125 protein-coding genes, 2 tRNA genes, 1 other RNA gene, 1 pseudogene and 1 CRISPR repeat array are annotated in these 105,199 nt (G+C 27.8%); of the genes and pseudogenes, 93 read left to right on the forward strand and 36 right to left on the reverse strand.

The window, feature by feature from the left end; translation table 11 throughout:
* Positions 1–392 precede the first annotated feature (392 nt).
* The 30 genes from X274_RS01820 to X274_RS01955 all read left to right on the forward strand — a co-directional run bounded on the left by X274_RS01820 (position 393) and on the right by X274_RS01955 (position 33,257).
* The gene (locus X274_RS01820; RefSeq protein ID WP_047265100.1) at positions 393–1,670 is read left to right on the forward strand and encodes an amidohydrolase; all 1,278 of its coding nucleotides are present in this window, start codon (positions 393–395) and stop codon (positions 1,668–1,670) included.
* Positions 1,670–2,581, forward strand: coding sequence for a TIGR01212 family radical SAM protein (locus X274_RS01825; protein ID WP_047265101.1), 912 nt, complete (start codon positions 1,670–1,672; stop codon positions 2,579–2,581). The genes X274_RS01820 and X274_RS01825 overlap by 1 nt, the downstream gene beginning before the upstream one ends.
* An RNA gene (gene rnpB, locus X274_RS11440) (RNase P RNA component class A) lies at positions 2,581–2,905 on the forward strand. Before X274_RS01825 ends, rnpB begins: the two co-directional genes overlap by 1 nt.
* 133 nt (positions 2,906–3,038) lie before the next feature.
* On the forward strand, positions 3,039–4,199 hold the full coding sequence (locus X274_RS01830; RefSeq protein WP_047265102.1) for a hypothetical protein: 1,161 nt from the start codon (positions 3,039–3,041) through the stop codon (positions 4,197–4,199).
* Positions 4,200–4,283: 84 nt separating this feature from the next.
* The gene (locus X274_RS01835) at positions 4,284–5,465 is read left to right on the forward strand and encodes a class I SAM-dependent rRNA methyltransferase (RefSeq protein WP_047265103.1); all 1,182 of its coding nucleotides are present in this window, start codon (positions 4,284–4,286) and stop codon (positions 5,463–5,465) included.
* A 307-nt stretch (positions 5,466–5,772) separates the two neighbouring features.
* The gene (locus X274_RS01840) at positions 5,773–6,426 is read left to right on the forward strand and encodes a CoA transferase subunit A (RefSeq protein WP_047265104.1); all 654 of its coding nucleotides are present in this window, start codon (positions 5,773–5,775) and stop codon (positions 6,424–6,426) included.
* A complete protein-coding gene (locus X274_RS01845) occupies positions 6,426–7,076 on the forward strand; it encodes a 3-oxoacid CoA-transferase subunit B (protein ID WP_047265105.1) in 651 nt (216 codons plus the stop codon). Before X274_RS01840 ends, X274_RS01845 begins: the two co-directional genes overlap by 1 nt.
* A gap of 11 nt (positions 7,077–7,087) precedes the next feature.
* Entirely contained in the window at positions 7,088–7,480 is a 393-nt protein-coding gene (locus X274_RS01850) for a hotdog domain-containing protein (RefSeq protein ID WP_047265106.1), read from the forward strand.
* The gene (locus X274_RS01855) at positions 7,480–8,295 is read left to right on the forward strand and encodes a 3-keto-5-aminohexanoate cleavage protein (protein ID WP_047265107.1); all 816 of its coding nucleotides are present in this window, start codon (positions 7,480–7,482) and stop codon (positions 8,293–8,295) included. The genes X274_RS01850 and X274_RS01855 overlap by 1 nt, the downstream gene beginning before the upstream one ends.
* Positions 8,296–8,299: 4 nt before the next feature.
* Positions 8,300–9,334, forward strand: coding sequence for an L-erythro-3,5-diaminohexanoate dehydrogenase (locus X274_RS01860; RefSeq protein WP_047265108.1), 1,035 nt, complete (start codon positions 8,300–8,302; stop codon positions 9,332–9,334).
* 14 nt (positions 9,335–9,348) lie between these two features.
* A complete protein-coding gene (gene ablA / locus X274_RS01865; protein ID WP_047265109.1) occupies positions 9,349–10,641 on the forward strand; it encodes a lysine 2,3-aminomutase in 1,293 nt (430 codons plus the stop codon).
* Positions 10,628–11,038 carry a MaoC family dehydratase gene (locus X274_RS01870; protein WP_047265110.1) on the forward strand — a complete coding sequence of 137 codons (411 nt, stop codon included), beginning with the start codon at positions 10,628–10,630 and terminating at the stop codon, positions 11,036–11,038. The genes ablA and X274_RS01870 overlap by 14 nt, the downstream gene beginning before the upstream one ends.
* 3 nt (positions 11,039–11,041) lie before the next feature.
* Positions 11,042–12,025 (forward strand): hypothetical protein, encoded by a 984-nt coding sequence (locus X274_RS01875; protein ID WP_047265111.1) that lies wholly within the window; start codon positions 11,042–11,044, stop codon positions 12,023–12,025.
* Positions 12,013–13,356 (forward strand): MutS-related protein, encoded by a 1,344-nt coding sequence (locus X274_RS01880; protein ID WP_047265112.1) that lies wholly within the window; start codon positions 12,013–12,015, stop codon positions 13,354–13,356. The genes X274_RS01875 and X274_RS01880 overlap by 13 nt, the downstream gene beginning before the upstream one ends.
* Positions 13,349–14,905 carry a lysine 5,6-aminomutase subunit alpha gene (locus X274_RS01885; RefSeq protein WP_047265113.1) on the forward strand — a complete coding sequence of 519 codons (1,557 nt, stop codon included), beginning with the start codon at positions 13,349–13,351 and terminating at the stop codon, positions 14,903–14,905. Before X274_RS01880 ends, X274_RS01885 begins: the two co-directional genes overlap by 8 nt.
* Complete coding sequence (locus tag X274_RS01890) at positions 14,902–15,714, forward strand: OAM dimerization domain-containing protein (protein ID WP_047265114.1); 813 nt, start codon at positions 14,902–14,904, stop codon at positions 15,712–15,714. The genes X274_RS01885 and X274_RS01890 overlap by 4 nt, the downstream gene beginning before the upstream one ends.
* A complete protein-coding gene (fabG, locus tag X274_RS01895) occupies positions 15,711–16,448 on the forward strand; it encodes a 3-oxoacyl-[acyl-carrier-protein] reductase (RefSeq protein WP_047265115.1) in 738 nt (245 codons plus the stop codon). Before X274_RS01890 ends, fabG begins: the two co-directional genes overlap by 4 nt.
* Positions 16,449–16,478: 30 nt before the next feature.
* The gene (locus X274_RS01900; RefSeq protein WP_047265116.1) at positions 16,479–17,684 is read left to right on the forward strand and encodes an acetyl-CoA C-acetyltransferase; all 1,206 of its coding nucleotides are present in this window, start codon (positions 16,479–16,481) and stop codon (positions 17,682–17,684) included.
* Positions 17,685–17,851: 167 nt separating this feature from the next.
* Positions 17,852–18,460, forward strand: coding sequence for a hypothetical protein (locus tag X274_RS01905; protein ID WP_047265117.1), 609 nt, complete (start codon positions 17,852–17,854; stop codon positions 18,458–18,460).
* The gene (locus tag X274_RS01910; protein WP_047265118.1) at positions 18,457–18,993 is read left to right on the forward strand and encodes a DUF996 domain-containing protein; all 537 of its coding nucleotides are present in this window, start codon (positions 18,457–18,459) and stop codon (positions 18,991–18,993) included. Before X274_RS01905 ends, X274_RS01910 begins: the two co-directional genes overlap by 4 nt.
* A 257-nt stretch (positions 18,994–19,250) precedes the next feature.
* Positions 19,251–19,979, forward strand: a complete 729-nt coding sequence (gene cas6 / locus X274_RS01915) for a CRISPR system precrRNA processing endoribonuclease RAMP protein Cas6 (protein ID WP_047265119.1) — start codon at positions 19,251–19,253, stop codon at positions 19,977–19,979.
* Positions 19,969–20,940 (forward strand): helix-turn-helix transcriptional regulator, encoded by a 972-nt coding sequence (locus X274_RS01920; protein WP_197073309.1) that lies wholly within the window; start codon positions 19,969–19,971, stop codon positions 20,938–20,940. The genes cas6 and X274_RS01920 overlap by 11 nt, the downstream gene beginning before the upstream one ends.
* Positions 20,941–21,042: 102 nt before the next feature.
* Positions 21,043–23,442, forward strand: coding sequence for an HD domain-containing protein (locus tag X274_RS12125; protein ID WP_047265121.1), 2,400 nt, complete (start codon positions 21,043–21,045; stop codon positions 23,440–23,442).
* On the forward strand, positions 23,429–24,406 hold the full coding sequence (gene cas7d / locus X274_RS01930) for a type I-D CRISPR-associated protein Cas7/Csc2 (protein ID WP_047265122.1): 978 nt from the start codon (positions 23,429–23,431) through the stop codon (positions 24,404–24,406). Before X274_RS12125 ends, cas7d begins: the two co-directional genes overlap by 14 nt.
* A 32-nt stretch (positions 24,407–24,438) precedes the next feature.
* A complete protein-coding gene (cas5d, locus tag X274_RS01935) occupies positions 24,439–25,194 on the forward strand; it encodes a type I-D CRISPR-associated protein Cas5/Csc1 (protein WP_047265123.1) in 756 nt (251 codons plus the stop codon).
* Between the two features lies 1 nt (position 25,195).
* Positions 25,196–27,223 carry a type I-D CRISPR-associated helicase Cas3' gene (gene cas3 / locus X274_RS01940; RefSeq protein WP_047265124.1) on the forward strand — a complete coding sequence of 676 codons (2,028 nt, stop codon included), beginning with the start codon at positions 25,196–25,198 and terminating at the stop codon, positions 27,221–27,223.
* A 9-nt stretch (positions 27,224–27,232) separates the two neighbouring features.
* Positions 27,233–28,795: a CRISPR-associated endonuclease Cas4/Cas1 gene (locus X274_RS01945; protein ID WP_047265125.1), complete on the forward strand. Its 1,563-nt coding sequence runs from the start codon at positions 27,233–27,235 to the stop codon at positions 28,793–28,795.
* A 5-nt stretch (positions 28,796–28,800) separates the two neighbouring features.
* A complete protein-coding gene (gene cas2 / locus X274_RS01950) occupies positions 28,801–29,076 on the forward strand; it encodes a CRISPR-associated endonuclease Cas2 (RefSeq protein WP_052913127.1) in 276 nt (91 codons plus the stop codon).
* Between the two features lie 189 nt (positions 29,077–29,265).
* Positions 29,266–31,909: a CRISPR direct-repeat array (repeat unit 36 nt; unit sequence GTTTCAAATCCTAATTCCAAAAATTGGAATTCAAAG).
* A gap of 261 nt (positions 31,910–32,170) precedes the next feature.
* A complete protein-coding gene (locus X274_RS11900; protein WP_197073310.1) occupies positions 32,171–32,323 on the forward strand; it encodes a PfkB family carbohydrate kinase in 153 nt (50 codons plus the stop codon).
* A gap of 160 nt (positions 32,324–32,483) precedes the next feature.
* Complete coding sequence (locus tag X274_RS01955) at positions 32,484–33,257, forward strand: nitroreductase family protein (RefSeq protein WP_197073311.1); 774 nt, start codon at positions 32,484–32,486, stop codon at positions 33,255–33,257.
* Positions 33,258–33,265: 8 nt separating this feature from the next.
* Here the strand turns inward: X274_RS01955 and X274_RS01960 are convergent, their stop codons facing one another.
* Positions 33,266–34,258, reverse strand: a complete 993-nt coding sequence (locus X274_RS01960) for a 2-hydroxyacid dehydrogenase (protein WP_272481038.1) — start codon at positions 34,256–34,258, stop codon at positions 33,266–33,268.
* A gap of 192 nt (positions 34,259–34,450) precedes the next feature.
* Between X274_RS01960 and X274_RS01965 the strand changes: the two genes are divergently transcribed.
* From X274_RS01965 to X274_RS01995, 7 genes and pseudogenes are all read left to right on the forward strand, one after another.
* A complete protein-coding gene (locus X274_RS01965) occupies positions 34,451–37,426 on the forward strand; it encodes an alpha-mannosidase (protein WP_047265126.1) in 2,976 nt (991 codons plus the stop codon).
* Between the two features lie 57 nt (positions 37,427–37,483).
* A pseudogene (locus X274_RS01970) lies at positions 37,484–38,071 on the forward strand (transglutaminase-like domain-containing protein); the annotation flags it as partial.
* Positions 38,064–39,095: an L-Ala-D/L-Glu epimerase gene (locus tag X274_RS01975; RefSeq protein WP_047265127.1), complete on the forward strand. Its 1,032-nt coding sequence runs from the start codon at positions 38,064–38,066 to the stop codon at positions 39,093–39,095. The pseudogene X274_RS01970 and the gene X274_RS01975, both read left to right, overlap by 8 nt.
* Positions 39,096–39,215: 120 nt before the next feature.
* Positions 39,216–39,656, forward strand: coding sequence for an OsmC family protein (locus X274_RS01980; protein ID WP_047265128.1), 441 nt, complete (start codon positions 39,216–39,218; stop codon positions 39,654–39,656).
* A 204-nt stretch (positions 39,657–39,860) separates the two neighbouring features.
* Entirely contained in the window at positions 39,861–40,847 is a 987-nt protein-coding gene (locus X274_RS01985) for a 2-hydroxyacid dehydrogenase (RefSeq protein ID WP_047265129.1), read from the forward strand.
* Positions 40,848–40,858: 11 nt separating this feature from the next.
* Positions 40,859–41,479 carry a pyroglutamyl-peptidase I gene (pcp, locus tag X274_RS01990; RefSeq protein ID WP_047265130.1) on the forward strand — a complete coding sequence of 207 codons (621 nt, stop codon included), beginning with the start codon at positions 40,859–40,861 and terminating at the stop codon, positions 41,477–41,479.
* Between the two features lie 53 nt (positions 41,480–41,532).
* A complete protein-coding gene (locus X274_RS01995) occupies positions 41,533–42,510 on the forward strand; it encodes a dipeptidase (RefSeq protein WP_231580367.1) in 978 nt (325 codons plus the stop codon).
* A 411-nt stretch (positions 42,511–42,921) separates the two neighbouring features.
* Here the strand turns inward: X274_RS01995 and X274_RS02000 are convergent, their stop codons facing one another.
* From X274_RS02000 to X274_RS11420, 10 genes are all read right to left on the reverse strand, one after another.
* Positions 42,922–43,668: a hypothetical protein gene (locus X274_RS02000; protein ID WP_047265131.1), complete on the reverse strand. Its 747-nt coding sequence runs from the start codon at positions 43,666–43,668 to the stop codon at positions 42,922–42,924.
* A gap of 21 nt (positions 43,669–43,689) precedes the next feature.
* Positions 43,690–44,343, reverse strand: a complete 654-nt coding sequence (locus tag X274_RS02005) for a hypothetical protein (protein ID WP_047265132.1) — start codon at positions 44,341–44,343, stop codon at positions 43,690–43,692.
* Positions 44,344–44,431: 88 nt separating this feature from the next.
* A complete protein-coding gene (locus tag X274_RS02010) occupies positions 44,432–44,815 on the reverse strand; it encodes a hypothetical protein (RefSeq protein WP_047265133.1) in 384 nt (127 codons plus the stop codon).
* Positions 44,816–44,825: 10 nt separating this feature from the next.
* Complete coding sequence (locus X274_RS11410) at positions 44,826–45,302, reverse strand: hypothetical protein (protein WP_052913128.1); 477 nt, start codon at positions 45,300–45,302, stop codon at positions 44,826–44,828.
* A 77-nt stretch (positions 45,303–45,379) separates the two neighbouring features.
* On the reverse strand, positions 45,380–45,640 hold the full coding sequence (locus X274_RS02020; RefSeq protein WP_047265135.1) for a DUF2283 domain-containing protein: 261 nt from the start codon (positions 45,638–45,640) through the stop codon (positions 45,380–45,382).
* Between the two features lie 2 nt (positions 45,641–45,642).
* Positions 45,643–46,089: a hypothetical protein gene (locus tag X274_RS02025; RefSeq protein ID WP_047265136.1), complete on the reverse strand. Its 447-nt coding sequence runs from the start codon at positions 46,087–46,089 to the stop codon at positions 45,643–45,645.
* A gap of 12 nt (positions 46,090–46,101) precedes the next feature.
* Positions 46,102–46,614, reverse strand: a complete 513-nt coding sequence (locus X274_RS11415; RefSeq protein ID WP_052913129.1) for a helix-turn-helix domain-containing protein — start codon at positions 46,612–46,614, stop codon at positions 46,102–46,104.
* Between the two features lie 12 nt (positions 46,615–46,626).
* On the reverse strand, positions 46,627–47,064 hold the full coding sequence (locus tag X274_RS02035; RefSeq protein ID WP_047265137.1) for a hypothetical protein: 438 nt from the start codon (positions 47,062–47,064) through the stop codon (positions 46,627–46,629).
* A 284-nt stretch (positions 47,065–47,348) separates the two neighbouring features.
* A complete protein-coding gene (locus tag X274_RS11905; RefSeq protein ID WP_156166112.1) occupies positions 47,349–47,495 on the reverse strand; it encodes a hypothetical protein in 147 nt (48 codons plus the stop codon).
* Positions 47,492–47,854 carry a helix-turn-helix domain-containing protein gene (locus X274_RS11420; RefSeq protein ID WP_156166113.1) on the reverse strand — a complete coding sequence of 121 codons (363 nt, stop codon included), beginning with the start codon at positions 47,852–47,854 and terminating at the stop codon, positions 47,492–47,494. The genes X274_RS11905 and X274_RS11420 overlap by 4 nt, the downstream gene beginning before the upstream one ends.
* 266 nt (positions 47,855–48,120) lie before the next feature.
* Between X274_RS11420 and X274_RS11910 the strand changes: the two genes are divergently transcribed.
* Entirely contained in the window at positions 48,121–48,267 is a 147-nt protein-coding gene (locus X274_RS11910) for a hypothetical protein (protein WP_156166114.1), read from the forward strand.
* Between the two features lie 109 nt (positions 48,268–48,376).
* Here the strand turns inward: X274_RS11910 and X274_RS02045 are convergent, their stop codons facing one another.
* The 12 genes from X274_RS02045 to X274_RS02100 form a co-directional block, all read right to left on the reverse strand.
* A complete protein-coding gene (locus X274_RS02045; RefSeq protein WP_047265138.1) occupies positions 48,377–49,846 on the reverse strand; it encodes a recombinase family protein in 1,470 nt (489 codons plus the stop codon).
* Positions 49,843–50,010, reverse strand: a complete 168-nt coding sequence (locus tag X274_RS11915) for a hypothetical protein (RefSeq protein WP_156166115.1) — start codon at positions 50,008–50,010, stop codon at positions 49,843–49,845. Before X274_RS11915 ends, X274_RS02045 begins: the two co-directional genes overlap by 4 nt.
* A 165-nt stretch (positions 50,011–50,175) precedes the next feature.
* Positions 50,176–50,661, reverse strand: coding sequence for a hypothetical protein (locus tag X274_RS02050; RefSeq protein WP_047265139.1), 486 nt, complete (start codon positions 50,659–50,661; stop codon positions 50,176–50,178).
* Complete coding sequence (locus X274_RS02055; RefSeq protein WP_047265140.1) at positions 50,654–51,685, reverse strand: hypothetical protein; 1,032 nt, start codon at positions 51,683–51,685, stop codon at positions 50,654–50,656. Before X274_RS02055 ends, X274_RS02050 begins: the two co-directional genes overlap by 8 nt.
* Before the next feature lie 48 nt (positions 51,686–51,733).
* Positions 51,734–52,156: a hypothetical protein gene (locus X274_RS02060; protein WP_047265141.1), complete on the reverse strand. Its 423-nt coding sequence runs from the start codon at positions 52,154–52,156 to the stop codon at positions 51,734–51,736.
* A gap of 62 nt (positions 52,157–52,218) precedes the next feature.
* On the reverse strand, positions 52,219–53,013 hold the full coding sequence (locus tag X274_RS02065; protein ID WP_047265142.1) for a hypothetical protein: 795 nt from the start codon (positions 53,011–53,013) through the stop codon (positions 52,219–52,221).
* Positions 53,014–53,095: 82 nt separating this feature from the next.
* Positions 53,096–54,844, reverse strand: a complete 1,749-nt coding sequence (locus tag X274_RS02070) for a DUF4041 domain-containing protein (protein WP_052913131.1) — start codon at positions 54,842–54,844, stop codon at positions 53,096–53,098.
* A gap of 62 nt (positions 54,845–54,906) precedes the next feature.
* Positions 54,907–55,272, reverse strand: a complete 366-nt coding sequence (locus X274_RS02075) for a hypothetical protein (protein ID WP_047265143.1) — start codon at positions 55,270–55,272, stop codon at positions 54,907–54,909.
* A 90-nt stretch (positions 55,273–55,362) separates the two neighbouring features.
* Entirely contained in the window at positions 55,363–55,761 is a 399-nt protein-coding gene (locus X274_RS02080; RefSeq protein ID WP_047265144.1) for a type II toxin-antitoxin system PemK/MazF family toxin, read from the reverse strand.
* Positions 55,754–56,104, reverse strand: coding sequence for a hypothetical protein (locus X274_RS02085; RefSeq protein ID WP_047265145.1), 351 nt, complete (start codon positions 56,102–56,104; stop codon positions 55,754–55,756). Before X274_RS02085 ends, X274_RS02080 begins: the two co-directional genes overlap by 8 nt.
* Before the next feature lie 4 nt (positions 56,105–56,108).
* Positions 56,109–56,372 (reverse strand): DUF3467 domain-containing protein, encoded by a 264-nt coding sequence (locus tag X274_RS02090; RefSeq protein WP_047265146.1) that lies wholly within the window; start codon positions 56,370–56,372, stop codon positions 56,109–56,111.
* 929 nt (positions 56,373–57,301) lie between these two features.
* Positions 57,302–57,949, reverse strand: a complete 648-nt coding sequence (locus X274_RS02100) for a helix-turn-helix domain-containing protein (RefSeq protein ID WP_047265148.1) — start codon at positions 57,947–57,949, stop codon at positions 57,302–57,304.
* Positions 57,950–58,116: 167 nt separating this feature from the next.
* Between X274_RS02100 and X274_RS02105 the strand changes: the two genes are divergently transcribed.
* Together X274_RS02105 and X274_RS02110 are read left to right on the forward strand one after the other, a co-directional pair.
* On the forward strand, positions 58,117–58,329 hold the full coding sequence (locus tag X274_RS02105) for a helix-turn-helix domain-containing protein (protein WP_047265149.1): 213 nt from the start codon (positions 58,117–58,119) through the stop codon (positions 58,327–58,329).
* Between the two features lie 6 nt (positions 58,330–58,335).
* A complete protein-coding gene (locus X274_RS02110) occupies positions 58,336–58,596 on the forward strand; it encodes a hypothetical protein (RefSeq protein WP_047265150.1) in 261 nt (86 codons plus the stop codon).
* Positions 58,597–58,928: 332 nt separating this feature from the next.
* On the opposite strand, the gene X274_RS02120 is transcribed toward X274_RS02110, so the two are convergent.
* Positions 58,929–59,279 (reverse strand): helix-turn-helix domain-containing protein, encoded by a 351-nt coding sequence (locus tag X274_RS02120; protein ID WP_052913132.1) that lies wholly within the window; start codon positions 59,277–59,279, stop codon positions 58,929–58,931.
* A gap of 157 nt (positions 59,280–59,436) precedes the next feature.
* Between X274_RS02120 and X274_RS02125 the strand changes: the two genes are divergently transcribed.
* Positions 59,437–59,643: a helix-turn-helix transcriptional regulator gene (locus X274_RS02125; RefSeq protein WP_047265152.1), complete on the forward strand. Its 207-nt coding sequence runs from the start codon at positions 59,437–59,439 to the stop codon at positions 59,641–59,643.
* 143 nt (positions 59,644–59,786) lie between these two features.
* Here the strand turns inward: X274_RS02125 and X274_RS02130 are convergent, their stop codons facing one another.
* The gene (locus X274_RS02130; RefSeq protein ID WP_047265153.1) at positions 59,787–60,119 is read right to left on the reverse strand and encodes a hypothetical protein; all 333 of its coding nucleotides are present in this window, start codon (positions 60,117–60,119) and stop codon (positions 59,787–59,789) included.
* 4 nt (positions 60,120–60,123) lie between these two features.
* A complete protein-coding gene (locus tag X274_RS02135; RefSeq protein ID WP_047265154.1) occupies positions 60,124–60,819 on the reverse strand; it encodes a hypothetical protein in 696 nt (231 codons plus the stop codon).
* Between the two features lie 27 nt (positions 60,820–60,846).
* Here X274_RS02135 and X274_RS02140 point away from each other — a divergent pair, with 27 nt between their 5' ends.
* The 5 genes from X274_RS02140 to recT all read left to right on the forward strand — a co-directional run bounded on the left by X274_RS02140 (position 60,847) and on the right by recT (position 63,622).
* Positions 60,847–61,080 carry a hypothetical protein gene (locus tag X274_RS02140; protein WP_047265155.1) on the forward strand — a complete coding sequence of 78 codons (234 nt, stop codon included), beginning with the start codon at positions 60,847–60,849 and terminating at the stop codon, positions 61,078–61,080.
* 5 nt (positions 61,081–61,085) lie between these two features.
* Positions 61,086–61,247, forward strand: coding sequence for a hypothetical protein (locus X274_RS11920; protein WP_156166116.1), 162 nt, complete (start codon positions 61,086–61,088; stop codon positions 61,245–61,247).
* Positions 61,248–61,261: 14 nt separating this feature from the next.
* On the forward strand, positions 61,262–61,723 hold the full coding sequence (locus X274_RS11425) for a hypothetical protein (RefSeq protein WP_052913133.1): 462 nt from the start codon (positions 61,262–61,264) through the stop codon (positions 61,721–61,723).
* A gap of 77 nt (positions 61,724–61,800) precedes the next feature.
* A complete protein-coding gene (locus tag X274_RS02150) occupies positions 61,801–62,739 on the forward strand; it encodes a YqaJ viral recombinase family nuclease (RefSeq protein WP_047265156.1) in 939 nt (312 codons plus the stop codon).
* Between the two features lies 1 nt (position 62,740).
* Positions 62,741–63,622 (forward strand): recombination protein RecT, encoded by an 882-nt coding sequence (gene recT, locus X274_RS02155; RefSeq protein WP_047265157.1) that lies wholly within the window; start codon positions 62,741–62,743, stop codon positions 63,620–63,622.
* Between the two features lie 14 nt (positions 63,623–63,636).
* Here recT and X274_RS02160 read toward each other — a convergent pair whose 3' ends face one another.
* On the reverse strand, positions 63,637–63,870 hold the full coding sequence (locus X274_RS02160) for a hypothetical protein (RefSeq protein ID WP_047265158.1): 234 nt from the start codon (positions 63,868–63,870) through the stop codon (positions 63,637–63,639).
* 319 nt (positions 63,871–64,189) lie between these two features.
* Between X274_RS02160 and X274_RS02165 the strand changes: the two genes are divergently transcribed.
* The 33 genes from X274_RS02165 (at position 64,190) to X274_RS02330 (ending at position 86,909) form a co-directional block, all read left to right on the forward strand.
* Positions 64,190–64,378, forward strand: a complete 189-nt coding sequence (locus X274_RS02165) for a helix-turn-helix transcriptional regulator (protein WP_047265159.1) — start codon at positions 64,190–64,192, stop codon at positions 64,376–64,378.
* Positions 64,379–64,400: 22 nt separating this feature from the next.
* Positions 64,401–64,709, forward strand: a complete 309-nt coding sequence (locus tag X274_RS02170) for a hypothetical protein (protein ID WP_047265160.1) — start codon at positions 64,401–64,403, stop codon at positions 64,707–64,709.
* Positions 64,710–64,949: 240 nt separating this feature from the next.
* Complete coding sequence (locus X274_RS12130) at positions 64,950–65,582, forward strand: hypothetical protein (protein WP_197073312.1); 633 nt, start codon at positions 64,950–64,952, stop codon at positions 65,580–65,582.
* A 5-nt stretch (positions 65,583–65,587) separates the two neighbouring features.
* On the forward strand, positions 65,588–65,797 hold the full coding sequence (locus X274_RS02185) for a hypothetical protein (RefSeq protein WP_047265161.1): 210 nt from the start codon (positions 65,588–65,590) through the stop codon (positions 65,795–65,797).
* Positions 65,787–67,067, forward strand: coding sequence for a replicative DNA helicase (locus X274_RS02190; protein ID WP_047265162.1), 1,281 nt, complete (start codon positions 65,787–65,789; stop codon positions 67,065–67,067). The genes X274_RS02185 and X274_RS02190 overlap by 11 nt, the downstream gene beginning before the upstream one ends.
* Before the next feature lie 5 nt (positions 67,068–67,072).
* On the forward strand, positions 67,073–67,519 hold the full coding sequence (locus tag X274_RS02195) for a single-stranded DNA-binding protein (RefSeq protein ID WP_047265163.1): 447 nt from the start codon (positions 67,073–67,075) through the stop codon (positions 67,517–67,519).
* A gap of 16 nt (positions 67,520–67,535) precedes the next feature.
* Complete coding sequence (locus X274_RS02200; RefSeq protein WP_047265164.1) at positions 67,536–68,084, forward strand: hypothetical protein; 549 nt, start codon at positions 67,536–67,538, stop codon at positions 68,082–68,084.
* Between the two features lie 12 nt (positions 68,085–68,096).
* On the forward strand, positions 68,097–68,438 hold the full coding sequence (locus tag X274_RS02205) for a hypothetical protein (protein WP_047265165.1): 342 nt from the start codon (positions 68,097–68,099) through the stop codon (positions 68,436–68,438).
* A gap of 31 nt (positions 68,439–68,469) precedes the next feature.
* A complete protein-coding gene (dut, locus tag X274_RS02210) occupies positions 68,470–68,889 on the forward strand; it encodes a dUTP diphosphatase (RefSeq protein ID WP_047265166.1) in 420 nt (139 codons plus the stop codon).
* Positions 68,889–69,164 (forward strand): hypothetical protein, encoded by a 276-nt coding sequence (locus tag X274_RS02215; protein WP_047265167.1) that lies wholly within the window; start codon positions 68,889–68,891, stop codon positions 69,162–69,164. The genes dut and X274_RS02215 overlap by 1 nt, the downstream gene beginning before the upstream one ends.
* A gap of 3 nt (positions 69,165–69,167) precedes the next feature.
* On the forward strand, positions 69,168–69,413 hold the full coding sequence (locus tag X274_RS02220) for a hypothetical protein (RefSeq protein WP_047265168.1): 246 nt from the start codon (positions 69,168–69,170) through the stop codon (positions 69,411–69,413).
* Positions 69,397–69,762 carry a RusA family crossover junction endodeoxyribonuclease gene (locus tag X274_RS02225; protein WP_047265169.1) on the forward strand — a complete coding sequence of 122 codons (366 nt, stop codon included), beginning with the start codon at positions 69,397–69,399 and terminating at the stop codon, positions 69,760–69,762. The genes X274_RS02220 and X274_RS02225 overlap by 17 nt, the downstream gene beginning before the upstream one ends.
* 10 nt (positions 69,763–69,772) lie before the next feature.
* Complete coding sequence (locus X274_RS02230) at positions 69,773–70,003, forward strand: hypothetical protein (protein ID WP_047265170.1); 231 nt, start codon at positions 69,773–69,775, stop codon at positions 70,001–70,003.
* Positions 70,004–70,024: 21 nt separating this feature from the next.
* Positions 70,025–70,507, forward strand: coding sequence for a sigma-70 family RNA polymerase sigma factor (locus X274_RS02235; RefSeq protein ID WP_047265171.1), 483 nt, complete (start codon positions 70,025–70,027; stop codon positions 70,505–70,507).
* Between the two features lie 255 nt (positions 70,508–70,762).
* Positions 70,763–71,593, forward strand: coding sequence for a hypothetical protein (locus X274_RS02240; protein ID WP_047265172.1), 831 nt, complete (start codon positions 70,763–70,765; stop codon positions 71,591–71,593).
* A gap of 93 nt (positions 71,594–71,686) precedes the next feature.
* Positions 71,687–71,761, forward strand: a tRNA-Pro gene (locus tag X274_RS02245).
* 203 nt (positions 71,762–71,964) lie between these two features.
* Positions 71,965–72,345: a phBC6A51 family helix-turn-helix protein gene (locus X274_RS02250; RefSeq protein WP_047265173.1), complete on the forward strand. Its 381-nt coding sequence runs from the start codon at positions 71,965–71,967 to the stop codon at positions 72,343–72,345.
* On the forward strand, positions 72,329–73,576 hold the full coding sequence (locus X274_RS02255) for a PBSX family phage terminase large subunit (protein WP_047265174.1): 1,248 nt from the start codon (positions 72,329–72,331) through the stop codon (positions 73,574–73,576). Before X274_RS02250 ends, X274_RS02255 begins: the two co-directional genes overlap by 17 nt.
* Before the next feature lie 2 nt (positions 73,577–73,578).
* Positions 73,579–74,793, forward strand: a complete 1,215-nt coding sequence (locus tag X274_RS02260) for a hypothetical protein (RefSeq protein WP_047265175.1) — start codon at positions 73,579–73,581, stop codon at positions 74,791–74,793.
* Between the two features lie 225 nt (positions 74,794–75,018).
* Positions 75,019–75,204, forward strand: coding sequence for a hypothetical protein (locus tag X274_RS02265; RefSeq protein WP_047265176.1), 186 nt, complete (start codon positions 75,019–75,021; stop codon positions 75,202–75,204).
* A gap of 43 nt (positions 75,205–75,247) precedes the next feature.
* Positions 75,248–76,753 carry a hypothetical protein gene (locus tag X274_RS02270; protein WP_047265177.1) on the forward strand — a complete coding sequence of 502 codons (1,506 nt, stop codon included), beginning with the start codon at positions 75,248–75,250 and terminating at the stop codon, positions 76,751–76,753.
* A complete protein-coding gene (locus X274_RS02275; protein WP_047265178.1) occupies positions 76,738–77,019 on the forward strand; it encodes a hypothetical protein in 282 nt (93 codons plus the stop codon). Before X274_RS02270 ends, X274_RS02275 begins: the two co-directional genes overlap by 16 nt.
* Before the next feature lie 104 nt (positions 77,020–77,123).
* Positions 77,124–77,723: a DUF4355 domain-containing protein gene (locus X274_RS02280; RefSeq protein WP_047265179.1), complete on the forward strand. Its 600-nt coding sequence runs from the start codon at positions 77,124–77,126 to the stop codon at positions 77,721–77,723.
* 18 nt (positions 77,724–77,741) lie between these two features.
* Positions 77,742–78,095: a head decoration protein gene (locus tag X274_RS02285; protein WP_047265180.1), complete on the forward strand. Its 354-nt coding sequence runs from the start codon at positions 77,742–77,744 to the stop codon at positions 78,093–78,095.
* A 15-nt stretch (positions 78,096–78,110) separates the two neighbouring features.
* Positions 78,111–79,130, forward strand: a complete 1,020-nt coding sequence (locus X274_RS02290; RefSeq protein WP_047265181.1) for a major capsid protein — start codon at positions 78,111–78,113, stop codon at positions 79,128–79,130.
* A gap of 64 nt (positions 79,131–79,194) precedes the next feature.
* Positions 79,195–79,377 carry a hypothetical protein gene (locus X274_RS02295; RefSeq protein ID WP_047265182.1) on the forward strand — a complete coding sequence of 61 codons (183 nt, stop codon included), beginning with the start codon at positions 79,195–79,197 and terminating at the stop codon, positions 79,375–79,377.
* Positions 79,349–79,669, forward strand: coding sequence for a hypothetical protein (locus tag X274_RS02300; protein ID WP_047265183.1), 321 nt, complete (start codon positions 79,349–79,351; stop codon positions 79,667–79,669). The genes X274_RS02295 and X274_RS02300 overlap by 29 nt, the downstream gene beginning before the upstream one ends.
* Positions 79,659–80,132: a hypothetical protein gene (locus tag X274_RS02305; protein WP_047265184.1), complete on the forward strand. Its 474-nt coding sequence runs from the start codon at positions 79,659–79,661 to the stop codon at positions 80,130–80,132. Before X274_RS02300 ends, X274_RS02305 begins: the two co-directional genes overlap by 11 nt.
* Entirely contained in the window at positions 80,125–80,505 is a 381-nt protein-coding gene (locus X274_RS02310) for a hypothetical protein (protein ID WP_047265185.1), read from the forward strand. The genes X274_RS02305 and X274_RS02310 overlap by 8 nt, the downstream gene beginning before the upstream one ends.
* Complete coding sequence (locus X274_RS02315; RefSeq protein WP_047265186.1) at positions 80,506–81,471, forward strand: phage tail tube protein; 966 nt, start codon at positions 80,506–80,508, stop codon at positions 81,469–81,471.
* Between the two features lie 18 nt (positions 81,472–81,489).
* On the forward strand, positions 81,490–81,840 hold the full coding sequence (locus X274_RS02320) for a hypothetical protein (RefSeq protein WP_047265187.1): 351 nt from the start codon (positions 81,490–81,492) through the stop codon (positions 81,838–81,840).
* Positions 81,841–81,856: 16 nt separating this feature from the next.
* The gene (locus X274_RS02325) at positions 81,857–82,357 is read left to right on the forward strand and encodes a hypothetical protein (RefSeq protein ID WP_047265188.1); all 501 of its coding nucleotides are present in this window, start codon (positions 81,857–81,859) and stop codon (positions 82,355–82,357) included.
* A 4-nt stretch (positions 82,358–82,361) separates the two neighbouring features.
* Complete coding sequence (locus X274_RS02330) at positions 82,362–86,909, forward strand: phage tail tape measure protein (protein ID WP_047265189.1); 4,548 nt, start codon at positions 82,362–82,364, stop codon at positions 86,907–86,909.
* 27 nt (positions 86,910–86,936) lie between these two features.
* On the opposite strand, the gene X274_RS02335 is transcribed toward X274_RS02330, so the two are convergent.
* On the reverse strand, positions 86,937–87,329 hold the full coding sequence (locus tag X274_RS02335) for a helix-turn-helix domain-containing protein (protein ID WP_197073313.1): 393 nt from the start codon (positions 87,327–87,329) through the stop codon (positions 86,937–86,939).
* Between the two features lie 48 nt (positions 87,330–87,377).
* Positions 87,378–87,611, reverse strand: a complete 234-nt coding sequence (locus X274_RS12355) for a DUF4258 domain-containing protein (protein ID WP_084822606.1) — start codon at positions 87,609–87,611, stop codon at positions 87,378–87,380.
* 90 nt (positions 87,612–87,701) lie between these two features.
* Between X274_RS12355 and X274_RS02340 the strand changes: the two genes are divergently transcribed.
* From X274_RS02340 to X274_RS02370, 7 genes are read left to right on the forward strand one after another with little or no spacing between them, the layout of a single operon-like run.
* Positions 87,702–88,046: a hypothetical protein gene (locus X274_RS02340; RefSeq protein WP_047265190.1), complete on the forward strand. Its 345-nt coding sequence runs from the start codon at positions 87,702–87,704 to the stop codon at positions 88,044–88,046.
* On the forward strand, positions 88,046–89,215 hold the full coding sequence (locus X274_RS02345; RefSeq protein WP_047265191.1) for a phage head spike fiber domain-containing protein: 1,170 nt from the start codon (positions 88,046–88,048) through the stop codon (positions 89,213–89,215). The genes X274_RS02340 and X274_RS02345 overlap by 1 nt, the downstream gene beginning before the upstream one ends.
* A gap of 43 nt (positions 89,216–89,258) precedes the next feature.
* Positions 89,259–93,905, forward strand: a complete 4,647-nt coding sequence (locus X274_RS11435; protein WP_052913135.1) for a hypothetical protein — start codon at positions 89,259–89,261, stop codon at positions 93,903–93,905.
* A 12-nt stretch (positions 93,906–93,917) separates the two neighbouring features.
* A complete protein-coding gene (locus tag X274_RS02355; RefSeq protein WP_047265192.1) occupies positions 93,918–94,154 on the forward strand; it encodes a hypothetical protein in 237 nt (78 codons plus the stop codon).
* A 42-nt stretch (positions 94,155–94,196) separates the two neighbouring features.
* A complete protein-coding gene (locus X274_RS02360; RefSeq protein ID WP_047265193.1) occupies positions 94,197–94,958 on the forward strand; it encodes a metallophosphoesterase in 762 nt (253 codons plus the stop codon).
* Between the two features lie 4 nt (positions 94,959–94,962).
* Positions 94,963–95,253: a hypothetical protein gene (locus X274_RS02365; RefSeq protein ID WP_047265194.1), complete on the forward strand. Its 291-nt coding sequence runs from the start codon at positions 94,963–94,965 to the stop codon at positions 95,251–95,253.
* Positions 95,254–95,258: 5 nt separating this feature from the next.
* Positions 95,259–95,639: a hypothetical protein gene (locus X274_RS02370; RefSeq protein ID WP_047265195.1), complete on the forward strand. Its 381-nt coding sequence runs from the start codon at positions 95,259–95,261 to the stop codon at positions 95,637–95,639.
* 211 nt (positions 95,640–95,850) lie between these two features.
* On the opposite strand, the gene X274_RS02375 is transcribed toward X274_RS02370, so the two are convergent.
* From X274_RS02375 to X274_RS02385, 3 genes are read right to left on the reverse strand one after another with little or no spacing between them, the layout of a single operon-like run.
* Positions 95,851–96,252 (reverse strand): hypothetical protein, encoded by a 402-nt coding sequence (locus X274_RS02375; protein ID WP_047265196.1) that lies wholly within the window; start codon positions 96,250–96,252, stop codon positions 95,851–95,853.
* A 21-nt stretch (positions 96,253–96,273) separates the two neighbouring features.
* Positions 96,274–96,696 (reverse strand): hypothetical protein, encoded by a 423-nt coding sequence (locus X274_RS02380; protein WP_047265197.1) that lies wholly within the window; start codon positions 96,694–96,696, stop codon positions 96,274–96,276.
* Complete coding sequence (locus X274_RS02385; RefSeq protein ID WP_047265198.1) at positions 96,686–97,249, reverse strand: hypothetical protein; 564 nt, start codon at positions 97,247–97,249, stop codon at positions 96,686–96,688. The genes X274_RS02380 and X274_RS02385 overlap by 11 nt, the downstream gene beginning before the upstream one ends.
* Before the next feature lie 408 nt (positions 97,250–97,657).
* On the opposite strand from X274_RS02385, the gene X274_RS02390 reads away from it, so the two are divergent.
* Genes X274_RS02390 through X274_RS02400 form a run of 3 tightly spaced genes read left to right on the forward strand, consistent with a single transcriptional unit; the run spans position 97,658 to position 98,807 of the window.
* Entirely contained in the window at positions 97,658–97,957 is a 300-nt protein-coding gene (locus tag X274_RS02390) for a phage holin, LLH family (protein ID WP_047265199.1), read from the forward strand.
* Positions 97,957–98,247, forward strand: coding sequence for a hypothetical protein (locus X274_RS02395; RefSeq protein ID WP_047265200.1), 291 nt, complete (start codon positions 97,957–97,959; stop codon positions 98,245–98,247). The genes X274_RS02390 and X274_RS02395 overlap by 1 nt, the downstream gene beginning before the upstream one ends.
* Complete coding sequence (locus tag X274_RS02400; protein WP_047265201.1) at positions 98,244–98,807, forward strand: hypothetical protein; 564 nt, start codon at positions 98,244–98,246, stop codon at positions 98,805–98,807. Before X274_RS02395 ends, X274_RS02400 begins: the two co-directional genes overlap by 4 nt.
* A gap of 66 nt (positions 98,808–98,873) precedes the next feature.
* Here X274_RS02400 and X274_RS02405 read toward each other — a convergent pair.
* The 3 genes from X274_RS02405 to X274_RS02415 form a co-directional block, all read right to left on the reverse strand.
* Positions 98,874–98,948: transfer RNA gene (locus X274_RS02405), tRNA-Glu, on the reverse strand.
* 43 nt (positions 98,949–98,991) lie between these two features.
* On the reverse strand, positions 98,992–99,876 hold the full coding sequence (locus X274_RS02410) for a sugar transferase (protein WP_084822603.1): 885 nt from the start codon (positions 99,874–99,876) through the stop codon (positions 98,992–98,994).
* Positions 99,877–99,901: 25 nt separating this feature from the next.
* The gene (locus X274_RS02415; RefSeq protein ID WP_047265202.1) at positions 99,902–100,429 is read right to left on the reverse strand and encodes a DUF402 domain-containing protein; all 528 of its coding nucleotides are present in this window, start codon (positions 100,427–100,429) and stop codon (positions 99,902–99,904) included.
* 171 nt (positions 100,430–100,600) lie between these two features.
* Here X274_RS02415 and X274_RS02420 point away from each other — a divergent pair, with 171 nt between their 5' ends.
* From X274_RS02420 to murB, 3 genes are read left to right on the forward strand one after another with little or no spacing between them, the layout of a single operon-like run.
* Positions 100,601–102,241 carry a DNA repair protein RecN gene (locus tag X274_RS02420; RefSeq protein ID WP_047265203.1) on the forward strand — a complete coding sequence of 547 codons (1,641 nt, stop codon included), beginning with the start codon at positions 100,601–100,603 and terminating at the stop codon, positions 102,239–102,241.
* Complete coding sequence (locus tag X274_RS02425; RefSeq protein ID WP_047265204.1) at positions 102,231–102,845, forward strand: HEAT repeat domain-containing protein; 615 nt, start codon at positions 102,231–102,233, stop codon at positions 102,843–102,845. Before X274_RS02420 ends, X274_RS02425 begins: the two co-directional genes overlap by 11 nt.
* A 2-nt stretch (positions 102,846–102,847) precedes the next feature.
* Positions 102,848–103,744: a UDP-N-acetylmuramate dehydrogenase gene (gene murB, locus X274_RS02430; protein ID WP_047265222.1), complete on the forward strand. Its 897-nt coding sequence runs from the start codon at positions 102,848–102,850 to the stop codon at positions 103,742–103,744.
* A 10-nt stretch (positions 103,745–103,754) separates the two neighbouring features.
* Here the strand turns inward: murB and X274_RS02435 are convergent, their stop codons facing one another.
* Entirely contained in the window at positions 103,755–104,465 is a 711-nt protein-coding gene (locus X274_RS02435) for a tetratricopeptide repeat protein (protein WP_047265205.1), read from the reverse strand.
* A gap of 141 nt (positions 104,466–104,606) precedes the next feature.
* Between X274_RS02435 and X274_RS02440 the strand changes: the two genes are divergently transcribed.
* Complete coding sequence (locus X274_RS02440; protein WP_047265206.1) at positions 104,607–105,038, forward strand: Fur family transcriptional regulator; 432 nt, start codon at positions 104,607–104,609, stop codon at positions 105,036–105,038.
* The last annotated feature ends 161 nt before the right edge of the window (positions 105,039–105,199 follow it).

Consider the following 105,199-nt stretch of genomic DNA (forward strand, 5'->3'; position numbering starts at 1 on the left):
AGTTTAAAATATAACAAATCCCATTCGGGATTTGTTATATTTTAATAATACGAAAATAAAAAATAAAAAAAGATTGTCCAAAAGTCAAATTCACTCAGACAGCTTGATTGCTAATCCTTAAAATTATTCATTCTCAGCCGTCGTTCAGATTTTTCATCCATGAAAAAGCTTCACTCAAAAAAACGTCCTGTTTTTTTGACGGCTTTCATTCATAATTTTAAGGGCAATCTTCGAGTCTTCGTTTCATTTGAGACTTTTTAGACAATCTAAAATAAAAAAAGTTAATGTTATAACAAATCCCATTCGGGATTTGTTATATTTTATTCTTTTATTTACTTAAATAATGTTAAAAAAAATATGTTATAATTTAAAAAACGGATAGAGGTGAAAATATGAAAAAACTTCTGAAAAATGCATATGTATTAATAAGTGCTGATGCTGATATAAAAAAGTTAGATATATTAGTTGAAAAAGATAGAATAATAGAAATAGCAGATGAAAATGTGGATATAGATGAAGATATAGAGATATACGATTTGTCAAATAAATTAATAATTCCTGGATTTATAAATACGCATACTCATTTAGCAATGAGCATATTTAGAGGAATTGGAGATGATTTAACATTAAAAGATTGGCTTTTTAATGAAATGTTTCCAAGAGAAGATTTATTAAACGAAGAAATTACATATTATGGCTCTTTAATATCGATATTAGAAATGTTATCAAATGGAATAACAACGGTTGTAGATATGTATCTGTTTATGAATGGAACAGCAAAAGCAGTAAAGAATACAGGAATAAGAGCATATTTAACCAGAGGACTTGGGTATGATAATGATGATGGATGGAAAAAAAGGATAGATGAAACACTTTATCTATTTGAAAATTACCATAATAAAAATAATATAAAAATAGGATTTGGACCTCATGCGCCATACACATGTCCTATGAAAAAATTAGAAGAGGTTGCGGAGTTAACCAAACACTATAATGCATTTACAACCATACATTTATATGAATCAAAAAATGAAAGAGAAATGTATACATTAGAAGATATAGAAAAAACAGGATTGTTTAAAAATAATGTAATTGCTGCTCATTGTGTTCATGTAAACGAAAAAGATATAGAAATTTTATCGCGTAATGAAGTAACAGTTGCACATAATCCTTCGAGCAATCTAAAACTTGGTAATGGAATTGCCCCTATTTTAAAAATGTTGCAGCATGAAATAAATATAACAATTGGAACAGACGGAGCGGCGAGTAATAACACATTAAATCTCTGGGAAGAAATGAGAATAGCTTCTTTATTACAAAAAATCAAAGGCCCAGAAAAATTCAAAACAGAAGAAGCATTAAGAATGATATGGGAAAATGGAGGTTATGCATTAAATGAAAAAATCGGGAGAATAGAAGAAAATTATAAAGCAGATTTAGCTGTAATAGATTTAAATTCATTTGAATTTTATCCAAATGATATAAATAGATTAAAGTCACATATAGTATATTCACCTATAAATAAGGTGTATGCAACTATGGTAAATGGTGAATGGGTATATTATAAAGATGAGTATCCAAAATTAAAAGAAATGGATTATTATAATAAATTTCATGAGAAATATTTTGAGTTAGAAAGAAAATTTAATGAACAAAAGGGGAATAAATAGTGTTATATAATAAATTAAGTGATTACTTAAAAAAAAGATATGGAGAAAGAGTGCAAAGGCTGCCGATAAATGCAGGATTTACATGTCCAAACAAAACAGGATTAAGAGGAACAGGTGGTTGTATATATTGTGAAGAAACAGGAAGTGGTTTCGCATCACTTTCACCCAAAACGCCGATATCAGAACAAATAAGATATATGATTGAAAGATATAAAGGTAAAGCAAATAAATATATGGCATATTTTCAATCGAATACAAATACATATGCACCGGTACATGTGCTGAAAAAAATTTATGATTCAGCGTTGGTTGACGATAGAATAGTAATTTTAGATATATCAACGAGACCGGACACAGTAGAAGATGAAAAACTGGAACTGATTGCGTCATATAAAGAAAAGTTAGATGTATATCTAGAATTTGGTTTGCAAAGTGTAAATTATAAAACATTAAAAATATTAAACAGAGGACATACACTTGCTGAATTTATTGATGCAGTAAATAGGGCAAAAAAAAGAAATATAGAGATTATAGTTCATATGATAGTAGATATGCCATGGGATGATAAAGAAGATATAATAGAAGGAGCAAAAATTTTATCCGCTTTAAAAATAGATGGAGTAAAATTACATTCTCTATATATAACAAAAAGTACAATTTTAGGAAAAATGTATGAAAGAGGTGAAGTTATCCCTCTATCTCTTGAAGAATTTATAGAAAGAAATATCCTATTTTTAGAATATCTTGATCCGGATATAGTAATACATCGTCTTGCTGCAGATCCGCCGAAAACAGGTGTTTTGCACGGAAATTGGGGAATGTCAAAAATAAAAATAATAAACATGCTCGAAAAAGAAATGAAAAAAAGAAATACATATCAGGGAAGATTATTTAATTATCTTAATAATTAGCAGTGGGGCGATCGGTCGCATGGCGAAATACAGTTCGTCATGAGGAAAGTCCGGACTCTAAGGGCAAGGTGCCGGTTAATTGCCGGGAGGAGTAATCCTCGGAATAGGGCCATAGAAATGAAAACCGCCATTATTGGCAAGGATGGAACGGTGAGGTAAGAGCTCACCAGCATCAGGGTAACCTGATGGCTTGGTAACCCCCACCTTGAGCAAGGTCAAATAGGAAGAGTAAGCTTGCCCGGCATGCTTTTTAGCCTCTTCCAGGTAGACCGCTTAGATAAATGACCGATAAAACAGAATCCGGCTTATAGCCCCGCTGTTTTTAAATAATAAAAAATAAATAAGTTGAAAAACGAGGAAAAATGTTGTATAATATTAATTAGATAGCAACAATAAAGTTTTTTAAAATATATACGATAAGTAAATAGGAAAATAATTAAGAAAGCGAGGGGAAAATATGAAAAAAATTATGATAGTATTACTACTTGTATTTAGCGTTTTAAGTTTTTCGCAGATTGAACCACTATCTCCATGGAATAAAGATTTGAATTCTGCATTGGTTTCGTGGTCTGCAAGAAATTTTATAGAAATAAATGGAGGAATAAAATCTGGTTTAATCCAGGAAAGTTTAGATTCTTTGGAAGAAGCAATAGACTTAAACATATTTGGAAATGAAGGGAATTATTATGATTTAAGTGATTCAAATATTTTAAGCAGAAATGTTGAATTTAATATGTTTGCAAAATTAAAACTAGGTAGTTTTGTTTTAGCACCAGAATTTACTATACAAAATATTGACAAACATAATTTTGAAACTCTTGATTTTAGAAATGCATTGTTGGCAAGAGGCGGTTTACATATAGGATTAAAAGGGAAAGATTTTTCTTTTGGAGGAACAATAAAAAGTTATATTCCTATTTATGATGTTGTAAGAGCAGGAGATGGAGATAGATATTATATCATTACAGCATTTCCAGATGATATAAATAACCTTCCATATAATTATTCATTATTACATGATGGTCCAGATAGAATATTTAGCGAAATGGATATGCTTATGGATAAACTCTTAAACAATGGTATTATCACATTAGATGTTGGTTTTGTTGCTGGAAAAGATTATCCTGCAATAGGTTTTGGAATTAAAGATATACCAATAGCAGAAGGTATAGGGATATATAAATCCCATACATTTGCAGTTGTTGATTATAGCACAGAGACTCTTGAATTTGAAAATTTTAATATTAGCCATATTAGTGATGAAGAAAGATTTACAGATTTCAAACCATGGAAAATGACATTTTTTATAACATTACCAATATTATTAGATTTCGTTCCATCAATTGAATATGCACCAGAAACAAATGATTTTGTATGGGGAGTAGCTGCTGGTCAAAGATTATTCTGGGGATTTTTACCGTTCTGGGCAGAAATAAAGAATTATAGTATTAATACAGATTATGACACATTTGAATACTGGACATTTAATGGTGGGTTTGGTGTAAATGTATATCTTGCTGAAGTTCATGCTTCGTTGAGCATACAGGCACAAGCTCTGGAAGAATTGTTCAATGCAAGAAATACATCTGTGAATATCAGTATGTCAGTAGGATTTTAATATGGGAGATTCTAAAAGCACCACATTATGTGGTGCTTTTTATGTGGTATAATAATATTGATTTTAATTATAAGGAGAGATACAATGGCTAATATATATTTGAAAAATAATATAAAATCAAGAATATTAAATGGACACTCATGGATATATGAAAATGAAATAGAAAAAATACTGGGAGATTATGATAATGGAGATATTGTAGATGTTTTTTATAATAAGAAATTCGTTGGTCGTGGATATATTAATAACAATTCAAAAATAAGAGTACGCCTTCTTACAAAAAAACATGAGACAATAAATTATGAGTGGATAAAAAATAAAATAAAAAAGGCATATGAATATAGAAAATTATTGTTTAACAAAGAAAAAACATTTAGATTGATCTTTGGAGAGGGTGACTATTTTCCGGGATTAATCATAGATAAATTTGAAAATTACTTTGTAATACAGGTAAATACACTTGGAATATACAGATTAAAAAAATATATAATAGATGCTTTAATAGAATTATTTAACCCAGAAGGAATATTTGAAAAAGATGATGAAAAAAATGCTAAAATCGAAGGATTTGATTATGAAGAAAGATGGATATATAAAGAAGGACCAGAGTTAATACCATTTGAGATTAATGGGATTAAATTTTTTGCAGACACATTAGGGCAGAAAACGGGATTTTTCCTGGATCAGAGGTATAATGCATTAAAAGTAAAAGAAATGGCAAATAATAAGACAGTATTAGATGGATTTGCGTATACAGGGAATTTTGGAGTACATGCGCTAATGGGTAATGCCAAACATGTTACATTCCTAGATTATTCAGATAGAGCATTATATGTATTGGAACGCACATTAAAAATAAACAATATTCCAAAAGATAAATATGAATTATATGAAGCAAATACATTTGACCAACTAAGAAAATTTGATGATGCTAATATATATTTTGATTTTGTAATTATAGATCCCCCGTCATTGGCTAAATCACGAAAATCAATAAAAAATGCTATAAGGGGATATAAAGAATTAAATCTTAGAGCAATGAAAACAACAAAAAATAAAGGGTTATTTGCAACAGCATCATGTACCCAATTAGTATATGAAGAAGAGTTTAAAAAAATAATATTTGATGCTGCGAAAGACAATAAAATATTATTAAAACAGATATATAAAGGTTCGCAATCTCCAGATCATCCCGTAATATACAATATATTGGAAACTGAGTATTTAAAATTTTATTTATTTGAAATAGAAAGTTATAAAATATAAATTAAATTTAATATTTATTCAAAGGAGCGATTATCTAAAAACGAATCTTTTTGATTCGTTTTTTTTATTTATTATACGATGTTGTACATTCGTTATTATAATTTTAAAATGCTAATAATTTTAGTATGCATAAAATTATTCTTTCATATATGAAAGAATGAAAAAAATTTCATTAAAAAAGATTAAATAAGAATTGGCATTGATATTTGTAATTAGACACTCTTTTTTCAGTTTTGTATCAAATGTTAAAAAAGATATAATAACTATGAAGAATTTTTCATAAATAAAAAATAGAGGGGTGAGTTAGTTGAAAGTAGTAAAAGCCGAAGAGGCTATTTCTTTTGTTAACGACGAAGATAGTTTAATGATTGGGGGATTTTTAACTGTTGGAACACCTGAGTTATTAATTGATGAGTTAATAAAACAAAATAAAAAAAACTTAACGATTATTTGTAATGATACATCCTTTGAAGATAAAGGAATAGGTAGATTAATTTTTCACAAATTAGTAAAAAAAGTAATTACTTCACATATAGGAACAAATAAAGAAACACAAAGACAATATATAGAGAAAGAATTAGAGGTTGAACTTGTCCCGCAGGGTACATTAATTGAACAAATTAGAGCAGGCGGAGTAGGACTTGGTGGGATATTAACGCCTACTGGAATAGGTACAGTAGTAGAAGAAGGGAAACAAATTATAGAAATAGATGGAAAAAGCTATATAATAGAAAAAGCTATAAAAGCTAAGATTGCGTTGGTTAAAGCAAAAAGATGCGATTATGTTGGCAATTTGCAATTTGAATTTACTGCAAGAAATTTTAATCCAATAATTGCAATGGCGGCAGACATTGTAATAGTTGAAGTTGATGAAATAGTTCCAACGGGAACATTTGGTCCGGATGAAGTTCATATTCCAGGAGCACTTGTTGATTATGTCGTAATAAGGGGGAGAAAATAATGAATCCAAAAGAGAGAATTGCTAAAAGAGTAGCAAAAGAATTTAAACCTGGAAATATAGTAAATTTAGGTATAGGATTACCAACATTAGTTGCAAATTATGTACCGAAAGAAATGAATATATTTTTTCATGGAGAAAATGGTGTTCTTGGTATAGGATCAGAAGTTATAGAAGAAATTTCCAATCCATATTTAACAAATGCAGGTGGGAGATTTATTACAACGGTGCCTGGTGCCATGACATTTGATACAGCTTTCTCATTTGCTTTAATAAGAGGGGGGCATTTAGATTATACAGTTTTAGGAGGATTACAGGTAGATGAAGAAGGACATTTAGCAAACTGGATGGTACCTGGAAAATTAATTCCAGGTATGGGAGGTGCAATGGATCTTGTTACAGGTGCGAAAAAAGTTATAATAGCCATGACACATACAGCAAAAGGAAAACCAAAAATTGTAAAAAAATGTAATTTGCCTTTAACTTCATCGAGGAAAGTAGATTTAATAGTTACAGAATATGCTGTAATAGAACCAACAGATGAAGGATTAGTATTAAAAGAAATTGCTCCAGATATAACCCTTGATGAACTAAAAGAAATAACAAATGCAAGTCTAATAATTCCAGAAGATTTAAAAATTATGGAAATTTAAGGAGGATAATTATGGGAGAAAAGGTAATGATAAGAGTTAGAATGAGTCTTCATGATGCGCATTATGGAGGGAATCTTGTAGATGGTGCAAAAATTCTTCAGTTGTTTGGTGACGTTGCAACAGAATTACTAATCAGACATGATGGAGATGAAGGATTATTTAAAGCGTATGATAATATAGAGTTTATAGCTCCGGTATATGCTGGGGATTATATAGAAGTGACAGGTGAAATTGTAAAAGTTGGAAATACATCGAGAAAAATGGTATTTGAAGCAAAAAAAGTAATAACACCAAGACCTGATATATCAGATTCAGCGGCAGATTATCTTGAAGAACCGATAGTGGTATGTAGAGCAAGTGGAACATGTGTTGTTCCAAAAGATAAACAAAGGAAGGGGAAATAATGGAAAAATTAGTAATTACAGTAGCTTTAACCGGCGCTGAAGTTACAAGAAAACAACAACCAAATCTTCCACTCACGCCTGATGAAATAGCTCAGGCAGCATACGAGTGCTACCTTGCAGGTGCCTCTATAGCACATGTTCATGCAAGAGATAAAGAAGGAAATCCAACTCAATCATATGAAGTATATAAAGAAATAAAAGAAAAAATAGAAACTAAATGTAATATGATATTTCAGCCATCAACAGGAGGAGCAGTATACCATACATTCGAGCAAAGGAAACAACCCCTTGAATTAAATCCAGAAATGGCAACATTATCAGCTGGAACAACAAATTTTGGTTCTGATATATTCGTAAATTCAGAAGAGTATATGGAAAAATTTGCAGATGAAATGAAAAAAAGAGGAATAAAGCCAGAAATAGAAGTGTTTGAAAGAGGGCATATTGCAAATGCATTAAGATTAGTAAAAAAAGGATTATTTGATGTTCCTATACATTTTGACTTTGTTATGGGAGTTCCAGGGGCAATCCCGGGTGAAATAGATGATCTCGTTTATTTAGTTAATCATATACCTCAGGGAAGCACATGGACAGTTGCTGGTATAGGAAGATATGAACTTCCATTAGCTGTACATGCAATATTAATGGGAGGTCATGTAAGAGTAGGATTTGAAGATAATATATATTATAAAAAAGGAGAATTAGCAAAATCAAACGCACAATTAGTAGAAAGGATAGTAAGAATAGCAAAGGAATTGGGAAGAGAAATAGCCACACCGGATGAAGCAAGAAAAATATTAAATATCAGGAGGTAAAGTTATGAAAAAAGGCTGTCCATTTGGAACACATAGAGTAATAGAACCAAAAGGATTATTACCCCAAGCAGCAAAAAAAATAGATAATGATATGAAAATATATTCAAATGAAATATTAATAGATGTAATTACATTAAATATAGACTCTGCAAGTTTTACCCAGATAAAAGAGGCATGTAATCATAACACTGAAAAAATGAAAAAAATGATTCTTGAAATAGTAAATGAAAGAGGAAAAATGCAGAATCCAGTTACAGGATCAGGCGGAATGTTAATAGGTATAGTAAAAGAAATTGGACCGGACTTTCCAGATAAAACTTTAAAAATCGGAGATAAAATAGCCACATTGGTATCATTGTCCCTTACACCTCTTAAAATAGAAAAAATAAAAAATATAAATTTAGAAAATGATCAGGTAGATATTGAAGGTCAGGCAATATTATTTGAAACAGGTCTTTATGCAGTGTTACCAGAAGATATACCAGAAAAATTAGCATTGGCAGCACTGGATGTAGCAGGAGCGCCAGCACAGGTAGATAAATTGGTGAAAGAAGGAGATACAGTTTGTATTATAGGTGGTGGCGGAAAATCAGGTGTGTTATGTTCGTATCAGGCAATGAAAAATGCCGGTGATAAAGGTAAAGTAATAGTGGTGGAATATTCTGAAAAAAATGCTGAAAGAATAAGAGAAATGAATATTGCTCATGAGGTAATAGTGGCAGATGCAACAAAACCTGTGGAAATATATGAAAAGGTTTTAAAAGTTACGAATGGAAAATATTGTGATGTAACGATAAACAATGTAAATGTTCCAGATACAGAAATGTCTTCAATATTAATAACAAAAGATGAGGGTATCGTTTATTTCTTTTCAATGGCAACATCATTTACCAAAGCAGCATTAGGAGCAGAAGGTGTTGGAAAAGATATAACAATGATAATAGGAAATGGATATACAAAAGGGCATGCCGAATTAACGCTTCAAATACTCAGGGAATCAAAAATAATAAGGAAATTATTTGAAAAATTATATATATAACGGGAGGAAAATTCATGAATAGAAGACATTACACAGAAATACCATTATGGAAAGATGTTACAGAAGAACAATGGAATGATTGGCATTGGCAAATAAAAAATAGAATAACAGATGTAGATACATTAAAACAGATAATAAATCTTACACCCGAAGAAGAAGAGGGAGTAAGAAATGCGTTAAAAACTTTGAGGATGGCTATAACACCATATTATGCATCATTAATGGATCCGGATAATCCAAAATGTCCAATTAGAAGACAGGCTGTGCCCACATCTAAAGAATTAGTAAAAGGTGTATGGGATATGTTAGATCCTCTACATGAAGATGAGGATTCACCTGCGCCAGGCTTAACTCATAGATATCCAGATAGAGTATTATTTTTAATTACAGATATGTGTTCTATGTATTGTAGACATTGTACAAGACGAAGATTTGCAGGTCAAACTGATGCTCATAAAAAAATGGATGAAATAAATGCTGCAATAGAATATATTAGAAACACGCCACAAGTTAGAGATGTATTGTTATCAGGTGGAGACGCATTAATGGTTGGAATACCAATGCTTGAATATATATTAAAAGAATTAAGAAAAATACCTCACGTTGAAATAATAAGAATAGGAACCAGGACACCGGTAGTATTTCCACAATTAATAACAGATGAACTGGTAAATATGTTGAAAAAATATCATCCGATCTGGTTAAATACTCATTTTAATCATCCAAAAGAAATAACTCCAGAATCAACAGAAGCATGTAGGAAATTAGCAGATGCAGGAATACCACTTGGAAATCAAACAGTATTATTAAGAGGAATAAATGATAGCAAATATATAATGATGGAATTAATGCATCAACTGGTGAAAATAAGGGTAAGGCCGTATTATATATATCAATGTGACTTATCTCAGGGAATAGAGCATTTCAGAACTTCAGTAGCAAAAGGCCTCGAAATAATGGAATCATTAATTGGTCACACATCTGGGTTTGCAGTTCCGTCCTTTGTTGTGGATGCACCTGGTGGTGGAGGGAAAATAAGATTAATGCCGAATTATTTAATTTCTCAAACAGATCATACTGTAATACTCAGAAATTATGAAGGTGTAATAACAACATATCATGAACCAGAAGATACGACAACGGATGTAGACGATACAATATATAGAGAAAAATACAAATGGTATGGAGTAGCAGGATTATTTGACAGTAAGGATAGAATTTCTCTTGAGCCAAATCATCTTGAGAGACATGAAAGGGCTAAATTAAGAGAAAAATATGATCAGGAGGAAAAAAATGAGATACGATGAAATAACATTGGGTCAAACATATGAAGTGAAAAGGAAAATTACGGCAAAAATGGTGGAAATATTTGCGAAGATCACAGGCGATAAAAATCCAGTTCATTTAGATGAAGAATTTGCATCAAAAACAATATTTAAAAAAAGAATAGCACATGGTATTCTAAGCGTAGGACTAATTTCTGCTGTTTTAGGAATGGAATTTCCTGGTCCTGGAACAATATATATGAAACAGGACACAAAATTCTTAAAACCCATATATCTTGATGAAGAGATAACCATAAAAATAACAGTAAAAGAAAAAATAGATGAAAAATCGAGATTAATACTAACAACACAAATAATAAAAGAAAATGGAAAACTTGCAGTTGATGGAGAAGCTCTTGTATTATTTAAAGGAGAATAAAAAGTGGAATTTAAAAGTATATCAATAGTCGGGTTAGAAAAAAATACAGGAAAAACAGAAACAATAAACTATTTAATAAAAAAAATAAAGAAAAATATAGGAATAACCTCTATAGGTATAGATGGAGAATCTATAGATCAGGTTACCTATACAAAAAAACCAGAAATTGAAATAAAAGAAGAAACAATATTTGCAACAGCTGAAAAATTCTATAAACAAAAAAGATTTACCTCTGAAATATTATCAATAGAGGATGAACTAAGAACATCTCTGGGAAGGATAATAATAGCTAAATCATTGGAAAAAGGAAAAATAATATTAGCTGGTCCTCAAAGTGCTGAAAAACTAAAACAATTAATAGAAAAGTTAAAAACGTTTGGAGCAGAATTAATATTAATAGACGGGGCTTTATCCAGATTAAGCCCCGCTTCTCCAGTAATAACAGATGCAATGATTCTTGCAACAGGTGCAGCATTAACAATAAATATAAATGAGCTGGTAAAAAGAACCATACATACAGTTAAAATGATTCAATTAGATGAAACAGAAAAAAAAGAAAAAATAAAAAATCTGAGTGATGGCATATATACAATAACAGAAAAAATAGAAAAATTACCTATAAAATCATTACTTTCATTTAAAAATTTAGAAAAACATATACTCGAATATGGAAAAAAAATATATTTAACAGGAGCGTTGACGGAAAATTTCTTGAAATATTTAATAAAACAAAAAGATTTGAAAAATGTAGAAATTATAGTAAAAGATTTCACAAAAATCTTTATAACCCCGGAAACATATAAAATATATACAAAAAAAGGTGGTAAAATAAAAGTTTTAAAAAAAACCAATCTAATAGCGATAACAATAAATCCATATTCACCACAAGGATATATATTGGATTCTAATGAAATAAAAAAAAGATTACGTAAATTAACAGATATACCAATAATAAATGTAAGGGAAGATGAATTATGGTTGAATTAGATTATTTATTCCAAAAATTAGAAATAATAACACCGTTAGGAAAAGATTTATTAAAAAATTTAAAATTTCTCATAGATAAAGATAGTATAGAATGTGAATTAGACAAAATAGAAGAAACAATAAAGAAAATAAATACAGAAAAAGAAAAAATAGAAAAAATAAAACATAATTTAATGTATATAAAAGATATAAAAAGAACTATAGAAAGAATAAACAGTGAATATATATTAGATGATATAGAACTATATGAAATAAAATATTTTTCAATATATTATGAAAAAATAAGAAAAGAAGCAACATTTTCATATCTAAAAATGCCCGATCTTAAAGAAGTTATAAAAATACTTGATCCAGATAACACAAATTTACCAACATTTTATATATATGATTCATATTCAACAGAACTAAAAAAAATAAGAAAACAAAGAAAAAAAGCAAACGACAAAGAAAAAGAAAAATTATACATAAAAGAAATGGAAATTGAAAACAAAATAAGAGAAAAACTAACAAATAAATTAAAAAAATATAAAGAAGCATTAAAACAGGCATTAGATGACATAGGAGAACTTGATTTTGTAATAGCAAAATCACAGCAGGCTATAGAATATAAATTAACCAGACCTGAATTATCAAATCAAATATGTATTAATGGATTATATAATCCATTAATAAAAGATAGATTAAAAAACGGGAAATATCAGCCAATAAATATAAAATTAAAAAATGGTGTTACATTAATAACTGGAGCAAATATGACAGGTAAAACAGTGATATTAAGGACAATTGCATTAGCTCAATCTCTTTTGCAATATGGGTTCTATATTCCTGCAGAATCTGCTAAAATGAAAATAATAAACAAAATATTTCTTATATCAGGTGATTATCAATCAACGCTAAACGGATTATCATCATACGCAGCTGAAATGTTAAAACTAAATGAAATATTGAAATATATAAAAGAAAAAAATAATGCAATGATATTACTTGATGAATTAGCCCGAAATACCAATCCACATGAAGGAAAACTAATAGTAAAAAGTGTAATTCAAATACTTAATAAACATAATTCAATAACATTAATAACAACGCATTTTAATAACGTGGCCGACAAAAATATAAGAAAATTACGAATAAAAGGAATAAAAAAGGAAAAATTAAAAAGCAATATAACTCCAGAAAATATAACGGAAATAATAGACTATACATTAATTGAAGAAGATAAAGAAATTGTTCCAGAAGAAGCATTAACGATAGCAAAACTGCTAAAAATAGATGAAGAGTTAATAAAAACAATTGAAAAGTTAAAAAAGGAGGAAACACTTAATGAGTAAATTAGGATTGGATATAAAAAAAATTGAATATGCAAGAAGTCTGGCAAAAAAAATAGCAGAAGACGTTCAGGACTTTGTAGATAAAAAATCTACAGTATCTGTAGAAAGAACAATATGTAGGTTATTAGGAATAGATGGAATTGATGAAAATGAAGTTCCATTACCAAATGTCGTTGTAGAACATATAAAAGAAATCGGATTATTAGATCAGGGAGCAGCATTTTTATTGGGAAATGCAATATTAGAAACAGGACTAAACCCTCAAGAAATAGCGGAAAAAATTGCAAAAGAAGAAATAGACCTATCAAAAATAAAAATATATTCTCCTGAAAAAGCAAACGAAGCAATAAAACCATTTGTTGATAATATGATAAAAAAAATTCAGAATAATAGAAAAAAAAGAAATGAATATATAAAAAACTTAGGTGAAGGTAAACAGCCATATCTTTATGTAATAGTTGCTACAGGAAATATATACGAAGATGTTGTCCAAGCACAAGCAGCAGCAAGACAGGGAGCAGATATAATTGCAGTTATTAGAACAACAGGGCAGAGTTTATTGGATTACGTGCCATATGGTGCAACAACAGAAGGTTTTGGTGGAACATATGCAACACAGGAAAATTTTAGAATAATGAGAAAAGCACTTGATGAAGTTGGAGAAGAGGTCGGAAGATATATAAGACTTGTTAATTATGCATCGGGTTTATGTATGCCTGAAATATCAGCAATGGGCGCCATGGAAAGGCTTGATGTAATGCTTAATGATGCATTATATGGAATACTATTTAGAGATATTAATATGAAAAGAACAATAATAGATCAATATTTCTCACGTGTAATAAATGGATTTTCAGGAATAATAATAAATACCGGAGAAGATAATTATCTAACAACAGCAGATGCATATGAAGAAGCTCACACAGTATTAACCTCGGATTTAATAAATGAGCAACTTGCATTGATGGCGGGTATTCCTGAAGAACAAATGGGATTGGGACATGCATTTGAAATGAATCCAGATCTTACAAATGGTTTCTTATATGAATTAGCTCAAGCACAAATGTTAAGAGAAATATTTCCTAAAGCACCTCTAAAATACATGCCGCCAACAAAATATATGACAGGAAATATATTTAAAGGACATGTTCAGGATGCTTTGTTTAACGTAATATCAATATGGACACAACAAGGTATTCAATTACTCGGAATGCTAACAGAAGCTATACATACACCATTTATGTCTGACAGATATCTATCAATAGAAAATGCTAGATACATATTCAATAATTTGAAAAATCTTGGAGATGAAATAGAATTCAAAAAAGATGGAATTATTCAAAAAAGAGCACAAGAAGTGTTAGATAAATCAATAGAATTATTAGAAAAAATGATGCATGATGGATTATTTGTATCATTATCAAAAGGAACATTTGCAAATATAAAAAGACCAATTGATGGTGGAAAAGGATTAGATGGAGTATTTGAAAAAGGAGAAAATTACATTAATCCGTTTATTAAAATAATGTTGGAGGCTGAAAGACCATGAGTGGAGGATTATATTCTACAGAGAAAAAAGATTTTGATAAAACATTAAATTTAAAAGCAATAAAACCATATGGAGACACAATGAATGATGGGAAAACACAGCTTAGCTTTACATTGCCGGTACCAGATGGTGATGAAGCAGTAGAAGCTGCAAAACAATTGATGAAAAAAATGGGTTTTGAAGAACCTATGGTAGTTTATCATAAAGAATTAACAAAAGGGTTCACATTTATAATTGCATATGGAAGCTGTACACATACAGTAGATTATACCTCGATACATGTGCCAAAAGTAGAATCAACAACATGGTCAATGGAAGAAACAGATGAATTTATTGAAAAGAATATAAGAAGAAAAATTAGAGTAATAGGCGCATGTATAGGAACAGACGCTCATACTGTTGGTATAGATGCAATAATGAATATGAAAGGATATGCAGGACATTACGGATTAGAAAGATACAAAATGTTTGAAACATTAAATATGGGAAGTCAAGTTCCACCCGAAGAATTTGTAGAAAAAGCCATAGAGTTTGATGCTGATGTATTGCTTGTCTCTCAAATAGTTACACAAAAAAATATTCACATAAAACATCTTACAGAGTTAGTAGAATTATTAGAAGCAGAAGGTATAAGAGACAAAGTAATATTAATAGCAGGTGGACCAAGAATAACTCATGAATTAGTAAAAGAAATAGGTTATGATGCAGGATTTGGTGCTAACACATATGCGGATGATGTAGCTTCATATATAGCTCAGGAAATGTATAAAAGACAACAAGAAAAAAAACAAGGAGGTAAAAAAGAATGAGATTAGAAGGAAAAGTATGTATAGTAACAGGGGGAGCAAGAGGATTAGGAAAAGCCATGGTGGAAAAATTTGCAAAAGAAGGAGCTAAAAAAGTATATGCATGTGATTTAAATGAAGAAGCATTAAAAGAATTAGAAAAGGAATATAAAAATGTGAAAGGTTATAAATTAAGCGTAACAGACAGAAAAGCAATAGAGGAATTTAAAGAAAAAGTAATAAAAGAAGAAGGAAAAGTTGATGTATTAGTAAATAATGCAGGAATAACAAGAGATGCATTAATACAGAAAATGAGTGAAGAAGATTGGGATATGGTAATAGATGTAAACTTAAAAGGTGTATTTAACATGACACAACAATTTGGACCAGAAATGATAAAAGCGGGTAAAGGATCAATAATAAACATATCATCAGTAGTTGGAATATATGGAAACATAGGACAAACAAACTATGCGGCAACAAAGGGTGGAGTAATAGCAATGACAAAAACATGGGCAAAAGAATTTGCAAGAAAAGGAGCACAGGTAAGGGTAAATGCGATAGCACCAGGATTTATAAAAACACCTATGACAAAAGATTTGCCAGAAAAAGTAATAGAAATAGTAAAAAACAAAACAACATTACAAAGAATGGGAGAACCAGAAGAAATAGCAAATGCGGCATTATTTCTCGCAAGTGATGAATCGAGTTTCATAACAGGTCATATACTTAGTGTAGATGGTGGATTGGTATTATAAGTTAGCATTCTAAAAAAAGGGGGACAAAAAATGGAAAAAGTATATATAGTAGGTGCAAAAAGAACCGCAATAGGGAGCTTTGGAGGAACATTAAAAGATAAAAAAGCAGCAGAATTAGGTGCAGAGGCAATAAAAGCAGCAATGAAGCAAGCAGGTGTAACTCCAGAACAAATAGACCAAACAATAGTAGGGAACGTATTAATAGCAGGTCAAGGAATGGGTCCAGCAAGACAAGCAGCAATATATGCTGGAATACCAGTAGAAAAACCAGCATATACAGTACATATGGTATGTGGAAGTGGAATGAAAGCAATAATGTTAGGAGCAAATGAAATAAAATTAGGAAATGCAGAAATTATAGTAACTGCTGGTATGGAAAGTATGTCAAATGCTCCCATGCTACTACCATCAAAATCAAGATTTGGGTTAAAATTTGGAAACATAGAAATGATAGATCATATGGTTTATGATGGATTAACAGATGTTTTTAATCAATATCACATGGGAATAACAGCAGAAAATATAGTAGAAAAATATAGATTAACAAGAGAAGAACAGGATGAATTTGCAGCAACAAGTCAGCAAAGAGCAGAAAAAGCAATAAAAGAAGGAAAGTTTAAAGACGAAATAGTACCAATAGAAATAAAAACAAGAAAAGAAACGAAAATATTTGATACAGATGAATATCCAAGATTTGGAACAACAAAAGAATCACTTGCAAGGCTCAGACCGGCATTCAAAAAAGATGGAACAGTAACAGCAGGAAATTCATCAGGAATAAATGATGGAGCAAGTGCAATAATAATAGCATCCGAAACAGCAGTAAAGAAATATGGACTAACACCATTAGCAGAAATAATAGCCTATGAACAGGGTGGTGTTGATCCAAGTATAATGGGAATGGGACCAGTAGCAGCAATAACAAATCTTGTAGAAAAGAAGGGAATAAAATTAGAACAAATGGAATTATTAGAATTAAACGAGGCATTTGCAGCGCAATCATTAGGAGTAATAAAAGAACTTAGTGAAAAATATGGACTTACAAAAGAATGGTTTATGGAAAGAACAAATGTAAATGGTGGAGCAATAGCATTAGGACATCCAATAGGGGCGTCAGGGAACAGGATAACAGTAACTTTATTATACGAAATGAAAAAGAGAAATGTAGAATATGGATTAGCATCATTATGTATAGGCGGAGGAATGGGAACAGCGTTAGTAATTAAAAATATATAAGATTACATAGTAACTACTAACAGCCCTTGAAAATAAGGGCTGTTTTTATTTATATAAAATATTTTATAACAACTATTTTTAAAATGATATTGAAAATTAATAAAAAAATTGGTATAATAATAATGTTTTTACCAATTAATAAAAATTTAAAAAAGGGGGAGGATTGTGTGAGTTTTAAAACAGCAAGATATATGATTGCTATTGGAATGATATTAGTATTTATTGAAAATCTGAGTTTAGCAGGTTTAATTATTCAGTTTATAGGTATTTATATTATTAGCGAAAAGCTAAATGATAAAAAGTTATTTTATTATTTTGCAATTTCACTTTTTTTATTTTATACTGTAATTAATTTTTTTGTTCCACAAACAATAATTTCCATATTTAAAAGTGGAGATAATGATAGTTTTTATTCATTAAAAAGTATGGAATATTATATATATACAGGTATAAAAGATCATATGTCAATAATATCTTTAGCCTTTTTTTCTTATATAATATCTTTACTTTTTGAAAGAATAGCCTATAAATCTCTTTATAAAAGAACTTTAAATAAAGAATTTCTATTTGTTTTAAAATTGATAATTATAAAATTAATTATACTTATTTTTTCTTATATATTGTTTGCAAAGTGGGTATTGGATGGTATTGGATTTATAACGTCAATTGCTTTAATAATCATAATAGTAAATTCCGTATTAATTTTAATATTAAAAATATTTGAAATAATTGGATTTTTAAATATAAATTATATTGAGAAGGAGGGGATAGAATGAATTTAAAAAATACAAAAATATTAGCTGGAGTTGGGCGAATTTTGGGAATGTTTGGACATTTTGGAATTTTAGGTATAATTTTGGAATTAATTGGTGTGTATAAAATTAGTGAAGCAGTTAAAGACAAAAGAATATTTAATTATTTATTATTATCTGAAGTAGTAATATATATAATTTATTTTGTTGGTTTTTTGGGTATATTTGGGTCATTTTTTAGAACCGTTATAGAACCGGATATGTATATCATGAGTAACATGCCAAATGTATTTTTGATGCTTGTAATATATATAGCTGCAATGATAATACCAGTTATTTATAAAATAAAAGTATATAATCTAATGGGTGATTATTTTGGAAATGACAATTTTTATAAAGCATCCAAATTTTTATTCTGGGGAATAATATTGTCAATAGTTTTAGTTGGATTTATATTAACTTTCGTAGCTAATATATTTGCAATAATAGGATATTTCACATTACCAGATGAGTATCCAGAAAATATAATAAGTGAAAATGATAATGAAAATTATTGAATTAATGAATAATATGAAAAATTATATTTTTAGTAATAAAAAGTTGACATATGAAAAATATAGTGGTATAATATAAATGAAATGTAAAATAATATTTCGGGATGGGGATATTATGTTTAATAATAAAAATAGAAAAATGAATATGATTATAAAAGAGGCTCAGTGTTACTACTGAGCCTCTTTTATTGAAACTTTGAATTAATATATCATTGATATATTAATTTTGTGTAAATTTACAAAGAGAAGGAGCTTTTCATATGATTGAGATGTATATTTTTTTTCATTCAACAAAAGAAATAAAATTTAATAACCCTCAGGAAAAGTTACATGGATATATTTTTTCAATTTTTTCAAAATTTAAGGAAACAAAAAAATTACATAATGTGTTTTTTAAACCTTTTTCTATTTCTCCTATATATGAGATTGGTTATTCAAAAAACATAGCAACATTTAAACCAAAAAAAGAACTGTTTTTTCGATTTGCTACAACTGAAGAGAGCCTTTTTAATTTACTTAATAGATATATTGCAATAAATCCTTATTTAATTTTTGGAAAATACAAATTTCAGATAACTGAAGTAATAGTTGAAAAAAATAATAAAATACTTGAAAATCCAGAATTTACTTTGAATTTTGTATCACCTGTAACTTTTAGAATTTCAGAAAATTTAAATTCACCAGTACCAGATCCACACCATATCCTAAAATTTTTAAAAATTTTAGGTGAGAGTAGTATAGAATATCCAAAAATTACATATATGGAAGGAAAAACTCAAATGATAAAATACTCCACTTTTAAATTAATAGGGTTTAAAGGGAAAATGAAAATTTTTACAAAGGATTATAAGAAATATGTAAAATTGCATTATCTTGGAATTGGGTATTCCAGAGTAAAAGGTATGGGGACTACAATTATAGATAATATCAAAATATCAAATCCCAAAATAAAGAAAATATGGAAAAGTTGGGATGTATATGAAGTATAAGAAATATATAAGAATTCTTGAAGTAATAGTTAAAATAAGTAAAAATCCTGGAATCACTACTAAAGATCTTTCGAAAAAATTTAAAGTTAGTATTAGAACAATTCAGAAAGATTTGAATGTTATAGAAGAATTAGGGCTAAATATTGAAAGATGGGCTGATGGAAGTTTAGAAATAAAAGAAAATATGAAATTAGGAAAATTAGATTTGTCTATAATTGATAAGAAAGCCTTACTTTTAATGATGAATATATCTGAAAAATATTTATATGATTTATTTCCAGAAGAACTTCAAAAGTTAAGAATCTGGATATTGGATTCTTTGAATATGAAATTACGGAAGTTGAATGAAACAAGAGCGAACCTTTACCGATTTCTTAATCCAAGACATGAAAAAATAAAATTAAGTGTTATAAATTCAATAGAAATAGCAATAATAAAAAACAGAAAAATAAAAATAATATATTTGCACCCTAAGCATGGTGAAATTATATATATTTTAAATCCATATCTTTTTTTATTTTCAAAAAGTCATTGGTTTGTATTTGCGTATGAAAGCGAACGAAATTTTGAAACACTTTTTAGAATTTCACGAATAAAAACAGTCGAACTGCTTGAGGAATATTTTAAAATTCCCGAAGAAAAAATCTTGGAAGAAAAAATAAATACAATATGGGAGGCTCAATATTCAAATAAAAAATATAATATAAAAATCAAATTTGCTTCAGAAGTAGCACAAATAATAGAAGAAACTATCAGGCATCCTACTCAGAAAGTTGAAAAATTGAAAAATGGAGACATTATATACGATATTGAAGTAAGTGGATATAAAGAAATAATATTCTGGGTATTAAGCTGGGGAAAGAATGCAGAAATTTTAAAGCCTGAATGGATTAGAGATAAGATCAAAAGTGAAATAGAAAATATGTATAAAAAATATAAACAAAATGAAACAGAAAATTAAAATTAAACGAAAAAAAACAGTTCGTTTTAAAAAGTTAAATAATTTGTTCTTGAAAAAATATCATGATATAATAAAACCGAAATAAATATCAGGGGTGATGATATGGAAGAAAAATATAAAAAAGTCATTGTCAATGTATTTAAAAGATTTAGGAAAAAGCATGATTCAGGTCCTAAAAAAGGAATTCCATTTGGAGTACACTTTGTAAATGTCGGATTAATAGCTTTTCAGATTGCTTTATTATTGGAAAAAATGAATTATTTTAATAAATCGGATGTTGAAACAGTATTTTTAGCAGGGCTTTTTCATGATATGAATAAAATTATGGATAGATCTATGAGAAAAGGTGCAATGAAAGATAATATTAAAATTGTTTTAAAAGAGAATTTGGATTGGGAAGTTGTGGATGAAAAAATAACTATTTTGAGTGAAATTATTCCTCTGCATTCTATTAATAATCCTCTTGGCAGCAGTTTGTATATTTCGAACAAAAAAAAGGTAATGGCTAAAATAATTCAATTTGCAGATACTCTCGATCTTCTAAAATCAGCTAATTTTGAGTATGAAAAAAAAATAGTATCCAAATTGGAATTTTATCTTAAAGAAATTCGACGATTAGTTCCTGATTTTAAATATACTGAAATCATATATCATTATATTTCAGACTTTAGGGGATTATTAACAAATATTATACATGAGAAAATTATGCACGAATTCTCTTTTTCAATTCCAATTGCAAGATTTGTTGATGGAGTAATATATTTATCTCGCGAAAAAGATTACAATCCTGAATTATTATATGAGAATATGATAAAAAACGTTTCAGAACAGGTTTTTAACGAGATTTTTGATATTGATTATACAATTTCTGTAAAAAATAAAAGTGTGAGAGAAGGTATTTTAAATTACACTTCAGATGATGCGGTAGATATAATATGGCAAAAATTTCCAGAAAATATAGAAGAGTTGAAAAATTGTTTAAAAAGTTATTTAAAGGAATTGTATGGAGATAGCAAATCTAAAAAATATAAACCTATTTATGATGAATTTGAACGGATTTTTTCACAAAACAAAAATGTTGAAGAAAAAAAAGAAGAGTTGAAAATATTAATAGAAAATAATAAAGATTTAAAAAAGAAAGTAAAAACATATAAGGATGAATTAAAAAAATATCTTGAAAACAGATTAGTTTTATATAAATTGAATTCGGGAAATAAACGAAAAATATTTAACATGGACAATTATGGGAAATACAAAACCACATGCTCTATTTGTGGAAGTGAATTTGATGTAAGTGAATCTATGAAATCTGAAATGCCAGATGGATTAAAACCCCAATTGTTTACAAATAATTATATTGCCAATAAATTAGCGGATCCAAAGCGGCAGATATGTTCTATATGTAAACTTCAGTTTATCGCAAATAAAAAAAATAGATATATTTACAAAAACGATAAGAAAAAAATAACAAGAAATATGTACTTTTTAATCATTCCGTATAATTTTTATCCAGATGAATTACTTGAAGCTTTAGAAAAAGAATTGGACCAAATTAAAGATAAAAACAAAGGTAATGTCAAGAATGCGAGAAAATTAGATTTGGAAGAAGTTGAATTTTTTAAAGAATTTTTTGGAAATTCCCAGAAAGAAAATGAAATTTTAAATTTCAAAAGCATGAATATGAATTCGATAATTATATATTTTAAAGAATATACCAATTCTAAAAGTGAGAATGAGTCTATATTAAAGGCATATAGTGAAGCTTTATTAATCCAGGAAAAATTCCCTTTTAAAATACTAATTACAAATTATCCACAATTATTTGATGAGGATATAAGATTTATTGATGATTTAAAAATACAGAATTTTTCATCAAAGTTAAGTTATATTAATGAAGAAAAATTAAAAAAATTATATAAATTAAATCTTGAAATACCAGGAATATTCTGTTCAGGAAAAGGAAAAATGAAAAAAGATCATTTTTATGAAATTATGACACAAGATTCTTTAACAGCGTTTTCCGTTTTTATATCCAGAGTTTTTGAAGAAAAAATGTTAAGAATAGGGAAAAACTTATTGATAATTCGAAAAGAAATATTTGGAGGTGAGGTGATGGACGAATTAAAGTATATGGCTGAATTTGCACAGGAAAAGACGAAAAACTTGTATAAAGTATCGAAGCATCAAGTTGTTAAGTATTTTGATATTTTAAAGGAGCCGTTAAAGAAAAGTGATTTAAAGTTAGAAAATATAGAGTTTTTAAGAAATTATCTTTTCAGCAAGCTTGAAAATCTTGTGAGTTTTACAAAAAAAGAGGAATTATTTGAATATGCTGACAATTTTATAAAGTTTGTTGAAAAAATTGGAAATGGTAATTTTGAAATTGGAAAAAGAAAAGTGTTATACAACTGGAAAAAATATAGAGATGTATTTTATGGATATGTGTGGGAAAGTTATTTTGAAAATCAAGATAAGGAGGATGGAAACAATGGAAAAAATTGAACAAATTTTAAAAGGTTGGTATATAGAAGGTGACGAATTTCCGGTAAAACCATTTGGAAAATATATAAATGTTATAATAATAAGAAGAACACAATCAGAAACTGTTTTTAGAACAGACGAAGGCTTAAGTATTGAAATTGTAAAAGCAGGATATATTGATAATAATGAAATTTCACGTGTTTCAATTACTAAAAGAAAAATAATATCTTCGGAAAGAAGAAATGGACGCGAATTTTTAACTCAAAATAATTTAAAAGAAGATACTTGTATTATAAATCAAAATATGTGTGGAAAATGTATGGATTGTACCGTATATGGTTTTGCTGCTGGAGAAAAAAATAGTGAATCTTCAGGTGCGTTAAAAAGCCGAGTAATTACTGAAGAAGCATTTTCAATATTGCCATATGAAGAAATTACTGATGTTAGAACGTTTAATGCCCTTAGTGAATTAGGAACTATGAATGAATTAACACAAAAGAAAAAAAATGAAACAGGGAAAAAATTTGAAATGAGGCAATCACTTGGTGAAACTGAATATGTAAAACCTGAAGTTGATTTTATTGATATTGAAACATTTAAAGATTTAAGATTACCAGAAATAATTTATGTTATGGGTAATATATTGCGAACAAAAAGATATGGAGCAATAACTACACGTATGGGAAAAATTAAAAATGATATAGTTGCTGTTGTTGTTTCAGATTGTGAAATTTTTAGTACTCTTGAATTAACCAAAATGGTCTGGGATAAATTGGAAAATAAAAAACACATTCTTGACGAAAATATTGTTGTTCCGAAGATGATAGAAAGCATTGAAGAATTATCAGAAGAACAATTTGGTAATTTAAAACTAATAAAAAACGAAGAATTAAAGGTGCTTATAAATGAAATAAAAAAATTATATACCGAAAAAACAGATGAACTTGTTAAACTTTTTAAAGGGGTAAAGTCTATTTTTGATTGATTTTTTGTATTTAAATTTTTTGAGGTGATAAAATGAAACTATATAGGGCAGTTTTAGAAACACATGAACCATTATTTTTTGCGACAAAAGAAATTGGAGAATTATACGTTACAGAACCATATATTTCTAATTATGCCTTGACATATGCACTGACACCAGAAATAGTAAGTTATAAACATCATAATTCCCCTCAATATAAAAATGATTTAAAAAATTTAAAATTCTATATAACCCCTGCAAAATTTATAGAATACAAATGGAGATATGATATCTTTAATTCAATAGGAGAAGGATATTACTTAAAAATGCTTTCAAATAATTATTCTAATATTCCATATCCAAAACCATCTACTTCAAAAAAGAAAGTACCTCAAAATGCAATAACTAAAAAATATTCTTCTATATATACTGAAAGGGCGAAAAATATACCTCAAATAGGTAGATTAAAGCAAATTTCTTTAGAAAGTAAAGCTGTTTTTTATATTATACTTTATGAAGAAAAAAATTTTCCTGAATATATAAGATTGGGAAAATTTAATACAAAATGCAAAATAACTTATAAAGAAGTAAAAAATATTAATATAAAAGAAGCAGAATTTCGATCAAAATATGTTCTCAATGTTCTTGATATACCGAACAATATAAATTTATTGTCTTATAAAATAATACCTATAAAACCAGTTCAGATAATTGAAAATGCTATATTTAAGGGGAAATATATAGAAATTGAAACTGAAATTGAAACTGATTGTATTCCATATAATATGAGGTATTTTTGGGGGGGATAAAATGTTGTTAAAAGGTATTGAAATTCCTGTGATTATAAACAAAAAAAATGGGTCTTTTTTACCGTTTCATCAAAAAGAAACGGCAGAAAAATTAAAAAAATATGATGTTGTATTTAATACCTATCCTACAGGTTCTGGAAAAACGAATGCTTTGTTAAACAGTATAAAAGAATTAAAATTCAAAAATGTATTAATAATTGCACCAATAAACGAATTGATAAATCAGTATAAAGAAAAAGTAATAAAATATCTAAAAAAGACTAATCTTGATAATGAATATAACGTGAAAATTTTTACATCACCAGGAATCAAGGAAGAAAAAAGTGAAAATCAATCAAATCAAATATTCATAAAAAAAACATTTAATTCATTACAAAAAAATATAATAATATCAAATCCTGATATCTTATATATGATATTATTTCAAAATTATGGAAGAATAACCTCTATAAAGCGCGAAATGCAGATTCAATTATTAGATAAATTTGATTTTATAGCATTTGATGAATTTCATTATTATGATCCAATAAAAGGATTTCTAGCAGCAAATTTTCTTTTTACATACGCTGAAATAAAACGAATAAATCCTGAAAAGATAAAGAAGTTTCTATTTCTTTCTGCAACACCTTCTATATTTATTACAGAAATTCTTGATTATATAAAGACAAAACTTGAAATAAATATTTCATCATACGAAGTGAAATATGAAAAAAATAAAAATTTACCGTTAAAAAAATCATTATCAGATATAAATTTATCTTTTATGTATGGAACAATAGAAAACAATATTGAACAAATTGAAAATATTGTTAGAAAGGAATACAATGGAATACTTAATATTGTTATAATTTCAAGCTCGCTAAGAAGAGTTGCCTTATTAAAAGAAAAGCTATCGGATTTAAATCCAGGAATGGTAACAGGGGTAGTAAAATCTTCTCGATTAAGAAAAAACGAATTAAGTAAAAAATTAATTTTTGCCACACCTACAGTGGATATAGGTTATGACTTTGAAAAAATAGATTTATTAATTTTTGAAGCATCAAAAGAAGATGAATTTTTTCAAAGGTTGGGAAGAGCTGGCAGAATTCTTGGAAGGGAAGAATATATTCCTGAGGTTATATCTATAGTTCCAAATTCTTTAAAAAATAAAATAGAAAAAGAATTTTTAAATATAGAAAAAATTACGAGAAAAGAGTTTGGTGAAAAAATGAACAACATTTTTAAAAAAACAAAAATAAATTATAAACAAATATATGCTGGGCCTTTAATTCTGCAACTTGCTTTTTTTCTATTTATCTTTGAAACTAATTTTATAAAAGATAATGAATTTTTTGAGAAATATGCCAACGATTTATTAAAAATGTATAATATAAAAATACCATATAAATCTTTAAAAAGGATATATTATGTTTATTATATTGTATATATGTATGCATTTATTAAAGAAAATGAAGGATTTGAACAAGCAAAAAAATGGATATATTATTTTAAAAATATGATAAATAATGATCATGAAAAAATTTTCCAAAATGCTAAATCAATAAAAAATTTTATAGATAAATACATACTAAACTTTAGAATGACAGATAAGGAAAATATTAAAATAATCGATCAAAATAATACGTTTAATATAGAAGAATATGAATACGATATTCTATATATTCTTTCAAATTATGAAATAAAGAGAATTGAAAAAGATGTTATTTATATTGGAGAATTAAAAAAGAAAAGAGAAAAGATAAAATTGAAAATGATTACAACAATAATTCCAGAAAAAAAATTTTTTCTTGCATATTTGGAGATTAACACTACATATGAAAATCTTAAAAATATAACATTTCTTTATCCGGTATACCTTGTAAATAGAAATACTGAAATAAAAGGCTTTCGTTATAACCTATATATTCGAAAAATTTATGTTGGTAATCGTGAAATAAAAGTTTTTATTGGGAAAGATGCAATTGTTGCTCAGGCATTGTTCGGAGAGCCATCATGGAAATTTGATATTGTTCCTATAGATAGGGGATAGGGGTGGGTTATGAGTCCTGAAATTCCAATATATTCAATAAATGCATATCTATATTGTAAATATAGGTATTATCTTGAAGAAATTGTTGGATTATCAAGAGAAAACAAACACATAACAAAAGGAGCATTAATAAATGAAATAAAGACTAAAAAAAGTTCTACAAAAAATTGGAAGAAGATCAAAAAAATATTTGTTGCTTCTGAAAAATTTGGAATATATGGATATATAGACAATATAGTAAAAACACCTGAAAAAACAAAAATAGTTGAAGTAAAAAAAGGTAAATCCATAAAGCCATTTGAAAGTGATGTTATTCAATTGGTAGCATATATGATGGCATATTGTGAAACTTATTCAGAAAAACCTGAAAATATTTCTGGTATATTAAAATATGAGGGTTCTAAAAAAACTTTCAGAATACATTTCACAGAAAAAAGGCTAAAAAAACTTTATGATATAACAAGAGATATTCAAAAAATAAAAAATGGAACATATATTCCTTCTTCAATGTATACAAAAAAATGTAAGGAATGTAGCCTTTTTGAGATATGTCAACCAAGTGAAAAAGAAAAGAGCAAAATGAAAATAATGCCATCAAAATTTGATAAGGAACCAATATTTATTTTTAAGCATGGAGTATTCATAGGGAAAAGTGGAGAGAATTTTCAAATTTCTTATGGAGAAGAAAAAGTTTCTATCCCCTCATATAAGATATATTCTTTAAATATTTTTGGAATTTTCTCAATTTCAAAACAAGCTATAGAACTTGCGTCGAAAAATAATATTCCAATAATTATAAATTCATCGTATGGCAAAAACATATCTGTAATAACTCCATATTTTTCAAAAAATAATTTTCTAAGAATTAAACATTTAAAAAAGGTTGAAAATACCGAATTTAAAATGGAATTAACAAGAAAAATAATATATGGAAAAATAAAAAACATGGAAATATTTTTAAAGAAGAAAAAAATAAAGATTAATTTTTTGAAATATAAAAAAGCTCTTTTAAAAGAAAAAGAAATTGGAAAGCTTCGTGGCATAGAAGGTGCTGCTACAAAAGAATATTTTGAATATTATAAAAAATTAATACCAGAAAATTTTACATTTAAAGGAAGAAAAAGAAGGCCTCCAACGGATGAAATAAATTCTTTATTAAGTTTTGGTTATACAATTTTATATAATATAGTATATAGTCTGATTTTATCAATTGGAGTTGATCCTTATTTTGGTTTTTTACATACTACACAATATGGAAGAGCCTCACTTGCATTAGATTTGATGGAAGAATTTAGAACTTTATTAATTGATAGTGTGGTACTTTCTGTAATAAATAAAAAAATAATTAAGAAAAAAGATTTTAAAAAAGATGTCTCAGGAGCTATTTTTATATCTCAAAGTGCAAAAAAGATTTTTGTTGAACAAATTTTCAAACGTATAAAGAAAAAACATTATTATAAACCAGCCAAAATCTCAATAGAATATATAAGAATAATTGAAGCACAAATTAGAATGTTTCAAAAAGCAATTCTGGATGAAATGGAATACATTCCATTTACTATTGAGAGATGATAATAATGAAGTCATATATAATTAGTTATGATATTCAGGAAGATAAAAAAAGAAGAAAGATTTCAAAAATACTTGCAAATTATGGGAGAAGAATTCAATATAGTGTTTTTTACTTGAATATACCTGAAAAAGAGTTATATCATATTTTAATGAAAATAAATCCTCATATCAACAAAAAAAATGATTCAATAATAATTATTCCTATTAATGTAAAAAATATAGAAAAAATAGGAACATTAAAAGAAAATATTTTTAAGAAAGAAGATAACTTTATAATATGATTGTGAAAAAGTGAAATTTAAATTCGTAAATAGCATTTTCTTAATAATACCAAGAGTTTTGCGATTCTATATAATAATAAGACTCACAAAAGTTTTGTTTTTTTTAATAAGTGAAATATAATTTGAATTAAAAGATTCAAGAAAACAGTAATAAAAAAAGGAATTCTAAAAAGATTTCACAAGAGTGGTGTTTCAAATCCTAATTCCAAAAATTGGAATTCAAAGTTACATCTGGTTTTATATATGGTATAGGTTCGTGATGTTTCAAATCCTAATTCCAAAAATTGGAATTCAAAGTAGGTAACTCCAAAACCAGCTTGTCTAAAATAAAGTTTTGTTTCAAATCCTAATTCCAAAAATTGGAATTCAAAGACATAGTATCTTATCCTGATGGGGATAGAGATTACTAGTTTCAAATCCTAATTCCAAAAATTGGAATTCAAAGAAATAATGATGGTAATTGATATACCCGAAATACCGCGTTTCAAATCCTAATTCCAAAAATTGGAATTCAAAGGTAATTTTATTTCTTCTTGTTGTTCTTTTATGGCTAAGTGTTTCAAATCCTAATTCCAAAAATTGGAATTCAAAGTCTTTTAAATCGCCTTTTAAAGCATAAACAAGTAAGTTTCAAATCCTAATTCCAAAAATTGGAATTCAAAGAGTATTTAATAGTAGGATGAACTACTTTTGGCCGTGTTTCAAATCCTAATTCCAAAAATTGGAATTCAAAGTTTTAAATATAGTCCTGAAATAGAGGTGATTTTAGTTTCAAATCCTAATTCCAAAAATTGGAATTCAAAGTTTTAAATATAGTCCTGAAATAGAGGTGATTTTAGTTTCAAATCCTAATTCCAAAAATTGGAATTCAAAGTGTGGTCTTTTACCATGTAGATTAAAAAAAACTATTTGTTTCAAATCCTAATTCCAAAAATTGGAATTCAAAGATTATACTATCTCTGTCACAAATGGAACCTGGAGATTTAGGTTTCAAATCCTAATTCCAAAAATTGGAATTCAAAGAGAAAATTGTAACAAAAGAGGCGAGATTGTGAAAAGTTTCAAATCCTAATTCCAAAAATTGGAATTCAAAGATTCGTTGAATTTGTTAGTATTAATATTGTTGAATTGTTTCAAATCCTAATTCCAAAAATTGGAATTCAAAGTCTGTACGAAAACCGCAACAAGAATTATTTCAAGAGTTTCAAATCCTAATTCCAAAAATTGGAATTCAAAGTCTGTACGAAAACCGCAACAAGAATTATTTCAAGAGTTTCAAATCCTAATTCCAAAAATTGGAATTCAAAGCTTCTGTAATAAACTGTTAAGTCCTAATTCTATAAGGTTTCAAATCCTAATTCCAAAAATTGGAATTCAAAGTTAATACCGCAGTAGATTTTACTGTTACAGCAAGTAATAAGTTTCAAATCCTAATTCCAAAAATTGGAATTCAAAGTGTAGATGAAGCCCACGATGTCCTTCCAGAATCTAAAGTTTCAAATCCTAATTCCAAAAATTGGAATTCAAAGAAATTCCATAGATATAATCTTCACTTCTAACAATATAAGTTTCAAATCCTAATTCCAAAAATTGGAATTCAAAGGTTATGGAGCATATCTCCATAATCGAACATATCAGAAGTTTCAAATCCTAATTCCAAAAATTGGAATTCAAAGGGAATACTGGAGATGGCGCAGCAACACCTTTTAAGTTTCAAATCCTAATTCCAAAAATTGGAATTCAAAGATATTTTCATTATTTCTTTATTAATTGCAGTTGTTGTTTCAAATCCTAATTCCAAAAATTGGAATTCAAAGTAAATACAACCGCTGGTGTTATAGATGCAGGATATAGGTTTCAAATCCTAATTCCAAAAATTGGAATTCAAAGACAAATTCTGGATTTGGTTCAATTATTATTCCTGCAGTTTCAAATCCTAATTCCAAAAATTGGAATTCAAAGTATATCTCTTTTACGGTGTTTGTCGCTTCGCCATTTTTGTTTCAAATCCTAATTCCAAAAATTGGAATTCAAAGTTGTATCTTCTGTATTCTCCTTCTTCTATTTCAAATGTTTCAAATCCTAATTCCAAAAATTGGAATTCAAAGTTAAAACAAAGGGGCTAATTCTAACCCCTTATTATGTTTCAAATCCTAATTCCAAAAATTGGAATTCAAAGTCTGTATAATAAACAGTCCCACCTCTTCGATATACCTCGTTTCAAATCCTAATTCCAAAAATTGGAATTCAAAGGTATAAAAATTTAGATAAAAAAACTAAATATTGGTATGTTTCAAATCCTAATTCCAAAAATTGGAATTCAAAGAAATAAAAACTTTCAGTGTAAGTCAGTCGCAGAAAGTTTCAAATCCTAATTCCAAAAATTGGAATTCAAAGAGAGATAGGGAAGGGACAGAACGGTGATAGAAGGACGGTTTCAAATCCTAATTCCAAAAATTGGAATTCAAAGATTTATGTTAAAATATTGGAGGTGCTTGTATGTTTGGTTTCAAATCCTAATTCCAAAAATTGGAATTCAAACAATATCTTATACAAATACCATTTGATATATCCTTTGTGTTTCAAATCCTAATTCCAAAAATTGGAATTCAAACAATATCTTATACAAATGCCATTTGATATATCCTTTGTGTTTCAAATCCTAATTCCAAAAATTGGAATTCAAACACGTTATAATTGAAGGACAAGATGCTAACACTGGAACGTTTCAAATCCTAATTCCAAAAATTGGAATTCGAATTCATAAAGCCAAATATAAAGAAAACATCTTTATCTGGTTTCAAATCCTAATTCCAAAAATTGGAATTCAAATTGGAAATAATTGTAAATGGTAAAATAAAAAAGAACAAAAAGAGGAAAATAAAAATGAACAAAATAGATAAAAAAATAAAGAAACAGTTTTAATCATCCATGTTGGAATATATAGAAATATTGCAAGATATTCGAGATGGATAAAATAATTAGATATTTTATTTATTAATAAAAGATAATGAAAAAGACGATATTATTAGTGTTAATATTTCAGAGGTTGGTGGTAATTTGAAAAAAATATTGACTATAGGGGAAATGTTAATTGATTTTATATGTTTGGATAAAAATAAAGATTTATCAAAAGGAGTTCGTTTTGAAAAAAAAAGCTGGTGGAGCTCCAGCAAATGTTGCCGCTGTTGTATCTCTTTTAGGTGGTGAAAGTTCGATTTTAGGAAATGTAGGAAATGATTCTTAGGGTATTTTTCTAGTAAATAAGATGAAGGAATATAATGTAGATACTTCTCTAAAGGGGAAAAAGATTATTTTAAGATTGTTAAGTTTGCTAATGAAGTAGGAGAAATGATTTGTACAAAAAAAGGAGCGTTAAGTGCTTTGGAAATGCCAGGGGGAATACTATGAGTAAGTTTAAATTGAAACTATATGAAGATATTAAAGTAAAAGATGATTACGTGATAACTATTAAGTATAGTGCTGATAAGCATTTTTTTGATGCTGTAGATATGAAAATTTCTATTTCATTAGAAATAGAAAAATCTGATGAGAAAAAGGAATACATTGCTGAAATAATTGATCCATTTGGCAATTCAAGAAAAAAATTCTACTGTTTGAAAACATTTTTTATCGAATTAGAAAAATATTTAAATTCTTTTTTTGGAATTTCTGAGATTATAAAATATCGAAAAGCTTATAGAGCAATATCTGAAAAGAAGATTGATAAAAATATTTTAGATCTTTTAGTATATTCAGCTAAATTGGCCCCCTCATGTGCAAATAAACAACCTTGGAATTTTAGGGTAATTTCAGAGGAAGGGCTTTTAGAAAAGGTAAAAGAGGCTTTGCCAGGTGGAAATTATTGGGCAAAAAAATCTCCAGCAATAATAGCAGTGTATACTAAAAAAGAGGATGATTGTGTTTTATCTGATAATAGAAATTATTTTCTTTTTGATACAGGATTAGCTGTTGGTAATTTGTTAGCTCAAGCAACACAATTTGGGTTGATTGCTCATCCAATAGCAGGTTTTGATCCTATAAGAGTTAAAGAGACTTTGGGTATTGAAAATGAATTTATTTTGATTACTTTGATTGTTTTAGGACATTATGGTGATATTTCTAATTTAAGTGATAAACATCAAAAAAGTGAACATGACATAAGAAAAAGGAAGGTTTAATTCCCTTTTTAAACTACAATATTTTGATTTAGTGTTCCGTTTTTAAAATTATTAATATTTTCTAATGTGGTTTCAGCAATATTAGTTAAAGCTTCTTGAGTGAAAAAACTTTGATGACCAGTAATTAATACATTTGGAAATGTAGTTAGTCTAAGAAATGTTTCATCATCAATGATTTCTTCTGATAAATCTTCAAAGAAAATATTTTCTTCTTCTTCATAAACATCTAATCCAAGATAACCTATTTTTTTTGATTTCAATCCATCTATTACAGCTTTTGTATCTATTAAACCTCCGCGGCTTGTGTTTATTATCATTACACCCTTTTTCATCAAATTAATTGTATTTTTATTTATGATATGGTATGTATCTTTATTTAAAGGACAGTGTAAAGAAATAATATCTGATTTTTTAAATAATGTATTTAAATCAACATATTCTCCAATAAATTTATCATTTAGGAATTTGTCATATCCTAAAATTTTCATGCCAAACCCTTTTAAAATATTTGCTGTAATTCTTCCGATTTTTCCAGTGCCAATAATACCAACAATTTTTCCATGCAAATCGAACCCTAATAAACCATCGAGTGAAAAATTATTTTCTCTTATTCTTAAATAAGATTTATGAATTTTTCTATTTAATGAAAGAATTAAAGCTATTGTATGTTTTGCAACAGCATATGGTGAATATTTTGGAACATGTACGACTTTTATGTTATATTTTTTTGCAGCTGAAATATCGACATGGTTAAATCCTGCAGATCTTAAAGCAATTAATTTAATTCCATTTTCTTTAAGTATTTTAATTCCATTTTCATTTAGATTGTCGTTTACAAAAGCACAAACAACATCATAATCTTTTGCTAAAATAGCAGTTTTTTCATTTAATTTTGATTCAAAATACTTAATGTCAAAATTATACTTTTTATTTGCATAATTAAAAAATTCTATATCATATTTTTTTGTACTTAAAAAAGCAATTTTCGTATATATCCTCACCCTTTTGAATTAAATAATAATAGAATAATATGTTTTTAATTAGCCATATTATAGCAAATATACTTTTCATATGATTTATAATCATATTACGCTTTTTTTGTCGAAATTAAAATAGATTTATTTTTATGTGGTAAAATAATTATAATAAGAAAAGAATAAAATTAAGTGAAAATTTTTATTAGGGGGGATATTATGTATCATAAAATTAAGCATGAAGTATTAAGAATAAAAAAAATGATAGACGATCTTTATCCATATCAATATATAGATATTACTCCTATTAATAATTGGGAATTTTTTCAAAATGGAAAAAGTTTTGAGGTGAGTGTTGGTTTTGAATGGGAATATAAACCTTTTCCAGTTGTTTTTAGAAAAAAGTTAAAAATACCACATGATTATTATGGTGAATTCTGGTTTGGTGGTGAAACATTAATAAAGATAGATGGAAATCCTTATGGTGAAATAAATGAATATCATAAAGAAATAGATTTATCTTTTATAGCAGATGGTAAAGAACATTTATTTGAAGCCGAGACAGTTCCTTATAATCTTTTTGGAACCCCATCTAAAAAAACTATATTTAAAAGAGCAAATTTAATAAAAATAAATCATGATATGAGAAAATTAATACGATATTTTATAGGAATATCCCAATTAATAGAGATTTCTAAAAATGATTCATTAAATGATGAATTATCCAGTTTAATTAATTTAACCTTTCATAAAATAGATATTCCTCATAAAACTTCTGAATATCTTTCATCAATAAATAACTCACCAAATTTATATAATCAACTTTCATCTGTCTGGTCAAGACCAAAATTTGAAAAATTCAATGGTATGAATATTGATGTATCTGAGGCATTGAATTTTTTAGAGATAAATTTAAAAAAATTACATAAAAAATATCCGAAAATAGGAAATGTATATGTTGTGGGCCATGCGCATATTGATTATGCGTGGCTCTGGCCTATTGAAGAAACTAAAAGAAAGATAAAGAGGACATTTTCAAATGCAACTTTACTTGCTAAAAAGTATCCATATTTTACATTTATACAATCCAGTCCTCAAATGTATGAGGATATAAAAAATGATATTAATCTGTTTGATCAGATAAAAAAACTTTCAGATAAAGGTATGTGGGATCCAAATGGCGGTATGTGGGTAGAATCTGATACAAAAATACCTTCGATTGAATCGTTAATTAGACAATTTTATTATGCGCAAAAATTTTTTAAAGAAAATTTTGGAAAATACTCTAATGTATGCTGGTTACCAGATGTTTTTGGATTTTCATGGATATTGCCTCAAATTGCAAAACAGGCAGGAGTAAAGTATTTTTTCACTACTAAATTAACATGGAATGAAAAAAATGAGTTTCCATATGATATATGTTATTGGCATGGAATTGACGGAAGTAAAATTTTATATCATAGCTTTAATAATCCAAAGGAAGGTTATAATGGACATTTAGATGCAGAATGTGTATTAAAGACATTTAATAATTTTAGAAATAGAAATATATTTGATGGGACATTATTAACATATGGTTATGGTGATGGTGGAGGTGGCCCTTCTGAAATACATATGATAGATTTTGAAGTAACCAATAATTTACCATATGTTCCGAATTTAATTTCCACAACAGGGAGTAAATTTTTTGAAACTTTAAACAATGATATTAAAAATAAAGAAATACCTATTTGGGATAATGAATTGTATTTTGAATTTCACAGAGCGACCCATTTTTCTCAGTTAAAAACAAAGAAATCACATAAAAAATTAGAAGACGAGTTGTTTTTTACAGAATATATATTAGCATTGGAAAATAAATCATCAAAAAGATTGGAGAAATCATGGAAGGTTTTGTTAACAAGAGAGTTTCATGATATTATTCCTGGTTCTTCAATTAAAGAAGTATATGAAGAATCGGAGTCCTCATTACAAAAGGAAATAGAGAATTGTAAGGGTATAATAAGTGAAGAATTAGAAATTAGTAATGAAGCTGTATTAGTAAATTATGGTAATTATAGTAGTGATAATTATTTTATTACGGATAAACCGTTTAAATTACCTTCTCAAAAAACATATGATGGTAAATATCTTTATAGTATATCGCCTTTAAATAAATTTTCAAATAAAAAATTAGAGAAAGGAAAACCATATATACAAAAGAAAAAAAGTGATAAAACATATAATCTTGAAAATAATAATTATTTTGTAGAAATTTTGAAAGATGGTATAAAAGTTTATGATAAAAAAAAGAAAAGGTCTTTGTTTAAAGATAAAGGGAATATTTTAATGATTTATGATGATGTTCCTTTAGCTTGGGGAGCTTGGGATATAGATTATAATTATAAGTATTTTGGTGAAAAATTAGAAATTAAGGATATAAAAATTGTTGAGGATGGAATTTTTAGAAAGGTTATAAGAACGTATTATGAATATGATGGAACTGATATAATGCAATATATTTCATTGGTTAAAGATTCAAAGCGTATTGATATAAAAACAGTGGTTAATTGGAATTTAAGAAAAAAATTATTGAAAGTTTTATTTCCTGTAGATGTATTATCCCGGTATGCCAGATTTGATATATCTGGAGGATATATAACAAGGCCAGTTCATAAGAATACTTCGTATGAAAAAGCAATGTTTGAAGTATATATGCATAGGTGGATGGAAATATCCGAGCCGGATTTTGGTGTAGCTATTTTAAATGATGGAATATATAGTGCATCAGTTGACCATAATGTTTTAGGATTATCATTAATACACGGTCCGGTTTATCCTGATCTAAAAGCAGATGAGGGAAAACATGAATTTTTATATTCAATTATGAGTCATTCAAATAATCTTGAAGAGATATATGTTGAATCCGAAAGATTAAATAAGCCTCTTCGAATTTTAAATAAAAAAATAAAAATTGTAGATAAGTTTATTGATTTTTCACCATTGAAGGTTATTTCTGTTTTTAAAGCAAAAAATAGATTAATAATAAGATTAGTGGAAGTTGAAGGAAAAAGAGGTTTATGTGACTTTAATATAAAATTCGATTATAAAAAGGTCTATTTATCAGATATATTATTGGATAATTTGGAAGAAATAAAATCTTCAAAATTTCATTATAAGCCATTTAAAATTTATACTATAATTTTTGAACTTTAAAAATATATTAGTTGATTTTAGTTTTTTTATATGATAAAATGTTAGTATAGCGAACTAAATATTCTTTTCACTCATTACTTAAAATATTTAACAAAGGAAATAATTAATGATGAGAAGAATCCGTATTTAAAAGCAAAGTTAATATATGATTGGATCACATTGAATGTAAATTATTCATATGTAAAACCTTACTCTATATATGGGAATATATCTCAATTTGTGGCAACGAATTTAAAAGGAGATTGTGGATTTCAAGCCTTGCTTTTTATTACTATGTGTAGAATTGCTGGTATTCCAGCTCGTTGGCAATCGGGGTGGTATATTAATAAATATTTTGCATCTCCACATGATTGGGCTTTATTTTATATTGAACCATATGGTTGGCTTCCTGCCAATTTATCATTTGGTGGTGCAAGACGGAATATCCCAAAATTTAAAGAATTTTATTTTGTTAATCTGAATGGGTTTAGAATGGTTGCTAATAATAACTTTATGGAACCTTTTCCAGGGAAAAAATTCTGGAGAAGTGACCCATATGATAATCAGGTTGGTGAATTAGAAACTGAAATAGAAAATATATATTCTGATAAGTATAATTATAATATAGAGGTTATTAATTTTGAGGAGGTTGAAATTAATGAGTAAAATAAAAAATGTTTTTTTTACGTTAAAAAAATACGAATATAATAAACCTTTTCATATCACCGGAAGTATTTCTGATTCTGCAACAAATATAGAAGTTATTGTTGAACTGGAAAATGGAATTAAAGGTTTTGGTGAAGCATCACCATCGTTTAGGGTTAATGGGGAAAAAGTAGAATCTTTATTGCCATTAGAAGAGGATATCAGAGAATTGTTAATTGGATTAGATGTAAAAAATTATAGACAAATTTTCGACATCATGGATAAATTTTTTGCTTTTCCAAGTTTAAAAGCAGCGGTACAATATGCAGTTCTCGACGCTTTTTCAGAAGAAATTAACACGCCAGTTTATCAAATTTTAGGTGGGGCTAAAACTAAGATAGAAACAGATAAAACAGTTGGTATTGATAATATCGAAGAGATGGTAAAAGAAGCTAAATATATTTTTGAATCTGGATTTAATGTTATAAAAATAAAAATTGGTGAAGATTTAAAAAAAGATATAGAAGTAATAGAAGAAATATATAAAAATACAAAAGGTGCTAAATATATTGTTGATGCAAATATGGGATATACCACAAAACAGGCAATTGAATTTGCAAAAGTAATTTATTCTAAAGGTATAGATATTTCACTTTTTGAACAACCTGTTATTGCTTCAAATTATGAAGGGCTTAAATTTGTTAGATTTAATTCATCCTTTCCAGTAGGAGCTGATGAGAGTGCAAAAACAAAGTATGATGTTATGAGGTTAATTAAGTTAGAAGCTGTTGATTTTATTAATATAAAACTTATGAAATCAGGTATTTCTGATGCATTTGCTATTGTTGAGATGGTTAAAGCTGCTAATTTACAGTTAATGATAGGATGTATGGGTGAATCGAGTGTAGGTATAAATCAAAGTGTTAATTTTGCATTGGGAACAGGAGCTTTTGTTTTTCATGATTTAGATTCGGCTTTGATGTTGAAAGAAACTAACTTTAGAGGAAAATATATTCAGCATTTGCCATTTTATAAAGTGATATAATATTATAAAAATCAGTATACTTTTCCACATATTTTTGTTATGATATTAATGTTTTTGTAACAAGATTGATGTATACTTAAATTAGATAAGAATTATCCATTTTAAAATAGGGGGGATATTATGGCATTTATGAATTTTAAAATTACGTCTGAAAGCGAAAATCCAACAAAAACTATTGTGAAAGCAAGAAATTTTGAAATGGTTATAGATGAACCAGAAAGTTTGGGAGGAAAAGATGAAGGTGCTAATCCTGTTGAATATTTGCTAGCAGCATTTGCAGGATGTTTAAATGTTGTAGGACATTTGGTGGCAAAGGAAATGGGTTTTGATTTAGGAAAAATGAAAATAGATATTGCTGGAGACCTAAATCCAGATAGATTTCTTGGTAAAGAATCTCCTGATCGAACGGGATATGTTCAAATTAATGTTTCATTTTATTTAGAAACTGACGCAGATGATGAAACGTTAAAAAAATGGTTGTCAACTATTGAAAAACGATGTCCAGTATCCGATAATCTTTCTAATCCAACACCTATAAAATTTAATATATCAAAATTATAAGAAGGAGTTTTCTCCTTCTTATAATTTTTTAGTATGAATTTTATTTTTATCTAATATATTTATTATATTTCACTATTAAATTATACAATATAATATTATTTCAATTTTAATTCGGATAAAAACAGTCTTAATAATAAGATAAATTTAATGAAATTAAAATGCGGTATAATATAAATATAAGTTATTATTAAGGAGAGGATATTTATGAGTACAAAGGTAGCTTTTTTCAGTGCGAAAAAATATGATATTGAATTTTTTAATAGGGCAAATGAAAAATATAAATATGATATTAAATATTTTGAGTCAAAATTAAATGAAAAAACGGCAATTTTATCAAAAGGATTTAATGTAGTTTGTGCTTTTGTAAATGATGATATAAATGTAGATGTAATAAAAATACTCAAGAACAATAATGTAAAGTTAATTGCTTTGAGGTCATCTGGATTTAATCATGTGGATATAAAAGCAGCAAAAAAATATGGAATTAAAGTTGTTCATGTACCAGCGTATTCTCCATATTCTGTTGCTGAACACACTATAGGATTAATTTTATCTTTAAATAGAAAAATTCATAAATCATATCTCAGAATAAAAGAAAATAATTTTTCTCTTGATGGCTTATTGGGATTTGACCTTCATGGAAAAACAGTTGGACTTATAGGAACGGGAAAAATTGGAAGAATAGTGGCAAATATCTTAAAAGGTTTTGGGATGAAAATTTTGGGTTATGATAAATTCCCCAGCAATGAGTTTGTTGGGGAATATACTGATTTAAAAGACTTATTTAGAAGATCGGATATTATTTCTTTACATTGTCCTTTGAATAAAGATACATATCATATAATAAATGAAAAAAATATTAATTTAATGAAAAATGGTGTTATGATAATAAATACAAGTAGAGGTGGTTTAATAGATACAAAAGCTGTAATTACAGGATTAAAAACGCGGAAAATAGGATATTTAGGATTAGATGTATATGAAGAAGAGGAAAATATATTTTTTGAAGATTTATCAGAAGAATTTATTGATGATGATGTTTTTATAAGATTAACAACATTTCCGAATGTATTAATTACAGGACATCAGGGTTTTTTTACTAAAGAGGCATTAATAAATATAGCTGAAACAACATTGGAGAATATTTATAATTTCGAAAATAATATTTTGAAGAAGAATATAGTTGTGTAAGGTGGTGGATTATGAAGGTATTAATAACAGGATTTGAACCTTTTGGTGGAGAAAAAATAAATCCTTCTTTTGAAGCTGTAAAAAGATTGGATGATAAAATATTGGATGCAGAAATAATAAAAATGGAAATTCCAACGGTTTTTTATAAATCTATAGAAGTATTGAGAAGTAAAATGTGTGAAATACAGCCAGATATTGTTATTTGTGTCGGTCAGGCTGGAGGAAGAGCACATATTTCAATAGAAAGAGTTGCAATAAATATTGATGATGCCAGAATAGAAGATAATGAAGGAAATAAACCCGAAGATAAACCAATTTTTTTTGATGGAGAGAATGCATATTTTTCCAATTTACCTATAAAAGAAATAGTTAATAGTATAAAAAATATAGGCATTCCAGCAAAAATTTCAAATACAGCAGGTACATTTGTTTGTAATCATTTGTTATATGGCCTTATGTATTATATTCATAGAGATTTTAAAAATACAATAGGTGGTTTCATTCATGTGCCTTATTTACCTGAACAGGTTATAGAAAAATCAAATATACCAAGTATGTCTATAGAAAATATAACTAAAGCTCTGGAAAAGATAATTGAAGTTTCGATTAGATATTATAAAGAAATTAAATAAAACATTAGATATTAAATACCAATTCTATTATTTAATAATGATGGAGTGATATTATGGAAATGTTAAAAGATCATATTGTGGTTGATGCACATTTAGATTTGCTTGCAGATATTTATGAAAAAAGACTTGTAGGTGAAGAAAATATAATTAAAAAATATCATCTTCCTGATTTTATAAAGGGTGAAGTAAATATAATAGTTTCATCAATATTTATAAGTAATAACTATTTACCAGAAATGGCGCTTCGTGTGGCTCTGGATCAAATAAGTATGTTTTATCAGGAACTTGAAAATTTAAAAGGAAAAGTAATGTTATGTAGAAATTATTCGGATATTGAAAAAGCGATTGAGAATGACATTATAGGGATTATGTTATCTTTTGAAGGAGTAGAACCAATAGGAAATGATCTGAATTTACTAAAAATTTTTTATGAACTCGGCGTAAGATTTGTTGGCTTAACCTGGAGTAGAAGAAATTATGCTGCAGATGGAAGTTTTTTTATGCCGAAAATTGAAGGAAAAAGAGGAGGATTAACTGATTTTGGTGTTAAAGTCTTGAAAGAATCTGAAAAGCTTGGGATGATTATAGATGTAAGTCATTTGAATGACGAAGGTTTTTGGGATGTTATTAAATTTTCATCTAATCCTATTATTGCTTCGCATTCTAATGTCAGAGAAATATTTAATTCTATGAGAAATTTAACCGATGAACAGATAAAATCTATTGCAGAAACGGGTGGAGTTATAGGTATAAATGCAAATGGTTCATTTGTTTCTGATAGTCCAGATGAAAATAATGTAGAAGGTCTTGTTAGACATATAGATTATATTTCAAATCTTGTTGGTGTTGAATATGTTGGGCTTGGATTTGATTTTTGTGATATGTTTAGAAACGAACCAAGAGATACATTAAAAGGTTATCATGAGATGGATAAATTTGTAGAGACGTTAATAAAACATGGATATAATAGTAAAGAAATTAAGAATATATTGGGAGATAATTTTTTGAGATTATATAAAAATATGTTTTAGTGACAAAAAGGAGCAACTGTAGTCACGTCCTCCTTTTACTTAACAAATACATCATTTGAAATTTTTGATTAATCCTTTGTCAAAACTCTCGCATAAGCAGCAGCTTTTTTCATGATTCTCAGCTTCCCTCCTTAGAAACCTTCTGCAATGAAAGTAAAAATTTATAATAATTATAAAGTTCTTCTTGTGTAAGTTTTCGTTCATCCCAGAAAATAAATCAAAAATCTTTTAATAAGTCTAAGTCTTCTTCAGTTACAAGTAATTTAATTACTATCATTCGCATCACCTCAGAATTATTTTAATATATTTTCATTAAAGGGATGCATTAGATTATGGTTTGATTGTATAATTATTTATATTATACTGAATTTTTGTTATTTTATGAAATAAAAAATCCTGGAAAATCCAGGATTAATTAATTAAAAATAAACCTCTTTCTATTAATTCTAAGTATAATGTTATTAAATCCTCTATCGTTAATTGTTCTCGAACAGCTAATACGCCATTATTGCTTAATAGAATTCGTTCAAATAATTTTCCTTTTTTAGATATATAATCAAAATATAGAGCTTTTAATTTATCAACATTTTCTTTTAATAGTGTGGAATCTGAAACATCTCCTCCAAAACCAGCAATAGTTCTAATATTATCTTTATTTAATCCTGACCAAAACCCTTCAATTTCTCCTATAAAATCCTCTATTTCTTTAATTTTAAATAAATTTGGAAAATTCACTTTCATTTTTTGAAAATACTTATCCTTTTTTAAGGATCTTTTTAATACACTATTTGCCATTTTATGGTTAAAGTCAAAAAAAAGTATTTTCATATTATTATAAAAAAAATATGATTTACCTTCATCAACTTTAATTAATTTATCATATATAGTTTCTTCCCATGGAATATGGAATTTTTCATTTTTTAGTGTTTCATGTGTTATATCAAATTCAACCAAAATATTATTATTTACCTTTATTTCTTTTTTATATCTCCATACTGTTTTTGGGCCAGCATTATCAAAAGGTTTTTGGTTATTTGATTTTGGAAAAAATTCGGCTTTGGCATCTTTTTCTAATATGAATTTTATTATTTCTTTTTCTTCTTGTTCATCTTGCATTTTAAGCAAAAAGGCACACAAACTTTTTGAATAATCATTCATTTAATTAATACCTCCTAAATCCTAATACCAATTATTAAATAATAGCGAAAAAGAATCCAATCTTTTAGCATATAAGATCAAACTTTTTTCTTTTAAAATTACTTTAGAATCTTTATCTATTTTGGTTGTTAAAACCATTTCAAATTTTTCTACATTGAAAGGATCTTTAATTGTTAAAGAAATATATGGGTTTTTTTTATCAAATGAACTCTTTAATTCACCATATTCAAAATTAAAACCAAATTTTACTAAAGGACTATCATTAGAATTAATATGATGTATAAAATCCAAAACTTTATTTATATGTTTTTTTAGTGTTCTATAAGTTGTTTGAGTTTTTTCTAACTTTATCTTTAACTCATATTCATCGAAAGTAATAAAATAATTATTTACTCCTAATCTAAAATATGCATTTTTAGTTGTCTTTTTTATCATTTTTTTGTCTTCATTATCAAAGAAAACGAATAATTCTTTAATAAAATTATTAAAAACAAATTCTTTATCACAATTATCTTCTTCTAAGATAAAATGGAGGTTAGCTTCTAAAATTACATCTTTATTTGTTATATAATTTATCGATTTTAAAATAAGATTCCTAGATTTAACAGAAAAAAACCATATAATATTTAAAGTTGTTAAAAAGATACTAATAACACTTTGTAATGTATTTAACATTTTTATCACCTCACTTTTTTTATCACCTCACAATATTATTATACTACATAAAAACAATGAAAAAACAACCATAGTGAAACAAAACAAATCATTTTAGAGTTATAATTCCATCTGAAAGATTATAATATTTATTAAAGACTTTTTCTACAAATTCTTTTTGAATTTTTAATACCTCTTCGTAATTTTTAGCAGATATTATTCTTTTAATAAATGAATTTAAATAGTTATATTCTTCATAATCTTCCTTACTAAGAACTATTTCGTTTAATTCTTTTAAATAGATTCCAATAGAGTAACATATACCTATCTTTGCTTTTTCTATATTATCAGGATCTTCATATGAAACATATGACGCTTCACCCAATCCTGCAGGGTCTTGACCTCTTCCTAGATTTTTTACAATCCCATAATCTCTTTTAAAAGCATACTTAAAAGCATTTAAAATAAAATATTCATAATCCAAAGCATCCATAATATCCCTCCTACCTACTTTTTTTAAATTCTTTTTTTAATGCTTTTAATTTATATAAAGCATTTTTATAAATCTTTTTATTACTTCTAGTTTTTATAAGGGTTTCATATTTTTTTAATTTTTCAATATAAGATTTTATTGCCTTTATTTTTGGATCTTTTGATTTTAACTTATTAATTCTATTTTCAGCTTTTTCTACTATTTCATTTATAAGATTTTCAAAAGCCTCTTCTCTTATCGTATGCATTTCATATATAGTTTTTTTAAATTCTTTTTTATCCTTTCTTTTTATTTTTATTTCTCTGTTCTCGTGCATTTTTAATAACTTATAACTGTAATCCACAACAAGATCGCATCTTGAAATTATAGTAGAATAATTTGATGATGTATTAATAATATAAATAGATTCATTTATAATCTCAAGAAGTCTATTACCAGTTCTTAAAGAAACTTCTGGTGATTTTCTTCTTTTTTTCTTACCAAACATATTCTCCTATCCCCTCCTTAACATAAAATTAATATATCTAAGATATGTAAATAAAAAACGAGACCGCTAAGGTCTCGCTAACTAATATTGGTTGAAGAATATATTTTCTTTAGATCATCAAAAATATTTAAATTATAATTTTTTAATTTTCTTTCTAAATTTCCTTTTTCTAAAGTTTTTTTAAACGATAATATTTCAATTCCTACAATTTCATCAGTATCATCATCGAAAAAAAGTACGATGTTATCGTCAATCATATCACCATATTTACTTTTTGAATCTTTTAATTTTATATAAACAACATCACCTTTCGGACTATATCCGTATTTGTTTTTCATAATTATTCCTCCAAATTTTTTAAAGCTTTTTCCCTTTCTTCTTTTATAAAATCTGTTATATCCATTAAAGGTAAATAAATTGGTTGAGTAAATCCAAATTGTGAAGAGATCGATAATATTTTAGCCCGTGCAATTTGGAAAAGGTTTATAATTCCAGAATTAATAACTAGAACTCTAAATTCATATTCTTCCATTTCAGGATGACCCATAAATTCTCCTTCAATACGCATTTCAAGTTTTAATAAATGTTTTCTCCCTTTTTTAAAAATCAACTTAATATTTAAACCAAGAATACAATTATAAGGAGTATTAGCAATTTTTTCTTTAAATTTTTGAATAGCTTCAATTTTTAATTCTGGTTGAAAAGGTTCATTAATTAGAGTATCATCAAATTCAAATGAAAATTTTTTTATTCTATCTGAAATTAATTGAATATAAGACTCCTTCATTAGTTCCACCTCTTAGGCTGCTTTAAATGCATTTTCATTATTTTTTGATTTTCTGTTTGATTTTCTGTTAAAATTTTTAAATTCAACTTTTATTTTTTTATAAGAAAAGTTCATAATTTCCATTGAAATTAATGCATCTATTTTTTCTTGAATTGTTTTACCTTCGCTTTTTGCAATTTTTTCAAAAGTTTCTCTATAATTTTCTGGTATAGTATAAGTATATTTGCCATGTGGAGTTATTTTCATTTCTCCGCCTAATGCTTTAGTTATCTTTAATAAAAATTTTAATGATGGATTTGAACTTGCATTTTCTAATCTTGAAATAGCTGTTTGTTTTGTACCTATTTTTTCAGCAAGCTCTTTTTGAGAAACACCTTGTTCCATCCTCATTAAAGTTAATTTGCTTACTAAATCTATAATAATATTTTCTAATTCTTCTTCCAACGATTCTGATTTTAATTCAAATTTTTCAAGCTTTCCTTCTTTGATTTTCCTGATTATATCATTTTCCATATTTTTATTCATAAAAAAGCCTCCTTATTTTGAAGCGTCATCAACTAAACTTTTCAAATTATTGTACGCGGATTCAATTTTTTTAGCTTTTTTTTCTGTTTTAAATTCTGCTTCTAATATAATTACATTATTATTTAAATAAAATTTCTCGGGATAGAATGTAAGATAGACTCTAAAAACACCTGTACGACTTTGTGGAGGTATTCTTAGTTCGTAAAGAGAAAAATTATTATAATCGTCTATATGAGCTATTTTTTTATTTTTGTGTGTTTTAAATTTCTCTTCATCAATTAATTTTAAGATATATTTTCTTCCACCTTTGTTTATGTTTATTAGAAATAGTTTTAATTTTTTATAAGAGGATTTTGAGCCTTTATTTTTAAAATTTTCTTCAACTTCTTTTTTTATTCTATTCTTATCTTCATCATTATAAATAGGGAAATAATATAAATATTCGTTCATAAATATCTTTCTCCTACATCTGTATTATATAACATATATGTTATATTTAGCAACTTGATTGAAATAAATTATTATTAATTAAGAGTTAAAATCTTCGTTTTTCTCCGATATTCTTCTTTTTTTATATTATGTAACAACTTCCTATAACAAATGTGAAAATTCCAAAAAAGATATAATTTCTCACTCCCACTTCTCGTATTTTCCCACCACTTTACCAACGATGAGAATGTTATTCCAATTTCGCCTTGGTATTACTATTGACGGGTGATTTTCGTTTAAACTGATCAAAGTTGTTGCGTTTTCGGATTTATAATATTTACTACTCCCTCATCTCTGTTGATAATAATTACTCCGTTTTCAAGTATTGGTCGTTTTAAAACTACAGCTACATCTCTATCCTTTAAACGAGGCCCCATTGAATCTCCTTTCATGCCATTTGATATAACAATATAATCAATTCTTCGTACGCAATTTCCCCATGTTCACTGTTAGCAGCAACATAACCATAGACAGGGATTTGCTTTAAAGTAAGTTTGCTATCTTCGATGGGAGTTGTTTTGTTATTTATTCCTAAAAGGAAATCGACTGAGATGTCAAAGATTTTAGAAAGTTGTTTGATTACTTCTAAATTCGGTTTGCTTTTACCTAATTCCCGAGACGAAACGATTGAACGCCCAACGTTCAACATATTTACCAATTTTATTTGCTTCAAACCTTTTCTTTCTCGTAAATTTTTAATTCTCTGACTAAATTTTGAGTCCATAATAATCACCTTTATTTTTCTATTCAATTGATATTATATAACAAAATGTCAAGAATTACAACATTGACATAAAAACAAACTTTTAATAATAACGCAATTATTTTGTAATTGGCATAGCGATATTATTGTCGTGTAATACAAATTGTATTTGTCAAGTGGGCAGTGGACATGATTACAATTGAAAGATGGACCAAAAAAATAAAATGTTTAATTCATCAATGTTTTGAATAGTATTAAATTCTGTTTCAGAAATAATTGGAATAGTTGCTGATGAAGAAAGATTTGAAGATTCATTGAATTTCGATAATCCGAATGCTTACATATGTAGTGAATTGATAGCAAGAATTTATCACGATGTTGGAGTTGATATAAAACAAAATCTTGAATTTGTTAGTCCGGATGATATAGCTAAAAGTGAAGAAATGATAAAGATATTGTAAATAAAAAAGAACTGCTCTGGATCTGTCAGAGCAGTTCGTTCTATAAGTAAAAATACTTATATTGATTGGCAGCCCCACCCCGCATTAAATGGATTAGTAAAAACACGTATTATTCAAACTGTTTGAATTTTACTTCAATATACTTATCTTTATAAACGATAATCTGTTCAATTAATTGATTATAGATTTCTATTAATTTATCCTCATCATAATTTTCAAGAGCTTCTATTTTTTCTTTCCATTTTTTTCTCAAATTCTCAGGTGTTTCTTCAACAATATTAACATTAGACATTTTTATTTTATTTATTAGATCGTTCTTTTCTTTCATCAAAATTTCATTTTCTTTTTTTATTTCATCATTTATAATTCCAGATTTTATTGCCGTTGTTAAATTTATTAATTGTTCTTCAACTTCTTCCAACCTTTTTCTTAAAGCAGCAATTTTATCGTTTTCAACGTTGATTTTTAACTTTTTAATATAATTAATTGTTTCTGCAAAATCTTCCCAAAATTCTTCATCATTAAAATCTAATTTCAATAATTGATGTTTTACACGCAAAAAAACCTCTCTCTCTATTTTACTTTTAGATATACCAAGATATGTTCTTGTTTTTCCGTATTGCCAAGCAGAAGAAACATAACTTGGAGTTTTACCACCAGAACCAAGCATTCTATCTCCGAATTCTGTATATATTAATCCTTTTAATAAATATTTATTTTTTGTCAATGCAGAAGTTAATTTTCCATTCTTTTTATTTACTTCTTCAAAAATTTCTTTAGGGATAATAGGATCAACAAAGTTTTCTATTATTACAGCATCTTTCAATTCTGATGATCTTTTCCTACTTCTCTTATTACCTTTTCCATAAATGTATATACCAGCATATAATGGATTGTTGATCATATCTAAAATTGTTGAACCTCGCCATAATTTTCCACGTGCATTTTTTATACCTCGTTCATTTAAACGCTTAGCAATTTCAGAATAACCAATATTTTTTAATCTTAATTCAAAAATTTCTCTAACTATTTTTGCTTGTTCTTCGTTTATTTTTAATTTTCTTCTTTTTTTTCCTTCCTCGTCAATAATTTGATAACTATCGAAACCATAAGGAGGATTTCCACCCATCCAATATTTTTTTGATGCTATATCTTTCATTCGCATTTTAGTTCTTTGAGAAATCATTTCCCCTTCTAATGTATATGAAGCCAGAATAATCGTTCTTGTAAAACGTCCTTGAGGAGTACTTACATCAAAGGGTTCTAATGCAGCAATAACTAGTACATTATAGTTTTTTTCTAAATCTTGGATTATTATTTGCCCATCAATTCCAGCCCTTGAAAAACGATCATACTTTTCAACAAGGATCACATCATATTTCCCTTTATAAGCATTTTCTAAAAGAACATCTAATTGTTCTCTTTTCATTTTTTTACCAGAGTCTTTATCTGAAAAATAGTCAACTATTTTAAATCCATATTGTTTTGCAAAATTTTCTATTGTTTTGAATTGTCCTTCAATTGAAATTTTTGATTGATCCTTTGTCGAAACTCTCGCATAAGCAGCAGCTTTTTTCATGATTCTTCGCTTCCCTCCTTAGAAACCTTCTGTAATGAAAGTAAAAACTTATAATAATTATAAAGTTCTTCTTGAGTAAGTTTTCGTTCATCCCAGAAAATAAATCCAAAATCTTTTAATAAGTCTAAGTCTTCTTCAGTTACAAGTAATTTAATCACTATCATTCGCATCACCTCAGGAATATTTTACGGTTAACTTATCGAAGTGATACAAAATATAAACGTCATAGGATTAAACATTATAGATTAATAACAATATATATTATACGACGTTATCGTAATTTAACAAAATAAAAAAAACTCGGATGTAATCCGAGATATAAATAAATATTAATCCAAATCCTCATTTTTATCCTCTTTATACTCTATAATAATTTCAATCATAGTTCCTAAGGCTTTGGTTATTAGAATAATAAGATATACGACATTAACGGAAAATCCAAAAGAAACTTTATAATATATGGAGTTAATGTACTCAATACTATAAAATGCTGAATCGATCGAAGAAAAAATAAAAGACAATAGAGACAAATAAATACCTGTTGAAAAATAAAGTTTTAAAATATTTAAAGTTCGCTTCCCTTTTTTGAATTTTTTAACTTTTTCGAAAGCTGATGTATTAATTAAGCTAGCAAAAATTGTTTTTGCGGTTAAAACAAAACCTATCATCGTTATTGAAAACGTTATGAGTGTATTATTTAAATTTTTTATAGGTTTTTTAAAAATAAATGAAATAATCATTCCTATAGTAAACCATATCACAATCCACATAAAAAAATATTTTTCTTTATGATTATATTCTGATTTTTTATTCACTTTCCCACCCGCTTTCAACTTCCTTTTTTAATTGTGAATACATTTTATTTAATAAATCATAACTAACAAAATCATTTTTTTCAGGGTCTTCTCCTTCAATTACATCTGCAACAAATCTAACATTATTATTGTTTAAATTAAACAATTTACTTGAGTTATTTTCTTCAGGCGAAATTAATTCAATTTTATTTGATTCAATATATTCTGCGAAGTTGCTGAAAAAGTTATCTAAAACTGCTTGTTTTTCATTTAATATTTTTTCGTCTTTTAGTTGATTGCTATACTTTCTTTTCGGGTTTTTTGAAATTTTAATTTCGATAGAAAGATTATAATTATCAATATCTTCTAAATTTTTCAACTCGTCATCAAAACCACCAACACTTTTAAAAAAGTCTCCAATATTATCCAAACGACTAAGATTCACCTTAATATTAGTTTTTATGTTATGAGTCTTATAACCTTTTTTTAATATTAAATCTTTTAAATTTAAATTCTTTGAATATAAATTATCATTTATTTCAAAATTAGATAACTGATTTAAAACATTTTTTTTAAAATATTTAGAAGTTACATTATCATCTAAATCGTTTTCTGCAATAATTTTTTTTGATAATAAATTTATAGAATCCTTAAAATGTTGAAAATTAACACCGAGCGCACTTTTGTTACAAAAATAATTTTTATATCTCACAGTATAACTATAATATAATTGCCCCCGACCTTCCCCCAATTCTATTACTTCAAGTTCTTGTTCTTGAGTGTCAGCAATAACAGGTTTTGAATTATTAGATATATGACCATATACAAAAACATCATATCTTAAATTAGGGATATATTGAATATAATAATTATCTGGTAATATAATACCATTTAATATACTCTTTTGTATTTTTATTTTTTTTGTCAAAAGATATGATTTTAGGCATTTGAAAAAATGTTCTATATTAATTGATTGATTTTTATTTTCCTTCTTATCAAAGTAATATAAATCAATTGAATGGAAAAGCACTTTGTATTTTTTCATAAAATTCCTCCTTTTATTATATGAAATTAACATAAAATTTATCTTAATTTACCATTTCTTTTTTAAAACAATATTTTCATTTTTTGTTTCGAAATATTTATCAAGTATTTTTTCTATAAAATCTTCCATTAAATCTGCTATTTCATCTAATTTTTTTGCTGATATAAGTTTTTTAAGAAAGTCGTTTTCATATTGAGAAACAAAATTTAAATCATTTTCTTTCCTTTTTTTGCCAAGATATTCTATTAAATGATGAAAATATATTTCTACAGCATATCCTAACCCTATTTTTATTTTTTCAATATCCTTTGATAAAGGTGAATTGAATGTTCGTATATTGAAATTATAACTATCACATAAATTAGCTGGATCCCATTTTTTCTTTTGCCCAATTTTATAATTTTTTTTAATCCCAAAATAAAACGCATTCACTATAAATTCTTCATAATCATAAGCATCAAATTTCCCCATAACTCTCCTCCTTTTAACCTAAAAATTAACTTTGTTATAACATTTAAAAATATAAATATTTTTTATTTAGTTAATTTAAACAAACACCATTTTGTTCCGCATTTTTTTTCATAATAAAATATTGTATTTTTTTTATCATACAAATATATTTTTTTATCCTTACCATTTTTCTTTAGAATATTCTCAATATAATATGCAATTTTATCTACAACTTCCATATTTCTTTTATTTGGATAACTCACAATACAAATTTCAGAAGTGCTTAATATTAAACATAATAATAATGAGTGGTTCAATTCAAACACCTTTTTAAACCAATTATTTGAATCTAAATCTTTTAAATTTTTAGATATTGAAAATAATTCTATCCAATCAATAACCATATCTTTTATAGATTTATTAATATTTCTACTCCAAAAAGGAAATATCTCAACAAATATTTTGTTGTTATTGTATGTATTATTTTTAAAATTCGAAGCATTTATAAATATACTGGTAAAATAAGAACTAACTTTATAGTGTTTGTTGTTAAAATAATTAGAAAAAGCATTCAAATAGCTATTAAAATTATTTTTTAAGTCATTATATTCTTTTTCATAACCTTCATCATTTGACAAATAATTATTAATACCAATATACAAAATAGAGTTTGCTGTTGGGATATATAAAACGCCACTTTCTCTCTGGATTTTAAAAGACTTTATAAAAACTGGAGGGTTATTCAAATAGGGATTTATTCTTTTGTATTTAAATTTTCCGTTTTTTTTAAATTCTTTCCAGTCAACATTAATTTTGTTGATATTATTTTTCCATACTTCCCAAATTTCTTTTAAATCACTTAAATCAATTTCACACATTCACGTTTCCTCCCTTCATTCATTAAAAATTTTTTCAACTTGTGTTTCCACTTTTCAAAATAATTTCCCGAAACTCTCCAATTCAATTATTCTCATATTCCTCGATTTTAACAGGAACAAAATGACCAAATCTATCTTTTGTATATGTCCCTTTCTTTAAACCTTCTTCAATAGCTAATGTTTCCCTATATTCAGCAGCTTCAGCCTGGATTGTCCATTTTGCGTTTATTCCATTTTTTTCAAGAAATTCTTTTATTTCACTTATAGATACTTTGAAAAACTCTTTTCTTAAATTTACCTTATTCATTCTTTTTTCTTCAAAAAATCTATGTAATTTGTTTTCTAATTCAGGAGCATTTTCACTATAAATTAAAGCATGAACATCGAATGGGAATGGAACACTTGCGTCTCCTAATTCTCTGACTCTATCAAGAGGTTCTAATCTTCTCGTCATACCTATTTTGTAAACATTCTCACCAAAAGAACCCAAGTTAGATATTATATAAACATGTCCGGATTTTGTTTGTTGTGCCATTGATAAAGCTCGTTGATTTTTAGCTTCGGCCTCTTCTAACTTTTGTTTTAATTTTTCTAATTGTGCTTCATACTTTTTCTTTTGTTCTTCGGTTGCAATTTCTATTTCCGCCCGTACTTTCTCCATAGCTTCTTGTAACATTTTTTCCTCTTTTTCTGCTTGCTTTAATGCTCTTTCAATTTCTCTTCTTGCTTTTTCCTCTTCGCGCATTTGTTCTCTAATTTTTCGTTGTTCTTCCATATCTTTTAATTTTAATTCTTTAAGAAAAGTTCCGTATTTTAATTCGTCTAATCTTAATTGTAAATATTCTTTGGAAATTTTAGCGTTTTGAAAAGGAGTCCCCAATTTATTAACTAAATTATAAGCATCTATAATTTTTTGTCTTAAAATTCCATAATTATCATGTTTTATTTTCGCCATAATCGTTGAAACTTTTCCATTAAAGGCATCAATAACAAAATCTTTAGCATTGTTTGCTCTATAGTGATCCTTATAATCGCATTCAGCAGCAGTTCTGCTTTTAATCATTTTTTTCATTTCTTTTCTTATTTCTTTGATTTTTTGTGAAGCTTCTGTATATCCATATTCTTCTATTAATTCATCTAATACAGTGTAAGTTGGTATAATATATTCATTTCCGTATCCATTAATAGTATTTTTCAACGCTTTTTCAATATTTTTTAATTCATCTACCTTTTTTTCGATTTCTCTTATATATTTTGATTGATCATATGAATCGCCTAAAATTTCTTTCGATTTCTTTTCTGCTTCTGAAATGAGATATTGGGCTTTTTGTTGAGCGTTTATTATAATATTATCAGCCATCTTTTCAGCTTCAGATATCTTATTTCTATCGCCTTTCAAAAGTTTCTCTAGTTTTTGTTTTATTTCAATTTCATCTTCGAAATGAGTTGTAACGGTTTCTCCAAATTCTTTACCGGATAAATTTTCATAATCTTCTTTGAGTTCTTCTATTAGTTTTATTTTTTCATTTTTCTCTAAAAATAAATTTTTAGCTTGCACAGTATTTTTTTCTGCCGTTAGGACACATTTTTTTGCTTCCTGATAAATTCTATTTATATTATTTTCGAGTTCTCTTACTTTCTTTTTTATTTTATGAATCTTAGCTCCTTTACTAAAAAATGCCAATTTAATGCCTAAAATAAACATAATTATTATTACATATGGTAAAATATCGGTATCATTATATATGACACTAGGAGAAACACCAGAATAGTATAATAAAACTCCAACAATCGAAAGAAAAATCATAAATTTTCCAAACTTTACCCCCATACTTTTCCCCTCCTTAACATAAAATTAATATATCTAAGATATGTAAATAAAAAACGAGACCGCTAAGGCCTCGTTTGATTTTCATTTAATTTCAAAACTAAAGGTGAAATACTTTTATCTCTTATATAATTTGAAGAAAAATAAACTTTTTCGAAATCATGTTTAGGATGAAATTCGAAATTGCATTCTGGACATATAATCCCTTTCTTTAGTTCATCAGAATTATATGGACCTATTGTTGAATGGCAACGAGGGCAGATTAGTATATACCCTGTTTTTAGATTATATTCTTTTAATATAGTTCTCATATTTCTTGAGCTAATTTTTTTTGATATGAAATATAGTATTTCCTCATGAGAAATAAATCCTTGACTTTTAATTTTGTCTTTTATGGATTTTTTTAAGTTTGAAATATTGGTTAATGACATGATTGACCACCTCTTTATTTAAAGAATAAATATCTCCGAGTTATTATTTGTATTATCGCATGTATAAAAAAAGGTTATCGAAATAAAAAATCATGTATCAATATTATCAAGATACCATGTAAAATTAATTTCTTTTAACACATTTTCATAAACATCGAGCATATAAGAAGACGGAAGTTCTCCTATTTTATTCTTTAATTGCTTTTTTGGAAAAGTATATATTTGATACGGTTGAACAAAAGATAGTTTATGTAGATTAGCAGTTCCTTTAGACAATTTTATACCTGAATTAATATTACTTTGACTTGTTAACAACACTCCAATATATGTTGGCCTTTGTATGGTGTGATCTGAAATAATTAAAACTAATTTAGTTATAGGGGTTATCTTATATATTTTTTGAACTTTTTGTTTATATTTAGGATCATTCGGATAAATGAATTCGACACTCCAAATTTCACCAAATCTTGCTTTAGGTGAATTACTCATTATTATCACCTAAAGGAATATGGTAAAATTGCGCGCTTATTTTTTTAATTTCTTTCAATTCTTTTTCAGTATATTCAATAGGCTTTATTTCCTTAAATCTTTTTTTTAATGATTTAAGGTTTTTTCTTATTTTATTTTTAATAAGTGATGTTCCAAAATATTCAGCGTTATTACTTTTCATATATTTTATACTCCCTTTTGACATTGAAAGAGTGTTTGAATTGTATAAATTTGGAATATTTACTCTTTCTTGATTTTTTCTTACTTGAATTATACTATATTTTATGTAAGATTGCATAGATGGAATATTATTATATGATGTATTTGTCTCTAAAGTATGCATAAAATCACCTCTTATTTATTTCTCCGAAGTTTTTTTCATAAAATTCTATGTTCTTATTTAATAATTCGACCAACTCTTTTGCGATTTTAGGACTAAGTATAATTCCTTCAGAAAGTTTTATTTTTATATTTTCATTTGTACTATCAATAACCTTTCCGAATTTGATTGTGATATCATATGGACTTGTAGCAATATTAGCAAAGTTTGCGTAGTCCTCTCTATAATTATCGTCTATAATATATTCGATACTTTTATTTTTTTCTTCCATAATTCCCCCTCCTTAATCACTCACTCCCACTTCTCGTATTTCCCCACTACTTTATTTTTTTGAAGTAATACTACAATTCATATTCCGTTTCATGTTCCGTTGCATCCATGAACAGGTTCAACAACTGGCTCACGAACTGGCTCAATATCTGGTTCAACAACTGGTTCATTATCAGGCTCAATTTTTGAACCAGTTACATTTTTAGTGTACCAGAAACCGTCTCAGAAAGTGTCTCAGAAACCGTCTCAGTTACTGTCTCAATATGAGACACTTTCAGGTAGTGTCTGACCTAGTGTCTGACCTAGTGTTTCGGGTAGTGTTTCGGGTAGTGTCCCGGGTAGTGTTTCGGGTAGTGTCCCGGGTAGTGTCCGTATAGCGGACACTGGAATATAATATTTAGCTAAATCATTGCCGTTGTGATGCTGTTATAGACGCTGTTCTAAGTGGTGTGTCATTTATTAGAACGGCACTTCGCCGATATTTTTTTTTCTTGCAAAGAAAGAAAAGAAAAGAAACAAAAGAAAAGAAAGAAATATTATTATATATTTATATTATATATTATTATATTATATATTATATAAAATAAAAAAAATAAAAAAATATATATATAATATATGCTTTTTTTATTTCTTTTTTTTTCTTTTTTTTGGTTCTTTTTTTTCTTTTTTTTTCTTTCTTTTTTTGGACGTATGTTTTTTGATTTTTTTAGAAAAAATTTCGTATAAAAAATCTTTTTTCTTTAATGCTATTTTTTTTATAAAATTTTTCTGCCGAATAAAAAAATGAAAAAATGGGGTAGCACTATATAAAAAAAACGCAAAATTCAACGTCTATCTCTTCATATAAGAAGAGAAAATACGTTTTATGTAAATTATTATATAAAAATTTTTTTGATAGCCTTAAATCGCCTAATTTTAGTTTTTAACTTTTTACTCCCAGCTAATTTTTCCAACAACTTTACCAAAGATATGAATATCTTTCATTTGTTCTCCGGTAATTACAATTGGTTCATATTCTGGATTTAATGATATCAGTTGTATTTTATCGCCATAATTATAATATTTTTTTATAACAGCTTGATCAGAATTTATAGCGATAATTCCAATTTCTCCGTTTTCAAGGTATGGTTGTTTAACAACAAGAGCTAAATCTCCAGGTTTGAATTTTGGTAACATAGAATTTCCTCTAACCATTAAAGCAAAATCTACATTTCTTTTTTCAGGAATATATATAACATCAATAATATTTTCAATAGGATCAACACCAGAACCTGCAGATATCTCACCCAAAACAGGAATGCGTTTTAAATTATTATTAATATCTTCTATGGGTATTTTCTCTTTTTCATCTAAATCTTCTGTTGTTCTTAACCCCATTAACCAATCTAAAGAGACATCTAAAGCTTTTGCGATCTTTGCTAAGTTCAAAGCTCTAGGTTCTTGCCCGGTTTCAATACGAAAAATAGTTGAAACACTAGAGCCGATTTCTTGAGCTAATTGCTCAGCTGTTATATTTTTTTGTTGTCTTAATTCTTTTATTTTTTTTCCTATTACTGACCAATCTTTTTTTTCAGACACAAATCTCACCTCGAATTTATTATATCAAATATATATGCGAATACGCAATTGTAACACTATTTTTACATATTTTTAATTGACACCATAGCTAAAACGCGATATAATAACACTGAATAGCGAATGCGCTATACCGTATAAGAAACATAGCGAAAACAGGAGGTGGATTAATGAATAACTTAAAAAAAATAAGAAACAAAAAAGGGTTAACTATTAAAGAACTATCTTTAAAGACGAATTTGGCTGAGTCAACTATTGCAAGAATAGAAAATGGTATTTTTAAAAATCCAGGAATTTTAACACTAAAAAAAATAGCCAAAGCACTCGGAACGACTGTGGAGGAACTTTTCGATTTTAATGATAAACCATTAGCGAGGAGGTGATGCAGTATGAAAACACAAAAATGGACAATTTCAATAAAAAAATTGCCCATATTTGCAGAGTTACTTAAATCTTATATGGAATTCAAAGACATTGAAGAGTTAGAAATTAAAATTGAACTTGAAAATGAAAAGGATGAAATTAAAAGTATTGAAGATATGCTTTCTGCAATAACGACAAAAGAATTAAAATTATCTTCAAAATTTAAAGTTTCAATGCCAGAATCACCTGATGCATTTACATTGGATTGTGGAAAAATCATTCGATGATTTCACCAGTTTTCCCATCGATAATTCCCGAACTAATAAGGTTAAAAAATAGAGAATAGCTACAATTATCACATATAAGTACAGCGTAGGCACGATTTTTTGTCAAATCAAATTTTTGGGAGTTGAAAGCTATATTTTTGTCAAATACTAGATTAAATTTATTTTTACCACATATGGGGCAAACAATGGGTTCGTTATTTCTTTTTTCGTTAATGTGTTTTAAGAATTTTTCTCCTAGTTTCTCGAAATAAGATTCCATAAAAATCATCCCCTTTATATGATTTTTGCCATTAAGGCATTATTGTCCCCCGATTAAATTTTCAAAAAATAATTTATTCAAAATCCTTAATTTTCTTAGAAATATCGATTAATTCATTACCGATAATTTCTAATTTTTCAGAAAGTTTCAATGATTTCAATTCATCGATTTTTGTAATTTGTTCTTTGACAAAGTCTGGTAGTTCGTTATCCACCGACGGATTATCAGTTAGTCCGAGAAGGTAATCCGTCGATACGTTTAAAGCTTTTGCTATTTTTACTAAAATATCTGTTCTAATACCAATTCTTTTTCCGGATTCAATCTCTGAAAAAGTAGATTGCCCAATTCCAGCAATTTTAGCTAATTCTTTTTGTTCTAATCCTTTTGCAATTCGTATTTCTTTTATTCTTTTTCCTAGCAGCATATTATTTCTCCTTTCATAATAAAAAATTATATCGAATAAACGATAAAAAGTCAAACCGAATCGTAAAAAAGAATTAACCATTTTTTAATTGATTTTATATCTGAAATACGATATAATTATATCGTAAAAACGAAACAAGAAAGGAGGTATCTTTTTTATGAATAAAATAAAGCAATTTAGAATTGAACGAAATCTAACTCAAAAAGAACTTTCAGATTTATTAGGTATAGGTCAATCAACACTAAGCGAAATTGAAAATAATAAATATTTACCGAGAATTGATTTAGCAAAAAAAATAGCAAAAATTCTTAATTGCGAATTAGACGAAATATTCCCAGAGGAATATGAACAATCAAAAATATAAGTTTTTAAGTTTCTATCTTTTTCAGAGAAGAACTCTTCGAATTTAGTATAACAGAACAGAAGTAAAATGATGCAGGTTCTTTGGAAAGTGAATAAAAAGGTTGCACAAGGCAACCTTGAAATATTAAAAGTTTATTTTTTATATTATTTAATTAAGCTTAATATAAAGCTTATTATTGGCCAAGTTATGCCTCCGATAATAGCACTAAGAATAGAAATCTTTAAAGCAAAATTTCTATTTTTATCATTTTGAGTATTGGCTATTATTTCAGTAATTTTATTTTCAAGATTTTTAAATTTTTCTGCAAATAATTTATTTATATATTGAATCTCTTTATCAAGAATTTCTTTTATATGGCTTATTTCATTTTTAATATATGTTTCAACAGGAATTTTTAAAGTTGTTTGATTTTCTTCCTCTATACTATAGTTTGGGGCTCCCCCGTTTGTTGTGTCGTTATAATCATTCGAATACATACTATCACCCTAATTTCTCTACTAACTCAGTAGTTATTTTATCAAATAATTCAAATACACCATTAATCTCAGATTTAAAATCAGTAGTTTTAGAATCTTTATTATCATTTCTAAAAATAATACAATCTATATCTATTACAACACCTTCATCAGGCAAATCGTCTCGTTTGTTATTTTCATTTTGTTTTCCATAATACATCTGAATGTTTTGAGTTAATCTATAGTTAGTTTTGTATTTTTCATTAACATATTTCCATTGTAATTTTGGAAAGTCTAGATTACCTTTAGCACTTTCTATTTCAAAAGGTATTAATTTAGCAATTTTTTCTCTAATATTTTCAGAAGAATAAATTAAAGCGATTCTAGTTCCGAAACTTTTGATATTAACTGGATCGGCATGTTTTATGCTTTCAGAAATAATCTTAAATGATTGATTTTTAAATGTTTCAAAATTATGATTGCTGTCTAATTTACTCATTCTAAACCAAGCTTTAGGAATATGGAAAAGTCCTTCGAATTTTTCATATTTTTTAAAAACAAAACTAATTCCACCATCAATAATTTTAAATGGACCAATAGTATCATTCAAATTTGAAATAATTTCTCCAGATTTATCAATTATTCTAGGATTAAACCAGTTCAATTGAAATACAACATTATCAAAAAACATGCCGTTTTTCTCTAATACTTTAAGATTCATTTTTATTCCCCCTTGGAGGTGATTTTTTTGAAATTAAATGAATTCTTACAACAATATTTTAACACAAAAATTAAAAAAATTGAAGAATTAAATGAGTTTACTCCAGATTTAGTAAAATATATATTCATTGAAGGGTTCAAAGCTGGTTATTCTTTTGATTTTCACATTACTTTGGATTTAAATAAGGAAATTATTGAAGTAAATTCATTAAAAAAAGAATTGCCAATATTGCTAAAAGAGTTTTTTGAAGAATGGAGGTGACACAAATGGAAACTTCTAAAGAAAAAAATAAAGAGAAATTTATGAGATTAGCAAAGATATTTCTTATTTTAGATGAGGAGGATGAGAAAAATGGAAAAATTACACCCACTAGGAGTGTTTCTTTACAAAAACAAGAAAACAAGAGAGTATCTAATTCAAATTGCTAAAAGGAGGGGAGAAAATGGGGAAGATAAGAAAAGTAGCGATTCCAAAAGTCCCGGTTGCTTATCTAATCCAAGAAAACACCAACAGTATTGCCAACAGTGATTTTATATTAATCGATCTTCAAAAATACAATGATCTTGAAGAGAAAGAAAATGAAGCTTTTGAGGTATTGAAAAGTATTTTAGAAAACTCTAAAGAATATAGTAAGTATGAGATTATTGACAGAGTACGGAGAGCTTTAAAAATGTTAAATTTTGTAGACATGAAACAAGATGAAATTATAATAAAAGTTCAACTTAGATCAATTCAAATTAAAAAAGAAAATAGAAAATCGAATGGGTATCTTCAAATTTATGATATCAAAGGTCCATATCAAAAATGGAAGATAAAAGAAGGAATTAAAAAGTATAAAGAAGAACAATCGAGATTAATGAAATTACCCCTAAAAGAAAACGCCCACACCGCGGGAACAGTGTGAGCAGGGGATTAAGGGATTAAAAACAATTCCGTTTATATTATACCACAAAAAAATAAAAAATAATAGGAGGGAGAAAAATGAAAACTGAAAAACTTTTAAACACAAAAGAAATCAGTTACGAAGAATGGAAGAAGTCAAGAATGAAAGGAATTGGTGGATCAGATGCAGCAGCAATTGTTGGATTGAATAGATATAAAAGCCCTTTAAGAGTATATCTTGAAAAGATAGGAGAAGCACCGGAAGTAGAAGATAATGAAAGAATGTATTGGGGTAGAATTCTTGAAAATTTAGTTGCTAAAGAATTTGAAAAACGAACTGGTAAAAAAGTAAGACGTGTGAATGCAATATTACAACATCCGGAATATGATTTTATGATTGCAAATATTGACAGAAGAGTAGTTGGAGAGAATGCGATTTTAGAATGTAAAACAACTTCCCAATGGAATGAAAAAGAATGGAAAGATGATGAAGTTCCCCAAGAGTATATAATTCAAGTTCAGCATTATATGGCTGTTACTGGTACAGAAAAAGCATATATAGCAGTATTAATAGGTGGTAATAAGTTTCTATATAAAGAAATTGAAAGAGACGAGGAATTAATAGATTTACTTATCGAGAAAGAAAAAGAATTTTGGAAAATGGTTGAAGATAGAACGCCACCAGTTTTGGATGGGAGTAAAGATGCTGAAGAAATTCTTAAATATATGTATCCGAATGCAATTGAAGGAACAGAAGTAGTATTGCCAGATGAAAATGTTGAATTCATTGAAAGAAGAAAAGAACTTGACAAACAAAAGAAAGAATTAGAAAGCAATATTAAAGCAATCGATAACAGGCTTAAACAATTAATTGGAGAGAATGAAAAAGCAAAATGTGGAACATATATTTTATCTTATAAAAATATAAAATCAAGCAGATTTGATACAAAGAAATTTAAAAAAGAACATGATGATCTTTATAAAAAATATATAAAAGAAACTTTTTATAGAAAATTCGAAATTAAGGAGGTTAAATAATATGGCAAATACAAAACAAATTAAAGATAAATTAAAAAATGGAAATAATAAAGCAATTTCCCCTATACAAAAAAATTATGTATCAATAGAAGATTATTTAAGAAAGCATTCAAAAGAACTTCAACAAGCTTTACCAAAACATATGGATTCAGAAAGATTAGCCCGAGTTGCTTTAACTACAATGAGACAAAATCCTAAGCTTTTACAATGTTCCTTACCTTCATTAGTTGGTGCTATTCTTCAGGCGGCACAATTAGGATTAGAGCCAAATGTTCTAGGACATGCTTATTTTATTCCTTATTATTCTTCAAAGACAAGATCATATGAAGTGCAATTTCAAATTGGATATAAAGGACTGCTTGAATTAGTAAGAAGAACAGGAGAAATTGAAACGATACAAGCACATGAGGTTTGCGAAAATGATGAGTTTGAATATGAGTATGGAATAAATTTAACTTTAAAACACAAGCCAGCATTGAAAAACAGAGGAGAAGCTTATGCATATTATGCTGTAGCAAAGTATAAGACAGGCGAATATGATTTTCTGGTTATGGGAAAGGAAGATATTGAAAAAATAAGAAAAAGAAGCAAATCTCCAAATAATGGACCATGGGTTACGGATTATGATGCGATGGCTAAAAAAACAGTAATTAAGCAATTATGTAAATATTTACCATTAAGTATCGAAATACAAAAAGCCATAACTGCTGATGAAACAACAAAAAGAGAAATAGCAGAAGATATAGCTTTAGAAATTCCAGATGAAACTGATTGGGAAACTCCAGTTCTTGTTGAAGATATTGGAACTGAAAATAACGAAGCAACTGAAAATAACGAAACTGAATTGGATAATAAAAAAGTATTAAAGGTTTTTGAAGAATAGCTAGGAGATTTCTCCTAGCCATTACACAGCTTTTTTATCATAGAAATAATGTAGTCTTCTTCCCCAATTTGTTTTAAATAAGAAATATTATCTGAAAGACTGAAATGTTTTAAAACAGGAGTGTTTAAATATAATTCTTCCAAATAATTTTGACATTCATTAACAATATTTCCTTTTTTCTCAACATTGGCTTTTTGAAAATAATAATCTGTCAGAAAAGAAATAAACACTCTTTTTTCAATTACCATAATATCTTCTCCTTTCAGTGTATTAAGTTGGTGGGATAAAATGTTGGGAGTGCAGGATGTATTAATTAGGAGTAGAACGTCTATGACCACGTACTTTTTCAATTTTACCATTTTTTTTACGGGTATAAGATTTAACTGGAACTATCTTTTTCCCTTTATTTGTTTTGGCCATTATATCACCTCCTTTCATTGAAAATTAAATAAATTTTAGAATTATATCTGCACTCCCAATTTTATTATACCACTACATATAGTAGTATTGTGTAAAAAAACATACCATATATCGTTAATAAATTGTAAATATTATGAGGTGAATGTTATGTTTTCTGAAAACATAAAAAAATTAAGGGAATCAGAAGGATTGACGCAAAAAGATTTAGCAAAAAAAATTGGAGTAACTTATCAAACTATTGGGCATTGGGAAACAGGAAGAAGAAAACCAACATTTGATAAACTGATTAAACTTGCAAAAATTTTAGAAATTTCTGTAGATGAGTTGATTAAATAAAAAAAATGAAAGGAGTGAGATAATGACCAAAGATAATTTTGAAAAAATAATAAATAGATTTATGGCAACGAGAAGAAAATTAAATTTGGAAATAGAAACTCTTGTCGTATTTTCTTATGTTGAATATAACATTTATGAAACATGGCTAAAAACTGGAAAATTAGAATGTGTAATATCTTCAACTTCTTTGCGCGAAATAGTTAGGAATAAGGAAAAGCTTGAATTAATCAAAAGGACTCTAAGAGAAAAAGGTTTTATTGATTATATTGAGACTTCAAATTATTCAACTTTTTATGAATTTGGTCCTGTATTTAAAGATTTAATTGATTAAAAACAAAGCTCTTTGACAAGTTAATAAATGTCGTAGCAATAAACGAATAAGATTTTTTTCGAAGAGGTGATTTATATGGATATATTCAGGCTCCTCGAGCGTCTTGAGATTGAAGAGGAGAAGCGTCCATTGCCCGCTACTGCTTATAAACTTTATGTAATGTTAGTCATAAAGGCAAATAAGCTGTATTGGGATGGTCCTCTCTACTTCAGCCATAGACGTTTGGCGGCTATCGTCGGAGTGTCGAGGAACGCTCTCTCGAGTGCTGTTCAAGAGCTTGTAAATAGAAATTTAATTACATATAAAAAAGGTAAAAAAGATCATTCGGTTTCTAAATTTTGGTTTCCAGATTTATCTAATAAAAAAAATATAACTGGTTCAAAAAATGAACCTGATAATAAACCAGTTATTGAACCAGATGCCGAACCAGTTAGTGAGCCAGTTGTTGAACCAGATCGTGAGCCTATATATAAAACAAAACATAAACATAAACAAAACAATAAATATATAGTCCCTCAACAAGTTGAAGGACCACCGCCAACACCGTATCAAAAATTGGTTGAATTGTATCATACGTACTGTCCTTCTTTACCGAAAGTAAGGATTCTAACAGAAACAAGAAAAAAATATCTTAATGCTCGTTGGAAAGAACATCCAGATTTAAAATTCTGGGAAGAGTATTTTAAAAGCGTAGAAAAAAGTGATTTTTTAACAGGTCGTGTTGATTATGGTAGAAGAACTCCATTTCTTGCGGATTTTGAATGGTTGATACGACCAAATAATTTTGCAAAAGTAATTGAAGGAAAATATAAAAACTATGATGAAAAGGAAGAAAAAGAAGAAGATTACTACATAACTTTTCCAAAGGAGTGAAAGTAATGATTGATATAAACAAAATTTTTGATGATCTTATAGAACTTTTTTTAAAATATTCAAACAGTTATGGCAGAAAAGCAGAAGGTTTAAAGAAGAAAATATTAGTTAAATATAAGACTTTCAGAAGTTTGTTTTTAAAAGTAAAATGGTGCGATGATGATTTACTTGCGTTTATGGACAATAAAATTTGGGAGTGGAAAAATGAGAGTTGAAGATTTAGAGCGATGGATAATAGGGCATATGTTCCTTGATGATTCTGTTGATGTATCTACGATAAACAAAAAAGACTTTTCAAATCAAAATTTAGGATTGATTTTCGAATATCTTAAAAATAAACTTGAAAACAATGAGCCAATCGACATTTTTTCAGCATCTCATGATTTAAAAATAAAGCCTGAGAGTTTAGATGAACTTATAGACAGTATTCCATCAATATTTAATTTTGAGAGTGCAGCAAAAAAACTTAAAGAAGAGAGTATAAAAAGGCAATTGAAAGATTTAACAAAGCAAATTAATGAAAATCTGGAAAATAATAATATTTATGAGGTTTTGAACTATGTTGAACAAAAAATATTGGGTATTGATATAATCACCGAAAGACCTTTTAAAACCTTTAATGAGAGTATTTCAACTTTTTGGGATGAATTGGAACAAGTAAGAGAATTGACATTGCAGGGAAAAATAAATGGTATTCCTTCAGGAATAACGGATCTAGATAAATTTATAGGCGGATTTAAACCGGAGCAATTAGTTATAATCGCAGGTCGTCCTTCTATGGGAAAAACTACATTTGCTCTTAATATTGCAACCAATATGGCAAAAAACGAAAATCCTTCTGCGTTCTTTTCTTTAGAGATGGGGCAAAAGAATTTAAGAGATAAAATAATAGCTTCATTTACACACATAGATTATCAGAAAATTGAAAATAAATTTTTAAATCAAAAGGAACAACAAATAATCCAAGGAGTTTTAAAAGAACATGGAAATACGCCAATTCTTCTTGGAGATACAACACATCTAACGATAGAAAGTGTAAAATCATTGGCTAGAAAATTAAAACGAGAATATAAAATAAAAGCGCTATTTTTAGATTATCTACAGCTTATGGCCAAAACAACTGAACTTGTCAAAGAATTGGGGATGATCACACGACAGTTAAAACTTCTTGCTGTTGAACTTAAAATTCCAATTTTTCTTTTATCTCAACTGTCCCGTCAAGTAGAACATAGAGAAAATAAACGTCCATTAATGGCGGATTTAAGGGATTCAGGAGCAATCGAACAAGATGCGGATATAATTCTCTTTCTATATCGTCCAGCATATTACCAGCGATATAAAAAAGGTAATTATGAAGAAGAACCAGATAAAGCTGAAAAGATGGAGGTTATAGTTGGTAAAAATCGAAATGGAAGAACTGGGATAATCGAATTAGGTTTTTTTGGGAAATATTCTCATTTCTTTGATCTTGCATTGGTGAGGTGAAAAACATGGCATATTCATTTAATAGAGTTATTTTAGTGGGAAGGCTTACGCGTGATCCTGAGATTAGAATGACAACAACAGGTGAAAAAATCGCTAATTTTGATATTGCTGTAGATAGAGGTTATGGGGATAACAAGACTGTTGATTTTATAAAAATTGTTGCATTTAATAAAAGAGCTGAATTTGCTGAGAATTACTTGAAAAAAGGATTATTGATTCTTATTGAAGGTTCTTTGAGAATAAATAAATGGAAAGATAACAATGGAAATAACAGAGAAAGAGCTGAAATATGGGCTAATACATTGCAATTCATGGAATCAAAGAAACAACAAAACGAAAATGTTGAGATAGTTGAACCTGAAGAACCTTTTGGAAATATAGATGAAAAGGTTGATATAAGCAATGATGAATTCCCGCAGTTTTTCCCGCTGGAAGATAATAATAATTTATAATTAGGAGGAAATTAAAATGATTATTGATACTGGTAATAATGTTTTTTCAGTGGAAATTGCAAAAGATGATATTTTATTTACTTTAAATGGTAATTATTCTTATTTGGGAAAAAACGATAAAAAAGGTTTGTTTGTAAAAATAGATGAAATAAGAAAAATTTTTAATGATCCAGAAGCAGTGATTTTTCAAAATTTGTTTAAAACGGAATCTTTTAATACTGATAAGTTATTAAGAAACTTGAAAGCAGATTATAAAAATGTATTTTTCAGAATTACTTTAATAAAAAGGATTGCATCTTTTTATGTTTGCTCTACTACTCTTGATTTTAAACTATTAGAATCAGAATTTATTGACAGTTACACGCTTGATAAGGAAGTTGCAAATTCTATTGAAATTAGGATTAAACCAGATAAATTTACAAGAAAAGAGTTATTAACAAAAAATACTATGAAAGTGAAAGACAATTTGTTGTTTGTTTATAATGAAGATGAAAAATTGCTAATTGATGGTGTGGAACAAACGGTAAAACATGTTGATGAAAATATCTTTATATACTATTTTTAAGGAGTGGATAATATGATTAAGTATTTAGTAATTTTATTTGATGGGGAAAAACACGAAATAGAAGCAAAAGAAATTAATAAAATTACTTTTGGTGAACTTTATGACGAAAAAGGCAGAGCATTGCACGATTATGGTATTTATAAAGGGAAAGAAATTCCTTTTGTAAGTTATGAAACTATAGCACCAATTCCTATGAGTTTGAAGAAGTATAAATTCAAATTTTTAACCGGAACGGAAATTACAGGCGATATATTACTGATTTTTTCTAATTTGGTTTGGCTTTTTGCTTATTTTGATTATATCGCCGATGAAATGATTATTTTACCCATAAAAGAAATAAAAGAAATTGATTAAATTAATACACAAAAAAATTAGGAGGGAGATAATGATTAGATTTTATTACGAAAATAATGCTGTTAAGCCATATAAGAAACATTGGAGTGATGGAGGTTATGATATTCGTTCGAAAATAGATGTAGAAGTGAAACCGATGGAAAAAGTCGTAATACCTACAGGATTAACAATGGAAATTCCATATAAACACGTAGGAATTATCAAAGAACGCTCTTCTTTTGCATTAAAGGGCATAGTTGTTATTGGTGGTGTAATTGATTCAGAATATCGGGGAGAAGTTAAAGTAATAATGCTTAATTTAGGCGAAGAATCATTGCAAATAAAAGCTGGAGATAGAATTGCACAAATTTTAGTTGTTCCTATTGCTTTGACTGCAGAATTATTACTTGGTAAAGCTGAAGTGGATACCAAAAGAGGTGCAAAAGGATTCGGATCTACGGGGGTGAGATGATGGGAAGTGTTAGATCAGACGGAGCTTCTCAATATTTATCAAGCGCATTTGAAAGATTTGGACCACAATTATATGAAACAATGCCATCTAGATTAGATATGCAGTATGAACAAATTTTGATCTCTTTAATGGATAGATTCACAAGAATTATATTAAAGAAAATAGGTGATGAATATGTTTTACATATTTATAGAGGGAATAAAATTCAACATGAAGTGAGAAATGAAAGTTTTGATAGATTGATGTTCGATGCTGCAAGATATATGGGGGTGTGAAAAATGTTTGGATTTTTACTTACTTTTATTGTGGGAGTTTTTGCTGGTTTTTTAATATTATCGTTACTTACAATTTCAGCAAGAAACGAACTTGAAGATGATATTTTGAGATTGAATTTTAAGTTATCTGAACAATTTTCTTTGAATGAAAAATTGAAGAAGAGAGTAAAAGAATTATCAAATGAAAATGCTAAATTATTCGCAGAAAATATGAAACTAAGAAGGGATAAACTTGAAGCTAAAAATTGAATTGGATTGCATTCCACCATCAACAAATCATGCATATAAAAAAAGAGGAAATGGATATGGGATGTATATGACAAGAACAGCGAAAGAATTCAAAGAATATGCAGCTTATAAAGCTTTAAAGATTGTAAGAAAGTATAAAGTTAATCCATTTCCAAATGACAAGAAATTTTATAAATTACATTTTGAATTTCATTTTAAAAATCGCAGGCATCCAGATCCAAATAATTTACTGAAAATATTAATTGATAGTCTTGAAGGTATCGTGTTTGAGAATGATCGAAATATAGATGTTTCTACAACATCTAAAATAACAGGTAAAGAAAAAACAATAATTTTTTGGGAACGATAGGAGGGGAATTATGAAAAAATATAGTTTTTTTAATTCACGACATTTAAAACAAATTTATGTTGAAGATTTAAAAGATGGGATTGGATTATTAACGGTATTAAATTCTAAAAATCCAATCCTCACGGATGAAAATAATAATTTAATACAACTTTCAAATATCCACGATGTAATTATACATGTAGAATTTAAGGCTGATACAAAAATTTTGAAGGAAGGTAATAAGAAACCTGCGATAATATAGTCAAAGGTGTGTGATAATTTTATGAATTCTATAGTTGATATTCTTAAAGAAGTGCAAATTACAGAAGAAGACATAATTTTAATATTGCAAAGGTATAAACCTGCATTGCAAAAAATTATGGGGAAGCAAGTTAATCTTGATTTTTATGACGATGAAATACATGTGCAAGAAAAATTTAAAAGTGATGAATTTGGAAAAATTAAAAGTTTTGGTGCTTTAAAAATAAAAGATTTTAACGCAATGATAAAGGATGGGATTCCTAAAGAATTTGTAGATGCATTAGTAATAGTCAAAATTGTAGAAGAGTGGTTAGAACTACTTACAATGCATGAAAAAGAAGTGATTTTTTGGAGGTATATTAATCATGATTTTGAAAAAGAAAAAAATAGATACAAAACACTTTCATATGAAAAAATAGCTGTAAAACTAAATTTATCTAAAGTTGGTGTTTATAAAATTGTTAAGAATTCATTAAGAAAAATAAAAAGACACAACAATATATAGTATTTTCTTGATTTTGGTTAACGAAATATGGTATAATTTGTTATGATGGGATACTATACTTACAGGGAGCTGAAAGGCTCCTTTTTTATTTCTTAGAAAATTTATAGTTGCCCTACTTGACAAAATAAATATATAGTTGTATAATTTAAATATAAAAAATATTAAAAAAAAGCCCCGAAAGTCTCGATCCTCGATTGAGGCAGCAGGATTAGGTCCTGTCAAACTTCGGGGTTTTTTTAATAGAAAGGTGATATTTTGTTTGTATTTACTGATGAGGCTGGAGATGATGGCTTAAAAAGTCAAGATAAATTTAAAATTGTAGTTTTTAGCCATTTTTTTAGTAAAGATGATATAAATTATACTTTAGAAAGTTTTAAGGTGCTTTCTTTAAATTATTTTGGGAATTCACTAAGAAGTTGGAAAAAACAAAGAGGGAAAATTAAAAAAAATCCAATCCTTATAAAGAAATTTATTAATGATTTTTATAAAAAAACAGAAAAAAAGTTTTTTCTTTCAATAGGTATAATCGAAAAAGATAAAAAATATTATGTACATACAGAAGATATAAAAAACGAAACAGTTGAAATTTATTCAAATTTGTTTAAACGCGGAATTCCTTTTTATAAAAGGTTTTATTATAAACTTGGTGGTTATAAAAAAAATGGTAAACCCAAAATACATTGGTATATAGATAAAAATGAAGATGAACTTTTCATAATTCCATTAAAAGAGAAAATAAAAGAATATTCTGAAATTAATAATGTAGAATTAAATGGTCCGAAATTTTTATCAAAACCGAAGTATCTTAATGGGGAAAATAAAGTTTTTTCTCAAGTTATAGAAATGACAGATAATTTCAGTGGTATTATATTAAGATCATTTAGAGAAAAAACTCTCGAATACGAAGACTTGACAAGATTGATTTTAACAAGAGCAAAAGGATTTCGAATTTCATTTAATAATAATGATTTTTGGAAATGGGATAATGTTATGATATCACCAATGAATTATAAATCTAAATATAAGTATTTGATAGGGAATGATTATTATACTAATTTTGATAAACTCGATGGCGAACAATTTTAGAAGATATCAAGGAGCCTTAATCGGCTCCTTTTTTTTATTATTTCGACAAACATCGACAATTTTCGACAGACTTCGGCACTGTAACAATTACGACAGGATATGGTGTTAATGGTAGCATTCCACACTTGGGATGTGGAGGTGCAGGTTCGAATCCTGCTATCCTGACCATTATCCCTCCTTGAAATAAATACCGGCACAATCCGGCATTTTACCGGCATTCCTGCTTTAAAGAGACGGTGCTATTTAAATGTGCTGATCTCTTTAAGGTGTTAGTGAGTGCCGGATTTTTTATACTAATCAGAATTATACTAATTTAAATTATTATATTGATTGTTTTTATTTTAAATGAGGAGATGAGAGAGGTGAGGTGAATGAAAAGAAAAGAGTTGAGAAAAGTTAATAAAAAAGGGATTTCCAAAAGACAACAGAGAGCAATTGAAATGTTACTAGATATAGAAAAAGATTATACAAAAAAAGAAATTGCTGCTAAACTAGGCATAAGTGAGACAGCATTATACAAATGGTTCAAAAAAGAAGAGTTTGTGGAAGAACTTAATAAACAGTCAGAAGAATTTTTCAAACGAAGCAAGAATATTGTAAATAAAGCTTTATTAAAAAAGATCATGAAAGGTGACGTTTCTGCAATGAGATTGTATTATGAAAAAGAAAATGAATTTGTTCAGAAACATCAATTCTCTGGAAACTTTGAACTTGTAATTGATGGGAATGAGATAAATGATTCTGAGAATTAAACATCCTGAAAAGATATTTAATGATGTATATTTTAAAAATTTGAAAAATAATTTTGGAACACAGATTTATTTTGGTGGGGCATCTTCTGGGAAATCTTTTTTTATTTTAGGGCAGAGGACAATATTAGATGTTTTAACTTCTAATAGAAATTTCCTTATTGTTAGAAATGTTGCGAGAACAAATAGACATTCTACTTTTAATGAAGTTCTTAAAGGAATAGCAAATTTTAATCTAAAAGATTATTTCAAGATAAATAAATCTGAGATGACAATTACAGCATTTAATGGTAATCAAATATTATTTGCAGGACTTGATGATGTTGAAAAACTGAAGTCAATTACACCAGCTAAAGGAGTAATTACAGACATAATAATTGAAGAAGCCACTGAGATAAGATACGATGCGTTTAAACAATTAACTAAGAGGTTAAGGGGTAAAAGTGATGTAAAAAAAAGAATTACTTTGATGTTTAATCCTATATATCAAGCTCATTGGATTTACAAAGAATTTTTTCAGGGATGGGTTGATGACAAAGAAGAATTTATTAGCAAAGAAAAAGATTTGTATATATTAAAAACAACGTATAGAAATAATAAATTTTTGACTATTGATGATATTGAAAGAATTGAGAGTGAAACTGATCCATATTATAGAAATGTTTATATTGAAGGAAATTGGGGAATTTTAGGTAATGTTATTTTCAGGAATTGGAAAGTGGAAGATACTTCTAAATATAATTTTGATAGGTATATTAATGGTCTTGACTTTGGATTTGCAAATGATCCAGCTGCATTTATAAGAATGAGTTTTGATAGGAAAAGAAATAGACTGTTCATTTTAGATGAAATATATGCGACTGGATTGGATAATGAAGAATTAGCTAAATTAATCAAAGAAAAAATTGGTAGTGAATTAATTACTTGTGATAGTGCGGAGCCAAAATCTATACAAGAATTGCGTAAATACGGTGTAAATGCACGTGGCGCAAAAAAAGGAAAAGGAAGTTTAGAAACAGGATATAAATTTTTACAAAAATTGGAAATAATAATAGATCCAAAATGTCAAAATACTATAAATGAGTTTACTGTACATAAGTGGAAAGAAAATAAGAATGGAGAAGCATTACCTATTCCGGAGGATAAAGATAATCATGCTATTGATGCTATTAGATATGGTATTGAAGATGAAATTATAGAAAATACATATATGGAAGAAGAAATGGAGTGGTGAAAATGAGATTTCATGATAAAATAGATTTTAAATTATTAGACTCAATGTTTAAAGATGAATTTGAATATGGACAAGAAGATGTGGATTTTTTATATAATTTCATTCCAAAATTTATTATTATGTCAATTGCTCTTACAATGCAGAAAAAAATTTCTCTTGTTGGTGATGGTAGTGAAAAAAATAAGGTAGATCAGATTTGGAATATATGGGAAAATAACAACATGCAAACTTTAAAATATGAAATTGCAAAACATTTTTTCTTATATAATCAGGTAAATTTGGAAGCAGTTCTTGAAGATACAGCAGATAAAGTTTTAGGGACAAAAATAATACTCCATCATCCAAATTCAGTTTCAATTGAAAAAGTTGCTAATGAAATAATTAAAGTTGAAATCCAAAGCGAAGTTTTCATTGAAGGTAAAAAAATACAAACGAAGAAGATTCTTACTGAAGAAGAAATAATAATTAAAATAGGAGATAAAGAAGAGAGAAAACCAAATTTATATGACGGGATCCCTTTTGTAAGAATTGATAATGAGAATTATAGAATAATTGGATTAATTAGATTACAGGATAGATTAAATTTATATGAGTCATATCTTGATGTTCTTTTTGATTTACATGCGGATCCAATTCTTTATGATGATTTAGGCGAATCTTTTATGGCAAAACAACAGGCAAACAAAGAAACAAAAATAATTATTAGCAAAGATAAAAGAAAAATAAGAAAGTTTTTACATTATCCAAGAGATTCTAAAGGTTTGAACATCCTTGAATCCAATGGAGCAATGGCTGAAAGAATACAAGTACAACAGGATAAAATTAATAAAACAATCGAAAAACTTTTTCCAGAGATAGTTTTAATGGAAATTTTAAAAGCTGGAGGGCAGATTACCGGTCCCGGGTTGGAAAAGAAACTAATAGAAATAAGTTCGCATATTAATTTAGCTCGAGGAGCTTTAAAAAACGGATTAGAAGAATTAAATGAATTAATAAGTTGGTTGATATTTGATCAAAAAATAAAAACGCAAATAGAATTTGAACCAATAACTCCACGTGATTTTGATGATGTAATAAATGAGGTTATTAAAGCTTCTGGAGTTTTAAGTAAAAAGTGGCAATTAGAAAAATTAGAAAAAGAAGGAATAATTGATAATGCTGAAAAAGAAATGAAAAATTTAGAAAAAGAAAATCAAGCTAATCCATTAGGATGGTGAAACAAGCCCTGAAAAGGGCTTGTTTTTTTATCCAAAGAGTATATAACCTAAAAGAGGAGGAGATAAAAAGAGTTTAAGTTACAAAAAAGTTAAAAATCTAAACGAAATAATTTCGTTTAGGTTGGAAACAGACGATACAAGAAAAATTAACAAATCATTTACAAAAGACACGTAGGAGAACAAACGACAAAAAACGCTAAAAACTGGGAAGAGAGAGTTGATTATATGATCAAAGTTGTTAATCAAACACCGATAGATGCCAAAATAAAGAAAAAAACATTATTATTATTGAAAGATTTGAAATCAAGAAAACAACTTTTACTGTTTCCAGATATGATGTTAAAAGAAATATTGGTGCCTTTAAAGGAAGAAGGAATAGAAATTGAAAAATATGAGTTGGCAAATGGATGATTAAATTAGCCCCGTTTGGGGCTTTTTTAGTAGGAGGATTAAAATGACAAAGGAAGAATTTGAATCTAAAATGTTGGAATTACGAAAAAATTATTTAAATACAGCAATAAATGATCTTGAAAATAAATATAGAACAGAATATATAAAATCATTCAAAGAACTTTATTATGATTTAAATAACAGAATAAAAAAATATAAAGATGATATGGGAAATATTAGGGCAATTTATTTAAATCAAATAAAAGAAGATTTAAAGAAAGAAATTAATAAGTTTTATAAAAGATATAAGGCTACGACATTAAATCTTTTAGAAGAATCAAGTTTTAGAGCATTCAAAGATACAAAAGAAATTTATTTTAAAACTGGAATGGAACAATTAGCTGAACATATAAAGTGGAACAAAAATATCATGGATTATTTGATTTTTTACAAAGCCCAAGATGGATTAACTATATCTGAAAGGTTATGGGGTCATTCAAAAAGAATAAGAGATAAAATATTTGATTCGTTGAAAAAGAATATTCTTGCGGGTGAATCTGTTTGGGATACAATGATGGAATTGCAAGAAATAAAATCTCCTAAAATAAAAATTCCAGAGTATTTAAAAAAAGAATTTGAGAAAATGTCTTATGAAAAAATAGAAGAAGTGATTAATTTATATACAGTAAAGAAAACAAATTATTTAACGAGAAGATTGGTAGAAGCAGAAATAGAGAGAGCATATAGAACAACAACATTAAAACTTGTTGAAAACAAAGAGTGGATTAAAGGAATGAAATGGAGTCTTTCATGGAAACATAAATATGGTGAATATCACTGCAATTGTGAAAAAAATGCAACACAAAATTCTTTTGGGCTTGGAAGAGGAGTATATCCAATAAAATATTATCCACCGGCTCCTGATCATCCACATTGTAATTGTTTCGATACGGAAGTTTTTGATGAAAAAGTTTTGGAAGATTATGGTATAATTGATAAAAGAGATAAAAAAAAGGACGATAATATGAGTGATAGGATTCTATTTGACAAAATGACAGATAAGCAACGAAATGAATTTTTATTAGAAAAAATTAAAGAAAAGAAAAGTCTAACTCAAGAAGAAGGAGATGCTTTAGAAAAATATTTGGATAAAGTAGATTGGGATAAAAGTTTTAAAAAGGTAGTAGATATTGAAAATCCAGAATATAAAATAGGTGAGAAAGTTGATTTACTCACTTATCATTATGTGAAACGTAGATATAAAGATAAATATAATTTTAAAAGTAAAGCAAGCTATAATGAAATGGTTAAAGATACGTTGAAATTTGGAAATATATATGGTATAATTAATGCAGAGCAATTTAAAGAAAGTCATGTTGCGGTACTTAATATAGTAAAAGTGTATTCTGAGAAGGAAATATCTAAATACATAGAAAATATGCCAAATTCAAAGAATTTTATTGTAATCGTAAATGTTTTGTTTGGGAATATAAAATCAGCATTTCCTAGAGAGGATAAATCTTTAAAAAAGAAATTAAAAAAGTGGGTGTTATTATGGAAAAGAAAATAGATGCTTTGATATACGCTTATAGGTATAATTCGGCAATAACTGATTATGAAGATGATCCATATTATGCTGAAGATGCAGCCCATTTTCGTAAAATGGCAATAAAAAAACTAAAAAAAATAGATGATCCTCGTATAAGAAAGGAAGTTAAAAAAATAATCAAAGAAACAGATCATATTTTAAAAAAAGAACAGAAAAATATAATTCGGATATTATCAGGTCTTTCTGATATGGATAAAAAAGAACTAAAATATTTAGAGAGAATATAATAAAAGCCGCTCAAATGAGCGGTTTTTTTTATTAATAGTATAAAATCATTCGGAGCCTTAGAGGCTCCTTTTTTTATTACAAAAATATTTTTGGAGGTGAAATAGTGAAAGGAAAAGAAAAATTATTTAATTTTAACTTGCAACTATTTGCAGATGGTGAGGGAGGTGAAAATGGAACAGAATCTCAAGATAATTCCACGGATGAAAAAGCTCCAAATAATGAACCAGCAAAAGATACAGAAAAAAATACAGAAATTGAATCATTGAAAACACAGATTTCAGAATTATCTAAGATTATTGAAGAATTAAAATCAAACAAGAAGACTGAACCTGAACCAAATAAAAACAAAGAAGATAAAGAAACTGATCCAATGAGTGAAATTGAAAAATTAAAAGCAGAGTTGGCCAAGAAAGATTTGATTTATCAAACAGAAAAGCTTTTAGTAAAAGAAGGATTTGCGGAATATTCGGAAAGTTTAATGCCAATAGTAATGAAAGATGATGTAAAAACTACAGAAAAGAACATAAAGACACTCAAAACTGTAATTGAAAAATTGACTCAGGCTAAAATAGAAGATTTAAAAAAAGGTAGGAGTTTGAAAGGAACAGGAAGTGATAATTTGGAACATTTGGAAAGTGAAATAGAAAATATTTTAAGTGTTGATAAGACAGGAATACCTAAAATAGAAGATTTTTGGAGATAAGAAAGGAGAGTGATTTAAATGCTTAATCAAAAAGATTATGCTGGCAGTGTAGCATTTTTAGTAAGTGATCATTATGTGATGTTAGGATGTGTAATTGATTCATCAACAGTAACGGCAGATTCCGATGGAGATAAAATCTTAAAAGCTGGAACAATTTTAGGAAAAATAACAGCAAGTGGAAAATTTGGACCGTATGATTCAACAGCAACAGATGGAAGACAAACTGCAGTAGGCATTTTAGCTCATGATGTGGATGTAACTAAAGAAGATGCAATGGTCAATTATTTAATTCATGGTGTCGTACAAGAATCAAAACTTACAGGTATTGATGCTACGGCAAAAACACAGTTATCCCATATTATTTTTATATAAGGAGCGTGATATAGAATGAAAACTATTTCAAATCTTTTGGAATCAAAAACATTTTTAAATTACATGTTGAATAGACCAAACAGAAAATTTTTAGGTGATGTCATTTTTCCAAGAAAAAAGATTGATTCACTATCTTTTGAATGGGTTAAAGGGGCAAATAATCTTCCAGTAATGGCTAAAGTTCAACCATTTGGTGCTGAAGCAGCTATTATGGGAAGAGATGGAATATCAACAGTTTCAGGGAAAATTCCAGTTATAAAAATTAAAAGAAGTTTAGACGAAGAAGAATATATTAAATTAAAATCTTTCCAAAAAAGAGGGTATGATATTCCAGAAAGTGTAATAAGAAAGATTTTTGATGACGTAACAGCTGTATTTGATAGTGTTGAAAATAAAATTGAATATTTAAGAATGCAAGCACTTTGTAAAGGAAAATTGGATTTTGCGAATGATGGATTAGTTTATACAGTAGATTATTTAATGCCGACAGAAAATATGCCAACAGTTGCAACTCTTTGGAGCGACACAACAAATTCAGATCCAGAAAATGATATTTACACATGGGTATCAATGGTTATCGAAAAAGGAGGAGCTCAGCCAACAAAAGCAGTAACATCTTTGAAGGTCGTAAATTATTTGTTAAGGAATGTAAATTTAAGAAAAGCAATATTTGGTGTGAATTCAGACAGATTACTCGATTTAAGAACATTGAATTCTTACTTTACTTCAAAAGGATTACCAGCCATAACACATTATGATCTTCAGGCAAGACAATTAGATGGAACACAAGTAAGATTTTTTGATGAGAATAAATTTGTATTACTTCCAGGTAATGGATTAGCAGGAGATACTCTTGTTGGACCAACAGCTGAAGCATTAGCAGAAGATGCAGGTAAAAAAATGAAACAATTAAAAGGAATTACAGTAGTACAATGGGAAACAACAGAACCAGTTTCATTATGGACAAAAGCAGCAGCAGCCCAAATTCCTTCTATGCCATATGCTGATTATACAGTAAGTGCTACAGTTATTTAATACAATCCGCTCTAACGGGCGGATTTTTTATTTATTCCAAAATTAAAGATTGGAGGTTGGATATATGAAATATAAGGTATTAGTGCCGTTAACTTTAGAAGGAAAAGTTTTTAAAAAAGGAGAAATTGTGGAATTAGCTAAAAAACATACAGTTAGCGATTTAATTAAAAGAAAAGTTATAGAGGTTGTAAAGATTTCAAAGAAAGAAGCTGATAATAATGACAAACTTGGAGAGAATCAGAATTGAACTAAGAGATTTAAATGGAAAAGTTTTTGCAGATTCAGAATTAGAAGCTTGGCTTGGTGATCATGGATTAAATAAAGACGATCTATATCTTGCAGAAAACAAATCTTATTTAATGCTTGCTGTTAGAGATGCTTTGAGACAATTACTTAGAGATTGGGATTCTGCAAAAACAACAATAAAAGGAGATTATCAAGAAGGATATTCGAAATCTGCATTGGCAAGTGAAATTGAGAGAATTACAAGAGAATATGAATGGGATTTGATTATTGGAGAGATGGGTTATGAAGATTGAAATTGTAGGAGATAAGAAGTTAAATAAAAAATTAAAACAATTAGGGAAAAATTTAGGGCCTTCTGGAAGAAGGAAGGCCTTTGGTATTGCAACATCTTTATTGGCTAATTATTTAAAACTTTTATATGATAAAGAATTAAATTCATCTAAAATAAAAAATAAAGTTTTTACAGAAATTTCTTCTGAGCATGGAAAGGTTTATACTGATCAAATACATGCAATATTTTTAGAGTATGGAACTAAAGCTCATGATATTTTTCCAAAAAGGAAAAAAGCTTTGAGTTGGTATATAGGACCAAAACCAAAACCACAAGGATATATGGGAGATAAAAAATATTGGGCAGTGGCTAAACATGTAAGACATCCAGGAACAAAAGGGAAGTATTTCTTTGCGAGAACATTGAAAGATAATAAAGAAAAGATTCTGATAATCTTTAAAAAAGGAATGATGGAAGATGTATAACGATTTATTAAATTCAATAAAATTAAGCTTAGAAAGCATGGCATATAATAACAAAAATATTTTTCAAAAAGTAGGGATAGGAGCTTTAAAAGCAGATGATTATTTATCTTCGGCTTCAATTTTTTTAGATTCATCAAACCACCAACAAATGACTTCATTTAGATATGAAATTAATGTAAATGTTGATATAGTATGTGTATTTTCAATGAGTAGAGGAGAAAATCCAGAATTATTTTTTCAAGAAAAATATGATATTATAGAAGTTTTAGAAAAGTATTTTAAAGAGAATTATCAGTTGATGAATACAGAATTTTCTTCTGATGAAGAACATCTTTTTGTTATGTTCAGAATAAAAACAAGCGAGGTGAGATAAATGGCATATACAGGTGCAAAATCAAGTGTATTACTTGGAATAGAAAGTAGCTTCGCAACCGAAGCAACAGTGAAATATAAGTTACCCTTTAAAAGCGAAAGTTTAAATCACAAAATAGAAACTGCAAAATCTGAGGCATTACTTGGAATAAGAGGAACAAAATCATTAGTTCCGACGAAAGAAGGAGCAGAAGGTTCTTTGGAATTAGAAGCATACCCAACAGCAAGTGGATTGGCATTTTATCTTGCATTAGGTAAATCAGTGTTAATGGACCCTGATTCCACACCTTCAAGTGGAGATGAATACACAAAAATAACTCCTATTGATTTAACGGCAGATATACCAAGTGCAACAGTACAAGTAGATCATTCAGGACAGAAGATGAAATATTTTGGAATGAAAGTAAATTCATTAAAGTTTAGTGGTGCGGTTGGTTCAATACCTTCAATCAATTTAGATTTGGTTGGTAAAGAAGAAGTGATTGGAGCAGCAACACAAGGAACTATAGTCGATGTAGATCCACAACCGTTTTTCTTCAAAGAATTAATATTATATACAGACGAATTTGTTACACCTACAGATTTATATTCAAGTATCGAACTTAATATTGCAAACAATTTAGATACAGATGACTACAGACTTGACGGAACAGGAAAAAGGAAAACATTAGAAGCAGGTAATCTTGAAATAACTGGAAGTCTTGACATTATATTTGATGCAAGTGTTATTTCCGGAGAATATACAAAATTCAAGAATTTTCAAGATGCTCAATTAGGGATTAAGTTGGAAAAAACGACAGGAGAAAAATTGGAAATATTCTTACCAAGAGTAAATTTCAGTGAAATGACACATGATATCAGCGGAGCAGAAAAAATAATGATTAAAGCAAACTTTACAGCATTAATTCCAACTTCAGGAGATATAATTGAGATTTCAGATTATCAAAATACAACAGGAACATATTAATGATTGGAGGTAGAGAGTATGGGATTATTTGCAAGTGAAAAAACTACAAAAATTTATTTTGAAGAAGGCAGAATAATTGAAAAAGAAACACAGGATTACATTGAAGTGTTAGAAGAATTGAGTTTTGAATTAGGTGAAGAAATTAAGAAAACAGTTACACCAAAAGATTTAGTAATTAATGCAGATGGAAGTTATAAAATGAATGTGGAAAATTCTGTACAAGTTCCTTTAAATGTTTTGGTAAAAGTTATAAAAGGTTGGAGCGAACAAGTTCCAGTTACAGTTGAAAATTTAAAAAAGCTTGATAATAATATAATAAATAAATTATGGATAAAATTGCAAGAGATGTACGGATTAAGCCTCCGATGAAAGGAGGCTTTTTCTTATGATATATGAATTTGGAAATGATTGGATAGAAACAAAAGAACCAAAAGAATTGAGGATAAAAGAAAAAATATTTTTTGAAACGCAGAAATATGCAAAATTATTACAGAGTTATATATTAAATTGGAACATAAAACAAACAATAACGGAGAAAACAATAAAAAAAGTTAAATATAGATATATTGAGACTATTTTAAAAGATATAGAGAATGAAATAAAGAAATTCAATGAGGTTGTATTAAAAAATGAGAAACAAATAGCAAAAATATTTTATATTACGTTTAAAGGGCAAAAGGTATTAAGGCATGGAGAAGAATTCTGGAATTATTTAAATTCTATATTCTTTGAAATTCCATATTTTTTTGATCATAGAGGAAACATAATACATCTTCCAAGTTTAGGTGGGATTGAGGAACAAGAATGGGAAAAAATGAAGATAATATCTTTGGCTCAATCAGGGCTTAAAGAGGTGATTACAGAAGCAAACAAAAAAGGTAGGTGAAATTATGAATACTGCAAATCTTGCAATAATATTAAGTGCAATAGATAAAGCAAGTCCTCAAATAAATGCTGTAGCTAACAGTTTCGAAAGAGTTAAACAAACCGCTGAACAAGCAAGGAAAGCAGCTACTATAGCCTTAGGAGCTATAACAACAGCAGTAGGTGGAGCTACTAAAACTTTTATGGATTTAGAAAAGAAAATTAATAACGTCAAAACAATGTCAAAAATGACATTTTCAGAAATGGAAAAAGGGCTATTAAAATTATCTTCTAAATATGGAAAGTCTGCAACTGATCTTGCTGATGCTTTATATGATATAGTTTCTGCTGGATATGATGGAGCAAAAGCTATGCAGATATTGGAGAGTTCTATTAAAGGAGCAACTGTAGGGGTCTCAGATATTCCAACGGCAGTTAGCGCAACCTTAACAGTATTACGTTCCTATGGAGATGAAATAAAAAATGCTGATGAAGTCCAAAAATTGATGTTTGCGGGTGTTCAAAAAGGTAGATTAACAATGCAAGATTTAGCACAAAATATAGGTGAAGTATTACCTATTGCTAAAAGTTTTGGGGAAAGTTTTAAAACAGCTTTACTTACATTAAGTTTTGGAACTCAGGTATTTGGAGGGCAAGCTGATCAGACCGCTAATAGATTGCAAAATCTATATCAAGATTTGCAAACAAAATCATCAGCCTTTGAAAAATTAGGAATTAAAGTGTATGATGCTCAGGGTAAATTCTTAGGATTGAATAAAGTTATGGAACAATTATATAAATTAACTGAAGGTAAGTCAACAGCAGAAATGAATTCAATATTAAATTCTCTTGGTGTATCTGATACAGCACAAGAGATGATTTTAGCGATAATAAACAATTTTGAAGATTATAAAAGCACATTGGAAGATGTTGGTAATATAGATTTTGAAAGCAAACTTGATGAACAATTAAATACATTATCTAACTCTTGGGATAAACTTAAAGAAAGTACGATAAATGTAGTTAGAATATTTGGCGGAGCAATATCTCAAAGGATGAAATCATTAATTGATAATGTAAATAAAATTATTTCAGGAATAGGCGATTGGATCAATAAAAATAAAGATTTTGTTGCATCTTATACTTCAACTGTTGTAAAAATATTATCTATTTCATTAGGGTTGCTTATGATTCCAAAAATAATAGCATTGATAATGAGTCCTGTAACTTGGTTATTAGTTGGAGTTGCGTTGTTAGCAGCTGCATGGACATTAAATTGGGATGGGATAAGAGATAAAACAAAAGAAGTGTGGGAGAAAATGCAACCATGGTTAGAAGGTTTAAAAGATATAATGCAAGGAATTATAACTCTTGATTGGAATAAAATTGATATAGGTATATCTAAACTGGAAAATCTTTCAAAAAATACAAAAACAAAAATAGATGATTTTGTTGTAGATGTTTTAAAAGTTACTTTGAATTTTGCAAAAGCTGTATGGGAAACAGCTAAAGAAATATGGGAGAAAATAAAATCTTATTTTCCTGAATGGTTGAAATCTGCAACAAGTGAAGAAAGTAAAGGTGGAAAAAGTATAACTTTTGGAGAGGTGTTCTCTCTTATCGTAAATATAGGAAAAATAATTTTTGGAACCATAGGAGAAAAACTTGGAATTGATTGGAGTAAGGTGAAAAATGAATTAGATGCGGATGGAGATGGGAATTTAACTTTTAAAGAAATTATTTTTGGATTAATAGTAAAAGTATCAAAGTTTATTGTGGATACAATTAATCAAGGCGTTTCATGGGTATGGGATAAAGTAAAAAATGTATTAGATCCAGATAATGACAATCAATTTACATGGAACGATATATTTAGTTTATTAGTGAATATTGGAAAAGTTATTTATGATTTGATTTCAGGATTTATTATCGATTTAAAAAATGTGAAAGATAAATTAGGAAATGAAATAACTTATAAAGATACAAAATCATTGAGGTTAATGTTAGAAACACTTTATTTGATGGCCAATGCTTTGGAATGGGCAAAAGGTATGAAAGCTAAAATAGCAACTTGGATAGCTTCGGATGCAGCAAAAAAATCAATAGCAGGTAAAACCGCGCGTTTTATTTTAAATATAGGGAAAGTATTTATTATAGCAGATTTTGTATGGGCATTGGTGCCAGATAAAGTAAAAAATAAGATTGATGAAGTAACAGATGATTTTGCAGAATGGATAAAAAAGAACGGAGGAATGTTAGGCGGATTAAAAGATATAATAAGTGGATATTTTGATAATTTGGGTGAAGATGATTTAACTGTTCCATTGACAATTGGAATTGCATGGGGATTAGCTCCTGGAATTTTAGCTACCTTAGCTAAAAAAATAAGTCCATTATTAAAACCTGAAAAATTAGCTCCGGCAATAAATGCGCTATTAAACCCATCAACAGCGGGACAAAAAGCAGTAAATCTGGCATCAGGATATGTTTTAGCTACTATTGGAATGGCTTTAGCTATTAACGATATAGTAAATAATACTTCTGAAAATTGGCAAGAAAAAACATTAGATATTATTTTAGCAGTAGCTTTTGGAACATTGGCTGGTCTAGTAACAGTTAACCCAGCATTAGGTGCTGGGGTATTTACATTTACAATGAGTATTTTGCCCAAAATACATATATTAAGTCCTGAATATTTTAAAAATAAAAATGTATTAAAAGATTTTGAAAAATTTGCAAAAGGAACTGCGGAAATAGACCAATATAAAAAAGCATTCTTAGAAAATCCGAACGAATCAACAAAATTAGCACTTTCGTCAAAAGTTGCAGAAGTACAGGAGTTAGCAACAGCTTTATTACAAAATCCGCAAACTAAAAAGATCATAAGCGAAGATCAATTAAAATATATCGAATATACTTCAGAAAAAATCAATGAAATGGGGAATGCGTTATATAATGCAAACAAAAGAATATCAGAGCTCGTCGAAATTTTAAAAGAATTTGGATACCTACAACTCAATGATATAATAACTCATAAATACGGTTATATCCCAAGTTTTGCCACAGGAGCAATATTAGATAGAAATGGATTTATACATGGCCCGGGAACCGAAACGTCAGATAGTATTTTGGCAAGAGTAAGTAAAGGAGAAGCTATTATTAACGCAAGAAGCACGAAAAAATATAGAGATTTATTAATCGCAATAAACAACGGTACTTTGAAATTGCCAGGATTCGCAGAAGGATACGTGGAGCAAAATTTAAGTTATTTATCTAAATTCGATAAAACATTGCCAGATCAAATAAAAGTTATTTTAGAAACGACAGCAAAGCACGCACAAGATACAGAAGAATATAAAAAGATGGTAGATTCAATTGTAAGTTTGATTAAGATGAATAAAGATATGAATAAACAAATAGAAGATTTAAAAGGTGAAATTCAAAGGCAAATTTCTGAATTGAAGAAAAATACAGATATAGTAAAAAATAGTAAAACAAGTAGTTTAGGTATAGGGAATTTCAGAGCTACTACAGAGGAAAATCTTAATCCATTTAGAGAATTAATAGGAAAAATTATTCTTAAATTAAATGATAATCCTCAAACTAAAGCATATTATGATTTTCAAAAAGACCAACTAGGAAGTTTGAGCCAAATATTCAAAGGCGGATTTGATATATTAACAGGAAGTATAAGGAATATAGGTAGTTTAGTTGCTGATGGAATCGCAAAAACTCCATGGGCACAAAGTATTGCAAACTGGACAAAAAAACAGGTAAATTCTGCAGGACAAGCTATTGGCGGTGCTATGTCTGGAGCTGGTAATGCATTAGGAAATCTCGGCAGTCAAATAAGTTTAGGTCCTGTTTTTGATCCAATATTGAATGGTTTAAAAGGAATTTTCAGCGGTATAACAGGATTATTTGGGCAAACGTTCGGACCTATAGTTCAATCACTTATGAGTCTCGGAAATGTTGTTGCTATTCTTAACCCTATTAATACAATAATTGAAGCATTAATGGCGGTATTAGGTCCATTAATAAATGGAGCATTACAACCGTTTGTAAATATCCTTAAAGCTTTCGGGCAGATGTTAGGAACATTACTTGTGCCATTACTTAATCCGCTTTTTGCAGGACTTCAAGCATTTGGAGCAATTTTGACATGGATATATAACGCAGTGCTCGTTCCTATCGGAAGAGGATTTTACGTTGTTTTTGGAATGGTTGCTAATGCTTTTAATTGGTTATACAATGTGGTTTCAGATGTAATTCGAGGTTTAACTTTTGGAACAGTAAATATTGGAAAAAGAGCAGTAAAAAGTATGGATGCAATAATGAAAGAAGCAAATGAAAAAATAGCAAAAGTAGATATGAATGTGGATCAAAATGTAGAGAATTCTTACCAAAGTCAATATACTTCAACAGTTCAAAGAAGCGGTCCGGAAGTTATAAATAATTACATTAATTTTAATGCACCAGATAGTTTTATATTGGACGGAAAACAAACATTCAAAGAATTTTTAGCAGAGACAATACAAGAATTATATAATGAAGGGCAGATTAAGTTTGCATAAAAATAATGGGGAGATTTTCTCCCCATTTTATTTTACCAATGTACTATTTAAAAATTCTTCTATGTTTTTTTGAGTAATTCTATATGTTTTTCCAACTCGGGAAGCTCTAATTTTTCCTGTTCTAATGTATCTTCTTACAGTATCAGAATTTACTTTTAATATTTTAGCAACTTCAGCGGGAGTGTAAACTTTTAAAGAATCAGCATCGTTTAAAGATTCAACTTGAATATTTTTAGGAATATATCCATAAGTTTCTTTGAAATCAAGAATTTCTATTCCTATAACATTTCCATTTTCATCAATGTCAGCATTGAATGTCATATCATCATTTAAAGATATTGTTTTAACTATTTTATTATTTTTCTCTTTTGAAAAATAAATATATGCAGAATCGGTTGATTTTTCATAAGTCATTCTCATGATCATACCTCCTTTGAATTCGATTTTTCTATATAAAGTGAGCCGGGATTAACCCAGCGTCACAGTTATTACAATTTTTTTGTTATTTTCTTCAACATAAACAACACGGACAATTTTAGAATTAAGAGTTTTTACTGAAATCCTTTTATTACCTTTTCCGGGGTGGATGATATCTGGATTCTTAAGTGTTTCAAGTACATCATTCTTAGATATTCCTCTTTCCTCGGCTCTTTGCAGGGCGTGGAGACTAAATTCAATATCTATAATACCACCTCCAAAGATTTATTTACAATATTATTATACAACATTTTATATATTTTGTCAAGTGTTTATATGTGTTTATGATATTTTATATTTGAAAGGAGTGGAAATATGGTAAAAAGTGAAATAAGACCAAGTGAAATACAGATTATAAACGTTATGGATGATGTTAGAAAAGGAAAAGTGAAAGTAAAATATGTATTCAATTACAATATCACAGAAGTGCAAGAGGAAGTAACAGAATTTGATGAAGACGGCAATGAAATACAAGTAACAAAAATAATGTATGAATACGAACAATTTATATTTGAAAGCGAATTTGATTTATTATTTAAAAATATAATACCTCAAATTTTGAAGACTATGTATGAAGAGAAAAAGACAGAAATATTGAATAATATTGCTTTAGCAAACACAGAATTACCAAAAGAAATAAGTATCGGTGGTGGTGAATAATGGCACTCGTAAAAACAGACTACGGATTAATATATAATGATGATGGCAGTTTGTGCGTAACAGTTAGAGATGATGATATACCTTTCAAAGGTGTGAAAAGTTTTGCAGTAGAAGAAGGGACGACGAATTTGTTATCAGGAACACCAACTTCCGAATATTACGGAATAAAAAATCAAAAAGGTTATGAATTTACTTTTACCGCTAATTCAGATAATACAGTTCCACATTATTTGAGATTTTTGCTAGGAAATGTGATTACTAAACCGGGCATTCAATTAAGTTTTTATTTAAAAAAAACATCAACTGCATCACAAATTCGTTTTAATCTTGGAACGAATGAAGGTGGGAATACAAATTATTTTTGGGGAGAATTTGTATTAACATCAGAAACATTACAAAATGTTATGCAAGGGGGAGTTAGAGCAAGCGTTAGGGATGCTGGAGATTATTGGTATATTACTATCGGTAGTGATACGGTTGATACATCAAAATCTTCTTATTTTGTTGATTTTGTTATGTTACCAACTGATATTAATAAAACTTTAATTATTAAAAATGTACAACTCGAGGAAAAAAAATTCCCTACAAGTTTTGTGGATGGTTCAAGGAATACAGGAAGATTTGGAATAAAACTACAACAAAAATCTGAAAATATGATATTTTTATTTATGACTAAAATGCTAACTTCTTCTGCTGGAAAGATGTTATTCAGTTTCGAACCAGAAGATGGTTGGGGCTCAGCAGTTGGAGTAGATGGATTGTGGCTTGGACCGTATGAAAGCAATGTAATAAAAATACGTTCTCATCACACAGACGGATCGTATTATACGCTTTCTACAGGAATTGATGGAACTACATTAGTTGGTAAATGGATTTTGGTTGCTATAATACTAAATGGAACTTCTTTGATTTTAAAAATCAAAGGTGAGGATTTGGATTATTCAGGAACATTAATCATGCCATCATCTTTTTCTTCTGGAACTGCGGATACTATGTATTTTGGCACATGGCGAGATGTCAATTCTGACTTTTTTTCGTTATTATCAGCGCGCTTTTCAAATATCTACATCGGCAACTATGACCCGACAGTTTGGACAGATGCATATATTCAAGAGCTTTATAATGCTAAAAGACCTTTCTCCGTTCCTGCGAAGTTACCTATAATCTAAATTTCTGGGGGACTATCCCCCATTTTCAAGTGAGGTGAAATAAATGTTTGAATCACTTAATATAGATACAAATTTTCTAAGTTACTACAGACACAAAACAAAATACAAAAAAATACTATTTTATGCAAAAATTGATGGTGTAAATTGGTATGATTTGAGCGATTACGTGCAAAATGTAAAAACAAATAACAAAATACAATTACTTAATAATGCGGTAATAGATACAGCAACAATAACGGTAAAAAATGAGAATAACGCTTTTACTTCTACACAATACAATGACGTATTCGACCCAACAGTTGGAAAAATTAATGGAGCAATAAACGATGGCTATCTTAATAAAGTGTGGGAAGTGAAATTATATGTTATAGTTAATAAATTTCAGAATGGGATAGAATTACCAGCAAATGCAATAGAATATTGGAGAGAAACTCTACTTGGAGCTTTAAATAATACTTTACCAGCTGGATATATAGAACAACCAGAAGATACTTTCACGATTGCTATACCTTTGTTTCACGGTTGGAAAACACAAAGAGCTATAAAAGAAAAACACAAAAAAGCAGAAATAGAGTTAAAGGATATACTATGGATAACAACACAAAAAAAATTGGAATACCCATTATTATATACACAAATGACACCAAATGCTATAATCTCGGATTTACTTAATAGGTGTGGTTTAGATGTTAATTATCAAGATTTGCAAAGTTTAACGACCACATTTGATGTTTTTATTGCGGATAAGGATAGGACATATTGGCAAGTAATTCAAAAAATAGTAGAAGCAACCGCTGGGAGAATAAGCACAACGCCAGACGGAAAAGTAATATATAGAACAAGAATTGAAAACTTTATTGAGCCAAGTCCTGTTATAACAATTAATCAGGAAGATTTCAAAAATTATAATCTTTCAAATCAAAAAAAATATAACAGAATAAAACTTGAAAGTGAAGGTTTTGAAATAGGAGCAACAACCGAAGCAGTAATTGATACAGACTTACAAGGAGATAATGCGATAATTAAAGCAACAAAACAAGGAAGATTTGAATTAGAATATACAAGTGATTATATCAAAAACCCTGATACTACAGTATTCTTAACGGTATATCAAGGTGAAACATTGGTTTCTGACAGAGAAGCTTTCACGGCTGGGAGTGATAACGGATTAATTAGATTGGATGAACTTACAGCATATCCAGACAAATTAATCTTAAAAATCACAAATTTATCTTCGACTGTAGCTTATACAATTAAACATGTTAAATTCAACGCAATACCAATCAAAAAAATAAGTTTGAATAATGTAATAAGACCAAACCTTACAAGCGAACCGGATTCTGAAATTGGCTTAAAATCTCATTATTCATCTGAGGCGATGCTTTCAAATGTCGCTGATGTAGTAGAAGATAATTTAAACAAAGAAATTAATTTTAATTTGCAAATGAATGAGTTTTATCCGGATATTTATGCTGGAAATCTTGTTAATTTGAGTATATCCGCAAAAGGTATTACAAGTGGTGTTTTCATTATCGATAAAGTAGAACATTCGCTTGAAGCAAACAAATTCGAAACGAAATTGAATGTCGTAGAATGGAAAAATATAAACTTTGATATATCAAACAAAGAAATAACACAACAAATAGTTTCAAAAGAAATACAAAAACCTAATGTTGCAAAGACTGTAGAAGAAATTTCTGGGGCAGTTCAAGAGCTTCAAACACAAACGCAAGAGGTAGATGAAAGAACGAGCTTTTTAGATAGAGCAGAACCTTCAGCACCTGCAAATCTTGCGTTAACAACGATAAATGAAAATGGATTAAGCTTTATAAAAGCATCTTGGGATGCAAATATGGAAACAGACTTGATTGGTTACGAATTAGCTTGGAGCTATGACAGTATTGATTGGAATTATATTAAAACATCAGAAACTCTTGTGAAGTTTGAAGTAGCAGGAAACAAAACAGTTTACGCAAAAGTTAGAGCATTAGATGCAGAAGGCAAAAAATCGGTATGGAGTGCAGTGCAACAAATAACAAGCGCAAAAGATGAAATACCGCCAGCAATACCAACCGGTTTAATTGCAACAGGATTGTTTCAAAAAATACAATTAAAATGGAATGAAAACACAGAAGATGATTTCAAAGAATATGAGTTACAAGTTGCAACCGATAATACTTTTACATTGAATGTTGAAAATATCAAAATTTCGGCAACTAATTTTGTTTATGCTGGAAATACAAACGCTACTTATTATTTTAGAATAAGAGCAATTGACGAAAGTGGAAACATGAGCGCATGGAGTGCTGCGGTTAATGGGACTACAGCAAAGGTATATGATGAAGATTTAGAAAGCCAAAGACTTACAGATGCAGAAAATGCAATTAATCAAAATGCAACAGATATTGCGACTTTGAATAATAGCACAATACCGAATCTACAAATTGATATACAAAATAATAGAACAGATATAGATAGCTTGAATAATACAACAATACCAAACTTGCAAAATGATATATCTAATAATCAAACTCAAATCGATGATTTGAATAATAACACAATACCAGAATTAAATGAAAAACTTTCATATAAAGCGATAGCACTTCCGGAAGGTGCAATAGGATATTGGACTACATCTTTGCTTGATGACGTGAATAATATAAAGCCGGTTGGGTATGATTATGTAAATCTAAAAAGTATTATTCAAGTAGTAGAAGATAATATACCAAACGGAACAATAACAGAAACTAAAATAGCTGATAATTCTATTTCTACACCAAAATTACAAGCGAATTCTATATCTTCTGATAAAATAATTACAGGAGCTATAACAACAGCAAAAATAGCAGCTGGAGCAGTTACTGCAAATGAAATAGCGGCAAATTCTATATCAGCAACTCATATCCAAACAGATGCAATTACAGCAGATAAAATTTCAGTAGGGGCAGTAATAGCGGAAAAAATAGCAACAGGCGCTATATTAGCAGAAAAAATTGCAGCTGGAGCAATTACAACTGAAAAAATAGCTGCTGGAGCTATAACCGCAAATGAAATAGCAACGAGTGCTATAACGGCGGATAAAATAGCGGCAGGAGCAATTACAGCGGACAAAATTTCAGCAAGTGCGGTAACTGCAGAAAAAATAGATGTAAGTGCTATAACTTCCGATAAAATCGCAACAGGAGCTATAACAACGGAAAAGGTTGCAGCGAACGCAATAACTGCAAATGAAATTTCTGCAGGAGCAATTACGGCGGAGAAGGTAGGAACAAATGAAATAATTGCAAATATAGCTAATATAAAAGCTGGAATAATACAAGAAGCGCATATTGCGGATGCTGCAATTGCAGAAGCAAAAATAAAAGATGCAGCAATAACAAATGCAAAAATAGCAGATTTAGCAGTGGATGATGCAAAAATAGCAAGTTTAGATGCGAGTAAAATTACGACAGGTTTTTTGGATGCGGATAGAATAGAAGCAGGAAGCATTACAGCGGATAAATTAATAATGCAACCAGCTTTCGGACTTCCAAAAGGTGCTATTGCTTATTTTACAAATAGTCTTGTAGATGAAATTAATCAAATTATGCCAGTTGGATATACAGAAGTTAATCTTGCACCAACAATCACACTAACGCCAGAAAATGCGCCAGCGGGAAGTATAATTGGTGATTTGATGGTAGCAGATAAAATATATGCAAATCATATGAATGTTAGCCAATTGTCAGCAATTACAGGCAACGTCGGGATTTTAAATTCTGGAAAAATTCAAGGAAATACAGGAACAACAGAATTCGATTTAGATAATGATAAAATCTCAATAAGTAATGGAGATATTGAGATCGGGAAAGGAGTATTGTCAGATAGTTCTGATGGAATAAAAGTAAATGGAAAGATTGAAATAAATGATTCTTCAGGTAATAAAAGTATTTTGTCAGGAACAGGTATTAGGCAGATTTATGCTTTAACAGCAATAGACCAAATAGATAGTGCGAAAAGTTTATCGATACCAATTTACATCCCGGATAACGCTTCAGGAACAACTACAGGAACAGGAATAGCTAGAATAATAGTAAAAGCGGAAAAATTCAGAGCATACTCAAAAGGAGCATCTTCTGGAGGTAGTTCGTCAGTTACTTCGGGCTCGAGTCTCCCAACAAATATGACAGTAGCAACAGGTGGTGCAACTTGGTTGAACATAGATGTGAATATTGGAGACACTTTTTCGGCTGATGCAGCAGGGAGTCATACACATTCATACTCAGATTGGACGTATACGAATGGTTATCATAGCCATACTCTTAAAGATGATTTTTCAGGTACAAATTCTGCAGGTTCTCATCAACATTCATTTAGTGGTTCAACAGGAAGTGCAGGAAGTCATGCACATTCTATCGGTGTATCGCAATTTAATCATACGCATGATGTTTCAATTTCAGATTTAAATCATACGCATTCAGTATCTATTCCATCGCATACACATAGTTTAACGTATGGAATTTATGAAAGTACAGCAACAGCAACGATTACAATAAAAAAAGGAACAACAACTTTAGGAACAGTGGCGACTGATAATGAAATAACTATAACAAATCAAACTGTGTCTAATGGAGATAAAATAGAAATTTCAGCGGATAACCTTACGAGAGTACAGGTTTATATATTTGTAGAATATCTACTACAATATTAAGGAGGCAAAAATATGATAACTATTCAGTATGGAAATAATCAATTTCAAAATTTAAGTGAGGTTAGAGAAAATGTTGAAAACAAACAAGTTTTTGTAACTATTAAAGAAATAGTTCAAGAAAATTTAAACATCGGTGAAAATTTACTCATAAAACAGGATGAAAATATATTATTAGAAAAAAATATAAGAAATATATCTGTCATAAAAGATTACCTTGCAGGGCAAACAACTATTATGTTTCAATATTAAACGAACCCTTCGGGGTTCTTTTTTTTATATGGAGGTGGAATTTTGGAAGTTGCAACATATGAATATAAAAAAGATTTTATTGATATTATTCCAGTTGGTGATCTTCATATTGGAAGTGAAAACTCTGATATCCATGATGTAATAAAAGCATTAGAAAAAGAAGAAGGTAAAATCATATTTCTTGGTGATCTCATAGATAATGCGATAGTTAATTCTTTAGGAGATGTGTATTCGCAAAAAGATAACCCACAAGGTACATTGAAGCAAATTAGTAGTTTATTTGACAAATTCAAAGATAGAATACTAGGAGTGGTAGGAGGGAACCATGAAAGAAGAACATGGAGAAAAGTTGGTGTTGATCCAATAGCATTATTATGTCAAGAAAAAAACATACCTTATACAGATGATCTTATGGTTATAGATATTAATTTAAAAAATGGTAAAAAATTAGTTGGACAAAAAAACAGAATTAATTACAAAATAGCTTGTCATCATGGTTCTTCAGGTGGAAGATTTCCTGAAAGAAGTATGAGGCAACATCGTTATTTTTTTGATGTAATATCCGGAGTAGATATTTACCTAACAGGACATACTCATATTCCAGAAATGCATAAATTTTCTATATTTGAATATGATTCGAAAAATAAAAAAATCAGAAAAAAAGACATAGTTGGTATAACTGTTCCATCTTGGACAGATGAAAAATATGCGGTGCAAAAGTTACTTGCACCGACAGCAAGAGGGATGTTTAAAATAAGATTGTTTGCAAACAAAACGCAAAAAATAGAAGTTTTAGCGAGGTGAAACTATGCACTATGAAAATTGTCCGTATGAAAAAAGAATAGAGCAACTTGAAAAAGAAATGAAAGATAGAATGCAACAAGATGCTATTCAAGAAACAATACTAAAAATAATAAATGAACGTTTCGATAAATTAGAAAATAAAATAGATGGAATAGACGGAGAACTTCATAACGGACTAATTCCCAAAAAAGCAAGTCAATGGTTTTATAGTTCGGTTGGAAAATGGGTATTGGGGTTAATAGGTACAAATGTAATTACGATCATAATTTTATTATACAAAGTTTTTCAGAGGTGATGTAAATGAATTGGGAAGATTATAGAGCAAAGCTTATTATCGCAGTTATGGGAGAAGCTGAAAGTTGTAGCTTTTTTGAAAAATATCTAATTGCTTGTGTTGGTTGGAACAGATGGTTTCATCAGAAAAAGTATAGATTTAATCCATTGGAAAAAGATTTTCTTGGATACAGAAGAGAAATTATAATAAATGATGTTTCAAGAGAAAAAATGGAAGAAAGTATAAAGGCAGTGGATCGAGCATTTATAGAACTCAATGCAGGTAATAAAAAATATAACGATCTTTTCTTTTTTAATTTGTCAGGTAAAAAACCGAGTACAATTTTCAAAGTTGAACCTGTGATTTTTGATAAAATTGTGCATACTTTTTTCAGAATAATTGATTAAAGAATGAGAAATTGAAATGAAATATTTTCTTAAAACGTATAACACTCTATAAGGGTGTTATTTTTTATTTTATATGTAAATTATTACATTTGGTATTAAAAGTATCAGGAAACGCAAAATATTGTATGTGGTATGTATTTTTAGGGAAATTAATATAAAAGAGTTTAAACTATAAAATAAGTACAGCAAAAAAAATAATAGCCCATATGGGCTATTTATTTAATTTAGATTTTATAGTCTTTAGATATTCATCCATCTTCTTCATTGTATTTTCAAAATCTTTTCTTTGTTGTTTAGATAATTTATTTTGTTCATAACGAAATTTTCTAGACAAAATAAATAATGTATGATAACCGGCACCTATTTTAGTATTAAATTTAGGATCAATATATTCTTTGAATTTTTCAGAAATACTTTGGTGATTCAAATGTTCGATATCAGTTGGTTGGAGATAACATTTTATTATTTCCGAACATTTTATAGCATATTTATAAAAAAGGTTTGTGTAATAATGACAGCCCCATGAGTTTGTATTATTGAAATTTTCATGTTTTTTTATATAATTACTAAGATTTTCATAACTTTCCGCTTTCTTTTTGTAATCTAATTTCATACAACCACCCACGAATTAATATTATATTGAACGAGTATTTTTTAAATCGAAATTGTAATCTTTAGCTGGGTTGGTTGTTACAAAGAAATCACAATGATATTCTTTTAAAACTTTTTTCATTTCTAATTCAAAATCTAAAATTTTATCCGAAGTATTTATATTGATATTTTTTAAGAAAAAATAAAACTTGATTTTTTTATTATCAGAAAAAATTTTATAATATATCTTTTTATATCGTAAATTAGGTATTTTATGTTTTTTTGCGACTTTTTCTATTGTAATAAGTAATTCTTTCATTTCTTTCTGTTTTTTATTTATTTGTTTGAAATCCTGCGGTTTATAGAAATTAGGTGAAATAAAGCTTTTTTCAGTTTCCTGAAACATTGTATTATATAATAATAATATTTTATTATTTTCTTTTCTCCTGATTGTTTTATAAGACATTATTATCACCTTCAAAGTATTCATGTATAAAATTTTCATTACTATTCCATGTATCTTTAAAATTATCTTTTTCTATTTTGCTTAGTATAGAAATTATTTGTGATTTATCCACTTGATATATAGAAACAATTTTATTTTCTAATTCAAATTGACTAAATATGTAAGATTTAATATTGTTTAGTTTTTGATTTATAACCTCAAAAGTTTTTTTGTTTTCTTGGTAGGTAAAAGTTGCCAAAAAAATATTTATGTTATCTTTATAGTTCGCAGTAATAAATTTATAAAAATCTAAGGATTTATCATAATCAATAGTTGCATCTATTAATTTATTATCTCTTTTTATTTTATAAATACCTAAACTTTGTTCGAGTGTCTCATCAGAAGTATCGAATTTTTGCAAATCAAAATCTTTAGAAAAAAAAATGGTTAAAGCGTCATTACTTTCTTCACCCATATCCTTATTTTTTATATTATATAAATTTTTATATTTTTTATAAAAATCGGATGCATCCTTTTTATTTTTGAAAACATAAAATACATTATGTAATATCACTTTGATCACTCCATTATTCACTTTTGTATACTTATTATAGCATAAAAATTATAGTTTTTCCAGTAGGGAACATTACAATTAAAACAATATAACCTTTGTGAAACTGAGTAAAAATGTTACCGAAAAATAAAAAGCTAATGGCAGATTCTGCCGTTAGCTTAGAAAAAAAAGTAGAATTTTGTAGGATCCAAAACGGAGGGGGCAAATCCAAAAATTATACAGCCAACATGAAAAAAATATTCAAATAAAAATGACCGGAATAATATTCCTGTCATTAGCGAAATGATAAGACGTTTAGACAATGATGAATACAAATTTGTAAAAACCTACAAAATGTCGGTTTTGAAATTCCAGTATGAGGCTTGAGAAAGCCTCTTTTTTTATTACATTTTAGAAAGGAGTGAAATTATGGAAATTATTGTGTATGTATTAGTAGGCGTTGCATTTTTCTTAGGGAATTTTTTACTACATTCAAAAAAGATGGAGAGCAAAATTAAAATTGTTAGGAAGATTGTTACTCATGTCGTGGAATATGTAGAACAAATTGGAAATCTAAAAAATTTGCATGGAGAGCAAAAGAAAAAGCTTGCGATGAATTTGGCCAAAAAAGTTTTATCAGAAATGCATATAAAAATATCTGACAATCTATTAGACACAATAATTGAAAGTATAGTGTTTTACCTTAATCTTCAGAAAGGAGTGAAATAATGGATTTGAAAGACTGGAAAGTATGGTTAGTAATAGTTGCTGGAATTTTTGCTTTCTTATTACCTTTTGGAATAAAAACATTGCAATATCAAGAGCAAAACACAGCGCAAGTTCAGGAGTATTTAAATCAAGAAGAAGATCAGATTATTGATGTTATCATATATGATAACAATTATGAAGATGCAAAAAATCTTTTGGCCATAAAATATCCAGGATATGTAATAGAAGATTATGTTCATCTTAAAGAAAAGAAAGCATATCTTTTTAGATTAAAGAAGGTGGAAAAATGAAATTAGAAATAGGAGATGTTTTATTATTGCCAACAAAGAAAGTTGAAACATACAAAATTATAGCGTCTGTTTTGGGACAAAATATAGCTAAGTTAATAAAGAATATAACTGATCAAGATTATTTGCACGCAGAAATGTATATAGGAAATGGATATATTATGGCTGCATGGCTAAATGGAGTTCATATTGCAAAATATCCATTAGAAATACTTAGACATTTCGATGTTTATAGGCATAGAAACAAAAGAGTAAAAACAATAATAAGAGAAAAAATAAAAGAAGATTTAAAAGCATTTGTAAATGGAGAAACTACAAAATATATAGCAAGACCTTATGATCTACAAAGTTTAATATTAAATTCTGTTTCAGAAATAATTGGAATAGTTGCTGATGAAGAAAATTTTGAAGATTCATTAAATTTTGATAATCCGAATGCTTACATATGTAGTGAATTGATAGCAAGAATTTATCACGATGCTGGAGTTGATATAAAACAAAATCTTGAATTTGTTAGTCCGGATGATATAGCTAAAAGTGAAGAAATGATAAAGATATTGTAAATAAAAAAGAACTGCTCTGGATCTATCAGAGCAGTTCGTTCTATAAGTAAAAATACTTATATTGATTGGTAGCCCCACGGGGAATCGAACCCCGACTCTCGGACTGAGAATCCGATGGACTAGCCGTTATCCTATGGGGCCATATCAATCTATATTATATCATAAAAAATATATTTTGTAAATATTATAATGAACCATTATCTTTAAAAATTGCTAAAAAAGTTAATAATAATATTTTGATATCAAGTAAAAGATTTTTATTTTTCACATAATATAAATCATATTCTGTTTTTATTTTATAATCTTCCAGTGATGTTGTATATTTATATTTTACCTGAGCCCAACCTGTTATTCCAGGTTTTACAAACAATCTATAATTATAAAAATCGATATGTTCTTCGCACATTTTATGGAAACTAAGCATTTCTGGTCTTGGCCCTATAAAATTCATATTTCCTTTTAATACATTTAAAAATTGAGGTATTTCATCCAGCCTTGTTTTTCTTAAAAATTTGCTAAATGAATGAACTTTTTCATTGTGAATAGTTCTAAATTTATACATCAAGAATTTTTCTTTATTTTTTCCGATTCTAATTTGTTTGAATATTATAGGTTTCCCAATAGTTAATAGGTTAATTATTGATATTATTATAAAAAGGGGAAAAGTCAATATTAGTGAAATTAAGGCTAATGTTAAATCTAAAATTCTATTTTCCTTTTTACTTAAAAAAAATTCAGAATAATAATATTCAAATTTTTTTAAAACATCAAGTGGTATTCTTTTTAAATGTTTTTCTACTAATTCTGGAAGTATATTGATAATTATTCCTTTATTTTTAACAATTTCTAACTCATTTTTTATATAAATTTCTAATTCAGGATCAGCAATTAAAATTCTATCATGATATTTAATTTTTTCCATAAAAACTTCTGGTGATGGATTTAAAAAATCACCAAATATAATTTTTCCATTTGATTTTTTTTCTATTTCATTTATAATTTCTTTAAGTTCATCTTTTTTCCCTATTACAAGATATTTTATCATTTTCTCACCCAATTGTTTTTTCATTATATATTTATATGTATAATGTATATTATCCTAAATCAATTAGCCACTCAATAGATTCTTTGTTTATTTCAGTCATCAATGAGTTTATGGGATTTTTGTATTTCTGGAAAGAATTTATTAAACGCGTTGATTCTATCAATACAGAATAGAAATCATGACTAGTGATATTCCCTTTTTTGAATTCTTTAATTAACTCATCCATATCCTCTATATTAAATGCCATGTCCCTTTTAATAATAATATCTAATTCTAAATCAAAGAATTCAATTATGTCATTTTTTTTTGAATATTTTCCAAAATCTATGTAAATTAAATAATTTTTTATATCACAATCATCAGAGGTTAGAAATGAAGTAAGCATAATCATTTTATCTGGAAGAAGTAATCTTTTTATTTTTTTTATTGAATTATGATTATCTAAAATGATCCATTTTCTTTCAATGCCGAAAGAATTGTTAAAACTATATATAGTTTCAATATCAACATTTACCTCACGAGTTGGCGATAATAACCATTCTTTCTTATTTTTTAGATTAAATTTATAGTGTTTCATATTATATTTCCTTTCTTTTTATATTAAGAATATTATAACATATATATAATATTTGGTCAAATTTATGTCAGGTAAATAAAAAACATATTTTCACTTTTCATACAATCTAATTTTTATTTTTAAAGAAAATGATGTAAAATATACTTAGAAAAGAAAAAGTGGAGGTGCCATATGATCCATTCATTGGCGATAAAAAATTTTGGATTGTTTAAAGATGTAAATGTGGACTTTTCTGAAGGAATAAACATTATTACCGGCGAATCTGGAGCAGGAAAATCGATGTTTGTAAAAGCTTTAATTTCTTTATTGAGTGGAAAGGTTCCAAAGAACTTAAGAAATAACGAGGGTTCAATTTCTGCATATATTACTGTTGATGATAAAGTAAAAAATGAATTAAAGGATTATATAGATATTACAGAAAACAATGAAATAATACTTAATGTAAAATTTAATGAAAAGAGATCTGTTTTCAGGGCAAATGGTACTATTATCCCAAAAACTATTTTAGAGAAACTGGGTTCATATATAATGGAAGTTCATACCCAAAATTCGCAAGTTTTATTAAGAAATCCAAAATATCATAATCAAATAGCATATAATATATTTAAGGAAAATATAGTTGATTTAATTATAAATTATGAAGAAAAATATAGAGAATATTTATCTTTAAAAGAAAAACTGAATAATATTCCTACTGATCCGTCTGAAATATATAGAAAAATCGATATTTTGAATTTTCAAATAGATGAAATAGAACATATATCACCACGAGAAAATGAAGATGAAGAATTGAAGATTGAATATAAAAAATTGAGTAATATAGAAGAAATAAAAAGTAAATTAGAAAAGTCAATGGCTATTTTAAAGGATGAAGAGAAAAATATAGATATATTTATTGGGGAGATTGTAGAAGATCTTTCAGATATTTCAAATTATGGTTTTGAAGAAGATTTAAATATGGCAATTTCTATTCAGGATATGATAAGTGAATTATACAGCAGTCTAGAATCTAAGTTATATGATCTCGATTTAGATCCTCAAAGATTAGAAGAAGTAGCTAATAGACTTAATGAAATAATGAATTTAAAAAGAAAATATGGTCCTGCGCTTGAAAATGTTTTTGAAAATTTAGAAAAATTTAGAATTGAATTAAAGGAATTAAATGATTTAGAAAAAATATTAAATGAAATTAATCCGATGATTGAAAGTAAAAAGAAAGAATTATTTGAAATTGGTGAAAGAATAAAAGTAAAAGGAGAGAAAATATTAAGAAAAATAGAGGATAAAATAAAAAAAGAACTTTTAGTTTTAAATATGAAATATGCAGAAATATTTTTTGATTTTAAGAAATTAAAAGAACCCGGGAAATATGGAACATATAGTATTCGTATATTGGCTAAAACTACCCCTCAATCACCGTATTTACCTTTAGAAAAAATAGCTTCTGGTGGGGAATTGTCTAGAATTATTCTGGCAATAGAAAAGGTAATTGGTGAATCGCATTTGGTTGAAACAATGCTTTTTGATGAAATAGATTCTGGAGTTGGTCAGAGAATTGCGGATGTGATAGGAAAAAAATTAAAAGAATTTTCAAAAGTTAAACAATTGATAGTGATTACTCATATGCCGCAAGTAGCTAATTATGCCGATAAGCATTTTAAAATATATAAAATTGATAAAAATAATGAAATATATTCTCAAATTATTGAATTAGATGATAAAAAAAGATTAGAAGAAATTAAAGAAATGTATGGAGAAATAATTATTGATAAAGAAGTCTTTAATAAAGAGGTGGCTGAAAATGAGACGTGAAGATGTGATTCAGAGAATAATAGAAGAAAAGGGAGTTAATGCTATACCTGTTTTGATAGACATGATGGAAAATAGTGATTCAGAAACATATTCTCTAATAACAGATATAATTGATGTGTTAGGTGATGAAGCAAAAAAGTATCTTTTTAATGAATTTATAAAAAGATTCGAAAGAAGAAATCTGGATGATGTTGTAATGCTATATTTGATAGATGTATTATCTGAGATGGAATGTCAGGAGTTGAAGCCCTATCTGGAAAGAATGATGAATTTATATTCAGATGAAAGAGCTTTTCCTATAATATTAGAAGCTTTGTTGAGAATAACTAAAGATGAAAAATATATAGATATTTTAGCTACATTTTTAGATGATAAAGGAGATATTCAGGAATTGGCAATAATGGCATTAGCTGAATTGCCCACGAAAAAAAGTATAAATTATTTATTAAACAAATATATGGAGAATATAACGAAATCAGAGAAAGCTCTTATTCTTGATTCGATTCAAAAAATGATTTTTAAGAAAAGAGAATTATTTAATGAGGTAAAAATTCATCCTGCTGGAGAGGAAATTTCTGAAATGTTGGAGTGGATGTTAAAGTGAATATGGAAATAGGTAGAGATTTATATTTGTTAGGATGTAATGTATTAGTCAATGAATCTCTTAGATTACATACAACTTTTAAATTAGGAGGAGTAGTTTCATTATTTGTTATTCCAAAAACCAAAGAAATATTTATAAAAGCAATAAGGTATTTAAAGAATAAAAATATTGATTTTAGAATAATAGGTGGAGGAGCAAATCTTATTGTAAAGGATGAATATATGGATTTTATTGTTGTTAGTACAGAATTTTTAACGGGTTATAATATTCAAGATGAATATATTTATTCTGAAGTTGGTATTCCTTTTTCGCGATTATCATATATTGCAATGGAAAATTCGTTATCCGGTTTGGAGTTTGCCTGCGGAATTCCAGGTACTCTGGGTGGAGCATTGTTTATGAATGCGGGAGCATATGGAGGGCAGATTTCAAATATTATTAATGAAGTAGAAGTTTTTGATTTAAAAGAAGAAACAATTAAAAAATTAAATAAAGAAGAGTTGGGTTTTGATTATAGGAAAAGTATATTTCAAGAAAGGAGATATATAGCTTTAAGTGCGAAGTTAAAGATGGTTAAAAAAGAAAAATATAAAATCAATGAAAAAATGAAAGATATGTCTATTAAAAGATGGAAAAAACAGCCTCTCGAATATCCTAGTGCAGGAAGTATATTTAAGAGGCCGCGTTCGGATTTTTATGTTGGAACCACAATTGAAAAACTGGGATTAAAAGGTTATTCAATTGGGGGAGCCCAAATTTCAAAAAAACATGCGGGTTTTATCATAAATAAAGGAAATGCGAAATTTTCGGACGTATTAAACCTTATAAATTATGTAAAGAAAACAGTAAAAAATGAATATAATGTAGAATTAGAAATAGAACCAGAAATATGGGAATAAGGAATGATACTTATTGTAATTTTTTTAATTCTTCCTTAGATAATTTTTTTGATTCTTTTCCCTGTTCTATCCAATCAGGATGTAAAGGCATTGCAATAACTTTTTCAAACATTTGTTTAGCTTTATCATATTTTTTCCATATTTTATATAAAATCCCCAATTCATAGTATGTGTTAACATATCCTGGTTCTATTTCAGCAGCTTTTAATAAATATTTTTCGGATTTTTTGTAATCATTTAATGGCCATGGAACATCTCTATATCTCATTCCAAGAGCAATATATGCAGTATACAATGTTGGGTCAAGTTTTATAGCTTGCTTTATATGAGTATCAAAATCCCCAAGCATAAACAAGCTAGAAACAATTCCCTTATATTGGGCAAGACGACCAATTGCTGCTCCTAAAGCATAATGAGAGTAGCCGATGTTTGGATTTAATTCTACAGATTTTTTTCCAATTTCAACTGCCTTCTGATAAATTTCTTCTTTTTTATTTTTTTCGACACCCCAATTGGCGTATTCTGTTAATGCGTTACAGTATAAAGCAAGCATTGAAGCATCATTTGTATATGAACTTAATTTTTCTAATAAAATTTTCATTTCATGAATTTTATGATAACTATTAATAACTTTAAATTCAGAATAAAGTTTTGTAAAACTTTGAGCGAAGATATTTGTGAAAAGGAATAAAAATAGTAAAATAATAATAGTTTTTCTCATCTTATCCCTCCTATTTTGAAATTATTAATACAATTATATCACAAAAATTAAGAAAATGTATCAAGACTTGATTTTTTTTCTTAAATGGTATAGAATTAAATTAGAAATGAAATTAATACAAATTTGAGAGGGTGTGATTATATGAGTACTGAAGAAAAGATTGAATATATTAGCGAAATATTGAGGGAAAAAAGCATATCTCCATCTTTGCAACGTATACAAATTTATAAATATCTTATGGATAATCAGGTTCATCCAAATGTTGATATGATTTATAAGGCATTGGTAAAAACAATTCCAACATTGTCTAAAACAACAGTATATAACACATTAAAGCTATTTCAATCTAAAGGGTTGGTAAGTGTTATAACTATTGAGGAAAATGAAGCGAGATTTGATATCAATACACATTTACACGGGCATTTTAAATGTATAAGTTGTGGAAAAATTTTTGATTTTGATATTAAAGAAATTTCAATTGATTCAAATCTTGAAGGAGAAAATAAGATTATTGATCAACAATTATATATTAGAGGGTATTGTAAAGAATGTCTCAAAAAAATGGAAGAATAAAAAAATCCTGCTTTGCAGGATTTTTTTATTCTATTTTTGTATTTTGTGATTAAACTGACTATGTTACAAATTTTTGAATTTAAAAAGTTAAGTGTTACTTTTTTGTGTTTTTATGGTATAATAAATAATGAAAATAAAAAATGAGCGAATTCAATTTAGAG

Source organism: Marinitoga sp. 1155, from assembly GCF_001021175.1.
GTDB lineage: Bacteria > Thermotogota > Thermotogae > Petrotogales > Petrotogaceae > Marinitoga.

Excerpts from the sequence above, each read along its gene's own strand:
- X274_RS02160 (WP_047265158.1), bottom strand. The coding sequence starts at position 63,870 with ATGGTAATTGAAAAAAGAGTGTTTATTTCTTTTCTGACAGATTATTAT.
- X274_RS02425 (WP_047265204.1), top strand. The coding sequence starts at position 102,231 with ATGAGACGTGAAGATGTGATTCAGAGAATAATAGAAGAAAAGGGAGTT.
- X274_RS02305 (WP_047265184.1), top strand. The coding sequence starts at position 79,659 with ATGAAGATTGAAATTGTAGGAGATAAGAAGTTAAATAAAAAATTAAAA.
- X274_RS01850 (WP_047265106.1), top strand. The coding sequence starts at position 7,088 with ATGGGAGAAAAGGTAATGATAAGAGTTAGAATGAGTCTTCATGATGCG.
- X274_RS02275 (WP_047265178.1), top strand. The coding sequence starts at position 76,738 with ATGGAAAAGAAAATAGATGCTTTGATATACGCTTATAGGTATAATTCG.
- cas3 (WP_047265124.1), top strand. The coding sequence starts at position 25,196 with ATGTTGTTAAAAGGTATTGAAATTCCTGTGATTATAAACAAAAAAAAT.
- X274_RS11915 (WP_156166115.1), bottom strand. The coding sequence starts at position 50,010 with ATGATAGTGATTAAATTACTTGTAACTGAAGAAGACTTAGACTTATTA.
- X274_RS02235 (WP_047265171.1), top strand. The coding sequence starts at position 70,025 with ATGAATTCTATAGTTGATATTCTTAAAGAAGTGCAAATTACAGAAGAA.
- X274_RS02150 (WP_047265156.1), top strand. The coding sequence starts at position 61,801 with ATGAAAACTGAAAAACTTTTAAACACAAAAGAAATCAGTTACGAAGAA.
- X274_RS02390 (WP_047265199.1), top strand. The coding sequence starts at position 97,658 with ATGGAAATTATTGTGTATGTATTAGTAGGCGTTGCATTTTTCTTAGGG.
- X274_RS02250 (WP_047265173.1), top strand. The coding sequence starts at position 71,965 with ATGAAAAGAAAAGAGTTGAGAAAAGTTAATAAAAAAGGGATTTCCAAA.
- X274_RS02080 (WP_047265144.1), bottom strand. The coding sequence starts at position 55,761 with ATGAGTAATTCACCTAAAGCAAGATTTGGTGAAATTTGGAGTGTCGAA.
- X274_RS11905 (WP_156166112.1), bottom strand. The coding sequence starts at position 47,495 with ATGAAAGGAGATTCAATGGGGCCTCGTTTAAAGGATAGAGATGTAGCT.
- X274_RS11415 (WP_052913129.1), bottom strand. The coding sequence starts at position 46,614 with ATGAATAAAAATATGGAAAATGATATAATCAGGAAAATCAAAGAAGGA.
- X274_RS02190 (WP_047265162.1), top strand. The coding sequence starts at position 65,787 with ATGAGAGTTGAAGATTTAGAGCGATGGATAATAGGGCATATGTTCCTT.
- X274_RS02170 (WP_047265160.1), top strand. The coding sequence starts at position 64,401 with ATGACCAAAGATAATTTTGAAAAAATAATAAATAGATTTATGGCAACG.
- X274_RS01985 (WP_047265129.1), top strand. The coding sequence starts at position 39,861 with ATGAGTACAAAGGTAGCTTTTTTCAGTGCGAAAAAATATGATATTGAA.
- X274_RS02135 (WP_047265154.1), bottom strand. The coding sequence starts at position 60,819 with ATGAATCTTAAAGTATTAGAGAAAAACGGCATGTTTTTTGATAATGTT.
- X274_RS01880 (WP_047265112.1), top strand. The coding sequence starts at position 12,013 with ATGGTTGAATTAGATTATTTATTCCAAAAATTAGAAATAATAACACCG.
- recT (WP_047265157.1), top strand. The coding sequence starts at position 62,741 with ATGGCAAATACAAAACAAATTAAAGATAAATTAAAAAATGGAAATAAT.
- X274_RS02200 (WP_047265164.1), top strand. The coding sequence starts at position 67,536 with ATGATTATTGATACTGGTAATAATGTTTTTTCAGTGGAAATTGCAAAA.
- X274_RS02420 (WP_047265203.1), top strand. The coding sequence starts at position 100,601 with ATGATCCATTCATTGGCGATAAAAAATTTTGGATTGTTTAAAGATGTA.
- X274_RS02260 (WP_047265175.1), top strand. The coding sequence starts at position 73,579 with ATGAGATTTCATGATAAAATAGATTTTAAATTATTAGACTCAATGTTT.
- X274_RS01890 (WP_047265114.1), top strand. The coding sequence starts at position 14,902 with ATGAGTGGAGGATTATATTCTACAGAGAAAAAAGATTTTGATAAAACA.
- X274_RS02370 (WP_047265195.1), top strand. The coding sequence starts at position 95,259 with ATGAATTGGGAAGATTATAGAGCAAAGCTTATTATCGCAGTTATGGGA.
- pcp (WP_047265130.1), top strand. The coding sequence starts at position 40,859 with ATGAAGGTATTAATAACAGGATTTGAACCTTTTGGTGGAGAAAAAATA.
- X274_RS02025 (WP_047265136.1), bottom strand. The coding sequence starts at position 46,089 with ATGAAGGAGTCTTATATTCAATTAATTTCAGATAGAATAAAAAAATTT.
- X274_RS01900 (WP_047265116.1), top strand. The coding sequence starts at position 16,479 with ATGGAAAAAGTATATATAGTAGGTGCAAAAAGAACCGCAATAGGGAGC.
- X274_RS02415 (WP_047265202.1), bottom strand. The coding sequence starts at position 100,429 with ATGAAACACTATAAATTTAATCTAAAAAATAAGAAAGAATGGTTATTA.
- X274_RS02035 (WP_047265137.1), bottom strand. The coding sequence starts at position 47,064 with ATGAACGAATATTTATATTATTTCCCTATTTATAATGATGAAGATAAG.
- X274_RS02285 (WP_047265180.1), top strand. The coding sequence starts at position 77,742 with ATGCTTAATCAAAAAGATTATGCTGGCAGTGTAGCATTTTTAGTAAGT.
- X274_RS02290 (WP_047265181.1), top strand. The coding sequence starts at position 78,111 with ATGAAAACTATTTCAAATCTTTTGGAATCAAAAACATTTTTAAATTAC.
- X274_RS02320 (WP_047265187.1), top strand. The coding sequence starts at position 81,490 with ATGGGATTATTTGCAAGTGAAAAAACTACAAAAATTTATTTTGAAGAA.
- ablA (WP_047265109.1), top strand. The coding sequence starts at position 9,349 with ATGAATAGAAGACATTACACAGAAATACCATTATGGAAAGATGTTACA.
- X274_RS02315 (WP_047265186.1), top strand. The coding sequence starts at position 80,506 with ATGGCATATACAGGTGCAAAATCAAGTGTATTACTTGGAATAGAAAGT.
- X274_RS02120 (WP_052913132.1), bottom strand. The coding sequence starts at position 59,279 with ATGCTGCTAGGAAAAAGAATAAAAGAAATACGAATTGCAAAAGGATTA.
- X274_RS02065 (WP_047265142.1), bottom strand. The coding sequence starts at position 53,013 with ATGTGTGAAATTGATTTAAGTGATTTAAAAGAAATTTGGGAAGTATGG.
- X274_RS02020 (WP_047265135.1), bottom strand. The coding sequence starts at position 45,640 with ATGAAAAACAAATACGGATATAGTCCGAAAGGTGATGTTGTTTATATA.
- X274_RS02365 (WP_047265194.1), top strand. The coding sequence starts at position 94,963 with ATGCACTATGAAAATTGTCCGTATGAAAAAAGAATAGAGCAACTTGAA.
- X274_RS02000 (WP_047265131.1), bottom strand. The coding sequence starts at position 43,668 with ATGAATGATTATTCAAAAAGTTTGTGTGCCTTTTTGCTTAAAATGCAA.
- X274_RS02130 (WP_047265153.1), bottom strand. The coding sequence starts at position 60,119 with ATGTATTCGAATGATTATAACGACACAACAAACGGGGGAGCCCCAAAC.
- X274_RS02230 (WP_047265170.1), top strand. The coding sequence starts at position 69,773 with ATGAAAAAATATAGTTTTTTTAATTCACGACATTTAAAACAAATTTAT.
- X274_RS02435 (WP_047265205.1), bottom strand. The coding sequence starts at position 104,465 with ATGAGAAAAACTATTATTATTTTACTATTTTTATTCCTTTTCACAAAT.
- X274_RS01830 (WP_047265102.1), top strand. The coding sequence starts at position 3,039 with ATGAAAAAAATTATGATAGTATTACTACTTGTATTTAGCGTTTTAAGT.
- X274_RS02060 (WP_047265141.1), bottom strand. The coding sequence starts at position 52,156 with ATGGGGAAATTTGATGCTTATGATTATGAAGAATTTATAGTGAATGCG.
- X274_RS01965 (WP_047265126.1), top strand. The coding sequence starts at position 34,451 with ATGTATCATAAAATTAAGCATGAAGTATTAAGAATAAAAAAAATGATA.
- fabG (WP_047265115.1), top strand. The coding sequence starts at position 15,711 with ATGAGATTAGAAGGAAAAGTATGTATAGTAACAGGGGGAGCAAGAGGA.
- X274_RS11410 (WP_052913128.1), bottom strand. The coding sequence starts at position 45,302 with ATGTTTGGTAAGAAAAAAAGAAGAAAATCACCAGAAGTTTCTTTAAGA.
- X274_RS02295 (WP_047265182.1), top strand. The coding sequence starts at position 79,195 with ATGAAATATAAGGTATTAGTGCCGTTAACTTTAGAAGGAAAAGTTTTT.
- X274_RS02220 (WP_047265168.1), top strand. The coding sequence starts at position 69,168 with ATGTTTGGATTTTTACTTACTTTTATTGTGGGAGTTTTTGCTGGTTTT.
- X274_RS02355 (WP_047265192.1), top strand. The coding sequence starts at position 93,918 with ATGATAACTATTCAGTATGGAAATAATCAATTTCAAAATTTAAGTGAG.
- X274_RS02090 (WP_047265146.1), bottom strand. The coding sequence starts at position 56,372 with ATGGAAGAAAAAAATAAAAGTATCGAATATATTATAGACGATAATTAT.
- cas5d (WP_047265123.1), top strand. The coding sequence starts at position 24,439 with ATGAAACTATATAGGGCAGTTTTAGAAACACATGAACCATTATTTTTT.
- X274_RS02325 (WP_047265188.1), top strand. The coding sequence starts at position 81,857 with ATGATATATGAATTTGGAAATGATTGGATAGAAACAAAAGAACCAAAA.
- X274_RS01845 (WP_047265105.1), top strand. The coding sequence starts at position 6,426 with ATGAATCCAAAAGAGAGAATTGCTAAAAGAGTAGCAAAAGAATTTAAA.
- X274_RS02045 (WP_047265138.1), bottom strand. The coding sequence starts at position 49,846 with ATGAAAAAAGCTGCTGCTTATGCGAGAGTTTCGACAAAGGATCAATCA.
- cas6 (WP_047265119.1), top strand. The coding sequence starts at position 19,251 with ATGATTGAGATGTATATTTTTTTTCATTCAACAAAAGAAATAAAATTT.
- X274_RS01945 (WP_047265125.1), top strand. The coding sequence starts at position 27,233 with ATGAGTCCTGAAATTCCAATATATTCAATAAATGCATATCTATATTGT.
- X274_RS02055 (WP_047265140.1), bottom strand. The coding sequence starts at position 51,685 with ATGAAAAAATACAAAGTGCTTTTCCATTCAATTGATTTATATTACTTT.
- X274_RS02310 (WP_047265185.1), top strand. The coding sequence starts at position 80,125 with ATGTATAACGATTTATTAAATTCAATAAAATTAAGCTTAGAAAGCATG.
- X274_RS02105 (WP_047265149.1), top strand. The coding sequence starts at position 58,117 with ATGAATAACTTAAAAAAAATAAGAAACAAAAAAGGGTTAACTATTAAA.
- X274_RS02340 (WP_047265190.1), top strand. The coding sequence starts at position 87,702 with ATGGTAAAAAGTGAAATAAGACCAAGTGAAATACAGATTATAAACGTT.
- X274_RS02335 (WP_197073313.1), bottom strand. The coding sequence starts at position 87,329 with ATGAGAATGACTTATGAAAAATCAACCGATTCTGCATATATTTATTTT.
- X274_RS12125 (WP_047265121.1), top strand. The coding sequence starts at position 21,043 with ATGGAAGAAAAATATAAAAAAGTCATTGTCAATGTATTTAAAAGATTT.
- X274_RS11435 (WP_052913135.1), top strand. The coding sequence starts at position 89,259 with ATGTTTGAATCACTTAATATAGATACAAATTTTCTAAGTTACTACAGA.
- cas7d (WP_047265122.1), top strand. The coding sequence starts at position 23,429 with ATGGAAAAAATTGAACAAATTTTAAAAGGTTGGTATATAGAAGGTGAC.
- X274_RS02075 (WP_047265143.1), bottom strand. The coding sequence starts at position 55,272 with ATGTCATTAACCAATATTTCAAACTTAAAAAAATCCATAAAAGACAAA.
- X274_RS02010 (WP_047265133.1), bottom strand. The coding sequence starts at position 44,815 with ATGGATGCTTTGGATTATGAATATTTTATTTTAAATGCTTTTAAGTAT.
- X274_RS02345 (WP_047265191.1), top strand. The coding sequence starts at position 88,046 with ATGGCACTCGTAAAAACAGACTACGGATTAATATATAATGATGATGGC.
- X274_RS01860 (WP_047265108.1), top strand. The coding sequence starts at position 8,300 with ATGAAAAAAGGCTGTCCATTTGGAACACATAGAGTAATAGAACCAAAA.
- dut (WP_047265166.1), top strand. The coding sequence starts at position 68,470 with ATGATTAGATTTTATTACGAAAATAATGCTGTTAAGCCATATAAGAAA.
- X274_RS01995 (WP_231580367.1), top strand. The coding sequence starts at position 41,533 with ATGGAAATGTTAAAAGATCATATTGTGGTTGATGCACATTTAGATTTG.
- X274_RS01885 (WP_047265113.1), top strand. The coding sequence starts at position 13,349 with ATGAGTAAATTAGGATTGGATATAAAAAAAATTGAATATGCAAGAAGT.
- X274_RS11425 (WP_052913133.1), top strand. The coding sequence starts at position 61,262 with ATGGGGAAGATAAGAAAAGTAGCGATTCCAAAAGTCCCGGTTGCTTAT.
- X274_RS02195 (WP_047265163.1), top strand. The coding sequence starts at position 67,073 with ATGGCATATTCATTTAATAGAGTTATTTTAGTGGGAAGGCTTACGCGT.
- X274_RS02410 (WP_084822603.1), bottom strand. The coding sequence starts at position 99,876 with ATGAAAAAACAATTGGGTGAGAAAATGATAAAATATCTTGTAATAGGG.
- X274_RS02185 (WP_047265161.1), top strand. The coding sequence starts at position 65,588 with ATGATTGATATAAACAAAATTTTTGATGATCTTATAGAACTTTTTTTA.
- X274_RS02270 (WP_047265177.1), top strand. The coding sequence starts at position 75,248 with ATGACAAAGGAAGAATTTGAATCTAAAATGTTGGAATTACGAAAAAAT.
- X274_RS02265 (WP_047265176.1), top strand. The coding sequence starts at position 75,019 with ATGATCAAAGTTGTTAATCAAACACCGATAGATGCCAAAATAAAGAAA.
- X274_RS01910 (WP_047265118.1), top strand. The coding sequence starts at position 18,457 with ATGAATTTAAAAAATACAAAAATATTAGCTGGAGTTGGGCGAATTTTG.
- X274_RS02395 (WP_047265200.1), top strand. The coding sequence starts at position 97,957 with ATGGATTTGAAAGACTGGAAAGTATGGTTAGTAATAGTTGCTGGAATT.
- X274_RS02400 (WP_047265201.1), top strand. The coding sequence starts at position 98,244 with ATGAAATTAGAAATAGGAGATGTTTTATTATTGCCAACAAAGAAAGTT.
- X274_RS02375 (WP_047265196.1), bottom strand. The coding sequence starts at position 96,252 with ATGAAATTAGATTACAAAAAGAAAGCGGAAAGTTATGAAAATCTTAGT.
- X274_RS02380 (WP_047265197.1), bottom strand. The coding sequence starts at position 96,696 with ATGTCTTATAAAACAATCAGGAGAAAAGAAAATAATAAAATATTATTA.
- X274_RS01820 (WP_047265100.1), top strand. The coding sequence starts at position 393 with ATGAAAAAACTTCTGAAAAATGCATATGTATTAATAAGTGCTGATGCT.
- X274_RS01955 (WP_197073311.1), top strand. The coding sequence starts at position 32,484 with ATGAGTAAGTTTAAATTGAAACTATATGAAGATATTAAAGTAAAAGAT.
- X274_RS02440 (WP_047265206.1), top strand. The coding sequence starts at position 104,607 with ATGAGTACTGAAGAAAAGATTGAATATATTAGCGAAATATTGAGGGAA.
- X274_RS01920 (WP_197073309.1), top strand. The coding sequence starts at position 19,969 with ATGAAGTATAAGAAATATATAAGAATTCTTGAAGTAATAGTTAAAATA.
- X274_RS02165 (WP_047265159.1), top strand. The coding sequence starts at position 64,190 with ATGTTTTCTGAAAACATAAAAAAATTAAGGGAATCAGAAGGATTGACG.
- X274_RS01975 (WP_047265127.1), top strand. The coding sequence starts at position 38,064 with ATGAGTAAAATAAAAAATGTTTTTTTTACGTTAAAAAAATACGAATAT.
- X274_RS01980 (WP_047265128.1), top strand. The coding sequence starts at position 39,216 with ATGGCATTTATGAATTTTAAAATTACGTCTGAAAGCGAAAATCCAACA.
- X274_RS01835 (WP_047265103.1), top strand. The coding sequence starts at position 4,284 with ATGGCTAATATATATTTGAAAAATAATATAAAATCAAGAATATTAAAT.
- X274_RS01870 (WP_047265110.1), top strand. The coding sequence starts at position 10,628 with ATGAGATACGATGAAATAACATTGGGTCAAACATATGAAGTGAAAAGG.
- X274_RS02070 (WP_052913131.1), bottom strand. The coding sequence starts at position 54,844 with ATGGGGGTAAAGTTTGGAAAATTTATGATTTTTCTTTCGATTGTTGGA.
- X274_RS02215 (WP_047265167.1), top strand. The coding sequence starts at position 68,889 with ATGGGAAGTGTTAGATCAGACGGAGCTTCTCAATATTTATCAAGCGCA.
- X274_RS02255 (WP_047265174.1), top strand. The coding sequence starts at position 72,329 with ATGATTCTGAGAATTAAACATCCTGAAAAGATATTTAATGATGTATAT.
- X274_RS02085 (WP_047265145.1), bottom strand. The coding sequence starts at position 56,104 with ATGCATACTTTAGAGACAAATACATCATATAATAATATTCCATCTATG.
- X274_RS02005 (WP_047265132.1), bottom strand. The coding sequence starts at position 44,343 with ATGTTAAATACATTACAAAGTGTTATTAGTATCTTTTTAACAACTTTA.
- X274_RS02110 (WP_047265150.1), top strand. The coding sequence starts at position 58,336 with ATGAAAACACAAAAATGGACAATTTCAATAAAAAAATTGCCCATATTT.
- X274_RS02205 (WP_047265165.1), top strand. The coding sequence starts at position 68,097 with ATGATTAAGTATTTAGTAATTTTATTTGATGGGGAAAAACACGAAATA.
- X274_RS02125 (WP_047265152.1), top strand. The coding sequence starts at position 59,437 with ATGAATAAAATAAAGCAATTTAGAATTGAACGAAATCTAACTCAAAAA.
- X274_RS02330 (WP_047265189.1), top strand. The coding sequence starts at position 82,362 with ATGAATACTGCAAATCTTGCAATAATATTAAGTGCAATAGATAAAGCA.
- murB (WP_047265222.1), top strand. The coding sequence starts at position 102,848 with ATGGAAATAGGTAGAGATTTATATTTGTTAGGATGTAATGTATTAGTC.
- cas2 (WP_052913127.1), top strand. The coding sequence starts at position 28,801 with ATGAAGTCATATATAATTAGTTATGATATTCAGGAAGATAAAAAAAGA.
- X274_RS01855 (WP_047265107.1), top strand. The coding sequence starts at position 7,480 with ATGGAAAAATTAGTAATTACAGTAGCTTTAACCGGCGCTGAAGTTACA.
- X274_RS11920 (WP_156166116.1), top strand. The coding sequence starts at position 61,086 with ATGGAAACTTCTAAAGAAAAAAATAAAGAGAAATTTATGAGATTAGCA.
- X274_RS02300 (WP_047265183.1), top strand. The coding sequence starts at position 79,349 with ATGACAAACTTGGAGAGAATCAGAATTGAACTAAGAGATTTAAATGGA.